Below are 111,561 nucleotides of genomic sequence, written 5' to 3' on the forward strand. Positions count from 1 at the left end.
CGCTCCGGCGGTCCACCTTCATCCCTGGATACCGAACGATCCGGTGGCCGAACCCGGTCGGCGTGGACTGCACAACACCTACCCCGCCCCCATCACTGTGGACCAGGCCGACTACCCGTCGGTCTCCCACGCCTACTGGGCCCTGTCGGCCGCTCAGCCGGAGGTCCGCGCTGCGATCGCGGCCGCGGCCACCCCTGCCGCGGCACGAGATCTCGCCGTCGCGACACCGCGCCGCGAGGGCTGGGAGCACGCCCGGACCGCCGTCATGGCCGGCCTGCTGCGCGCCAAGTACGACCAGCATCCCGAGCTGGCCGAGATCCTGCTGGCGACGGGCGACGCCACCCTGGTCTACGAGGACATCAGCTCGGCCTTCTGGGGAGAGGGCGCCGGCCGGGGCCGCAACTGGACCGGCCGGCTCCTCGAGCTCGTCCGGTCCGAGCTGCACATGCGGCGGGCCGGGATCCCCGGCCCGTGACGGGTCAGGCGTCGAGGTGCGGCATGCCGTACGCGTCCGCGACGAGGGCGTACGAGCGCAGGCGGGCCTCCCCCGCGTGGGCGTTGGCCGTCAGCATCAGTTCCTCCGCGCCGGTCCGCTTCGCCAGGTCGTCCAGGCCCGCGGTGACCTCGTCGGGGGTGCCGTGGACCACGCTCGCGAGCCGGTCGTCCACGAACTCCCGCTCCAGCGGCGTGTACGGGTACGCGGCCGCCTCCTCGGGCGTCGGGACCAGCCCGGGGCGCCCGCTGCGCAGCCGGAGCATCGACAGCGCGCCGGTCAGCACCTGCGCGCGGGCCTCCGCGGCGGTGTCGGCGGCGAGGGCCGCGACGCCGATGACGGCGTACGGGGCGTCCAGGACGGCCGAGGGGCGGAACGACTGCCGGTAGAGGTCGAGGGCGGGCAGGGTCCCGGCCGGGGAGAAGTGGTGCGCGTAGGCGAAGGGCAGCCCGAGTCCGCCGGCGAGGCGGGCGCTGAAGCCGGAGGAGCCCAGCAGCCAGATCGGCGGCCGCCCGGCGGGGCCCTGGACGGGGCCCGGCACCGCGTGCACGCGGGCGTACGGGTGGCCGTCGGGGAAGTCGTCGTCGAGGAAGCGGATCAGCTCCGCGAGCTGCCGGGGGAACTCGTCCACGGCCTCGTCCCGTCGCCCGGGCCCGCGCAGCGCGGCGGCCGTCTGCCCGTCGGTGCCGGGGGCCCGGCCGAGGCCGAGGTCGATCCGGCCCGGGGCCAGGGCTTCCAGGGTGCCGAACTGCTCGGCGATGGCGAGGGGTGCGTGGTTGGGCAGCATCACCCCGCCCGAGCCGAGCCGTATCCGGGAGGTGTGGGCGGCGAGGTGGGCCAGGATCACGGCCGGGGAGGAGCTGGCGACCCCGGGCATGGAGTGGTGTTCGGCGACCCAGTGGCGGTGGTAGCCGCGGGACTCGGCGAGCCGGGCGATGTCGACGCTGGTGCGCAGGGAGGCGTGGGCGGTGCTGCCCGCGCCGACGGTGACGAGGTCGAGCACGGAGAGCGGTACGGGCGCCCGGCCGAGGGTCGTCCCGTGGATCTCGTGGGCTCCGGCACCCGGTCCGTCTCCCGAACCTGTGCCCGGACGGACGTCTCCCCGTCGTCCAGCGTCTCCCGCGTCTCCGGTGTCACTCATCGTCTCTCCCGCTCCGCTCGCCCGTCCGTCCTCGTCCCTACGAAGAACCCGAACCGCAGGGCGGGTCCGGGCATTCCCGGCACTCTCGGACACCACTCATGACCTTGGCATATGCCTCCGGAGTAGATCCAGGCAGACCGGTGTGATTGAGCCATCAATCTCATCAACAGGCGCTCCACACGGCCCTCTTGATGGCTATCGTGTGAGAGCAAGCGGTAACAACCTGCTAGGGGGAAACCGTGGCGCTGAAGCCCGAGCCGACCGCGCCGTTCCACTCGGTGCAGTACGCCCTGCGCGTACTCGAAACGGTCGCCCGCCATACCGGCGGCGTGACCGACATACAGATCGCGCGTGAGACCGGCCTGCCCGCGGTCCACCTCGCCCCCATGCTCCTCATGCTGCGCCGGGAGGGGTACGTACTGCAGGTGTCCGACGGCGCCTACGCCATAGGGGACTCGCTCGTCCTCCTCGGCTCCGGCGTCGACCGCCAGCAGGCGCTGCAGGACAAGCTCCAGGACACTCTGGACCGGCTGCGGGACTCCGTCGGTGCCGCGGTCTACATCAGCCGGTACGTGGACGGCGAGGTGCGGATCACGCAGTTCGCGGACAGTCCGCGCACCCCCAAGGTCCACGAGTGGGTCGACTTCCGCTCGGCGGCGCACGCCAGTGCGGTCGGCAAGTGCCTGCTGACCCAGCTCGACCTGGATGGCCGGCGCGACCACCTGTCCCGGCACAAGATCGCCCGGCTGACGTCGAAGACCATCGTGAACGAGCGGGTCCTCTTCTCGAAGCTGGACAGCCAGCCGGCCACGGTGCCCACGCTCGACCTGCAGGAGTACGCCGTCGGCACCGTCTGCGCTGCCGTCCCGATCACCGCGGGAGCCTCGGTGGGCTGCCTGGCGCTGTCGCTGCCCGTGGAACACGCCCACCGGCTGCGGGCCGCGGCCGACGTGCTGAACCGCAAGGCCGCGCCGCTGCTGCTGTCGCTCACCCTCTGACGGGTGGCGGGGGCCCTGCGCAGGGCCCCGGCGGCCCGCGGACCGGCCCGGAAAACACTTCGGGCGGTTCCCGGTGAAACCGGAAACCGCCCGAAGGACAGGTGCGCCGCCAGGGACTCGAACCCCGGACCCGCTGATTAAGAGTCAGCTGCTCTAACCAACTGAGCTAGCGGCGCCTGCTGACAGAGAAAATACTACCTGCTCCTCCGGAGTGCTCAAAACCGCTTCCGGATCCGGGCGGAACCGGCCTTCAGCGGCCCAGCAGATCGGCCCGCCCCTGGGCTTCATAGGCGGCAAGGAGCCCGGTCAGGTCCGCCGCCTCCAGCCTCCGGTACGCGTCCTCGCCGCGCGGCCGCCACCAGACCGGGTCGGTGGTCCGGAAGGCCTCGCTGCGCAGGGAGACCCGGTGGACCTTGTTGGTCGCCGTGGTCGGCATGGCGCGGACGACGCGTACGTAGCGCGGGGCCATCTTCGTGCCGAGGTCGGGCTGGGCGGCGAGGAAGGACGCGAACCCCTGCGGGGAGAAGACGGCCCCCTCGCGCAGGGCCACGGCGGCCATGACCTGGTCGCCCGCCACCTCGTCCGGTACGGCGTACACGGCGACCGCGGCCGCTCGCGTCCAGCGGGCCAGGATGTTCTCGATCACGGCTGCGGCCAGGTTCTCGCTGTCGACGCGCAGCCGGTCGTCGGTGCGGCCGGCGAAGTAGAGGAAGCCTTCGGGGTCGCGGAAGAAGAGGTCCCCGGTCCAGTACCAGCCGTCGCGGGTGCGGGCGGCCTCCGCGTCGGGGTTGCGCCAGTAGCCCTCGAAGAGGCTGCGGCCCTTGTTGACCAGCTCGCCGATGGCCTCGGAGCCGTTGAGGAGGCGGCCCTGCGGGTCGAGCTCGGCCGGCGGGCACTCGCGGCCCGTCTCCGGGTCGATGACGGCCAGGTCGTCGCCAGCGCCGGCCCGGCCCAGGGCGCCGGGCGGGGTGTCGGGGGTGCGCTGGACGGAGGCGCCGCCCTCGGTGGCCCCGTAGCCCTCGACGAGGCGGACCCCGAAGCGCTCGGCGAAGCGCGCCGCGTCGACGGCGCCCGCCTCGGTGCCGAAGCCGAGGCGCAGGGTGTGCGCGCGGTCGTCGGGGCGGGGCGGGGTGGCGAGGAGGTACTGGACGGCCCGGCCTACGTAGGTGAAGTACGTCGCCTCGTAGGCCCGTACGTCGTCCAGGAACGCGGAGGCCGAGAAGCGGCGGCGCAGGGCCACGGCGGCCCCGCCCGCGAGGGCGGGGAGCCAGTCGGCGATGACGGCGTTGCCGTGGAAGAGGGGCATGCAGATGTAGTGGACGTCGTCCGGGGTGACCGAAAAGTGACGTGCGAGCGAGGCGCCGGCGCCGGCCAGGCGGCCCTGGGTGCAGATGGCGGCCTTGGGGGCTCCGGTGGAGCCGGAGGTGAAGTAGAGGAGCAGCCGGGAGGACGGGGTCGGGCCGGGGCCGAGCGTCGCGTCGCCGGGCTTCGCGCCCGCGTAGGGGGCGAGCAGGGCCTCGTACTCGTCGGTGTCCGTGACGAGCAGGCGTACGCCTGGCAGGTCGAGGCCGCGCAGGAGCGGCAGGTGGGTCCGCTCGGTCACCAGGATCCGGCAGTCGGTGTGCAGGATGTCGCGGGCCAGCTCGGGTCCGCGCCGGGTGGGGTTGATCCCGGCGACGGCGGCCCCGGCGAGGGCCGCCGCGCCGAGCCAGAACGGGAACTCGGGAGTGTTGTCGAGCAGCACCCCGATGTGCGGCTCCGCCCCCGGCGGCAGCAGGTCGACGAGGAGCGCGGCGCGCGCCGCGGCCTCCCGGGCGGTCCGGTGGTGGCTGAGGACGCCTTCGGCGTACTTCAGACCGGGCCGGTGGTCGCCCCATTGGCTCGCGATGAGCTCCGCGACGGTTTCGGGTGTCGTCGTCCGCATGCCGCCGGAGGATAGCTGACGTTCCGTCAGAAATGAACGTCGGGCGGGGAGCCGGTGGTCAGAACTGGACGTCGGAGCAGGAGTAGAAGGCCATCGGGGTGTCGTTGACGGTCCACACGGCGAGGATCAGGTGCCGACCGGTCTTGCCGCTCGGCATGGTGCCCTGGTGGACGGTGGTCATGGCGGGGCGGGCGCCGTTGTAGGCGACCGTGAGGAAGGGCTGCGGGTCGAGGGCGGCGCGGGTGAGCGGCTTGGTGGGGTCCCAGCCGTTCTTGGTGACGTAGTACCGGAAGTCGGTGGTGGAGTGGTTCGCGGTGAACTGCCAGCGGAAGCTGTAGCTCTGCCCGCTGGTCACCGGGGTGGCCGGCCAGGCGCCGCCGCGCGGGTCGTCGAGCTGGGCGAACTCCGAGTGGTTGCCCGCACATATGCGGCCGTCGGCGGGACCGGCCGCGGGGAAGCCCTTGAGGCCTTCGACGCTCTGGGGCTCCCACTGAATGGGGCCACAGTCGGACACGGTCTTGTTGGCACAGAGCTTCTGGCGGCTGATCGGGGTGTCGGTGTACCCGTGGCTGCTGGCCGTGGGGGCCGTGACGAGCGCGAGGGCGGCGACGACTCCGAGGCCGACGGTGGTGGCGGTGGCCGTGGCGGCGGCCCGCTTGGTTCTGGGCATGCGGAAGGAACGCATGATGCTGGTGCTCCTTGAACGTGGGGGGATGTCCGGAGAGAGCGTGCGCACGCGTGGGGATGGGCCGTACCGGTTTCGGCGGCACGGCCCGTTCACGAGCTCTGGCTTTAGGTCTAGACCAAGTCCCACAGTATTGACGGGAGTTGGCCATGTCCAGACCAACGGAAAAACGGGTGGTCCGGACCAACCGGATTCCACCCGTTCTCCGTTCGGCCCGCGTCGGCGACGCGTCGGCCCGTGAGGGGTTACTCGGAGCGGCCCGTGTAGAAGGCGACCGTCAGGTCCTTCACGAGGGCCTTGCGCTCGTAGTCGTCGAGCTCCACGATCCCGCGCGAGGTGAGCCGGTGGACGGTGTCGTCCACCGCGTCGACCACCGAGGTCAGGACGGTGTCCCGGTGCTTGGCGTCGATCGCCGCGACCCGGCGCCGGCGCATGGCGTCCGCGACTTCGGGGGCGTACTCGATCCGGGTGGGCTGCGCCGAGAACACCTCCACGCCGACCGCCTCGGTCTCGGAGGCCAGCATCCGGGTCAGCGCGTCGCCGACGGCTTCGGCGTCGCGCAGGGTCGGGGCGTCCTCGTGGAAGGCGTCCGCGGGGAGCTGGGACAGGACCCGGGCCATGGCCGATTCGACCTGCTCGGCGAGGTAGTCGACGTGGTCCTCCACGGCCAGGGTCGCCCGGGCCGTGTCCTTGACCTGCCAGACCACCTGGACGACGACCTGGAGGGCGAGGCCGCCGGAGTCCACGGCGGGCATCGGGTCGCTGCGCCAGTGGCGCAGCCGGACGTCGACCCGGCGGCGCAGCAGCAGGGGGCTGATCCAGGTCAGGCCGGTACGGCGGACGGTGCCGCGGTAGCGGCCGAACAGGGTCAGCACCCAGGCGTGGCCGGCGCGGCCCCGGCCCAGACCGCCGAGGGCGAGAAGGGCGACGACCCCGAGGAAGGCGAGCGGGGGCCAGAAGCGCGCCTGCAGCCCCCGGTAGGGGCGGGGCTCCGCACCGAACGCCAGCGCGAGGGAGTCCGGGACGGCCCCGGCCCGCCAGAGCACTACGGCGCAGCCGGCGAGTGCGATGCCGCCCACGGCGACCGCGATCCAGCCGGGCAGCACCGGGCCGCGGTGCTCGTGGAGCCGGTCGTCGCCACGGGGCACGCGACGTCCGGGGGCGGACCGGGTGGGGGCGGCGGCCCTGGCCTTCGGCTCGCCCGCCTTCGGCTTCGGCTCCGGCCCCCGCTTCGGCTGCGGGTGGGCTGCGCCGCGGAACGGCAGGTGCACCGGCACCTCGGTCACCGCGACCCCGCGTGCCGCGGTGACCCGGGGCAGGTCCTGCGTATCGTCCTCGGCGATCCGCGCCACGGCTCGCGCGACGACCTCGGTGATGTCGGCGCCGTCGGCGATCTCCGCGCCGTCCGCGGCGTCGGGCCCGTGCCCGGGCCCGGGGACGATGCCGTGGGCGGTCTCCGCGTCCTGCGGGTCGAACGCGATCCCGCTGTCCGCGGTCGCGGCGGAGGCGGCCACGCCGGTGGCGGGCCCGCCGGTGGCAACCTCGCCGTCCGCAGCCACGCCCGTGGCGGCCACGCCTGTGGCGGCCACGAATCCGACGGCCTCGCCGTCCGCGGCCCCGCCCGTGGCGGCCCCGCCGGAGGCGGGCCCGGAGCCGACGGCCTCGCCGTCCGCAGCCTCGCCCCTGGCGGCCACGCCAGTGGCGGCCACGAATCCGACGGCCTCGCCGTCCGCAGCCCCGCCCCTGGCGGCCACGCCGGTGGCGGACCGCCCGTCCGCGGCCTCCCGGCCGGGTCGGCCGTTCCCTGCAGGGCTGCCGCCCACGAGGTCGGCGTCCCCGGCAGTGCCCGGAGCGGGCACCGACCAGGTCAGCTCCCGCCTTCCCGCCGGGTCCGCCGGACCGGCGTCCCCCGGCTCGGGCAGGTCCCGTACGGGGTACGGATCCGCGTACTCGGCCTCCGGGGCGGGGCCCGGTACCGCGTGCTGCGGGGCGCGGCCCTGCTCGGCGGACGAGCCGCCCTGTCCCGGCAGGTCCCACGCCGCGGGCGGACCCGCGTGCCGCGGGCCGTGCTCCGCCCTGGCGGTGGCCGCGGCGAGGGACACGCCCGGGGGCCAGGCCTCGTCCTGCGGGTGCGGACGGGCGGCTTCGGCGTCGGGGTTCCGCAGCCGGAGGGTGGCCGCACCGGCGTGGGCGGCCTCGTCCTGGGGATGCGGGATGTCCACCCCCGGCTCGGCCTGGGCCCGCGCCGCGGGTACGTCGCTGCGCGCGGCCTCCCCGACCCGTCCGACGGGCCCGTGCGGCGCACCGCTCGAAGCCTGCGCCGCCGTGCCCACGGCGACGAGTCCGTCGGCTTCCCGGCCGCCCTCGGCCGGGCCGCCCACCGGCCCGGTGCGCTCCGGCGCCAGCGCCCAACCGGTCGACCCGGCCCACTCGGTCACGACCGCCGACGGCCCGGAGGAGACCGCGGCAGACACCACCTCGAACGGCCCGGCCGCCGCGCCCCCAGAAACACCCGACGCGGCCGCTGCCTGCGGGGACGCAGCCCGGTCGGACCCGCCCGCCAGGCCTGCACCCCGCTCGGCACCAGCACCGACGGAGTCCCTGCCGGACCCGGCCCGTTCATGCTCGCCCGACAGGTACGAGCCCTGCTCGGCACCGGACTCGCCCTCTACCCGCCCTGCGCCAACCGCCACGGCTGCGACCGACAGGTCCGCGCGCAGCTCGGCACCAGCCTCGGCGGAGACCCACCCGGACCCGGCCGACACCGACCCGGCCCGGTCGTGCTCGCCCGACAGGCGCGAGCCCGGCCCGGCCTCGGCCTCGGCGGAGCCCCACCCGGACCCGACCGGCACCGACCCGGCCCGGTCGTGCTCGCCCGACAGGCGCGAGCCCGGCTCGGCACCGGACTCGGCCGCTGCCCATCCTGCGGCAACCGGCACGGCTGCGACCGACTGGGCTGTGCCCGGCCCGGCCTCGGCCTCGGCGGAGACCCACTCGGACCCGGCCGGCACCGACCCGGCCCCGTCATGCCCGCCCGACAGGTACGAGCCCCGCTCGGCACCGGACTCGGCCGCTGCCCGCCCTGCGGCAACCGGCACGGCTGCGACCGACAGGTCCGCGCCCCGCCCGGCCTCGGGCTCGGCCTCGACGGAGCCCCACCGGGGCCCGACCGGCCCCGACGCGGCCCGGTCGTGCTCGCCCGACAGGTGCGAACCCCGCTCGGCACCGGACTCGGCCGCTGCCCGCCCTGCGGCAACCGGCACGGCTGCGGCAGGGCGGGCTGTGCCTCGCTCGGCATCAGTGCCGGCAGGAACCCACTTGGAAGGGACCGGCTCGGACGTGGCCCGGGCGGACGTCGCCGGGTGGGAGCCCCGCTCCGTGCCGGCCCCGGCCGCTGCCCGCCCGGCGGCCACCGGTGCGGACTCCGCGGGTGCGGGGCGGTCGGCCGTAACGGCCCATCGGGGGGCGGCAGCTGCCGGTGCGGCTCCGCCCGGCGCAGATGTCGCCTGTGCGGCGGCAGCCGGGATGGTTCCGGCCGGGGCCGCAGCGCCCGTACCGGGTCCGGACGGGATGGCTCCGGCCGGGGCGGCAGCGTCCGTGGCGGCGCCAATCGGGACGGCTCCGCCCGGCGTGGCAGCGCCCGCAGTGGCGTCGGCCAAAGCAGGTCCGCCCGCACCGGCTCCGCTCGGGATGGCTTCGGCCAAGGTGGCTCCGCCCAAGGCCGCGACGCCCGGACCGGCTTCCATCAGGGGCTCCGTCGGCCGGGTCGGCTCCCCCTGAGGGGGCGTCGTTCGGGGGGTCGGGTGTGGGGGGATCTCGAAGGTGCCTGTGGTCGATGTGGTGCGCGTGGGGTACATCGTTGCCTCCGTCATGCGAACAGCCGGCGCCAGGTTTCCGGGCCCGGGTAGCCGTCGGCCTCGGCGCCGCGCCAGCCCTGGGCGCGCTGGAACGCCTCGACGTTGCGGCGGTCGGCCTCGCCCCAGCGGGGGCCCGGTCCGGACAGGTAGTGCTTGCCGAAGCCCTTCTTCACCAACTGGCGGCCAAGGGCGGTGATGGACGGGTGGGACGCGCCCGGCCGGAAGAAGGACGCCCCTGGGAAGGCCGGCTTGCCCGCCGGGCCCGGTGCGCCGCCCGCGGTCGGCGGGATGTCCTTGCCCTGGTGCTGGGCGAGCAGCCGCCAGGTGTGCGCGCCCGGGATGCCGTCGGCGTCCGCGCCCGTCCAGCCCTGGGCGCGCTGGAAGGCCTCGGTCGCCTGCCGGTCGGCGTCGGTCCACTTCGTGCCGACGCCCTTCGGGTAGAAGCGCAGCCCGCCCCGGTCGGACAGCATCCGGCCGAGCTGCGCGATGTAGGCGTTGTCGGCGCCCGGCCCGAACTTCGACGCTCCGGGGAAGGTGGCCGAGACCCCGCCCGTGCCGCCGGGAGCGGGCGGCTCGCCGGTGACCGGGGGCTCGGGAACGACTCCGCCGGTCACCCCGTTGAACCGGTACGGGACGTACTTCACCGCGTTGTTCCAGTAGCCGTACGGCGTGGCCTGCTTCCGCGTGATCGGCCGCGTCTGCTCGTAGGCGACGTAGTGCGTGCGCGTCTCGTCCACCCACCCGCCGAAGAGCACGACGTGCGAGCCCTTGTTGGGGTCGGCCGGGTTGTGGAAGAGCAGCATGTCTCCCGGGAGCAGCTCGTCCTTCGTGATCCGGGTCGCGAACTTGTCGAGGCTGCCGGTCCATTCGTTCGTGCCGAGGTTCCACGCCATCGAGACGAAGCCGGAGCAGTCCTGCCGGTACCCGTCCGACCAGTACTGCTCCATGCTGTACGGGACCTGCGCGTCCAGCCACAGCTTCGCCCGATTGATGATCGTCGCCCGGTCGGTCCGACGGACCGCCGAGGGCGCTCCGGGCAGCCCGGCGGGCTTCGCGGTGGTGCCCTTCCCGCCCTTCGGCCCGTGCAGCGGGGCCCGGCCGCCCTGGGGGGTGCCCGGGTCGTCCAGGGCCACCCTGCCGCCGGGGCCCGGGGTGGCCGCAGCCACCGCGGCTCCCCCGCCGCCGCCGAGGACCACCCCCGCGGCGGTGGCGAGCACCAGCGCACGGCGGGCTCCGCGCGCGGCGGGGTGTCCGCCGTCGCGCAGCGGTATGGCCCGGGCGCGCGCGAGCGTGCGGCGGCGCTGGGCGCAGCCTTGGCACGGGCAGTCGCCGGTGGGTTCGTACTCCTCGAAGGAGGGCAGCGGCATCGGCGGCATCGCCTCGGCCATCGGCGTCACTTCGTACACATGCGTCGGAGGCTGCATCGTCATGCGGTTCCGTCCACTCCCCTGCTCGTCGCTGGTCGGCCGGGACCGCATCTGGCGGGGCATCAGATCCGGCCTGGCCCAGACATATCGTGCACGACAAAACCCCCAAACATGGGTTAATCGGACAGAACGCGCGCGGCTTGTCACGAGCACCCGCAGCGGTGGGGTAGAGTTTTCCCTGTCACCAAGCGCCGCTAGCTCAGTTGGTTAGAGCAGCTGACTCTTAATCAGCGGGTCCGGGGTTCGAGTCCCTGGCGGCGCACAGACGCAAAGAAGCCCCTCGCAGCGAAAGCTGCGAGGGGCTTCTTCGTGTCGGGCTCCGGTTCCGGGTCAGACCGCCGTTTCAGACCGCCGTTCCCGGGCGGACTCCGACGCCCGTCAGGTACGCCGACACCACCACATTGGCCGAGTACTCCTTGGCCGTCTTGTCGTAGGTGCCGCCGCAGGTCACCAGCCGCAGTTCGGCCCGGCCGCGGACCTTGGGCCCGTACGCCTTGGCGGGGTCGAAGTCCGCGCGCTCGTGGACCCGTACGTCCTCGATCGTGAACTCCGCCACCGAGCCGTCGGCCCGCACCACGCGGATCTTGTCGCCCGTCTTCGCCGAGCTCAGGCCGTAGAACACGGCGGGCTTCGACTTCGTGTCCACGTGCCCGACCAGCAGCGCCGTCCCGGCCGTGCCGGGCTGGGCGCCGCCGCGCCACCAGCCGACCGTGCCCGGGTTCTCGTACGGGGGCGGCTCGATCGCCCCCTTCGCATCGAGGTCCCGGACCATCACCGGGGCCTGCACCCCGAGGGACGGCACGTCGACCCGCGCGGGCGCGGCCGGCCCCAGCGGGGTGTGCGCCGCGGGCAGGCCCGGGGCGGCCGGCCCGCCGGCCCGGCCGGGCAGGGGTATCGCCACGCCGGTGATCTCACGGCCCCACAGCCACAGGCCGAGGACCAGCACCGACCAGGCCGCGAAGGTCAGCAGCCGGGAGCCGCCGGAGCTCCGCTGCTCCGCACTCATCCGATCACCCGATCATCCCGGTCACTCGCCGCTGCGGCGGCGGCGCAGGGTCAGCGCACGGCCGGCGACCGCGAGGGTGGCGGCGGCGGCGAGCACGGCGCCGATCACCGTGTGCGGCAGGCCCGGGCCGTCACCCGTGTGGCTCTTCTTCGCCGCCGCGGCGAGCTGCGCGGAGTCGGCGGACCCGGCCTGCCCGGCAGCCTTGGCGGCCTCCGCCGCGGACGCCGCCTTCGACTTCGCGGCGATCTCCTCGGACATGCCTCCGCCGCCCGCGTGGACGGGCCAGACGGGCGTGTGGTGGGGGTCGGGGCGGTGCTCGCGGCGGCGCTCGATCTCGATCGTGCCCCACTCGCGTTCGCCGCCGCGGCCGCCGCACTTGATCTTGATGTCGTGGCGGCCGGGCTCGGCCCAGGAGCGGATCATCGCGTCGCCCCACAGGGTGCGGCGGTCGTCGCGGCCGGTGGAGAGGCGGACCTCGGAGACGAAGACCACGGACTGGGCGACGGCCCAGTCGTCATCGCAGCCGCGGACGCGCAGTTTGACCTGCGCCCCCGGCTCCGCCGGATTGGGGTCGGCCGAGACGCTGCCGCGGTCCCGGTTCCAGTCCTCCTCCCCCGCGAAGGCGAAGGGAGCGGTCACGGCGGACAGGGCCGTCAGGGCGACGGCCACCCCGGTGACACGGAGAGCGATCAGATCACTGCGCATGGTGAACCTCCTCAACAAGGAGATTCACGCGCGGCGCGCCGCTCCGCATCCGGAGCGGCGCCCTCTTGGCCCGTACGTGTCAGCCGTACGCGCTAAACCAGATCGACCAGATCAGCGATGGAGGCGAACGTGTGGGTCGGCCGGTAGGGGAACTTCTCGGTGTCCTCGACCGACGTCAGACCGGTCAGCACGAGGAAGGTCTGCATGCCCGCCTCCAGCCCGGCCAGGATGTCGGTGTCCATCCGGTCGCCGATCATCGCGCTGCTGTGGGAGTGCGCGCCGATGGCGTTCAGCCCGGTCCGCATCATCAGCGGGTTGGGCTTGCCGGCGAAGTACGGCTTCTTGCCGGTCGCCTTGGTGATCAGCGCGGCGACCGCGCCCGTGGCGGGCAGCGGACCCTCGGCGGAGGGGCCGGTCTCGTCCGGGTTGGTGCAGATGAAGCGCGCGCCCGCGTTGATCAGGCGGACGGCCTTCGTCATGGCCTCGAAGCTGTACGTCCGGGTCTCGCCCAGGACCACGTAGTCCGGCTCGTGGTCGGTCAGGATGTAGCCGATGTCGTGCAGGGCGGTGGTCAGGCCGGCCTCGCCGATCACGTACGCGGTGCCGCCCGGACGCTGGTCGTCGAGGAACTTCGCGGTGGCCAGGGCCGAGGTCCAGATGTTCTCCACCGGGACTTCCAGCCCCATCCGGCTCAGGCGGGCCTGGAGGTCGCGCGGGGTGTAGATGGAGTTGTTGGTCAGCACGAGGAAGGGCTTGCCGGACTCGCGCAGCCGGTTGATGAAGGCGTCGGCGCCGGGGATCGGGATGCCCTCGTGGACGAGGACCCCGTCCATGTCGGTGAGCCAGGATTCGATCGGCTTGCGCTCTGCCACTGGACTGTTCTCCGCTCTCGGTGGCGTCTGACCTCTGTGACCTCTGGTCTCTACCACCTTATCCGGGCCGGGCCGCGGACGCGGTGGGCGTCCACGGCCCGGACCGTACGGTGGAACGGGCGGGTGCGAAGGTCCCGTCGGCCGGGTCCCGTCAGCCGGGTTTCGTCAGCCGAGCTTGACGTTGTCGACGGTCCAGTACCAGTTGTTGCTGCCTGCGTAGCGGAAGCGGACCTGGACGTCGGTGGCACCGGCCGGGACCTGGAGCGCGATCGACTCGGAACGGGCGACCGCGTCGGCGGTGTAGCTCTTGACGACCGCCGGGGTGCCGCCGTTGTAGGAGACCAGGACCTGGGCGGTCTGGCCGGCCTCGTGGTGGTAGTGCGTCTGGAAGGTCAGGTTGCGCGTGGTGCCGCCGGTGACCGCCCACTTGGGGGTGATGAGGGTGGAGTCGTAGGAGCCGGTGTGGCTCTTGTCGTCCCACTCGTCGGAGTCGGCGACGGCGAACACGTCACGGGAGCGGACGTTCAGCTCGCGCCACTGGTCGCGCTGCGCCTGGCTCCAGAACTCGTCGGTCGCGAAGGCCCATCCGGCCCACTCGGTGACACCGCCCGTGCCCATCTTGGAGTTGTCGACCGACCAGCCGGCCGGCGGGGTGTGCGTGAACCCCTTGGTGGCGGCCGGGATGCCCGTCTCGTCCACGCGCGCCTGGAGGTTGGGGCGCAGGGTGTCGAAGGGGTCGTTGTCGTCCGGGGCGCCCAGCGGGATGCCGTCGATCGCGGCTCCGGGCGTGACCCCGACCTGGGCGAGCGCGGTCGCCGCGACGTCGACGAGCTTCACGTCGCCCCGTACCGAACCGGCGGGAATCCCCGCGCCCTTGGCGATGACGAAGGTGCCGCGCTCCTGGATGCTGGAGCCGCCGTGGCCGCCGCCGTCGGTGTGGCCGTGGTCGGTGGTGACCAGGACCTTCCAGTTCTCCTGGGCGTAGGTCGGGCGGTTCTGGACTGCGGTGAGGAGCTGGCCGACGAGGACGTCGACGCGGGCGATGGTGTTCAGGTACTCCTGGCTCGCGGCGCCCGAGGAGTGGCCCGCGTGGTCGATCTCGCCGAAGTAGACGAAGGCGGCGTCGGGGTTCTGGTCGCGGAGCTCGGCGGAGGCCGCCGCGGCGATCTTCGGGTCCTCGCTGCCGTATCCGTCGCGGTCGCCCTTGAGGCTGAGGCGCTTGTCGACCTTGGCCGAGAAGATCGGGCCGTTCTGGTCGGTGGAGGTGATGGGCTCCCAGTCGGCGGCCGCGTAGGTGTTGAGCGCCGGGTTGGCGTTCTCGATGCGGGTCAGGAAGTCCGGGTAGGCCGTGTAGTTCTTGCCGGTGAAGGAGTTGTCCTTCACCCCGTGCTTGTCGGGCCAGACGCCCGTGGCGATCGTGGACCAGCCGGGGCCCGAGGAGGTGGCGGCCATCGGGTTCGCGTAGAGGGTGCTCTTGGCGGTCAGGCCCTGGGCCATCAGGCCGTTCAGGTTCGGGGCGTTGGCGACCTTGACGCGGTCCAGGACCGTGCCGTCGATGCCGATGACGAGCACCTTGTTCGCAGCAAGGGGCGCGGCGGCAGCCGCTCCGGTGGAGCCGCTGCTTGCAGCGGGGGCTTCGTCGGCGGTCGCGGCGTGGGCGCCGAGGCCGGTGGCGAGCAGGGCGGTGGCGGTGGCCGCCACGGCGAGGGTCCGTCCGGACAGGACAGTGGGCACGTACTCCTCCGGGAGTAATCGTGGGGAAGGCGCAGGGGACGTACGGGACATGCGGTCGTACGCGGCATGCGGTCGTGCGGGCATGCCGTCGTGCGGGCGTACGGTCGTGCGGCAACGCGAGCGAGCGTACGGCGGGCCCGGACCGAAGACGAGACTCGGTCCAGACCCGTTATCTATGCGTCACTATCCCGGTCGTGGGTGACCGGGAGGCGACCAGTCAGCTTCCGGTGGCCGACTTCCACGCGTCGACGTAGCCGGTGAGGTTCTTGTCGATGTCGGCCCAGTCCGGCTCGAAGATCTCGACTCCGGTCATGAGCTTGGTGAGCTCGACGGCGTTGGCGTCGGTGGGCTTGACGTCCGTACGGGCCGGGAAGCCGCCGCCGATGCCGCTGACCAGCGTCTGGGCGTCCTCGCTGAGCAGGTAGTCGAGGAGCTTCTTGCCGTTCTCGGTGTGCGGGGCCTTGTCGACGAGGCCGGCCGCGTACGGGAGGGAGAAGGTGGTGGGCTTGCCGCCGTCCTTGGCGGGGAACCAGATGCCGAGGTTCGGCATGGACTTGGACTGCGCGAAGTTCATCTGGACGTCACCGTTGGCGACGAGAAGTTCGCCCTTGTCGGTCTTCGGCGCGAGCTTGCTGGTCGAGGAGGACGGGCCGACGTTGTTGGCCTGGAGCTTCTTCAGGTACTCGTTGGCCTGGTCCTTGCCGCCGAAGTCGTGCATCGCCTTGATGAGCACGGCGGTGCCGTCGCCCGCGACGCCAGGGGTGGAGTACTGGAGCTTGCCCTTGTACTTGGCGTCCAGCAGCTCTTCCCAGGTCTTGGGGGCGGCCGGCAGCTCCTTCTTGTTGTAGATGAAGCCGAAGTAGTTGTTGACGACCGAAGTCCACTTGCCCTCGGAGGACTTGTTCGCCCCGTTGACCTTGTCGGCGCCCTGCGGGGTGTAGGCCTGGAGGAGGCCCTTGCCGTCGGCCTGCTGGATGAAGGGGGGCAGCGTGATCAGGACGTCGGCCTGCGTGTTGGTCTTCTCGCGGACGGCGCGCTGCACCATCTCCCCCGAGCCGCCCTCGACGTACTTGACCTCGATGCCGGTCTTCTTCGTGAAGTCGGCGAAGACCTTGTCGTACCAGCCGTCGCCCTTGTCGCTCTTGAGGCCGTCGGCGCTGTAGACGGTGACGACCTTCTCGCCGCCGTCCTTGGAGTCGGTGGCGGAGGAGGAGCCACCGCAGGCGGCGAGGCCGGCGGTGAGGGCGAGGCTGCCGGTGACGGCGGCGGTGATGCGGAGGAGTCTGTTGCTGGGCATGGAACTTCCTTACGGGGAAAGGGAGTCAGCAGGGGAATCAGCGGGGTGCAGCATTGGGGTACGGCGGTGCGGGATCCCGCGGTGTGGGGTCTAGCGGTACGTGGCCCTGGTGCGGACGCGGGAGACGGCCAGCAGGACCAGCAGGGTGGTGGCCATGAGGACCACGGCGACGGCGGAGCCGCTGAAGAGCGAACCGCGGTCGGTGGCCGTGAAGATCCGGACCGGGAGGGGCATCCAGTCCGGCGGGTAGAGCATCATCGTGGCGCTCAGCTCGCCCATGGACAGGGCGAAGCAGAGCCCGGCGGCCGCGGTGAGCGACGGCAGCAGGAGGGGGAGCTTGACCCGCCACAGCACGTACGCGGGGCGGGCACCCAGGGAGGCCGCCGCCTGCTCGTACGCGGGGTCGAGACGCACGATGGCAGCCGAAACCGACTGGTAGGCGAACGCCGTGACAAGAATCGTGTGCGCCAGGATCACGATCGAGCTGGTGCCGTTGAGGAGCAGCGGCGGCTTGCTGAAGGCGACGAGCACGGCGAGGCCGACGACCACGGACGGCACGGCGACCGGGAGCATGAACAGCGCGTCCAGGGAGCTCTTTCCGCGTTTGCGCAGACCGGCGGCGGCGAGCGCCGCCCAGGTGCCGACGGTGAGCGCGATCAGGCTGGCGGCCAGGGCGGTGAGCAGCGAGGTGGTCAGCGCCTGGAGGGATTCGCCCCGGACGGCCGCCGCGTAGTTCTCGGTGGTGGGGCCGGAGGGGAAGGCCCCGGACCAGTGCGTCGAGAAGGACGCGGCCACCACGACGAGCAGCGGCAGGGCGAAGAGGGGCAGGAAGAGGATGCCGAAGAGGCTCCAGGCGGCCCAGCGGCCGCTCTTGCTATGCACCAGCACGCTTGCTCACCACCCGGTAGAGGCCGAACAGGCCGACGGAGATCACGATGTTGACGACGGCGACCACGCAGGCGGCCGCGTAGTCGGATTCGAGGATCGCCTTGCCGTAGATGAGCATCGGGAGCGTGGTGACGTCCTTGGCTCCGGTGAACAGGACGATCCCGAACTCGTTGAGGCACATGACCAGGACGAGGCTGCCGCCGGCGGCGAGGGCCGGGAGGGACTCGGGGAGGATCACCCGGCGGATGATGCGGCCGGGCTTCGCGCCGAGCGAGGAGGCCACCTCCAACTGGGCGGTGTCCAGTTGGGAGAAGGCGGCGAGCAGCGGGCGCATCACGAAGGGCGTGAAGTAGGTGATCTCCGCGAGGAGGACGCCCCACGGGGTGGTGAGGAAGTGGAAGGGCCCCTCCGTGACGCCGAAGGTGTCGGTCCACAGGCCGTTGGCCATGCCGACGGTGCCGTAGACGAAGAGGAGGGCGAGGGTGATGAGGAAGGAGGGGAAGGAGAGGAAGACGTCGATGAACTTGGCGACGGCGCGGGCCCCGGGGAACGGGACGAAGGCGATGACCAGCGCGAGCGCGAAGCCGAGGACCAGGCAGCCGACGGTGGCGCCGACGGCCAGCCAGACCGTGGTGCCGAGGGCCTCGCGGAAGGAGTGCGAGGCGAACACCGAGGCGTAGGCGTCGAAGGCGCCGCCCCCGTTCTCGGGGGACAGCGACTGCTGGACGACCAGCGCGAGGGGATAGAGGAAGACGGCCGCGAGCACGGCGACGGGAGGCACGGTCCACAGCCAGCCGGGGACGCTACGGGGAGCACGTGCGGCCTTCCCCGCGAAGCCGTCGGGGGCTCCGGCCGGGCTTTCGGGGGTGCCGGGGGCAGGGCCTCGTACGGGCTGGTGGGGAATGACCGCGGCGCCGGGGCCGGTCGCCGGCCCGGGGGCGGGGGCGCGCCGGTCCGTGGCCTCAGCCATCGGAGACCCCCGCGGACAGGAGCACCGCGTCGCGCGGCTCGAAGTGCAGGGTGACGTGGTCGCCCAGCGCCGGGGTTTCGCGCAGTTCGGGCAGGTCCGCCTTGACCCGGTGGCCCTCGATGTCCACGTAGAGCCGGTGGGTCGAACCGCGCCACTGCACCTCGGTGATCGTGCCGGACAGGGCGTTGGGTCCGGCGCCGAGGCCGAGCAGGTGCGGGCGTACGCACAGGGTGGCGCCGGCGCCGACGGCCGCACGGCCGGGGTCGAGGGTGAGGGGGTGTCCGGCGAAGAGCGCGCCCCCGTCGGCGACGGTGACGGGCAGCAGGTTGGCGTTGCCGACGAAGGAGGCGGTGAACTCGGTGCGCGGGGCCCGGTACAGCTCCTGCGGGGTGCCGCAGTCCTGCAGGCGGGCCCGGTCCATGACGGCGATCCGGTCGGCGAGGGTGAGGGCCTCCACCTGGTCGTGGGTGACGTAGAGGATCGACACGTCGGGGAGTTCGCGGTGCAGCCGGGCCAGTTCGGCGAGCATCCCGGAGCGCAGCTGCGCGTCGAGCGCGGACAGCGGCTCGTCCAGGAGGAGGACCCCGGGGCGGATGGCGAGGGCGCGGGCGATGGCCACGCGCTGCTGCTGTCCGCCGGAGAGCTCGCGGGGGTAGCGCTTGGCGTAGGCCGCCATCCCGGTCATCTCCAGGGCCTCGGCGACGCGGCCGGGGATCTCCGCCTTGGGCGCCTTCTGCGCCCGCAGGCCGAAGGCGACGTTGTCCTCGACGCGCATGTGCGGGAAGAGCGCGTACTGCTGGACGACCATGCCGATGCCGCGCTTGTGCGGCGGGAGCGCGGTGACGTCCCGGCCGCCGATCAGGATCCGGCCCGCGGCGGGCCGGACGAAGCCGGCGACCGCGCGCAGGGCCGTGGTCTTGCCGGAGCCGGAGGGGCCGAGCAGCGCCATGACCTCGCCGGGCTCGACGGTCAGGTCGAGGGAGTCCAGGACGGTGGTGCCGCCGTAGGCGACCGAGACGGAGTCGAAGCGGATGCCGCTCACGCGCCGGGCTCCCGCTCCTGGTCCGACTGCGCCAGCAGGGCGGGGAGGTCGGCGACGGAGGCCAGGACGTGGGTGGCGCCGTGCTCGGTCAGGGCCGCGCGGTCGTGGGCGCCGGTGAGCACGCCCGCCACGATCCCGGCGCCGGAGCGGACGCCGCTGAGCATGTCGTACGCGGTGTCGCCCGCGACGACGGTGTCGCGTACGTCGGCCACGGCGCCGGTGCGCAGGAAGGCGGCCAGCACCATGTCCGGGTAGGGCCGGCCGCGGCCGCCCGCGTCGGCGGGGCACAGGGTGAGGTCGGCCAGGCCCTGCCAGCCGAGGGCGTCGAGGATGGCGTCCTGGGTGACGCGGGCGAAGCCGGTGGTCAGGACCACGGTGCGGCCGTCGGCGCGGAGCTTTTCGACGGCCTCGCGGGCGCCGGGGATCGGGGCGATGAGGCCGCCGTCGACGAGTTCCCCGTAGGCCTGCTCGAAGGCGGAGTTGGCACGCTGGGCGAGCTCCTCGGTGCCGAAGAGGTGGCGGAAGACGGAGATCTTCGACTCGCCCATGGTGTCGCGGACGTACTGGAGCTTCGCGGCGTGGTCGGCGCTGCCCGGCTCGACGCCGAGGCGCTCGGCGGCCCGCTCGAAGGCGCGCTCGACGAGGCCGCCGTCGGCGACGGTGGTGCCGGCCATGTCGAGGACGATCAGGCGGTGGGTGTCGGGGGTGTTCGTGTCGGTCATGGTGCTTACCAGCCCAGTTCGTTCGCGGTGGTTTCGGCTATGGCGGGCGAGCAGGTCATGCCCCGGCCGCCGGGTCCGGTCACCAGCCAGACGCCGTCGGCCACCTGCTGGCGGTGGACGACGCGGGTGGTGTCGGTGCACTGCGCGTACACGCCCGCCCAGCGGCGGCGGATCTGCGGCAGCGGGCGGCCCAGGAAGGACTCGACGACCTCGGTGAGGTGCACGTAGGGGTCTTCGAGGGTGTCGAACGCGAAGGGGTGCTCGTACTCGTGGGTGTCGCCGATGGTCAGTCCGCCGTCCTGCCGCTGCACCATCAGGAGCTGCATCTTGTGTGCGGCGGCGATCGGCGCCTGGGCCTGCTCGGCGTTGAGTTCGTCGAGGGCTTCGCTCGTGTAGGCGGGGTAGTAGCGGAAGCTGTCGGCGTCGGCGACCGAGGTCGTCAGGGGCTCGCCGAGCGGGGCGGTCTGCATCATCTGCAGCCGGACGCGGCGCACGGGCAGGTCGGGGACCAGTTCGCGGACCAGGCCGGAGAGCCAGGCCCCGGTGGCCAGGATCACGGCGTCGCCCTGGTGGACGTCGCCGTGGTCGTCGCGGACGGCTCCGTTCCCCACGACCTCGCGCACTTCCCGTCCCGGCAGGAAGGTGTAGCGGCCGGACGCCTTGAGGGCTTCGCGCAGGTGGAGCTGTGCGGTGCGCGGTTCCACGGCCGCGTCCCGCTCGCACCACAGGGCGGCCTCGAACGCGCCGCGCAGGGCGGGGTTGATCGCCCTGGCCTCCTCGGCGGTGACCAGCTTGTAGCCGCGGGCGGCGGCGTCGGCGCGGGCCACGGCGGCCTCGGCGACGGCGTGCTCGCGGGAGTTGCGTACCGGGGTCAGGGAGCCGATGGCGCGGAAGCCCAGGCCGGGCACCCGCTCACCGATCGCCTCCCAGAGCTCGCGGGCCCGCAGGGCGGTGTCGAGCTCCTCGCCCCCGGCCCGGCCACTGACCCAGATCTGGCCGAAATTGCGCAAGGACGCGCCGCGGGCCTCCGCTTCTCGCTCGATCTGGACGACCTCGTGGCCGCGTTCCACTGCTTGCCAGGCGTGCATGGTGCCTACCACGCCGCCTCCGACGACTATGACTCTCACGTGCTCCAAGGTGACGGCGGCCAGTGACCCGGGAGGATCCCCCGGGCGACGCTCCGGTGAACAGCCCCCGACGCTTGGACTAGACCCGTTACCGTTCCGTGATGCGAGTACGCCCCTTTTCTTCCTCTGCGGGTGCTTCGGGCGGGACTATTCGGGCTGCAGGTGGGTCGTGAAGCTGAACCGGTCACCACGGTAGAGAGAACGCACCCGCTCCAGCGGCCTGCCGTCCTGATCCCGGGAGAAACGGTGGATGAGCAGCATCGGGAGCGCGGGCGGGGTGCCGATCAGCAGGGCTTCGCGAGGGGTGGCGAGGACCGTTTCCAGCTTCTCGTCGGCGTCGCCGAAGGAGATGCCGAGGCTGTCGTGGAGGTATCCGTAGAAGGAGGAGTCCGGCTGGAAATCGACGTCGAGGCGGGGTGCGCGGGCGACCCGGACGTAGGTGCTCTCCAGTCCGACCCGCTCCTCGTCCGCGAGCAGCACCCGCTCCAGGTGCCAGACCGGCTCCCCGGGCTCGGCGCCGATGTCCGGGGCCACGGGGGCCGGGCAGGGGAAGCGTTCCAGGCCGATCAGGTGGCGGCCCGGGGTGCGCCCCTGGCGGCGTACGCCCTCGGTGTAACTCGCCAGCGACAGGGGCTGTTCGAGCTTCGGCCCGGCGGCGACGGTGCCGCGGCCCGAGCGGCGCAGCCGGCCCTCCAGCAGCAGCTCGCGCAGGGCCTGGCGGACGGTCTCGCGGGAGACCTCGTACTGCTCGGCGAGATCGCGCTCGGTGGGGAGGAGTCCCCCCTCGCCGAGCTCGTCGAGCAGCCCGGCGATGCGGGCCTTGACGGCGTAGTACTTGGGGATGCGGCCGTGCTCGGGGATGCCGGAGCGGACGGGCAGGCCGGGCTGGTGGTGGTGCGCGTAGGCGGTCGGTTCTTCCACCCTCGGACTCTACGTGGCGTGCGGGCCGGGCCCCTTGCGCAGTCGGCGGGCCCCGAGCAGGAGTCCGCCGCCACCGGCCACGGCGGCCGCGGCGCCGGCCCCGTACGCCCAACCCGCCGGGGTGCGGCCGGTGTCGGCCAGCGCTCCGGCCTCGCCGCTCTCCGCGTCCGGGCCCTGGATCTCGAACCGGTAGCCGCCCGCCTCGCCGATCCAGTCGCCGTCGTCGCCCTTGCGCTGGACCAGCGCGGCGTCGGCGACGGCTTCGCCGCGCGGGGCGCCGGAGGCGAAGGCGAGCCGCACGGTGACGGTCACGGAACCGCCGGGGCCGACGGTGAAGCCGGAGAAGGCGTCACCTCCGTCGAAGACGGCGACGATCTCGTCCCGGTCGGTGCGCTCCAGGCTGACGGGGAGGGCGTGGGCGGCTGCGCCGGAGCCGGCCGCGCCGGGGGCGTCGAACTCCATCCGGAAATGGGCGGGCCGCAGGGCGTGGGCCTGGTCGGTGAAGACCACGACGGGGTGGATGGCGGTGCACTCGGTCGTCGTGGTGTTGGTCAGATCGAGGTACCAGCTCTGCGCCTCGCCGCCGGTCCGGTACACGGCCGGTCCACCGCGGATCCGGGCCCCGATGGGGAACTGCGTGCTCTTCCCGTCCCCGCAGGTGGCCTCCACCCGCGAAGGCAGCGCGGGCGCGGGCCGGGCTCCGCCGCCGTTGCCGATGTCCGCGGACGCGGTGGTGGCGTTCGCGGCGGCGGCCAGGAAGACGGCTGCTGCCAGGGCAAGGGCTTTGCGCAGTCGCATGAAGAACCCCTACTCGCCGACGCCAGAACAACCACAACCGAACGACCCACCAAACGATTGCCACACAACCCGACAATCACCCCGGCCTTGCCCCGCACCCTCCCACGCACGCCCGACCCCATGTCCAGCACCACGCCCAACATCACCCCATTTCCCCCCATTCGGCGGACATCAACCGGGAGCACCCTCCAGGGTCCGGACTCGGGGCCACATCCAGCCTCGCCGGCGTTTGAGGCGCGGGTCCGGGCAGCGCCCGGGGAACGGTGGAAGGGTGGGTAGGGGACTCCGCCCCGCAGGGCCACCCCGCACGCACCCCCCGGGGCCGGGCCGGGGGCCGGGGCCGGGCCGAGGCAAGGGCCGGGGCCAAGGGGCCGGGCCCCCTACTCCCCGCGCCCGAACAACGGGCCGAGCACCAGCTCCGCCGCCCCCTCCGCCACACCCCCTTCCGCAAGCCCAACCCCCACCGCACCCCCCACAAACGCCCGCGCCCCCAAAACCCCCCGCACGCCCGCCAGGAACACGCCCGGCGCAGCCGCCACCACGCGCCCCCCGAGCACCACCCGGTCCACATCCAGCAGCGCGACCAGGTTCGCCGCCGCCTCCCCCACGATCCGCGCCGCTTCCTCCAGCCGGCCCCCCGCCACCGCGTCCAGGCACAGCACCTCCGCGCACCCGCGCCCCCCGCACCGGCAGGCCGGCCCGTCCAGCTGCAGCACCTGGTGCCCGAACTCCCCCGCCGCCGAGCGCCGCCCCCGGTAGACCTCTCCGCTGCCGGCCAGCCGGAGCCCCGCCCCCAGTCCGGTGCCGACGTGCACGTACGCCACGGCCTCCCCGGAAGCGGCCCCGCCGAAGGCGACCCCCGCGTTGGTGTCCTTGTCCACCCGCACGGGAACCCCCAACCGCCCCTCCAGCACCTCCCGCAACGGGAACCCCTCCCATTCCGGGAACCCCGTCACCCGCCCCAGCACCCCGGTCCGCCAGTCCAGCGGCCCCGGCGCGGCCACGCCGACGCCGAGGAGCGGCCGGTCCGCGCCGGGGTCACCGCACACCCGCGCGACCGCCCGTACGGCCTCCTCGACCACCGCCTCCGGACCGGCACCGAAGTCCAGCGGGACGCGCCCGTCGGCGACGACGCGGCCCGCCAGGTCGACCCGTACCGCCGTGAGCTCGTCGCGGTCCAGGTGCAGCCCTACCGCGTACCGCGCCTCCGGCACCAGCCGCAGCAGCGTGCGCGGTTTGCCGCCCGTGGACGCCTCGCGTCCGGCATCGGCCACCAGCCCCTCGTCCCGGAGCCGCGCCGCGATCTTGCTGACCGCCTGCGGAGTGAGACCCGTACGCGCGGCGAGGTCACCGCGGCCGAGGCCGGCGGGGCCGGCTCCGCGCAGGAGGTCCAGTACGAGCGCGTCGTTGTGCCCGCGCAGCACCGGAAGATTCACGCCGCCACCCGTACCGCCCGTACGACCCCTGCCACCCCTGCTGTCCACCTGCCCATTGTCCACCCTCCTTGCACTTAGGCAACAGTGTTGCCAAAGTAGAACCATGAACGCCCCCACCCCCTCCTCCCCCCTCCGCGTCGGACTCGTCGGCTACGGCCTGGCCGGTTCCGTCTTCCACGCCCCGCTCGTCTCCGCGACCGAGGGCCTGGTCCTCGACACCGTCGTCACCTCCGACCCGGGCCGTGCCGCCCAGGCCCGCGAGGCCTACCCGGACGTCCGGATCGCCGCCACCGCCGCCGAGCTGCTCGCCCAGAGCCCCGCCCCCGACCTGATCGTCATCGCCTCCCCGAACAAGACGCACGTCCCGCTCGCCACGGCCGCCCTCACGGCCGGCATCCCGGTGGTCGTGGACAAGCCGCTCGCCGCCACCGCCGCCGAGGCCCGCGAGCTGGCCGCGCTCGCCGAGCGGACCGGGACCTTCCTGTCGGTCTTCCAGAACCGCCGCTGGGACAACGACTTCCTCACCCTGCGCCGCCTCCTCGCCGACGGCGAGCTGGGCGAGGTGCAGCGCTTCGAGTCCCGCTTCGAGCGCTGGCGCCCGCAGCTCAAGGGCGGCTGGCGGGAGTCCGGCGCCCCGGAGGAGATCGGCGGTCTGCTGTACGACCTCGGCAGCCACGTGGTGGACCAGGCGCTGGTGCTGTTCGGCCCTGCCGTACGGGTCTACGCGGAGACCGACGTGCGCCGCCCGGGCGCCGAGGCGGACGACGACACCTTCATCGCCCTCACCCACGCGAGCGGGGTCCGCTCCCACCTCTACGTCAGCGCGACCACGGCCCAGCTGGGCCCGCGCTTCCGCGTACTGGGCTCCCGCGCGGGCTACGTCAAGTACGGCCTCGACCCCCAGGAAGGCGCACTGCGCGAAGGCCTGCGCCCCGGCGACCCCGACCACGCCTGGGGCGAGGAGCCCGAACACCTGTGGGGCCGGCTGGGCTCCGGGGAGTCGCCGCTGACCGGCGGGGGCACGCAGGTCAAGACGGCACCGGGCGACTACCCGGCGTACTACGCGGCCGTGGCGGCGGCCCTGCACGACGGCGGCCCGGCCCCCGTCACGGCCCTGGAAGCGGCGCGCTGCCTGGACGTACTGGAGGCGGCCCGCAGGTCGTCGAGGGACGGGGTGTCCGTGGACCTGTGATCCATCGTGTCCGATCCGCAATCAGAACCGGGCCGGGGCGGTGCGGAATGACTCTATGGTTTGCATAAGTAAAAGATCATCGCACGTGTAATGAATGGTGCCTTTGTGAAGCTGCCCCGTCTCGCGTCGGCCATCGCCGTCGCCGCGATAGCCCCGGCCGTCCTGTTCTCCTCTCCGGCGCTCGCCGCCGATTCCCCGTCACCCGCCGCTCCCCCGGCGCCTTCCGCGCCGGACTCCGTACCGGGTTCCGGGGACCAGGGCGCGCAGGAGGACGAGGGACAGGACAACGGACAGGACGACGGGCAGGAGGCGAAGGACCGCAAGAAGATCGAGGAGATCCTGGCGGATCCGGCATCCGGCCCCGGTGTGCGGGAGGCCGCCGAGAAGGCGCTCAAGGGAACGGCCGGGGACATGCGGCACTTCCTGGAGGTCGTCTGGGCGGAACAGACGCACGCGGACAACCGGGTGAGGGTCGCCCAGATCCACCACGCCGGTGGCGTCGCCGTGAAGCGCGAGGCCGAGAAGGCCCTCCGGGACGGGACTCCGGCCGTGATCGCGGAGTTCCTCAGGGAGGGGCAGCACGTGGCCCGCCTGGAGGACGACACCTTCGCGATGCTGCAGATGCTGAACGGCGCGGGCCGGGGCATCACGGAGCGGGTCAACCACCTGCTCAGCCACGGGACCCGGGAGGAGATCCGCGCCTTCGTCGAGACGGAGCAGCACGCCATCCGCGCGGTCGACGACCGGGTCGCGATCTTCAGCATGCTGAGCGAGGCGGGTCCGATCCTGAAGGAGGCGATCCAGACCTTCCTGCGCAGCAACCCGACCCCCGCGCAGCTGCGGGAGTTCGTCACGACCACGCAGCACGTGCACCGCGACAACGACAACCGGGTCCTCATCACCCAGATCGCGAGCGTGGGCGGCCCCGAGGTGGTGAAGGCCGCGCGGGCTGCGCTGAACGGTACGCCCGAGGACCGCGTCGAGTTCCTCAAGACCGGCCAGCACGTGGCACGGGAGAAGGACAAGGCCGCCGAGGAAGCCGGAAAGCCCGACGACGGCAAGGGCGAGGACGAGAACGAGGGCTCGGGTTCGGGCTCGGGCTCGGGCTCGGGCTCGGGCGGCGGCAAGGACGAGGGCGGCACGCCGGGCACCGACGACAAGGGCACGGGCACCGGTAACCGGCCGGTCCCGGCGGGCGGGAACTCCGGCAACCTCGCGACCACGGGTGCGGGCGCGGAGAACGCCTGGATCGCGGGCGGAGCCGCCACCGCGTTCGCCGCGGGCGCCGGTCTCCTGATCGCCGGCCGGCGCCGCCGGGAGTCGGCCGGGGGCTGACGGGAAGAACGGGAAAGGGGCGGCGCCGTCTTCCGACGGCACCGCCCCTCCTCTTGAGCTACACGGCTACGCGGCTACGTGGCTACGCGGCTCCGTGCCTATGCGTCCTTGAACTCCTGGCGCTGGCGGCCGAGCCCGTCGATCTCCAGCTCCACCACGTCGCCCGCCCGCAGGAACGGCTTCGGCTCCGGCTGGCCCGCGGCCACACCGGCCGGGGTGCCGGTGACGATGACGTCGCCCGGGTACAGGGTCATGAACTGGCTCACGTACCGCACGACCTCGCCGACCGGGAAGATCTGGTCGGACGTGTTGCCGTCCTGCTTGAGCTCACCGTTGACCCAGAGCTTGACGTCCAGCACCTGCGGGTCCGGGATCTCGTCCGCGGTGACCAGCCAGGGGCCGAGCGGGGTGAAGGTCTCGCAGTTCTTGCCCTTGTCCCAGGTGCCGCCGCGCTCGTTCTGGAACGCGCGCTCGGTCACATCGTTGACCAGCACGTACCCGCCGACGTGCGCGAGGCCCTCCTCGGGGGAGGCCAGGTAGCGGGCGGTGGCACCGATGACGACGCCGAGCTCGGCTTCCCAGTCGGTCTTGACGCTGGTGCGCGGGATCAGCACGGTGTCGTCGGGGCCGACCACGGTGTCCGGGGCCTTGAGGAACACGATCGGCTCGGCCGGCGCCTCGGCGCCCACCTCGGCCGCGTGCCCGTGGTAGTTCAGGCCGATGCCCACGACCTTGCCTATGCGGCCGACGGCGGACCCGATCCGCAGACCCTCGGCGTCCAGCACCGGGAGCTCACCGGATCCGGCCGCGTCCCGTACTCGGGACAGCACGGAGTCGTCGGCGAGCAGCGCGCCGTCCACATCCGTGATCAGGCCGGACAGGTCCCGCAGGGTCCCGTCCTGGTCGAGCAGCGCGGGGCGCTCCGACCCGACGGGTCCTACACGCAGCAGCTTCATGGGCATTCTCCCGTGGTCGAGGGTGGTCGGCCCATGGGCATGCCCCGGGCCGGACGATGGGTTGCGGCCATCGGAGGATTGGTCGATCCTCCAAGATGTCGGCCTCATCCGCAAGACCCTGTTCACATGGCGGAACGCTCTGCTCCGCTGACCGCCCCCTCCGCGCGCTCCGCCCGGTCCTTCCGGTACTGGAGCCAGGCGCGCTCGGCGACCGACCACGCGGTGGTCGTGACCAGGTACAGCCCGGCCGCCAGCGGCACCAGGGCGGCCGTGATCAGCGTCCCGAAGGAGAGCAGGGGCAGTACGCCGCCCACCTTGCGCATGAGCTCCTGCTGCTCGGCGGTCAAGCTGGCGACTGCCCCGGCTCCACCGGCCCCCGAGTGCTTGGCCCCACCGGCCTTGGCACCACCGGTCTTGGCCCCACCGGCCTTGGCCCCACCGGCCACGATCCCGGCCGACTTGGCCCCGCCCGGCTTGGCGATCCCTCCCCCGGCCCCGCCTGCGGCAGCCATCACCGCCGCCGCCTTGCGTCCGCGCGCCGCACTCCACGCGGCCACCACCGCGACGACCGCGAACAGCCCGAGGAACACGAGCCCCCGCTCGCCGAAGAGGCCGCCCTCCCCGAGCGCCTCGCCCCACCGGTCCCCGAGCGGCGCGGCGAACAGCCGGTGGCCGAGCAGCTCGTTGGCGGTCCCGCCGATCTCCGCCGAGGAGAACGCCCGGTACATCAGGAAGAACACCGGCAGCTGGAGCAGCACCGGCAGGATGCCCGCCACCGGGGTCGCCCCGCGGAAGGCGGCCCGGCTCAGGGGGTGCAGCGCGAGCCGCACGAGCACGGTGAACAGCACGATCGCGGCAGCGGTCGCGGACTCGGCCAGCACCGGCTCCAGGAGCCGGCCCAGCACAGCAACAAGATCGATGAAAACGGACACGTGGGCCCTCCGAAGGGACTCGTCGAACGTCGAAAGAGATGCGTTTCGGCGTGACGACCCGCGAGGGGCGGCAAGGTGTGGCGATCAGAAGCGATCGGGAGGAAGGAGCTGCGCGCCCCTACGCGGCCGTCGGAAGGGAACGGCCGGGCGCCCTGGGCCGCGACCGGCCCGAAGCGTCGGGATCGCGCTGCGGCAGGAACGCCGTGCGCTGCTCGCGATCACGGATCGCGGTACGTATGCGGTGCGGCGGCACAGGCCGGACCAGCCGGGCGGCCAGCACCGAGGCACCCACGGCGAAGGTCGCCGCGAGGACCACCACGACCGCGCCGAGCCCGCCCTCCCCGGCGAACAGCCCGAGGAAGCCTCCGAGCACCAGGAGCGAGGCCAGCAGCGCCACCAGTCGCGCGGACGGCGCCGCGGACCGGAACCGCACGGGGCGAAGCCCGCTGTGCTCTGCCATGCGAACCGCCCCCTCCCGCTGCTCCCGCGCACGAACTCCCGTAAGAGATCCGCCACTCGCGCTGCCCCGTACGCGTACGCATGCTCGTACTCGTACTCGCGATCGATACTAACCGCGTGCACTGACAACGGACGGGATCTCGTTTTCATCCCCGGCCCCGGGCAGCGGATCGCGCGCCAGCACCTCCTCGTCCGGTCGGGGGTCCCCCGCCCCGCTCCGCGCCCCCTCCCGCGGGCCGAGCCAGGTCACCGTCAGCGCGACCGCCAGGTTCACCGCGAGGGCGACCATGCCCGCGTTCACGCCCCACACCGGGTCGTGGCCCGTGAAGACCAGCCCGCAGACCACCGCGACCCCCGCGGCCAGCCCGCACACCGCGGCCTCCGTAGTGAGCCTGCGCCACACCAGACCCAGCAGCAGCATCGGCACCAGTTGCGCCATGCCCTCGTAGGACACGAGGGAGAGCCTGACCAGCGTGTTCGGCGCCGTGTACGTCATCACCAGCGCGATCGTCCCGGCCGCCACCACGACCACCTGCGAGGCGAGCTTCTGCCGCTCGCCCGAGCTCCAGCGCGGCCGGAGCGAGAGCACGCTGCGCCCCCACATCGTGCCGATGACCAGCATGAACACCGCCATCGGCACGATCGACGACAGCGCCGCCGCCACCCCGATCACCCCCACCGCCCACGCCGGCAGGGAGTCCACGACCAGCTTGAACAGCGCGAGGTTGGACTCGGCACCCGTCAGCCCCGGTACGACGAACAGCGCCGCCATCCCCAGCAGCATCGGCACGAAGAGCAGCACGTTGTACGCGGGCAGCAGGATGGCGTTGCGGCGCAGCGCGTCGGCGCTCCGCGCGCCCAGGTACCCCGCCACGGTGGTCGGGAAGATGACGACGGTCAGCGCGTTCAGCACGGTGGTCGAGGCGAACCACCCCACCCCCAGCTCGCCCCTGCCGCCCTCGCCGCTCCCGGCGCCGGGGAGCGTCAGCCACTGCGGGCGTTCGGCCGTGAGCCGGTCGAAGAGCTCGCCGTAGCCGCCGAAGTAGTGCAGGGGCACGTAGACGGCGAGGAACCCCAGAGTGCCGATGACCAGCACGTCCTTCAGTACGGAGACCCACGCACTGCCGCGCAGTCCACTCACCACGACGAAGCCGGTAGTGACGGCGAAGGCGATGAAGTAGGCCCACTCCAGGGACACCGCCCCGTAGGTGACCGTCGAGACCACCACACCCATTCCGGTGATCTGGAGCTGGATGTAGGGGAGCAGGAAGACGGTCGCGAGCACCGCGACCGCGGCGCCGAGCCAGGGGCGCCCGTACCGGTGGCTCACCATGTCGGTGATGCCGACGAGGCCGTGGCGGCGCGCGTAGTCCCACAGCACGGGCCCGACGACGTAACCGACCGCGTAGCCGCAGGACATGTACGCGACCACGTACATCACGGGGGCTCCGTAGTTGTAGCCCCAGCCGGCCGCGCCGAGGTAACTGAAGCTCGTGTACCCCTCGCCCGCCATCAGGACCCAGATGAACACGGTGCCGAGCGAGCGCCCGCCCACCGACCACTCGGCGAGCCCGCCGCCGCCCCCGCCGCGCCCGCGCACCGCGAGCAGCCCGAGCGCGACGGTGGCCACCATGAACACGCCGAAGACGGTGGTCGCGACGGCCGCCTGGCTCATCGGTGATCACCGCGCCAGGTCAGCCAGACCGCGAGCGGGGTCAGCAGGGTCGCCCCGATGAACCAGAGGAGCAGGAACGGTACGCCGCCCAGCGCCGGCTCCACCCGGTTCGCGAGCGGCAGCGCTCCGACGAACAAGACGAACGGCACGGCAAGCCACACCAACTGCGGACGTTTCACCCTTTTCCGAAGCACCGCCCCACCCTACGGTCCACCGGCCCGCCCACACGTCAGCGCTTGAGGGTCCCCCACACCACGAGCCGGTACTTGGAGCTGTACTCGGGCGTGCAGGTGGTCAGCGTGATGTACGCGCCGGGCTCGCTGTACCCGGCCCCCGGCGTGACGGCGCTGCGCGGGACGGGCGCGATCACCCCGGTGTCGTGCTCGGTCGTCTGCGCCAGCGTCTGCCCGACCAGGTACACGTACCGCTTGCCCCGCACGTCCACGATCAGCTCGTCCCCGGCCCTGAGCCGGTTGATGTAACGGAAGGGCTCCCCGTGCGTGTTGCGGTGTCCGGCGAGCGCGAAGTTCCCCTCGGCCCCGGGCTGCGCGGTCCCGGTGTAGTGCCCGGCGTACCCCTTGTCCAGCACGGACCGCTTGTCCACGCCCTGCGCGACGGGCACGGCGACGCCGAGGCGCGGAATGCGCAGGATGCCGTACGCGGACTCCCGCGGCGGCGGCTTGGCTGTGCGCGGCCCGGAGTTCCCCCCGGATGCACCGCCCGAGGACCCGCCGCCGTCCGCCCCGTCGGAATCCCCGACAGCCGGCTCCCCTTCCCCCTCGGCCTCCCCCACCCCCTCCGTCCCGGAGAAGGAGGCGCGGGGTGCACCCTCCTCCAGCTCTCTCACCACCTCGTGCGCGGCACTCAGCGCCTGCCGGTTGGTCCACCACACCTGGTGCACCACCAGCAGCATCACCACCACGCCTACGGTGACGGCGAGTTCACCGGCCGCCCAGAGCACCCCCGCGAGACCGACCCGGCGCGCACGCCACGCCCACCGGCCCTTGCCCTGGCCCTTCCCCTGCACCACGACCCGCACGCGATCTCGCACGGGCGGCACCCTAAGTCCTCCCCCCTCAACTGACCAGCAGCAGTACGCTGCAAACCATGCGCCCCGACACGCCTGCCGAGCACATCGCCGAAGCCGAGCGCCTCATCCGCACGGCGACCCGCTACCCCGAGGACCAGGAGCCGTTGCTCCTCCAGGCCGCGGCCCACCTCGAACTGGCCGACGAACGCGAGCGGGCGAGCGCCCTCTACGACCAACTCCTGGCCGCGGACACGACGGACGACCCGTCCCTCATCAAGGCCCTCCAGGCCGCCAACCTCTGGGAGTACGGCCACGAGCCCGAGGCCCGCGCCCTCATCCAGGGCATCCGCGCCGCGGCCCCCTCGGACCCCGCCCCTTGGGAGGTCATCGCCGAGGCCCTGGAGGCCCACGACGAACTCGAGGCCTCCCACGAGTGCTTCACGGAGGCGGCCACCCTCCTGGCCCCGGACAACACCCCCCTCACCCCGGCCACGACCGCGCTCCTCACGGGCCGCCACCGCGTACGCCGCCTCCTCGGACTCCCCCACGACGACTGGGACATGGTCGCGGACACCCGCCACATCGGCCCGATCCCGCTGGACGAACTCCACGACCCCAAGCGCATCTGGGCCCTCGGCTCCGACGACCCCGCCGAACTCCGCGCCGAGATCGCCCGCCTGCGCGCCGAACTCGGCGACCGCCGCGCGGCGCTCTCCCGCCCGTTCCCGGTGGCGATCCTCCACTGGCCGGCCCGCGAACTGGCAGAACTCCTCACGTCGTACCCCACCCTGTCCGCGGAGTACCCCTCCCACGACGCCCACCTGGCCCAGGTCGAAGCCTCCCTCCGCACCCTGGCCGCCTCGGGCACCACGAACCTCGGCATCGTCACGGCGAGCGTCCCGTCATACGAAGCCTTCGCGGCTTCAGAAAAAACCTCCCCGTCCTCCCCGTCCCTCCTGGCGGAATACGCCACCACCCTGGCCGCCCGAGGCAAGGCCACCCCCTGGCCCCCGACCCCGACAACCACCTGCTGGTGCACATCGGGGCGTCCTTACGGGGAGTGCCACGGAGCCAGCTCAAGGTGATCCCTTCAGGCACCCGCGCGTATCGCATCCTGGACAGTGACATCATTGGACTGCCCGCAGAGCGTGCTATGCATTAGCGTCAACGGATATCCGGCGATATGGAGTGGAAGATCCTCCACAGCCGGATACATCCACCCCTGCGCTCTGAGGTCTGCAGTCCATATGCCCTATTCACCCTCCGGCGACTGGCAGTTCGACATACCCACGCTGGGCAGCAAACAGCTTCCGCCAGCTGCCCGCTACCTCGAATCGCTAGCCCATCAGGGATACGGCTTCGAGGCCGCCATCGCCGACCTCGTGGACAACTCGATCGACGCGGGCGCCTGCAACGTCGTCATCAGTTTTCTGCGCGACGGCGACCGGCTCGTCAGCCTGCTGGTCATCGATGACGGCCACGGAATGGACGACGGCGCCCTCGACGTCGCAATGACCGTAGGAGGCCGGGAGGACTACGCTGACGGGGCTCTGGGCCACTTCGGTGCCGGCCTGAAGGCTGCCTCACTCTCGCATGCCGGTTCCCTGACGGTCATCAGTCGTACCAAGCGCAGCCCCGCCACCGGACGGCGCTGGCTGACTGCTCAGGCTCAGCAGGATTTCAGCTGCGACATCGTGGAACCGAGGTACTGCCAGGATCTGGTCGACCGCTATGACGGGGTCATCGGATGGCACGGCACCATCGTCCGCTGGGACAACGTCCGCGCTTTTGACACGGTGCTTTCCGGCCAGAGCGACCGGTTCCTCAACGAACAGATCGAGAAATTGGAGACCCATCTCGGTCTCTACCTACACAGGTTCCTGGCTCGAGACGGGTTCCACATAGACCTCGTCGTGCAGGACGTTCGCACGAAAGAGGAACTCGATCACCGGGGAGTGGAGCCGATCGATCCCTTCGGCTACCGGGTTCCGGGGCGAGCGGGCTACCCACGGGTGTATACGGCTCCCATTGAGGGAGTCGGTGACGTCGCTCTCCAGGCGCACGTCTGGCCGCCCCGGTCCCAGCTCGTGTCGTTTCGGGGTATCGGGCCACTGGCGGACCGGCAGGGCTTCTACATCTACCGCAATGATCGTCTGGTCCAGGCCGGCGGCTGGAACGGCATCCGCAGTGCGGAGACCCATCACAGCCTGGCCCGGATCTCGCTGGATCTCCCCTCGTCACCGAACGGCGTGTTCAGCCTGACCGTGAAGAAGGACGGGGTCAGCGCCACGCCGGCCTTTGCTCGCGGCATCGAGAAGGCCTATGACGCGAACGGGCATTCCTTTGCGGCGTACGTAGCGGAAGCTGAGGCCGTGTACCGCGAGGCCGCCCGGCGTTCCACTGAAGTGCAGCGCTCAAGTGCCGTCCCTCCGGGTAAGGGAATCGACCCCAAGCTCAAGCGCACCCTCCGGGACGAGCTGCCGCAGCTCGAGGGCGAGGACCCGATCACGTTCCGCTGGGAACCGCTCCCGCCGGACGTCTTCTTCTGCATCGACCGCGAGGAACACATCGTCAGGCTCAACAAGGAGTTCCGCTCAGCCTTCAACAATGGTCGGCGAGCAGGAGCGAACGATGCTCCGGCCCTGAAAGGCCTGCTGTACCTCATGCTCGAAAAGAACTTCCGGATGGGCAGGTCAAGCGCCCAGCGCACGGACGAGATGGCCTTGTGGAACAGCGTGCTGTTGTCTGCCGCACGTTGTGAAATGTCTCGCGGACTGGAGCTGTAGCACACTGTGACCGACCATCTGCTCAATCTTCACACCGACGTGCTCGCCGCCATGCGCCGCGCTCCGAGGGGTTTCAGCCGGATCGCAGCCGGACTGTCGGAGACGGACGACGGCCACGACGCGGACCTGGACGTCTTCCGGGCACGCTTCGCCGCGGCTGACCCGGGACTCATCACGGTCTGGAGCCGCGCACTCTCCCAGTGGGACGCAGCACTGACCGCCGACTGGTCCAGCGCCCCGCCCTGCTCGGATGCCCGCCGTGCCGATGTCCACGCGCTCCTGCGTTTCGATGACGACCTGTCCAAAGCACTGGACACCGCGATCCCTGTCGACAAAGGCCCACAGCCCGTCGTGATCAGCGAGAGCAATCAGGCTTGGTACACCCGGGACAAGGCACTGGCCCGCGCGTTCTACTGGCCGGCGTACGAGGACCTCCTAAGGCGCAAGGGCTGGAGCGAGGCGGCGATCGCCAGCCTCGGCGAGGCCGCCCACAACGTCGTCGAACGGCTCGCGGACCCGGCACGGCCGGAGGCGTACGCGGCCCGGGGCCTGGTCGTCGGCTATGTCCAGTCCGGCAAGACCGCCAACTTCACCGGTGTCATAGCCAAGGCGATGGACTCCGGATACCGGCTGGTCATCGTGCTGGGCGGCACGCTGAACCTGCTGCGCGGCCAGACGCAGCGGCGGCTCGACATGGAACTGATCGGGCAGGAGAACATCCTGCGCGGCGCAGATCCGGAGGATCTCGACGCATTGATCGGTGTCGACTACCAGGATGACGAGGACTGGCCCACGAAGTTCGTCTCGCACGGCGGCCGGCCTTCTCATCGCGGAGCATTCGACATCGAACGCCTCACCACGAAGGACAAGGACTACCAGTCCCTGGAGCGGGGAATTCGGGCGCTCGACATCGAGAAGGTGGAAAAGGCCCTCCCTCTCCACGACCCTGCGAATCTGCATCATGCCGCAGCCCGCGTGATGGTGGTCAAGAAGAACAAGTCGGTCCTGACGAAACTCGTCAACGATCTGAAGAAGATCGGCCCGATCCTCGGCGAGGTACCGGCACTCATCATCGATGACGAGTCCGACCAGGCATCCGTCAACACCACGAACCCCGCCTCGTGGGAAGAAGACAAACCCAACCGGTCCGCCATCAACGGTCTGGTTTGCGAGCTCCTGCGCCTGATGCCGCGAGCCCAGTACATCGGCTATACGGCGACCCCCTTCGCCAACGTATTCGTCGACCCCGACGACTCCGCCGACCTCTTCCCGCGCGACTTCCTGATCTCGCTCCCCCGTCCCGTCGGGTACATGGGCGTGGAAGATTTCCACGATCTGCACTCCGATCTGCCCGGCTCCGAGCAGACGGTCGCGACCTCTCAGGAGGCTGCTCACGTGCGCGGCATCGACAGTGGCACGGGTGACCGCCTGCTGGAAGCAATGGACGCCTTCGTGCTCGCCGGGGCTCTGAAGCTCTACCGAGCGGCGAACGGCGTCCCCGAAGGCTCTTTCCGCCACCACACCATGCTGGTTCACGAGTCGGTGCGCGTAGCGGACCACGCGGTGCTCGCCGACCGCATCAGGGGGCTCTGGGATTCCTCCTACATGAGCAGCGAGTCTCACAGCCGCCTGACCGCGCTTTTCGAAGGTGACCACAAACCCGTATGCAGCGCCCGGGCTGACGGTCTCCCCGTCCCCGGCTCGTACGAGGAGCTGCGCCCCCACATCAGCCGAGCCCGGCAGCTCATCGCATCTGGCGGGAGCCCGGTACTCGTCGTCAATGGCGCGAACGAGAAGGACTACGCGCAGCCCGGACTGGACTTCGACCGCACGCCTCACGTCTGGAAGATCCTCGTGGGCGGCACCAAGCTGTCCCGTGGCTTCACGGTGGAAGGTCTGACCGTCACCTACTACCGCCGGAAGACCCAGCAGGCAGACACCCTGATGCAGATGGGACGCTGGTTCGGGTTCCGCCCCGGCTACCGCGACCTCGTACGCCTCTACATCGGCCGTCAGGAACCCTTCGGGAAGGACAAGACTCTCGACCTGTACGAGGCCTTCGAGGCGATCTGCCAGGACGAGGAGGCCTTCCGGTCCGAACTCGCCCAGTACGCAGAGATGATCGACGGCGAGCCTCAACTGACGCCCATCCAGGTGCTTCCGCTGGTCTCGCAGCATCTCGGCCTCATCAGGCCGACAGCACGCAACAAGATGTTCAACGCTGAACTGACGGAAATCCGGTCACCAGGAAGGCCCATCGAGCCGGCCGCCTATCCTCGGGATGGTGCGGTGATCGCGGCCAACGCCAAGCGCTGGCTGCCACTCCTTGAAGTGTTCGGCCGCGCCTCTCAGACACTGGAGCTGCCCCCGGACGAGACCAGCCCTCTCACACGGAGGTTTGAGGCAAAGACGTCGCTGATCCCACACGGCAGCCTGGTCAGCGTCCTGCGTCAACTGGAGTGGGAAGGCGACAATCACTTCGCCCCACACCTCAGCTATCTCTCCAAACTCGACGGCGAACTCGCAAAGGTGAACGACTGGCTGCTCGTCGCACCGCAGACAACGTCCAGCCGGCGGGTCGAAGCGCGTGTGCTGGGCTCTGCGCCAACCTCGCTGGTCCGACGTAGGCGCCAGCTCGACAAAGCTGCGTTTGGCCGCATATCCGGCATGGAACATCGCCGCTGGGCCGAATCCGTCATCAGGGAAGCGGGCGAGGGCGTCAACAGCGCCCGATCAGATGCACTGGGTGTGGGGCCCCACACGGGCATCGTTCTGCTCTACCCCGTGGTCGAGACATCCAGTGACGCAGGGCTCCTCTCTGCCGTCGACAACGGGACCGCAGACCCCAAGCAGGTGATTATGGCCTTCACGGTCGTCTCACCCACCGCAGCCAACGACTCCTCCCGCCGCTTGCTCCGCTATAGGGCCATGCGGTCTGGTATCTGATACCCCCGGCACGGGCGGCCATGATGCGCCTCATGGCCAGCCGTGTTCGCCCTCACCATGCGGCACCATCATGCATACGATCAGAAAAGGACCGGTGTTTTGCTGCCCCTGGACGTTACAGCCGCGACCAACATCCACACGCAGGCGCTCATCGAAAGCGACCCCGAGCTGTCAGCAGTACACAAACGCCTCCTCCGTCTCGACCCAGCAGGCCAGCGATTCGCCAACGTTCTCCGCGACACGATTGACCAACTCCTCAACGGCGAAGTCACCGGCCGGTACGACTGGAAGACACTATTCAAGACCGAGAAGACCCACGCAGGAACACTCGTCGAGATCAACCTACAGCGAGAGTTCTCCTTCGATGACGGCGTCGACATGGACTACAGAATCGCCGACGTCGATGTCGACTGCAAATACTCCCAGCAGTTCGGTGGCTGGATGATCCCGCCCGAGGCTATGGATCATCTCTGCCTCCTGGTCTGGGCGGACGACTACAAGAGCCGGTGGAGTGCCGGACTGCTCCGCATCACACCTGAATGGCTCAACCAGGGAAACAACCGAGACCTGAAGATGACGGTCAAGGCGGAGTACCGGAATAGAATTCTCTGGCTCTGGCACGATGCGGAACTCCCAGAGAACGTCCTGCTCCACATGAGCCCCGCGGACCGGACTGCGGTGTTCTCTCACAAGTCTGGGCAAGCCCGGCTCGACGAACTGTTCCGGCGCGCCCAGGGCCGCCGGATCGGGCGCAATGTCGTCCGCACTGTTGCCCAGCAGAAGGACTACATGAAGCGCGTCCGCGGGAATGGAGGCTCCAGGTCCTCTCTCCGCGACGAGGGAATCATCATCATGGGTGATTACCGGGCTCACCAGGACATCGCACGAAAACTAGACCTCCCCATCCCCCGGGAGGGTGATTTCGTCAGCGCCCGCGTCGTCGAGACGGACGGCCAGTGCGGTCGGCCGTACGCGGAGATCGACGGGGCCGCCTGGACCCTGGCGGGCCCCGACGACCTTGCCACGATTGCCCCATTCCTGCCCGCACACAGTGCTGTCGGCGCCGGCACCGGCGCTACAGAGGGATGACGCTCGTGTCTGAGGCAGCCGGATATTCCAGTTTGAGCGACAGGGCCCTTCAGGACGTCGCGAAATGGTTTCTCAACCAGAAGGGCTTCGAAGGGAAATTCCAAGATGCCATCCGGACCTCACTGGACGAGGTGTTCGACGGAAAGCGTACAGGCCGATACAGAATCGACGACCTAACGAAGACCGAGAAAACATACATCGGAACAAAAATCGAGATCGTTATCCAGGACACCTTCTCGATTCAGGGTGGCCAACCGAAGAAACTGGACTACCTGATCCTTGGCCATGAGGTCGATTGTAAGTTCACCATCGGAACAACATGGGAAATCCCTCGCGAGGCAGTGGGGAAGATCTGCCTTCTAGTGAGGGTTAGCGAGGAGAAAGAGAGCTTCAGCGTAGGACTACTGCGCACCCGGACAGAATTCCTTACAGGGGCATCAAATAGCGACGGGAAGAAGAAGGTGTCCGCGGCCGGAAAGCGGCATATTCAGTGGATTTCAAATGGGGCGCACTTCCCGAAGACTCTACTCCTCACCCTGCCGGAAGATAAAATCAAGCACATCTTCAAGGAGAACAGCTCCGGCCAGGACCGGATCAACACATTCTTGGAATTGGCGCAAGGGGTCCTCATCGATGGCGAGACATTGGACACAGTTTCCCAGCAGCGCGACGGGATGGCGCGCCTCCGCGAAGGGGAGGGTAGAGCCCGCACGGTGCTTCGCGATCAGGGAATTCTGATCGCCGGCCACTGGCAGAAACACAAAGGCGTCCTCCAGCAACTGGAAGTCCCCCTCCCTCGCATGCCTCGCCGCGGCGAAATCGTCAGCTTCCGAGTGGTGAAGGCACAACCAGAGCACGGAGAGCGCCCCAGGGCTACGCTCGATAAGGAGGCCTGGGTTCTCGCCACCCCCGACGACCTGAAGGAACCAGGCCCCCGGCTTCCCAGCGTAAAGAAGAAGCCTTAAATGACCTCGTGGGTCCCGCCAGAAGGATCGTGGGCGTCCTCAGCTGCACGGCGTCGGAACATGCAGGCGATCCGAAGCCGTGACACCAAGCCAGAGCGGTTGGTCCGCAGTCTCCTGCATGCCCGGGGACTGCGCTACCGGGTGGCTGCCAAACCTCTCCCGGACCTCCGACGGACCGCAGACATCGTCTTCCGTCCGGCAAAGGTGGCCGTGTTCATTGACGGCTGCTATTGGCACGGCTGTCCAGAGCACTACGTGCCCCCGAAGACCAATAGCAGCTACTGGTCAGATAAGGTCGCGCGGAATATGGCCCGTGACCGCGATACGGACCAGCGCCTCCAGGAGGCCGGCTGGGCCGTGCTCCGGTTCTGGGAGCACGAGCCATCCAGCGACTGCGCCCTGCGGATCGCAGCAGAGGTCGACAAACGCCGTGCCCGCAGGGACGACGCTGCGGGCACGGGCTGATCAGGCGTTCCTGCGGTCCCGCTCTCGGGCAGCCTCCAGGACCTGAATGATCGACTTTCCGACTGCCGCGGCCACTGGCGGCGGGAAGGCATTGCCCACCTGCCGGTACTGCGCGGTCTTGCCTCCGTCGAACTCCCAGCCCTTCGGGAAGCCCTGGATGATTGCGGCCTGCTCCACCGTGAGCATCGGCCCGTCGTCACCCAGGAGATCCCGGTCCTCAGTCTGCTTCGTCTTGCACGTGTCGGCGTCATTGGCCACACCAAGACCTGACACACCGAGCATCTTCCATGCCGCCTTGGCCCGGCTTGGTCCGAGGTCCGCGCCGCCGTGCTTCTTCGAGCCGCCCACGAGAGTCGGGGCGATACCTCCGCCCTTGCCCTTCAGCTCGGCGTCACGTTCCGTCGCCCGCGCCAACCACCGGTCGTAGGCATCGCGGGCACGCTGCGCGTAAGCACCTTCGAAGTAGGGCTCGTAGCGCTGCAGCATGGTTGCCTCGAGCGCCTCCACCACACTCACCGGATCCTCGTGCGTGGGTGACGGCCACTCGTACTTCACGTCCTTGAGCACGTCATTCCGAATGGCCACCAGAATGGCGCGGGGACGAAGTTGCGGAACACCGAAGTCACTCGCCTCAAGGACCCCCCACTTGCACACCGTGTAACCGAGACCGGCCGCCGTTGCGACGCTGCCGTCCTCTTCGCGGTACTTGCCGCCCTGCAGCTGGGCGACGATCCAGTCTCGGTAGTCGGAGAATTTGGGGTCCATGATCCCCCGAACGTTCTCAATCATCACCGCACGGGGGTTCAGCTGCTTGACGAGCTGCATCATCCTCGGGAAGAGGTCACGCTCATCGTCCTTGCCCAGCTGCTTGCCCGCATGCGAGAACGGCGGGCACGGCACGCCGCCTGCCAGAAGGTCCAGGCCGTCCTGCTCCAGAAGCCTGCCGCTCTTCCTCAGGTCCCTGGCGGGCTCGAACTCCTTGACGTCCGTGGGAGGCAGAAGATCACAGTGCTTCTTCTCCCAGGCCCACGCCTTCTGCGAGTCGATGTTCTTGCGGAGCGTCCCGACAGCGTGCGTGTCGATCTCCACGAGCGCGAGATGCCTGAAGCCGGCCTCATGCAAGCCAATGGCCTGCCCGCCAGCTCCAGCGCAGATTTCAATCGAGGTGAACTTCGCACCAGTGCTGGTCATGCACCCTCCTTCGAACACGTACCCCGCTGATGCCCTGTGCCACCAGCTATCACAGAGGGTGACAGACCCCACTGACAACCTTCCCAAGTGTGCGCCACGAATCGGCGTGATCCATACTCTCCACACCCGATAGCGAACACCCGTACGATATCCGCCATGCGAAGCCCTGCGTGGACCTGGGATGAACTGCTGCTTGCCTGCGCCCTCGTCGTCAAGAACGGCTGGCGGGAGCTCCGAGTAGGTAATCCCGCTGTGACAGAGCTCTCTGACCTGCTCCGGTCCCTGCCCCTGCCGGAGCGGTCCGGTCTGGCCCAGCGCCTCCCCGAATACAGGTCCGTCGGGAGCGTCTCCCGCAAGACGACGGACCTTGCTTCTAACCATCCCGGCTACTCAGGCAAGCCCACCAAGGGCGGGAGTCTGGACAAGCTGATCATCGGGGCGTTCCTCACCCGCGAGGCCTCGATGCTTCAGGCCGCGCAGGCCATCGAGGACGGCATGGGGTCCGGCCGCCTTGCACTGATCCCCGAGCAGCCCGATGAAGCAGACGAAGGCGGGGCAACCGCTTCAGAGGGGCGGCTGCTCGCGCGGTGGGCGATCTCTCGCGAACGGAACCCCGCATTGCGAAAGCGCAAGATCAGCCAGGTCCTCAAACTCGGCCTGCCCTTGGAGTGCACGGTCTGCACCTTCAACTTCAGTTCTGCGTACGGAGCACTTGGCGACGGATACATCGAGGTGCATCACACCCTCCCGCTCCACATTTCGGGGCCGCGCGAAACGAAGCTGAACGATCTTGCTCTGCTGTGCGCGAACTGTCACCGCATGTGTCATCGCAACCACCGCGGGGCGACATGGCGGACGCCGGACGAATTGAAGGCGGAGATGGAGCAGATTGTGCATCCCCCGCTCCGCTAGTCACCCCGACGGCAGCCACTTTCCTTACCTGTGCGTGCTGGGCTGACGGATGATCCGGGCAGCCGGAGAGCTTCTCAGGAGCCAAACGGCAGAGCGAGCTGTTGGTGCCCGCGGGCCAGGGCCGTTGGTGGGGTGGGGCGGGTGGTGGTCAGGGTGAGGAGGGTGCGGAGGGCTGCGATGACTTCCGACGGGGTGTCTCTGATCATCGAGGGGGTGGCGCTGACCACCAGGATGCCGTGGGACTCCAGGCGGAGGCGGCGGTGGAGCGTGGCGTGCCAGGAGTCGCGGTTGTAGTGGTACTCCGCCGAGTCGATCTCCAGGGCCACGCCCTCGTCGGGCCAGTAGGCGTCCGGGCTCGCCAGGAACGTGCCGTCCGGGGTGTGGAGACGGGCGTTCCAGAGGGGGGTCGGAAGGTCCGTGGTGGAGAGGACGTCGCGGGCCTGGGCCTCGGCCACCGAGCGGACTCCGGCGAGGAGTTCCGCGGCTGCCGCGCGGATCGTGGGGCGGGTCAGGAGGCGGGCGGCACGGAGTTCGGCGTGCAGGTCGTGCGGGTGGCACCAGCCTGACTGGACGACCTGGGCGAGGACCGAGCGGATCCGGTCCGCCGGCTCGTCGGTCCGGGCCGCGAAGTCGGCGGCCGCGCGTACCGGGCGGGTGCTCGGGATGCCCGAGACGGTGATGGTGCGGGGCCAGCGGCTGGTGGGGTACGGGCGTACCTCCGGGGACCCGGCGAGCTTGCGCGGGGCGCGGATCAGGACGTCGGCGGGGGTGTACGGGGCTTCGCGGATCCCGAGCAGGGCGAGGGCCGCGCCGCCGGTGAGGGCGGCGGTGTCGCCGGAGAGCGGGTCGGAGCCGGGCTCGGCGGCATAGAGGACGGCGGCGAGGGCGCGTTGGCGCTGGTCCGGGGGGCCGGTCTGGAGGAGGTAGACGCGGGGCAGCAGACGCTGCCAGGGCCCGCCGGGGCGGGTGCGGGAGGTGATCGTGCCGGGTGGGATGCCGGCGGTGGTGGTGAGCTGGTGGCGCGTGGCGAGGTTGAGCTGGCGGCGGGCGGTGGGGTGGGGAGTTGGGGTGGAGGTGAGGGTGGCAACCGGAGTGGAGTTGGGCGTGAGGGTGGGCGTGGCTCGGGAGGGCCTGCCGGGGCGGGTGGCGGGCCTGGATCGTGCCGTATGGGTGGGGCGCGTGGTGCCTGTGGTGGGGTTCATGGGCGCGGTATGCCCCGCCCGTGGGGTTCGGATGCCCTGCTGGGCGATGTTTCGAGGCCGCCTCCGGGTGAGGTGCGGGAGGCGGGGGGCCTGGTTACGCCGCCCGGTTCGGGTGGTCCGGGGACAGGAAGACGATGACGCCCGTCTCCGTGCCGGGGAGGGGTGCGACCTCGTGCCAGCCCAGGCGGCGGTACGTGGCCACCGTGTTCTTGGCCAGGCGGCTGGTCAGCAGCCAGGCGCGGCGGTCCGGGGCGTCGGTGGTGATCTCCGTGAGGAGGTCCCGGGCGGTGCCGCGGCCGCGCGCGTAGGGGCGTACCGCGAGTTCGTCTATCTCCAGGGCCCCGGTGAGGAGTTCCTTCACCCGGGCCGACCCGAGCTGCGCCGCGACCTGGGCGTACGCACGGTTCTTCGGGAAGGCCGCCGGGGTGATCCAGCCCGTCGCGAAGCCGTCGATGCCGGCTGCGGACTGGATGAAGGCGGTACGGAATCCACGGCGCCGGGCGTCGGCCGGGAGGCGGGTGGCGAACTGGCGAATGGTTTCTTCGTCTTCGTTCCACGGCGGGGCGGAGAAGACGTCGGCGTAGGCGTCGACCAGTTCGTCCGCGAGGTCGAGGACGGCCTGTCCGTAGCAGATCACGATGTCCTGGCTCCTGATGTGGGTGGGGTGGGATGAGGGGTGGGAGGGGCTGGGTGGGCGGGAGGGGGTGAGGTGGTTTGCCCCTTTGGATGGGAGATTGAATTTATGCCCATCCGGTTCCCCGAGCAGACATCGCGCGGATCCGGCGAGTGTGCGACAAATCCCCTCGGCACGGTCCGTGTCGGGCGGCCGGGCGGCCGCGTTGAGCAGCACGTGGACAGACTGCTTCGGGCCGCCGGCGGGGCCGGGCTCGCGTTTCTGCTCGTGTTGGGTGTGGTGGCGGTGCTGCCGCGCGGTGTGCGGGACGCGGTGCCGGAGCCGGTGATCGGCGGGGCCGTACTGGTGCTGGGCGCGGTGGGGGCCCGACGTGTGGTCAAGGGGTCGAGTTAGCCTCGGGGGCTAGTAGGTGTGCGCATCTAAACCGATGAACCGATGAGGTGAGGGAGTTGGACAGCATGGCACGGGTACCGAGTTCTGCAGTGGCGGCCGCCGGTCTGGTCGGCGGTTACGCCGTCGCGCGGTGGACCAAGAAGCGGCCGCTCGGTGGTGTCGTGCTCGGCGCCGCGGGCATCGTCGCCGGGCGGGAGTGGCACAAGCGCGGCGGCGCCCCCGCCGCGGCCGGGCTCGGGGCGCTGTATCTCGCCGGGTTCGCCGGTGCGCACCCGCTGGCGAAGAAGGTCGGCGCCTGGCCGGCCGTCATCGGCGCCGCGGGCGTGGTCGCCGCCGCCTCCTGGGCCGTCGCAGACCGGGGCTGAACCCCGTCCCCGGTCCGTGTGGCACCCGTTCGTGCCACGTGTCAGGATTTCCGGCATGCCTGAACGCGCGCTGAGCTTCGGAGACAGGGCGGAAGCGTACGAGCGGTTCCGGCCGGGGTGTCCCGCGGAGCTGTTCGACCTCGTGCGGGAGTACGCCGGCGGTCCGGTGCGGAGCGCCCTCGAAATCGGGGCCGGGACCGGCAAAGCGACCCGCCTGTTCGCCGGACGGGGGGTCGCGGTCACCGCCACCGAGCCGGACGGGGCCATGCTCGCCGAGCTGCGCAGGCACGTGCCGGCGAGCGTCACGGCGGTACGGGCCTCCCTCGAGGACCTGGAGCTGGGGCTGGAGCTGGGGCTGGACCTGGAGCTGGAGCTGCGCACGGGCCGCCGCCGGTACGGGCTGGTCTACGCGGTGTCGGCGCTGCACTGGACCGACCCGGAGGGACGCTGGGCGCGGGTGGCCTCCCTGGTGGAGCCCGCGGGCGTGTTCGCCTCGGCAGGCGGGCAGGTGCAGCCGGCCGACCCGGCCGTGACGGAGGCCGTTCGTGCGGCACGGGCGCCGTTCCTGGACAGCGACGAGGTCCCGTCCCCGGACGGGACACCGCCCGAGCGGGCCATGCAGTGGCCGGGGACGGAGCTCCGGCGGTCCGCCTCCGCCTGGTTCACCGACGTTCGGCAGGCGGTGATCGGCCGCCGCTTGACGATGAGCGCCGACGACTACCTCGGCTACCTCTCCACCGTCTCGGCCTATCTCGTCCTGCCGGCCGCCGAGAGGGAGCGGGTGTTCCGCCGGATCGCGCGGGTCCTGCCGGCCCGCGTCGAGATCGTCGCCGACGTGGTCGTCCATCTCGCCCGTCGCCGCTGATCGCGCCGGGCGCCGGGGGGCCGGGGGCGGCCGGGGCGCCCCGCTACGCGCCGAACGCGCGCGACAGGGTGTAGATCAGGAGGCCCGCCAGGGCGCCGACCACCGTGCCGTTGATGCGGATGAACTGGAGGTCGCGGCCGATGTGGGCCTCGATCTTGCGCGAGGTGTGCTCCGCGTCCCAGCCCGCCACGGTGTCGGTGATCAGCGAGGTGATCTCCGTCCGGTACGTGGTGACCACGTAGACGACCGCGCCCTCGATCCAGCCCTCCACCTTGGCCTGGAGGCGGCCGTCCGTGGCCAGCCGGGCGCCCAGGGACATCAGTGAGGAACGGACCCGCAGGCGCAGCGTGCTCCGTTCGTCCTCCGCCGCCGAGATGATCATCGAGCGGACCGCCGTCCAGGTGGAGGCGATCACGTCCTGGATCTCCTCCCGCTGCAAGATCTCCGACTTCAGCCGCTCCACCCGCGCCCGCGTCTCCGTGTCCGACTGGAGGTCCGCCGCGAAGTCCGCGAGGAAACGGTCCACCGCCCCGCGCGCCGGGTGCTCCGGCATGTCCCGCATCTCCTGGACGAAGCGGAGCAGTTCCTTGTAGACGCGGTCGCCGATCTTGCGGTCCACGAACCTCGGGGTCCAGCCCGGCGCCCCGCCCTGCACCGCCGCCTCCACCGAGTCGGCGTGGGTGACCAGCCAGTCGTACGCCCGCGCGCACACCAGGTCCACGACCCGGCGGTGGCCGCCGTCCGCGACGACCTTCTCCAGCGTCTTGCCGATGCCCGGTGCGATCTCCGCCGTCTCGGCCCGCCGCGTGATCGCCTCGCCCACGACGGCCTGTACGTCGGAGTCCCGCAGGACCGTCAGTGCCCCGCGCAGGGCCGTGGCCAGCTCCGCCGTGACCCGGTCGGCGTGCGCGGGCTCGGCCAGCCAGGCGCCGAGCCTGCCGCCGATGCCGAGGGCGTGCAACCGCGTGCGCACCACGTCGGCGGAGAGGAAGTTCTCCCCGACGAACTCCCCGAGCGAGACGCCGAGCTGGTCCTTCTTCGTCGGGATGATCGCCGTGTGCGGGATGGGCAGGCCGAGCGGCCGCCGGAACAGGGCGGTGACCGCGAACCAGTCCGCGAGCGCGCCCACCATGCCCGCCTCGGCGCCGGCCGCGACGTACCCGGCCCAGCCGCCCGCGCCCGCGTGCTCCGCCCACTTCGCCGCCACGTAGATCAGCGCGACCAGGACCAGCAGGCCGGTGGCGGTCCTCTTCATCCGGCGGACGCCGCGCCGGCGCTCCTCGTCCGCCTCGCTGAACACGAAGCCGCCTCGTGCCGTAGCCGTAGCCGTAGCCGTAGCGGTAGCCGTCGTACTGCCCTGCTCCACGTGTTCCTGCCTTCCCCCGGGCGACGGTTTCGTCCGCAAAGCGTCCGACTTCATAGGATCCGACTCCCGGGGCGCCCGGGGAGTTCCCGGCGCGCCGTACTGCTCCCCCGTGTGTGGACCGCCGAGCCCTACAGCTCCTTGCGCGGCTTCTGCTTCGAGACCGCCCGCTGCTTCGGCGGTTTCACCTTCACCTCGACCCCGCCCCAGAAGGCGAGGCCCGTCACGACCACCCGCGGAGCCCCCGGCTCCACCGGGCCGGGGCTGTCGCGCTGGTCGAAGCCGCCCATCACGCCGATGCCGCGTACGTCGACCTCGATGCCCGGCGGCACGATGATCTGGATGCCGCCCATGATGGCGACGCAGTTGATCACGACCTCCCGCTGCGCGAAGTTCGCCTCGCGCAGGTCGATCTCACCGCCGCCCCAGAACGCCACCGCGTGCAAGCGGGCGGGCACGGTCCAGTTGCCCTTGCGCTGGAAGCCCGACATGACCGCCACGGCCATGGCCGGACCGCCCGCCGACCCTCCGCCGCCCACGATCCGGGCCGGCCAGGCGGCTTCCGAGCCCGCGGGTGCTCCCGCCTTGGTCAGCCCGACCGGGGCGGCCGCGATCGGAGCCGTCGCGCCGGGCGCGGGCAGATCCCGCGTCAGCGGTTCGAGCTCGGCGTACGTACGGGACCGGTAGGCCGCGTCCAGCCGCTCCTCGAACTCCTCCATGTCGAGCCGGCCCTCGGCGACGGCGTCCCGCAGCCGGTCCACCACCCGCTCCCGGTCGGCGTCCGAAGCCCTCAGCTCCGGCAGCAACGGCTTCTCGGGCCGCGGCGTCTCGGGCCGCTCATCACTCATGCGGACCAGCCTATGCAGTCACCCCGGAGAGCGGTACGGCCCGAACCCCGCTCCGGCTCAGGGTTGTCCCTGATTTATCCCCGCCCCGTTGCCGCCGCCCCCAGCCCCGTTACCCCCGCCCCGCGTACATCCGCGCGATCACGTCCTCGATGTCCGGCTCCCGCACCGACAGGTCCAGCAGCGGATACTCCGCCGCCACCGCCGCCACCAGCGGAGCCGCCGAAGCCCGCGCCGGGAACGCCAGCCACTGCCGGGCGCCCTCCACCTTCACCACCCGCGCCCCCGCCACCTCGATCGGCGGGAGCTCCCGCTCCAGGTCCACCACCAGCGTCCGCTCGCTCGCCGCCGCACCGTCCGCGGCGCCCGCCGTGTGCAGTCCGCCCAGCGAGCCGTCGTAGACCAGCCGCCCGTGGTCGATCACCATCACCCGCTCGCACAGCTGCTCGATGTCCTGGAGATCGTGCGTGGTCAGCAGCACCGTGGTGCCGAGCTCCTCGTTCAGCTGCCGCAGGAAGCCCCGTACGCTCGCCTTGCTCACCACGTCCAGCCCGATGGTCGGCTCGTCCAGGTACAGCACGTCGGGGTCGTGCAGCAGCGCCGCCGCGATGTCCCCGCGCATCCGCTGCCCCAGCGACAGCTGCCGTACAGGTACGTCGAGCAGCTCGGCGAGGTCGAGCCGGTCCACGCAGCGCTCCATGTTCTCCGCGAACCGCGCCGGCGGGATCCGGTACATCCGCCGCATCAGCGCGTACGAGTCCTTCAGCGGAAGGTCCCACCACAGCGTCGTGCGCTGCCCGAACACCACCCCGATCCGGTGCGCGAGGCGCATCCGCTCCCGCGCCGGGTCGATGCCGGCGACCCGCAGCCGGCCGCCGCTCGGGGTGAGGATGCCGGTCAGCATCTTGATGGTGGTCGACTTGCCGGCGCCGTTGGGCCCGATGTAGCCGACCATCTCGCCCCGGGCCACCTCGAAGCTGATCCCGTCCACGGCCCTGACCTGCCGTTTCTCCCGGCGCACCAGGCCCACCCGGCGCCGTACGTCGAAGACCTTCTCGACCTCGTGCAGTGAAATCAACGCATCCGACATCAGCGCCTCCGACACGGCTAGCTCCCCGTACTCCGGTACGAACGGACCCCCGCGCGCCAGGCCAGCGACGCGGGGAGGAACACCACGAAGGCCACCAGCGGGCTCGCGTACGCCACCCACCCCGGCAGCCCCAGCGGATCGGGCCGGCCCAGCACGTACAGGGCGGGCAGCCAGTTGACGAAGGCGAGCGGCACGATGAAGGTGACCCCGCGCAGCAGGTCCTTCGCGAAGACGGTCGGCGGGTACTGGAGCATGGTGCAGCCCCCGTAGGTGAAGCTGTTCTGCACCTCCGCGGCGTCCCCGGCGAGGAACTGGAAGGCCGCGCCGCCCACCATCACCGCGCCGAAGATCGCCGCCCCGGCGGTGATCATCACGGGCAGCATCAAGGCCTTCCCGACCGTCCAGTGCACCTGGTCCAGCTCCGAGACGGCCCACCCCAGCACCACGAGCCCCTGCGCGATCCGCCCGAGCCGGCGCAGTGCGAACCGGTCGGCCGCCACCTGGGCGAGCACCGGGACCGGGCGGACCAGCATGGTGTCGAGGGAGCCGTCGCGGATCCGCGAGCCGATCCGGTCGGTGTTGCCGAGCAGCAGGTCGGCCAGGCCCAGGGAGGCCGAGCAGGACCCGTACAGCAGGGCGATCTCGGGCAGCGTGAAGCCGCCCAGCTCGTCCACGTGCGAGAACATGATCATGATCGCGACGAAGTCCAGGAGGGTGATGGCCGCGTTGCCGAAGGTGGAGAGGAAGAAGGACGTGCGGTACGTCATCGTCGACCGGATCCACATCGCGGCGATCAGCCCGTAGCCGCGCAGCCCTTCCAGGACCCGGCTGCGCCGCGGGACGAGGAGCCCGGACCCCGCCCCCGCCGCGCCCGTCGCGCCGGTCGGCGCGGCCTTCCCGAGGCCGCCCTCCGCCACCCGCTCAGCCACCCTGGACCACCACCTTCCGCGTCGCGGCCGCCTGCAGCAGCCGGCCCAGCCCGAGCAACACCACGGCCCACGCGGCCTGGAAGCCCAGCCACCCCGCCGTACGAGCGGCCCCGGCGCCCCCGCCGCCCCCGCCGAGCAGTACGTCCACCGGCACCTGGAGCATCGCCGCCCAGGGCAGGAGGCGGACGAACTCCCCGAAGCCGCCCGGGAAGACGGTCAGCGGCAGCAGCATCCCGGAGAAGAAGATGGAGACGACCGTGGCCATCATGTTGATCCCGGCCCCGTCCATCAGCCAGAACGCCGCCAGCCCCAGCAGGTAGCGCAGCGCGAAGCTCACCACCAGCCCGAGGAACACGGACACGAGGAAGAGCAGCCAGCGCAGCGGATCGGTCGGCAGCGCCAGCTGGAAGGCGAGCCCGCCGACGATCAGCGGTACCACGCCGCGGCCCAGGAGTTGAAACCCCGCCCGGCCCAGATCACCCGCGAGCCACCACGTCTGGAGATCGGCCGGACGGTACAGGTCGACGGCGATGTCACCCGTACGGACGCGTTCTTGGAACTCCTCCTGGAAGCCTCCGCCGATCAGGGCTCCGGCGGCGAGCAGCGCCTGACTGACCCACATGAACGTGAGGGCTTCGGACTGGTCGTAGCCGCCGAGTCCGGGCCGTTCGTCCCAGAGCGCGATGTAGGTGTAGGCCAGGATGAAACCGAACACGGTGTTGGTGAACACCCCAGCCGCGGTGGCCGTCCCGTAGGTGGCGTACCGGCGAAAGCCCCCGGCCGCGACCGCTCCGTAGAGCCCGGCTCGCCCCACCACCGGCTGGCGCACCTCGTCCCCTCCGTTTCCCAGGTCGTTGCTGCGTCGTTCCTGTGTCGGCCAAAGCGCGCGAGCTTAGTGCGGAGGGGCGATCCACGCGAACGAATTACGCCCGTCCGGAGCGGAAGCGGCGGCCATCGGGTAGACAGCATGAGGTACAGATGTGGATATTTCGTACGGCGCCGAGGAGTCCCGGAGATGAGCGACCCGTCACCACCGCCCGGCTGGACGCCTCGCGATCCCGACACCCCCGACGGGCAGCAGGCTCCGGGCGCCGACGCGCGCCCGCCCTCCGGAGCGCCGGCCCCGCCCCAGAGCGCCAAGGAGGCCAAGCGGGCGAAGAGACAGCGGGCGAAGGCGGCGAAGAAGGCCAAGCGCAAGCGCACCGGCTGGCGCCGCCTCTTCCCGACCTGGCGCATGGTCCTGGGCGCGTTCCTGCTCCTCGCCCTGCTCGTCTGCGGCGGCCTCGTGGCCGGCTACCTGCTGGTCCACATCCCGCCCGCCAACGCGGCCGCCACGGCGCAGTCCAACGTCTATCTCTACACCGACGGCACCCAGCTCGCCCGCGACGGCGAGGTCAACCGCGTCAACGTGCCGCTCTCCCAGATCCCCCTGACGGTCCAGGAAGCCGTACTGGCCGCGGAGGACCGCGACTTCCACTCCGAACGGGCGGTGGACCCCGCGGCGATGCTGCGCGCCGCCTGGAACACCGCGACCGGCAAGGGCACCCAGTCCGGATCGACCATCACCCAGCAGTACGTCAAGAACTACTACCTGGGCCAGGAACAGACGATCAAGCGGAAGGTGAAGGAGTTCTTCATCGCGATCAAGCTCGGTCGTGAGAAGTCGAAGAACTACATCCTCGAGGGGTACCTGAACACCAGTTACTTCGGCCGCAACGCCTACGGCATCCAGGCCGCCGCCCAGGCCTACTACGGCAAGGACGTCGGCAAACTCACCACCGCCGAGGGCGCGTACCTCGCCACCCTCCTCAACTCCCCCAGCGCCTTCGACGTGGTGGCCCACCCCCAGGGCCGCGGCCGCGCCCTCGCCCGCTGGAACTACGTGCTCGACGGCATGGTCAAGAAGGGCTGGATGACGCCCGCCGAACGCGCGGCCACCCAGTTCCCCGAGCCCGGCAAGGTCCGCCCGGCCGCTGGCCTCTCCGGACAGCGCGGCTACCTCGTCGAGGCCATCAAGGACTACATCGTCGAGAACAAGATCCTCGACGACAAGACCCTCGCCGAGGGCGGCTACCGCATCACCACGACCATCGACAAGGCCCGCCAGACCGCCATGGTCGACGCCGTCAACGACAAGATGGTCAGCAAGCTCGAACCCGACAAGCGCAAGGCGGACCGCGTCGTGCGCACCGGAGCCGTCTCCATCGACCCGGCCACCGGCAAGGTCGTCGCCCTGTACGGCGGCATCGACTACACCAAGCAGTACGTCAACAACGCCACCCGGCACGACTACCAAGTGGCCTCCACCTTCAAGCCGTTCGTCTTCGCCTCCGCCGTACAGAACGGCTCCCGCACGCAGGACGGCCGCACGATCACCCCGTTCACGATCTACAACGGCGACAACAAGCGGCGCGTCGTCGGCACCCGCATCCCCTACGCACCGGAGAACGAGGGGCAGGTCAGCTACGGCAACATCACCGTCAACACCGCCACCGACCTCTCCGTCAACACCGTCTTCGCCCAGATGGTCGTCGACGTCGGCACGGACAAGGTCAAGCAGACCGCCATCGCCCTCGGCATCCCCGAGAACACCCCGAACTTCGACCCGGGACCGGCCATGGCCCTGGGCACCATGCAGGCCAGCGTCCTGGACATGACCCAGGCCTACGCGACCCTCGCCGCCCACGGCCGCCACATCCCGCACACCTTCGTCGAGAAGATCACCAAGGAGGGTGACACCATCGCCCTCCCGGCGCGCGACCCGGCCCAGGCCGTCAGCCGCGAAGCCGCCGACACCACCACGTCCATGCTGGTCAGCGTCGTGGACAACGGAACCGGCACGGCCGCCCTGGCCGCAGGCCACCCGGCCGCCGGCAAGACGGGGACCGGCGAACTGGACCGCTCGGCCTGGTTCGCGGCGTACACCCCGAACCTGGTCACGGTCGTCTCGATGATGGGCCAGGACCCGGACACCGGCTCCCTGGAATCCCTCTACGGAGCCCTGGGCGAGGCCCGCATCGGGGGCGGCGGCTACCCGGCCCGGATCTGGGCCCAGTACACGAAGACGGCCCTGGCGGACAGCGACCCCGTGGACTTCGACCTGGAGCTCATGCCGGGCGCGAACCGGCCCCCGCAGCCCCCGCCCGTGGATCCGGACCCGAGCCAGTCCGAGGAGGAGACCCCGGGCGACCGCCCCTCCGGCCGGCCGGGCCGCCCCACGCGGACCCCGTCGACGGGCGGACAGACGAACGGAGGCCAGACGACGGGCGGCCAGACCACCGGAGGCCAGACGAACGGGGGCCAGACCACCGGAGGCCAGACCACGGGCGGCCAGACCACCGGAGGCCAGACCACGGGCGGCCAGACGACCGGAGGCGAGACCACCGGAGGCCAGACCGACGGCGGCGCCACGACGGGCACCCAGGGCGGCACCACCGAGGGCCTGCGCCCACCGGCGGACCTACTGGAGTAACTGGAGCAACCAGGGCAGCCCGGTCGCCACTCAGTGACCGGAGGTCGCCTTCAGCCCCACGACGGCGACCAGCAGCAGGCAGATGAAGAAGATCCGGGCGGCGGTGACGGGCTCCCCCAGCACCGCCATACCGAGCACCGCCGCCCCGGCCGCGCCGATACCGACCCAGACGCCGTAGGCCGTACCGATCGGCAGGGTCTTGGCCGCGTACGACAGCAGCACCATGCTCGCCACGATGCCGGCACCGGTGAACACGCTCGGCCACAGCCGGGTGAAACCTTCGGTGAACTTCATGCCGATCGACCAGCCGACTTCGAGCAGACCGGCGAGAAGCAGCAGAACCCAGGCCATGACAGGCACCTCCGGAACGAGAGCGGAACGGGGTGCGTCGTCTTGTCATGCAGCCATCGGCAACAGCGCGACAGCCACCCGGTACGGCGCGTCTCGTCGGGGGTTCCCCACCACCGTAGCAAAACCGAACGAAAAGGGCCGGTGACGATCGTCACCGGCCCTTCCTCGGTCTCATCCCGCGGGGCTAGAGATAGAGCCCCGTGGAGTCTTCCGACCCCAGCCGCTCGGCGGCCACGGCGTGCAGGTCCCGCTCCCGCATCAGCAGGTACGTCGCCCCGCGCACCTCCACCTCGGCCCGCTCCTCGGGGTCGTACAGCACCCGGTCCCCCGGCTCGACCGTCCGTACGTTCTGCCCGACCGCGACCACCTCGGCCCAGGCCAGCCGCTTGCCCACCGCGGCCGTCGCCGGAATCAGGATGCCGCCGCCCGAGCGGCGCTCACCCTCCGGCGAATCGGATTTCACGAGCACGCGGTCGTGGAGCATGCGGATGGGCAGCTTGTCGTGGGTGGTGGTGTTCTCGCTCACGCCCCGAACCTACCCGCCCACACCGCCCCCGCACCCCGCAGGGTCATCAGTCAGCGCTTGCGTCGCGCCGACATCACCAGCAGGCCCACGACACCGGCCGCGAGCAGCGCGACCGGCACGATCCGCTCGACGCGCGGGGCGCCGTCGTCGTGGCGCAGCCCGTCGCGGGCGTCGGTGACGAGGCGGTTCACCGTCGCCACCGCGCGGCCGACGACGTGGTCGATGTTGCCGACCATCCTCGCCTTGGCGTCCCCGACGATCGTCTTGGGGTGCATGCGCACCCCGATCTCGTCGAGCGCCTCGGCGAGCTGCTCGCGGCGGCGGACGATGTCCGCCTCGATCTGTGCGGGGGTCCTGGCTTCCGGCACCGCGCTGCCTCCGTCGTCGTGGTCGGTCCCTCGGCGGGCGTAGCCCACCGTGAACAGTCTGTCAGCAGCTTAGTCTCGACACCGTACCGATCCCCTCCCGAGGAGACTGTTGAGATGAGCGAGCGACTTGAGCCGGGCGACATCGCCCCCGCCTTCACCCTGCCCGACGCGGACGGCAACGAGATCTCGCTCGCCGACCACAAGGGCCGCAAGGTGATCGTGTACTTCTACCCGGCCGCGCTGACGCCGGGCTGCACGAAGCAGGCCTGCGACTTCACGGACAACCTGGCGGTCCTGGCCACGGCCGGCTACGACGTCATCGGCGTGTCCCCGGACAAGCCGGAGAAGCTGGCGAAGTTCCGCGAGCAGGAGCACCTGAAGGTCACCCTGGTCGGCGACCCCTCGAAGGAGGTCCTGACGGCGTACGGGGCGTTCGGCGAGAAGAAGCTGTACGGCAAGACCGTCACCGGGGTCATCCGCTCCACGGTGATCGTCGACGAGGAGGGCAAGGTCGAACGCGCCCTCTACAACGTCAAGGCCACGGGCCACGTAGCCAAGATCATCAAGGACCTGGGCATCTGACCCCACCCCCTGCTTCCGGAACGGCCCGCACCCCATAAACGGTGCGGGCCGTTCCGCTTATCGGACGAACTCCGCCGTAACCGTCCGACTATCGGTCCGTTACTCCACGCGAGGGCCGCACACGCGGCCGGGAATGGAGGGGTCGATGCCGATTAGCCCGTACACGAAGGAACGCCTCACGGAGGCGGCGGAGGGGTCACGGACTCTGTCCGAAGCGCTGGCGAAGCTGGGGGTGGACCCGAAGGGCGGGTCGCGGAGGTACCTGCTCGATCGCATGCGGAAGTTGGGCGTGGACGTCTCGCACTTCGAGCGCGAGGGGGTGAAGTGGACGAGGGAGATCCTGGCCCAAGTCGTCGCATCCTCGGCGAGCATGTGCGAGGTACTGCGCCGGCTGGGCCTCGATGTCGTCGGCGGCCACCACACGCACATCAGCCGCAAGGTCAAGGGGTTCGGGATAGACACTTCGCACTTCGCACCTCCACCGCGCACGGAACGCATGCGGTACAACCAGCGGCGTCGTTCAGCCGAGGAAATCCTGCGCGAGGACCGATCTCCGACGTCCGTCCGGGTGGACAACACCAAGCTGAGGCGGGCACTCCTGGAGACCGGGCGGGAGGAGCGCTGCGCCTTGTGCGGGATCGAGCCGGTTTGGCAGAGTCAGCCGCTACCCCTCGAGGTCGACCACGTCGACGGCCACTGGCGCAACAACCAAGCGGCCAACCTGCGGTTCTTGTGCCCCAACTGCCACTCCACAACGGACACGTATCGCGGGCGCGGCAAGGGGCGGCGATGACCAGCGGCAATCGTGCAGCGTACGTGCGGCGCGGGAAACCAGAGCGGGGCGCCCTGCGTGAAGCCGTCGCCCAATCGTTCTCTCTGGCGGAGACCTTGCGTCGCCTGGGTAGGCCCGTGTCAGGCAGTCAGCATGCCGCGCTCAAGCGATGGATCCAGGAAGCCTCCCTCTCAACCGCCCACTTCACGGGGCAGGGACATCAGCGCGGCAAACGTGGAACCACGACACGGCCCGCCGATGACGTACTCGTTCAGCACGAGGGCGAACGCCGGACCACAACCAAGACGTTGCGCCGCGCATTGCGCGAGATCGGCGTTCCTGATGAGTGCGCCCACTGCGGGACACCTCCCGAATGGCTCGGACTCCCCATGACGCTGGAGATTGACCACATCAACGGCGACTGGAGCGACGACCGCCGCGAGAACCTCCAGCTGCTATGCCCCAACTGCCATGCAATTACGAGCACCTGGTGCCGTGGAGGCCGCCGCAAGACATCCCACTGATCTTGCTCGACCAGCTACAGCCGTCTGCAGCTATCATGGCAGGCGGCTAGCGGCGGTGGCGCAACGGCGACGCAGCAGACTTAGGATCTGTGGCCCGTGAAACGGCTTGAGGGTTCGAATCCCTTCCGCCGCACCTGGAAGGCCTGCGAATCGAAGGATCGACTCGCAGGCCTTTTCCATATCCGGGCTCAGCCCAAAAGCTCCCTCACCACCGGGACCAATGCCCGGAAGGCCTGGCCTCGGTGGGAGATGGCGTTCTTTTCTGCCGGGGTGAGTTCCGCGCAGGTGCGGGACTCGCCGAGGGGTTCGAGGATCGGGTCGTAGCCGAAGCCGCCCGTGCCCGACGGGGTGTGGCGGAGGGTGCCCAGGAGGCGGCCTTCGACCACGCGTTCCGTGCCGTCCGGGAGGGCGAGGGCGGCCGCGCAGAAGAAGTGGGCGCCGCGGTGGGGGGCCTCGATGTCGCCGAGCTGGGCCAGGAGGAGGGCCAGGTTGGCGGCGTCGTCGCCGTGGGAGCCGGCCCAGCGGGCCGAGAAGATGCCCGGGGCGCCGTTCAGGACGTCCACGCAGAGGCCCGAGTCGTCCGCGACCGCCGGCAGGCCGGTGGCCTGGGCCAGGGCGTGCGCCTTGAGGAGGGCGTTCTCGGCGAAGGTGACGCCGGTTTCCTTGACGTCCGGGATCTCCGGGTACGCGTCCGCGCCGACCAGCTCGTGCGGCAGGCCGGCGGCGGACAGGATGGCGCGGAGTTCGGTGACCTTGCCCGCGTTGCGCGTGGCGAGGATCAGGCGGCTGGGGGAGTTCGGCGTGGGCGTCGAGGTCATGGCGTCATTATCCCGGGCCGCCCGCGGGCTCCGGCCGGGCTCAGCCCGGGGTGCAGACCTTCGAGATCTCCTTCGCCGCGTCCGCGACCGGAGTGACGTCGGGGGCCGTGGTGCCGCTCTCGAGGGAGGTGCGGACGTTCTGGACGGCCGTGTTCATCGAGGAAATGGCCTTGCTCAGGTCGGCGTTGTCCGTCTGGTCGCCGACCTTCTTGAGGTTGGCCTCGATCGCGTTGAGCGCGTTCTGGGCGTCCTGCGGGCTGTTGCCGGCCTGCGAGACCGCCTGCTGGAGGTCGTTGGCGCCGTCCGTGATGGCGACCGCCGTGCTGGCGCAGTCCATCGCCGTCGAGATCGCGTCGCAGGAGGTGATCGCGGGTATGGCGAGCGCTGCCGTCAGGGCAACGGCTGCAAGGCGGTACTTCGGCTTCACTTCGGCCCCCAAGTGGCGATGTGCAGATGAGCGGATACGTGGACGGGCGCACGGCTTCGACGCCGTGCACCCGTATCCCCAGAGACGCGCGGACCGGCCGCGCGGTTGCCGGCAGCGCTAGAGCGTGAGCTCCAGGGCGCCGAGCTGGAGCGCTTCGAGGTCGGCGCAGCCGCCGGCGGCCAGGTCGAGGAGGGCGTTGAGTTCCTTGCGGTCGAAGGGCTCGCCCTCGGCCGTGCCCTGGACCTCGACGAAGCGGCCGTCGCCGGTGCAGACCACGTTCATGTCGGTCTCGGCGCGCACGTCCTCCTCGTAGCAGAGGTCGAGGAGCGGGACGCCGTCGACGATGCCGACGCTGACGGCGGCGACGGTGCCGGTCAGGGGCTTGCGGCCGGCCTTGATGAGCTTCTTGCCCTGGCCCCAGGAGATGGCGTCGGCCAGGGCCACGTAGGCGCCGGTGATGGCCGCGGTGCGGGTGCCTCCGTCGGCCTGGAGGACGTCGCAGTCCAGGACGATGGTGTTCTCGCCGAGGGCCTTGTAGTCGATGACGGCGCGCAGCGAGCGGCCGATCAGGCGGGAGATCTCGTGGGTGCGGCCGCCGATCTTGCCGCGTACGGATTCGCGGTCGCCGCGGGTGTTCGTGGCGCGGGGCAGCATCGAGTACTCGGAGGTGACCCAGCCTTCGCCGCTGCCCTTGCGCCAGCGCGGCACGCCTTCGCTGAAGGAGGCGGTGCAGAAGACCTTGGTGTCTCCGAAGGAGACGAGGACGGAGCCCTCTGCGTGCTTGCTCCATCCGCGTTCGATGGTGACCGGGCGGAGCTGTTCGGGCGTACGGCCGTCGATGCGAGACATGGCCCCGAGCCTAGCCGGTGCGGGGGAACGAGAAGACCCCGTCCGGGTGCGTCCGGTCGGGGTCCTGTCGTACGTCCGGGTGCGCGCGGGGGCGCGCGTGCGAGCCGGTGGGCTCAGCTCACATCATGTCTTCGATGTCGGCGGCGATCGGGTCGGCGTCGGTGCCGATGACGACCTGGATCGCGGTGCCCATCTTGACGACGCCGTGGGCGCCGGCGGCCTTCAGTGCGGCCTCGTCGACCTTGCTCGGGTCGATGACCTCGGTGCGCAGGCGGGTGATGCAGCCCTCGACCTCTTCGATGTTCTCGATGCCGCCGAGCCCGGCGACGATCTTCTCAGCCTTGGTGGCCATGTGTTTCTCCCTGAGTTCTACGAAGAACGAGTCCGACTGACATCCGGCGTCCGGCGCGTGAACGCCCGCCGCCCGATCGACCGACCCACCAGGGCGGTCCGCTTCGTCACGGTAGCCCACGATTGGCCCAGCTACGCGGGCACATGCCCGGTATCTGCCGAATGATGATGATCAGCATCAACCTGCCCTAAGGCGGGTGAAATGCGACCGCAACACAAGTGGTCTACACCAGTGTGCCGCAAGTGTCGCGACTGCCAAAAACGGGCCGGTCAGGGAGGACGCGGATGAGCGCGAGCAGCGCCGCAGCAGTGCCACAGCAGAAGTGGTGGAACGGCTTGTTCCAAGGGCTGCAGAAGATGGGCCGGAGCCTGCAACTGCCGATCGCCGTCCTGCCCGCGGCCGGCATCCTGAACCGGTTCGGCCAGGACGACGTGTTCGGCAAGGACGGCCTGGGCTGGACGAACGTCGCCAAGGTCATGGCGGCCGCGGGCGGCGCCCTGCTCAACGCGGACATCGGCCTGCCGCTGCTCTTCTGCATCGGCGTCGCGATCGGCATGGCCAAGAAGGCGGACGGCTCGACCGCCCTCGCGGCGGTGGTCGGCTTCCTCGTCTACCGGAGCGTGCTGCACGCCTTCCCCAAGTCCTGCCCGGAGGGGACCAAGGACATCAAGGGCGCCTGCCTGGGGGCCGGGGACGCCTTCAGCGAGTACACGTACCAGAACCCGGGGGTGTTCGGCGGCATCGTCATGGGCATGCTGGCCGCCTGGTTCTGGCAGCGCTACCACCGGGTGAAGCTGGTGGACTGGCTGGGCTTCTTCAACGGCCGCCGCCTGGTCCCGATCATCATGACCTTGGTGGCGATCGTCTTCGCCGTGCTCTGCCTGTGGATCTGGCCGCCGATCGGCGACGCGCTGGAGAGCTTCTCGGACTGGCTGGTGGGTCTGGGCTCGGTGGGCGCCGGCATCTTCGGCGTCGCGAACCGCGCACTGCTGGTGATCGGTCTGCACCAGTTCCTGAACGTGCCGGTGTGGTTCCAGTTCGGCAGCTACACCAAGCCGGACGGACAGACGGTCCACGGCGACATCCCGATGTTCCTCGCGGGCGACCCCAACGCGGGCCAGTTCCTCACCGGCTTCTTCCCGATCATGATGTTCGCCCTCCCGGCGGCGGCGCTGGCGATCACGCACTGCGCGAAGCCGGCCCGGCGCAAGGAGGTCGGCGGCTTGATGCTGTCGGTCGGCCTGACCTCGTTCGTCACCGGCATCACGGAGCCGCTGGAGTACTCGTTCCTCTTCCTGGCGCCGGCCCTGTACGCGGTCCACGCGGTGCTGACGGGTGTGTCGATGGCGGTGACCTGGGCCTTCGGGGCCAAGGACGGCTTCAGCTTCTCGGCGGGTCTGATCGACTACGTCATCAACTGGAGCCTGGCGACCAAGCCCTGGCTGATCATTCCGATCGGGCTCTGCTTCGCCGTCGTCTACTACGGCATCTTCCGCTTCGCCATCACCAAGTGGGACATCAAGACGCCCGGCCGGGAGTCCGACGAGGAGATCGAGGCCATGCAGGCGGAGAACACCAAGGCCTGACCCGAGGCGGGCGAACGCCCCGGAGGCGGCCCGCCGAAGGGACCGCCACGGGGCCACCGGAAGCCCCGCTCGAACCACCCGACGGCACACGAGGCCTTCGGACCCACAGGGTCCGAAGGCCTTTGTCATGTATGTCCGACTGTGTCCTCCCCCACGGAAATGACGGGTTCCTTACGCCGACCTCACCGTGCTACAACTGGTCTACACCACTGAGTGGTGTAGACCACGTGGGCCTTTCGGCCCCGGGGTCCCCCGTTCCGAGACGCTGCCAATCCCCCGTTTTTCCACGTCCTTGGCAGAGCCTTGTCCACTGGAGGAAGACCATGTCCACAGCCACCGCTGCGGAAAAGAAGAAGGGCGCTGGCGTGATGGCCGTCATGCAGCGCATCGGCCGGAGCCTCATGCTCCCCGTTGCGGTGCTGCCTGCCGGCGCGCTCCTGCTCCGCCTCGGCGCGGACGACATGCTCGGCGACAAGGACGTCTTCCCGACGTTCGTCCTCAAGATCGCCGGTTACATGGCCGCCGGTGGTGGCGCGATCCTCGACAACATGGCGCTGCTGTTCGCCGTCGGCATCGCGATCGGCTTCGCCAAGAAGTCTGACGGTTCGACCGCCCTCGCGGCCGTTACCGGTTACCTGGTCTTCCAGAAGGTGCTCGCCACCTTCACGGACAGCAACCTGCCGAAGAAGGCCGAAGTCGTCGCCGGCAAGATCGTCATGCTGGACGCCCCGGTCAACGCCGGTGTGCTCGGCGGTGTCGTGATGGGTGTCATCACGGCGCTGCTCTACCAGAAGTTCTACCGGACCAAGCTGCCGGACTGGGCCGGCTTCTTCGGCGGCCGTCGTCTGGTCCCGATCCTCTCCGCCTTCGCGGGTCTGCTCACCGGCATCGTCTTCGGCCTGATCTGGCCGGTCCTCGGCACGGGTCTGCACAACTTCGGTGAGTGGCTGGTCGGCTCGGGCTCGGTCGGTGCGGGCATCTTCGGTGTCGCCAACCGTGCGCTGATCCCGATCGGCATGCACCACCTGCTGAACTCCTTCCCGTGGTTCCAGGCCGGCTCCTTCGAGGGCCCCAACGGCGCCGTCCACGGCGACATCGCCCGCTTCCTGGCCCATGACCCGAGCGCCGGACAGTTCATGACCGGCTTCTTCCCGATCATGATGTTCGCCCTCCCGGCGGCCTGCCTCGCGATCGTCCACTGCGCCCGCCCCGAGCGCCGCAAGGTCGTCGGCGGCATGATGTTCTCCCTCGCGCTCACCGCCTTCGTGACCGGTGTGACCGAGCCCATCGAGTTCACCTTCATGTTCATCGCCCCGGTCCTCTACGCGATCCACGCGGTCCTGACCGGTGTCTCCATGGCGCTGACCTGGGCCCTGGGCATGCGTGACGGCTTCGGCTTCTCCGCCGGTGCGGTCGACTTCGTCCTGAACCTCGGCATCGCGAACAACCCGTGGGGCCTGGTCGGCATCGGCCTCTGCTTCGCGGTCGTCTACTACTTCGTCTTCCGCTTCGCCATCACCAAGTGGAACCTGCCGACGCCGGGCCGCGAGTCCGACGAGGAGCTCGCCGAGCTGCTCAAGGCCGAGGCCAAGTAAGCACGTAGGTCCGTACGACGAAGCCCCCGCTCTCCCGGAAGGGAGGGCGGGGGCTTTCGCGTGTCCACGAGCCCGTCAGGGCGGTCAGACCTCGTACACCGCGCCCGTGTACGCCAGCTCGACCGGGCCGTCGTAGACCGCGCGGGCGTCGGCCAGGTTGCGTTCGGCGTCCGTCCACGGCGGGATGTGGGTCAGGACGAGCCGTCCGGCGCGGCCGGCGCGGGCGAACTCTCCGGCCTCGCGCCCGTTGAGGTGGAGGTCCGGGATGTCCTCCTTGCCGTGCGTGAAGGAGGCCTCGCACAGGAAGAGGTCGGTGTCCTCGGTGAGCAGGCCCAGCTCGGGGCAGACGCCGGTGTCACCGGAGTACGTCAGCGAGCGGCCGCCGTGCTCGACGCGGATCCCGTAGGACTCGACCGGGTGGCAGACCTTCTCGGTGCGGACCTGGAACGGGCCGATCTCGAAGGTGCCGGACTTCAGGGTCCGGAAGTCGAAGACCTCGCTCATGGAGCGCTCGTCGGGGACGTCCTCGTACGCGGTGGACAGCCGCTTCTCGGTGCCCTCGGGGCCGTAGACGGGGATGGTGCCGCAGCGGCCGCCCTCGTGGCGGTAGAAGCGGGCGACGAAGTACGCGCACATGTCGATGCAGTGATCGGCGTGCAGGTGGCTGAGGAAGATCGCGTCGAGATCGTAGAGCCCGATGTGCCGCTGGAGCTCGCCGAGGGAGCCGTTGCCCATGTCGAGGAGCAGCCGGAAGCCGTCGGCCTCGACGAGGTAGCTCGAACAGGCCGATTCCGCGGACGGGAACGAGCCCGAACAGCCGACGACGGTGAGCTTCATGGAGCGTGAACCTCCGTGGACGGTCCGTGGACGGAATGCGGGCCGTGCGTGGGTCGAGCGTAAGGCGCGAAACGTCCGGTCGCTCCTCCGCGGCGGGCCGTTGTGGGGCGAATCACCTGAGCTGTCACCCGGTGGAGCGACGGGGCGGCCCCGGGTTGCCGCGCGGGTGCCGTGCGGCTGCGGTATGACCGCGGTGCGGCGGGCGTGCCGCTGCCATGCCGGGGGCGCCGGGCAGGGCTACGGTCGGAGTATGGACACGTCCTGGTGGCCGGCCGTCGCCGCGGTGCTGGTCGTGATCCTGCTGGTGCTCCTCCCCCGGCGGGCGCGGCGGGTGCGGCGGGCCGCGGATCCGCCGCACGGACCCGGACCGCTGCCGCGGCCGGAGGCCGGCGAGCTGTGGTCCCTGGAGGACGGGCGGCCCGTCCTGGTGCTGGCCGTACGGGGCCACCGGGCGCGGATCGCGCGGATCACCGGGAAGTACGACGACCGGAGCGCCGGGGTGATCCCGCTGCCGCCGGGGGTGGTGGGGGCGCGGGGCGGGTTCCTGGAGGCGGACCGGGTGGTGGAGGTGTCGGTATGGGAGTTCGCGAGGGCGCGGCCGCTGGGGACGGTGGATCCGGCGGTGTGGGACGAGGTGAAGGGGCTCGGGGGGCTCGGGGGAACCGGAGGGCCCGGGTCGTCCGGCTGAAGCGGGTCTACGATCCCCCGGAGCCGGAGCTGGACGGGGTCAGGGTGCTCGTGGACCGGCTGTGGCCGCGCGGGCTGTCGAAGGAGGCGGCGAGGGTCGACGAGTGGGCGAAGGCGGTTGCCCCGTCGGGGGAGCTGCGGAAGTGGTTCCACGCGGGTGGGTCCGTGGCGGAGTTCCGGGAGCGGTACGCGGTGGAGCTTCGCTCGGAGGAGGCGGGGGCGGAGCTGGACCGGCTGCGGGGCGTGGCTGCGGCCGGGCCGGTCACGCTGTTGACTGCCGTCAAGGATCCGGGGGCGAGTCACGCGGGGGTGCTGGCCGCGCTGTTGGGCTGACCCGTCTGGAGCTGTGCGCCGGGGCGCGGTCGTGTGGTGCCGTGGGGCCCGCCTGCGGGTGGCTGCCGGGGGGCGCTGCGCGGGGGTGCCCCGACCGTCCGGGCATGGCTGCGGGTGCGCCGCTGCGTGGGGCGGAGTCCCCTACCCGCCCTTCCACCGTTCCCCGGGCGCTGCCCGGACCCGCGCCTCAAACGGCGGCGAGGCTGGGGATGCGTTCCCCGGGCGCTGCCCGGACCCCGGTCCTCAAACGCCGGACGGGCTGGGAGGGGGTACCGGGCTGCGCCCGGACCCCCCTGGGGCTCCGCCCCAGACCCCGGTCCTCAAACGCCGGACGGCTGGATTTGCTGCGCCCGGCCGGGCGGAATCCAGCCCCTCCGGCGTTTGAGGAGCGGGGGTCCGGGGGCCGGCCCCCGGGAACGGCCCCGGGCGGGCCGGCTGTGATCGTGTCGCCTCCGCCGCCGGAGGCTACGCCCAGAGCTGGCCCTGGAGGACTTCGATGGCTTCTTCGGTGGTGGCCGCCGTGTAGACGCCCGTCGACAGGTACTTCCAGCCGCCGTCGGCGACGACGAAGACGATGTCAGCCGACTCGCCCGCCGCCACCGACTTGCGGCCGACGCCGATCGCCGCGTGCAGGGCCGCGCCCGTGGAGACGCCCGCGAAGATGCCCTCCTGCTGGAGGAGCTCCCGGGTGCGGGTGACCGCGTCCGCCGAGCCCACCGAGAAGCGGGTCGTCAGGACGGAGGGGTCGTAGAGCTCCGGGACGAAGCCCTCGTCGAGGTTGCGCAGGCCGTAGACGAGGTCGTCGTAGCGCGGTTCCGCCGCGACGATCTTGACGCCGGGGACGTGTTCGCGCAGGTAGCGGCCCACACCCATGAGGGTGCCCGTGGTGCCCAGGCCCGCCACGAAGTGGGTGATCGAGGGGAGGTCCGCGAGGATCTCCGGGCCGGTCGTGGCGTAGTGGGCACCCGCGTTGTCGGGGTTGCCGTACTGGTAGAGCATCACCCAGGAGGGGTTCTGCTCCGCCAGTTCCTTCGCGACGCGGACGGCCGTGTTCGAACCGCCCGCCGCCGGCGACGGGATGATCTCGGCTCCCCACATGGCCAACAGGTCGCGCCGCTCCTGGGAGGTGTTCTCCGGCATGACGCACACGATCTTGTAGCCCTTGAGCTTCGCGGCCATGGCGAGGGAGATGCCCGTGTTGCCCGAGGTGGGCTCCAGGATCGTGCAGCCGGGGTACAGCCGGCCGTCCTTCTCGGCCTGCTCGACCATGTGGAGCGCGGGGCGGTCCTTGATCGAGCCGGTCGGGTTGCGGTCCTCGAGCTTCGCCCAGATGCGGACGTCGTCCGAGGGCGAGAGCCGGGGCAGGCGTACCAGCGGCGTGTTGCCGACCGCGGCCAGCGGGGAGTCGTAGCGCATTACTTCGATCCGCCGGCTACGGCCGGGAGGATGGTGACGTTGTCGCCGTCCTTGAGGGCGGTGGAGATGCCGTCGAGGAAGCGGACGTCCTCGTCGTTGAGGTAGACGTTGACGAAGCGGCGCAGCTCGCCGCCCTTGGCCTCGTCGACGATGCGCTCCTGGATGCCCTTGTGACGGGTCTCCAGGTCGGAGAAGAGGTCGGCCAGGGTGGCGCCCTCACCGGTGACGGCCTTCTCGCCGTCGGTGTAGGTGCGGAGGATGGTGGGGATGCGGACCTCGATGGCCATGGCAGGCTCCAGTCAGGATGGTGAAGGGGAAGGCGGGCGAAGCGGAGCGGGCGCGAGCGCGCGCGGCCCCGTGAGGGGGCCGTGGGGGCTCAGGCTGCAGTACAGATGGCGCTGGCGAGGCGGCACAGGTCGACGTGCAGCCGCGCCACAAGCAGCAGCCTGCCGGGCGTCTCGATGCTCACGTCGTGGGAAACCATGCGGTCATGTTAACGATTCCCGGTCCCTGGTTTGGAGTGTGATTTCACATCGTGGACGGATATCGCTCACATGGTGAGAACTGGTCCCGCGCGGTGCCTCAGTAGGCCGCGACGACCTGCACCTCTTCCTCCGTGATCACGCCTTCGATGATCTTGTACGACCGGAACTGGAACTCCCCCAGGCCGTCCTTGTCCGCCGTGGAGACCAGCACGTAGTGCGCGCCGGGCTCGTTCGCGTACGTCACGTCCGTGCGCGAGGGGTAGGCCTCGGTCGCGGTGTGCGAGTGGTAGACGATGACGGGCTCTTCGTCCCGGTCGTCCAGGTCGCGGTAGAGCTTCAGCAGGTCCTTCGAGTCGAACTCGTAGAACGTGGGCGACCGGGCCGCGTTCAGCATCGGAACGAAGCGCTCCGGGCGGTCCGTGCCCGCCGGGCCGGCCACCACGCCGCAGGCCTCGTCGGGGTGGTCCTGACGGGCGTGCGCGACGATGCGGTCGTACAGGTCCTGGGTGATGGTCAGCATGAGCGACAGGATAAGCAGACGGGCCCTCCCGTACCGAGGAGTGGTACGGGAGGGCCCGGATGTTGGACACGACCCTTATGGGGCCTCAGGAAGCCTTGGTGAAGGCGGCGCCGCGCGGGTCGCGGGACTTCATCACCAGGTAGGAGACGCCCAGCAGCAGGCCCCACAGCGGGGCGCAGTAGAGCGAGACCCGGGCGTCCTTGTCGACGCCCATCATCACGATGACCATGCCGATGAAGGCCAGGGCGAAGTAGCTCGTGAACGGGGCACCGGGGGCGCGGAACGGCGACGCGGGCAGGTCGCCGCGGTCGGAGGCGGCGCGGTAGCGGATCTGGCAGACCAGGATCATGATCCAGGCCCACATGCCGGAGATGGTGGCGAAGGAGACGACGTAGTCGAAGGCCTTGCCGGGGGCGACGTAGTTGATCCAGACGCCCACCAGCATCAGGCCGGCGGAGAAGGTGGTGCCCACGAGCGGGGTGCCGCTCTTGGTGAGCTTGGTGAAGAACTTCGGGCCCTGGCCGTTGAGGGCGAGGTCGCGCAGCATGCGGCCGGTGGAGTACATGCCCGAGTTGCAGGAGGACAGGGCCGCGGTCAGGACGACGAAGTTGACGATCGCGGCGCCGACGCCGAGGCCCATCTTCTCGAAGGCGGCGACGAAGGGGCTGACGCCGGGCTGGAACTCGTGCCACGGGACGACCGACAGGATCATGATCAGCGCGCCGACGTAGAAGACGGCGATGCGCCACGGCACGGTGTTGATGGCCTTGGGCAGGGTCTTCTCGGGGTCCTTGGACTCGCCGGCGGTGACGCCGACCAGCTCGACGGCGAGGAAGGCGAACATCACGATCTGCAGGGTCATCAGCGTGCCGCCGAGGCCCTTGGGGAAGAAGCCCCCGTCGTTCCACAGGTTGGAGACGGTGGCGGTGTCCGCGGCGTCGGAGAAACCGATGGTGAGGATGCCGGCGCAGATCAGGATCATGCCGACGATGGCGGTGACCTTGACCATCGAGAACCAGAACTCCAGCTCGCCGAAGAGCTTCACGGAGATCAGGTTGGCGCCGTAGAGGATGACCGTGAAGATCAGCGCGTACGCCCATTGCGGGAAGCTGTCGTGGGTCCAGTACGACATGTACTGCGCCGCGGCGGTGACTTCGGTGATGCCGGTGACCACCCAGAAGAGCCAGTAGGTCCAGCCGGTCACGTACCCCCAGAAGGGGCCGAGGAACTCCCGGGCGTAGTCCGAGAAGGAGCCGGACACCGGGCGGTACATGAGCAGTTCGCCCAGGGCCCGCATGATGAAGAAGATGACCAGGCCCGCGATGGCGTAGGCCAGGATCAGGCTGGGGCCGGCCTTGGAGATGGCCTTGCCGGCGCCCAGGAAGAGGCCGGTGCCGATGGCGCCGCCGATCGCGATCATCTGGATCTGGCGGGCTCCGAGTGCGCGGTGGTAGCCGTCGCCCTCGGTGGTGTCGTGCTGCTGCTCGTCGACCTGTACGGAGGTCATGTCTTGGTGCGCCTTTCTCCACGCCGACCCGCGCCATGACTGGCAGCGGATCGGGTCCTCGATCCCCCCGGATACGGATGGAGTTGCACGCCGGCGGTCAGCCGGTTCAAGCAGGCCGCGGGGCATGGGTGGCGCCCCGTCGGCGGTCGTGAAGATTTATCACGTGCTTACGGGTCCGAGAGGGAAGAAAATGTGACGCAGGGCATAAAAAAATCAGGACAGAAGTCCTGAAATGGATCAGATCACCACATCGCGGTGATCTGATCGTTATCCGGATTTGAGCGTCCGCTGAGCGAACGGCCGGCCTATTTGAGGCCCTTCAGAGGATGGTGGGTCAGAGGGTGTCGGCGAGCGTCTCGACGAGGGTCTCCTGGAGACCGCCGAGCCAGAGGTACGCCATCACCATCGGCTTGCGCGGATCGTCGTCCGGCAGCCGGAACAACACCGCGCTCTCGTCGTCCTCCGTGATGTCGAGGCGGGCCGCGATGGTGAGCCGCAGGTCGTTCAGGGCGCCCAGCCAGCGCAGCCGCAGCTCCCCGTCGACCTCCAGGACGGCCGCCCCGTCACCGGCCGGACTCAGCCCGTCCAGGCTCCGTACGACGGCCAGCGCGTCCTCCCGCTTGCGGGTGCGCAGGTCGTTCTCGGTGAAGCGGCGGAATTCGGCCGAGTGGGCCCGCAGCTCCTCCGCGTCGGCGTCGGCAGGGGTCTCCGGGCCGCCGTAGGCGTCGGGGAAGAGCCGGGCCAGGGCCGGGTCGGAAGGGGGCTCGGTCGGACCGTCAGAGGCGGCGAAGAGCGCGGCCAGCGGGTCGGCGTCCGGATCGGGCTCCGGCTCGCCGGGGCCGATGAGCTCCAGCAGCTGCACGGCAAGGGAGCGCAGGATCGAGATCTCGATCTCGTCCAGTGCGATGGCGGCCCCGCCGGCCTTCAGGGGCTCGAACACGCCGCCCATCAGTTGCGGTCCTGGGACATGGTCGCCCAGAGGCCGTAGCCGTGCATGGCCTGCACGTCCCGTTCCATCTCCTCGCGGCTGCCGCTGGAGACGACCGCCCGACCCTTGTGGTGGACGTCCATCATCAGCTTGTTCGCCTTGTCCTTGGAGTAGCCGAAGTACGCCTGGAACACGTACGTCACGTAGCTCATGAGGTTGACCGGGTCGTTGTGCACCAGGGTCACCCACGGGACGTCGGGTTCGGGGACCGCGAAGGTCTCTTCGGCCGATTCGGTGCGTTCGATCTCAATGGGAGCAACACTCACTTGTCCCATGCTGCCACTGACAGGGGTCCGTCGCACAAACGGGCCCCTACATCTCGTCACTTTGACGAGATGTGCGCTAGCATCCGTCGCATGAACCCTGCGGACCTGGGCCTGCCGGTGGACGTGCCGTCGACAGCGCTCTTCACGGACCATTACGAGCTCACGATGTTGCAGGCCGCGCTGGCCAACGGCACGGCCGACCGCCGCTCGGTCTTCGAGGTGTTCACCCGGCGGCTCCCCGAGGGGCGCCGCTACGGGGTGATCGCGGGGACCGGCCGGGTGCTCGACGCGGTGGAGAACTTCCGCTTCGACGGCGCCGTACTGGAGTTCCTGCGCGAGCGGGACGTCATCGACGCCCGCACCCTCGACTGGCTCGCCTCGTACCGCTTCTCCGGCGACATCTGGGGCTACCCGGAGGGCGAGGTCTACTTCCCCGGCTCCCCGGTCCTGCGCGTCGAGGGCAGCTTCGCCGAGTGCGTGCTGCTGGAGACCGTGATCCTGTCGATCCTCAACCACGACTCCGCGATCGCCGCGGCCGCCTCCCGGATGTCCTCGGCCGCCGGCGGCCGGCCGCTGATCGAGATGGGCGCGCGGCGCACGCACGAGCTGGCGGCCGTCGCCTCGGCCCGCGCCGCGTACGTCGGCGGCTTCACCTCGACCTCGGACCTGGCCGCCGGATTCCGGTACGGGATCCCGACGGTCGGTACGAGCGCACACGCCTTCACCCTGCTGCACGACAGCGAGCGGGACGCCTTCACCGCCCAGGTGGCCTCGCTGGGCAGCGGCACCACGCTGCTGGTGGACACCTACGACGTGGCGGAGGCGGTCCGGACGGCCGTGGAGGTCGCCGGGACGGACCTGGGCGCCGTCCGGATCGACTCCGGGGACCTGCTGCTGGTCGCGCACCGGGTGCGGCAGCAGCTCGACGAGCTGGGGGCGACCGCGACGAAGATCGTGGTGACCTCGGACCTGGACGAGTACGCGATCGCCTCGCTGGCGGCCGCTCCGGTGGACGCGTACGGGGTCGGCACCCAGCTGGTGACGGGCAGCGGGCACCCGACGTGCTCGATGGTCTACAAGCTGGTGGCGCGGGCGGCCTCGGCCGATCCGAAGGCGCCGCTGGTGTCGGTGGCGAAGAAGTCCTCCGGCGGCAAGACCTCCGTCGGGGGGCGCAAGTGGGCCGCCCGGCGGGTCGACTCCGAGGGGGTCGCGGAGGCGGAGGTCCTGGGGACCGGTCCCGTCCCGTCCGCCCTGGCGGACCGGCAGCTCCTCGTGGAGCTGGTCAAGGGCGGTGAGGTCGTGGCCCGCGAGTCCCTGGAGGCGGCCCGCGACCGCCACCGCGAGGCCCTGGCGGGCCTTCCCCTCTCGGCGACGCAGCTCTCGCGCGGCGAGGCCGTGATCCCGACCGAGTACGCGTAGGCCCCTGGGGTAGGGGCGGGCCCTGCGGGGCCGTCCCCTACCCGCCCTTCCACCGTTCCCCGGGGCTCCGCCCCGGACCCCGCTCCTCAAACGCCGGAGGGGCTGGATACATGCCGGGGTCTGGGGCGCAGCCCCAGTTTCGGGAAGGGGCGGGGTGGGGGAAGAGCCCCCGCAGGGTCCCCGCCCACCACACACCAAGCCGAAGGGCACCGGACATGCACCGCGCACTGATCGTCGTCGACGTACAGAACGACTTCTGCGAGGGCGGCAGCCTCGCGGTCACCGGCGGAGCCGACATCGCCGCCGCCATCACCGAGCTCATCGGCCAGGCCACCGCCGGCTACCGGCACGTCGTCGCCACCCGCGACCACCACGTCGACCCCGGGTCCCACTTCGCGCACCCCCCGGCCCAGCCGGACTACGAGACCTCCTGGCCGGTGCACTGCGTCGCCGGGACCGAGGGCGTGGGCTTCCACCCGAACTTCGCGCCCGCGGTCGCCTCGGGGGCCGTCGCCGCCGTCTTCGACAAGGGGGCGTACGAGGCCGCGTACAGCGGCTTCGAGGGCGCGGACGAGAACGGCCTCGGGCTCGCGCAGTGGCTGCGCGACCGGCAGGTCACCGAGGTCGACGTGGTCGGCATCGCCACCGACCACTGCGTCAAGGCCACCGCCCTGGACGCGGCCCGCGCGGGGTTCCGCACCCACGTGCTGCTCGACCTGACGGCCGGAGTGGCCCCGCACACCACGACCCGCGCGCTGGCCGAGCTCCGGGACGCCGGGGTGGAGCTGAGCGGGACCCCCGTGGTGGCCGGCTGACGCCGGGCACCGGCGGGGGCGCCACCGGGGCGGGTCAGCCCCGCCCGGTCACCCCAGCAGGGCCCTGATCGGGTGCCACAGCTCCGCCGCCCGGTCGGGCGCGGAGCGCCACAGCAGGCCGTCGGGGTGGTGCAGGACGGCGGTGATCTCGTCCGGGGAGGGCGGCTCGGCGTTGCCGCGCAGGTAGACGGCGCGCAGTCCGAGGTTCCGCAGCCTGGTCAGGGCGCGGGCCCGGTTCACCGCGTGCACCAGCACGCGGACGTTTCCACCCTCGGTGCCGCCTGCGATACCGCCCGCGATACCGCCCGCGATACCGCCTGCGACGGACCCCTTCAGGAGCGGTCTGGGCAGCGTGAGCGCGACGACCACGCTGCCGCCTGGCAATCGGACGAAACCTCCACCGGGCATGTCTTCATCTCCCCCGTCAATAAGAAACTCAGCCCACGCATCTAAACGCGAACGGCCGCCGCCCGCTAGAGGGCGACGGCCGATCATGCTCTGACCTGCGGTTTTACCGAATTACTTAACGGAGGGGCCGACCTCGACCGTCATGACGAGACCGTCGTAGGTCTCCTTCACGATCTTGATCTTGGTGTTGGTGTCAGTGGTCTTCACCGAACCGGTCGGGTTCTCGTCGTAGTAGTACTTGCCCTTGTGGTCGTCGAAGACGAGCTGCGCGGGCTTCGGCTTCAGGAAGAGCTCCTGGCCGTTCTTGTGCAGGGTGATCGCGTCCGTCTTGTAGGCGCTGAAGGCAGCGTCGTACGGCTGGATCTTGTTGCGCAGCAGGGTGCCGTCCGACCACTTCATCGGCTTGGCGTTGGCGTCGATCGGAAGGATCAGACCGGCGCCGGGGTGCTGGCTGGTGTTGTTGTCCTTCTGGGAGGTGTCCCACTGCCAGATCAGGAGACCGTCCTGGTAGGCGTAGTGCTCGACCCAGTTCGGCTTCGTGTTGGCGAAGCCGAAGTTGTACGGACCGACCTTGAGGGTCTTGTCGTACGAGACGTAGCGGCGGTTCTCGGCCAGGTAGTACTGGGCGTACTCCTTGGTGAAGCCGGCGCCGACGCGGGAGAAGCCCTTGCCGGTCCAGCCGTTGTCGCCGTTCTCGGCACCGTCGGTGAACAGCGTGGCGCCGTCCGCCGTGATGCTGAGCGCGTCGCCCGTGAAGCCCTTGCCGCCCGCGCCGCCGTCCGTCTGGTAGCGGAAGCGGAGGTCGACCTTCTTGCCCGCGTAGGCCTTCAGCGAGTAGTTCAGGTTCTTCCAGGCACCCGAGACGCCGGTGAGCGACGGGCTGTTGGAAGCGTCGACCGGGATGGCCACGCCGTCGGCGGTGCCGGCGAGCGCGGTCCAGGTGGCGCCACCGTCGGTGGAGACCTCGGTGTACAGGAAGTCGTACTCCGCCTCGATGTCCCACCAGCCCTTGAGCGACAGCTCCGCGGTGGACTTGCCGGTCAGGTCGACCGAGCGGGTGAGGGTGTTCTTGAGGTCGTCACCCATGTTGCTCCACCACTGCGACGCACCCTCGGCGGGAGCGACGATGTCGGTGGTGACCTTCTTCTTGGGAAGGTCGACGAGCAGCGCCTGCTTGTCCTTGGTGTTGTACTCCGAGACGCCCAGCTTGTGGGTGGACTTCGTCGCGGCCTTGGCCTTGTCGTAGTTCAGCCAGCCCAGCTGGAACTTGTCCCAGGCGGTCATGTCGCCCGGGAGGTCGCCTATGGAGTCCTTGCCGTTGCCGAGCCAGGAGCCGGCCGACATCAGGGACCAGAAGCCGACCGAGTTCTCGCCGCCACCGGAGGTGTCGTAGAGGTCCGGCAGGCCCAGGTCGTGGCCGTACTCGTGCGCGAAGACGCCGAGGCCGCCGTTCTCGGGCTGCATCGTGTAGTCGCCGACCCAGATGCCGGTGTTGCCGATCTGGGTGCCGCCGGCCTTGTTGTTGGCCGGGCCGTTCTTGCCGGCCTCGGTGCCGTAGGCGTACCAGCGGTGGGCCCACAGGGCGTTGGTGCCCTGCACGCCGCCGCCGGCCGACTCGTCCTCGCCCGCGTGGACGATCTGGAAGTGGTCGATGTAGCCGTCGGGCTCGTTGAAGTTGCCGTCGCCGTCGAAGTCGTAGCGGTCCCAGAGGTCGTACTGGGAGAGCTGCGCCTTGATCTGCGCGTCGGTCTTGCCGGCCTTCTTCTGACCCTCGGCCCAGGCGGTCACGCCGTCCTTGACCGTGTCCCAGACGTTGGCGCAGTTGGTCTGGCCGCAGTAGTTCGAGCCGTAGCGGGCCTCGTTGTACGGGACCTTGACCCAGTCGGCCACCTCGCCGTCGACCGAGTAGCGGCCCGAGGAGGTCTTCTCGTAGTAGGTCTTCAGCGAGTTCTTGCCGGCACCGGTACCGAAGTACAGGTCCTGGAAGTACGCGCGGTTGAAGTCCTTGCGCCAGGCCGTGCTGTTGTTCACAGTGCGGTCGGGCTGGGCGATCTGGTTGTGCTGCGGGCCCGGGTTGCCGCCGTACTTGGGCACCGGCGGCTTGGGGCCGGGGCCGTCCGGGTCGAACGTGGTGGTGTTGTCCACCTGGTCGCCGAAGTCGACGAGGATCGTGAAGATCTTGTCGGTCTTCTCGCGGCCGAGCTCGACGTACTTCTTGTCGTCGAGCTTGACGACCTTGGAGGCGCCCCGCTGCTCGACGTCCTTCTTGCCGCTCAGCACCTGCTCCAGGGCGGCCTTGCGGGCCTGCGCCTGCTGCTCGCTGAACGGGCCCTGGAGGTTGTGCTTGACCTGCTCCTTGGAGGGAGCGGTCGGGTCCTGGCGGTCCGCGGCAGACACCCTCGCACCCGGGTCTGCCGTGGCCATCGTGAAGGCGGCGCCGGTGGCCGCCGTCGCTGCCAGGGTCACGCCGATTGCGGCGGCGCGCAGCGCTCGTCTTCTGGCCGAGTTGCTGGTCACTTGATGTCGTTCCCCTCCCGCGGCCGCGAAGGTGGTGCGGAACTTCTCCGAGGGAGTGGGGGGTTCCGTGCGGCGCGCGTCTCAAGTGACGACATTTGACCGGAGAGTCGCAAGAAAAGACAGACCTTGACTTGTTCCTTACAACTGCACTATGCGGTCACCGAGTTCCGCTATTCGGACGTTCGGCGGCCATAGCGGACATCCAGGAAGAACCCGACCCGTATCCGCCCCGGACCCGACCCGTGTCCGCCCGGGATCCAACCGGGATCCACCCGCCATCGAACCCCATCGGCCGCACCCGCCCCTCCCCGCCCCCCGAACCCCAGCGGTGCCCCCCGTGCGCCCCCCGTGCTCCGCTGCTTCCCCTCCCGCGGGTGAGGTCGTGCTTACCGACAGTTCCGCTCGGGCATCCACCGTCGTAGAGTCACTCGACGCCAGACCTGGTCGAGCCGACTCCCCCTCCCGCTTCGAGGACGGATATCGCCATGCCGCGTCCGACTGCCGCACAGCTCGCCTACGGGTCCGCCACCGTCATCGTGTCGACGATCGCCATGCTGCTGCTCTCGCAGACGAGTACGGGTCTCGGCGTCGCGGTCATCTCCGCCGCCGCCCTCGCCCTCGGGCTCCTCGTCGCACTCACCGTCCCGCTGCCCCGCCGGCGCGGGCGGCACGCGGCGACCCGTACGAGGACCTCCTCCCCGATGCCGGACACCGTGCCGCAGGACGTGGCGGCGGGCGCCGCCCCCGCACCGGCCCCGGTCGAACACCCCGTGCACCACTGACTCCGCGCACCGGACTGCGCAGCTCGGTGGCCTTCTAGGTGGCTTGGACCACCACGGTCTTGGCCACCTTGTCGTGCAGACCCTGTTTGTAGGGCTTGTCGACGAGCATCGAGATGACGAGCGCGATCGGCCACAGGCAGAAGCAGCAGATCAGCGTCGGCAGCCAGAGCACGGCGGCGCGGGACAGCGCGGCGTTGGACTGCGGGACGCTGCCGTCGTTGAGCATCGCGACGCGCAGGCCCATCCACTTCTTGCCGAAGGTCTGGCCGTTCTTCTTGACGAACCACCAGTCGTAGCCGACGTAGGCGACGATCGAGATCAGCGTCATGACCAGCCCGCTGCCGCTGTAGGACTTGGTGATGACCTCGGTGACGTCCTCGCCCTTGTTCGTCTCGACCGTGTAGCGGTTGCGGTCACCGGCGAAGAGCTGGATGACGAACAGCGGGACGGCGATGATCAGCAGGTCGATGACGCGGGCGGCGAGCCGCTTGCCGAAGTCGGCGAGCGGCGGCATCCCGGCGAGCGGGTCGGGCATGCCGTAGCCGCCACCACCGCCGTACGGGTCGCCACCGCCGGGACCTCCGTACGGGGGCGGCGGAGGCGGGTAGCCGCCTCCTCCGGGCGGGGGCGGCGGAGGGTAGCCCCCTCCGCCTCCGGGCGGGGGCGGCGGGAAGCCTCCGCCGGCACCTGCGGGCGGTGAGCCGTACGGCGAACCACCCGACGGCGGAGGCGTCGGTTCCTGGGGCTTCTTGAGGAACGGGTCGTCCTCGGGCGGCTGGCCCGGCGGCGGCTGGTCGGTGCTCATGGCCCGAGTCGAACCCGGCCCGGAGCGGCCCGCAACGGGGACGCGTCCATTCGGGGGACCGGGCGGTGGGAGACGGCCTAGCGGGCCACGTACGTGCGTGCGGCGCGGTCGTGGAGGGTCCGGCGGCGCGGGCGGTCCGCGAGGGCCCACAGGGCCCCCGGGAGGCCCAGGAGGGCGTACACCAGCCAGCGGCGCAGCGCCGCGCCGAAGCGGGGCGGGCGGAGCGTGGCGGTGGCCAGGACCCGTACGCCGAGCAGCTTCTTGCCCGGGGTGCGGCCCCAACGGGCCGTGGGCAGGGCCTCGTAGAAGACGCCGAAGAGGAGGACGGCGCCCAGGACGAGGCCCAGCGAGCCCGCGGTGGTCCCGTCGAGCAGCCACACGGTGGTGGTCCGGCCGCCCGCCCGGGCGGCGTCCACCTTGGCCTGGAGGTGCGCGGTCGCCCCGGGCACGAGGGGCAGCGCCACCCCGGTCGCGACGGCGGCGTACACGAGGGAGTCCAGCAGCCGGGCCGTCGCGCGGCGCACGAGCCCGGCGGGGCGCACGGCCCGCTCCGCCATCCGCTCGAACACCGCGCGGCCGGTCCTCTCGGGACGCGGAGCCGGGGGCACGGCGGCCTCGGCCCGCTCCGCACGGTCCGCCGGCTCTACGGGGGACACCCGCCGGGCGGGCTCCGCCGGGACGGCCGGGGCCGGGCGCTCGGCGCGCCGCACGCGCTCCACCGGCTCCGGGTCCGGGCCGGGCGAACCCGGGGCGGCGGGCCACACGGGGGCGGGGGCGGGGGCCGCAGCCGGGGCATGGGCCGCCAGCGGGGAGGGCGCCGACAGGATGCCGAGGCCGCCCGGGGCGGCGGAGCCGGACACCTGCGCGGGCAGGGCGGCCGACACGGCGGCCGGGGCCGGGTGCCGAGACGCGGCCTGCGCGGAGCGGTGGGCCTGGGCGGCCTGGGGCGCTGCCTGGGATGAGCGGTGAGCCGGGGCCTGGGACTGGTCCTGCGCCGAGCGGTGAGCCGGTGCATGGGCCGGTGCCGGTGCATGGGCCTGGGCCTGGTGCGGCGTGGGGGCCGGGACCGGCGGGCGGGCCAGGGAGATTCCGCCGGGGCGGGCGGTGGCCTCCTCCTCGTGGCCCCAGGACACCCGGTGGTCGCGCGGCCCGCCGAACCCGGACTGGTGGAGCGGATCGGCCTGCCATTCCGCGGCCTCACCCCCTTGCCCCGACCCGCTCCCGAACCCGGACCCGGCCCCGGGCTCGGACGGCCCGGCCCCCGGCCAGGGCTCGAAGTCCGACCGCGAGGCGGACTCCGACCAGGACTCCACCTCGGACCGCGCGGCCGGAGCCGCCGCGGAGCCGGCGGGCTCCGGCCAGGACGCGGGAGCCGGGGCCGGTGCGGGGGCCGGTGCAGGGGCAGGGGCAGGCGCCGGCGCGGGGCGGGACTGCGGTCGGTGTTCCGGCTCGCGCAGCGCCTCGCTCACGCCCGTCTGGTCGAGGAACACGGGACCCGTCTCGTCGGCAGGGGCCGCAGGGCGGCTCGTACCGGGAACCCAGTTCAGTCCGTTCCAGAACCTGACGTACCCGGGGATGGACGGATCGGGGTAGTAGCCCTCGCGGGCCGCGTGCTCGCCGTCACCAGGGGAGGCCGTCAATGTCCCCAACTCCGATCGTGGCTTGAGGCTTCTTGCAGGGGTGGACCATAGCCAAGAACCGCCCCCCGACAGGTCCGGTAACGGGAGAATCCAAGCGATCGGGCGAACGCAGACGACCGCATACGAACGCAGACGCACACAGACGAATGCGGACGCACACAGAGGCACGCAGACGAGCACGGCCCCGTACGCAAGGTTTCGGTCAGCCGATTGATTTCGGCCAATCCTCGAAGTGCCTCGCGAAGTCGCGTCATACCCGGGCACTTCGGCGCTCTCTCCGGGTGTGGGCCGCCGGAAGGCCCCGCGCACCACCCGAACACGTACCCCGTACCGAAGTGAGGCCGCCATGCACCACCCCGTCGTCGAGCGCGAGCTGGAACTGAAGCTGGTCCTGTCCCCCGAGCGCAGCGTCCCCGTCCCCGCCCGCCTGCTGTACCTGGCGGACGACCCGTACGCCGTGCACATCACCTTCCACACCGGCTCCAGCACCCCGGTCAACTGGACCTTCGCCCGCGAGCTGCTGGTCGAGGGGGTGTTCCGTCCGTGCGGCCACGGCGACGTGCGGATCTGGCCCACGAAGGTCGGCCAGCAGGCCGTCCTGTGCATGGCGCTCAGCTCCCCCGACGGCGACGCCCTGCTGGAGGCGCCCGCCGTGTCGGTGTCGGCCTGGCTGGAGCGGACCCTGCGCATCGTGCCGCCCGGCACCGAGGCCGACCGGCTCGGCCTGGACGCGGCGCTGGCCGAGCTGCTCGCCCCGACGCCGGCCGACGAGCTGTGGATGCGCGACCCTTGGCCGTCGGACGAGTCGGCGGACGGGGAGCTGTGAGGGCCCGCGCACAGGGCCCCGTACGGGAACGGCCCCCGGTTCAGAAGAGCTTGCCGGGGTTGAGCAGTCCTTCCGGGTCGAAGGCGTGCTTGACGGCGCGCTGCATCTCCAGGCCGACCGGGCCGAGTTCGCGGGCGAGCCATTCCTTCTTCAGGACGCCGACCCCGTGCTCCCCCGTGATGGTCCCGCCCAGTTCGAGCCCCAGCGCCATGATCTCCTCGAAGGACGCGCGGGCCCGCCGGGTCTCGTCCTCGTCGGCGGGGTCGAAGCAGACGATGGGGTGGGTGTTCCCGTCGCCGGCGTGCGCGCAGACCCCGATGAGCAGGTCGTGCGTACGGGCGATGGCCGCGGTCCCGTCCAGCATCTCGGCGAGCCGGGTCCGCGGTACGCACACGTCGTCGATCATCGTCGCGGGCCGCAGGGCCTCCAGGGCGGGCAGGGCCATCCGGCGGGCCTGGAGGAGCAGTTCGGACTCCGCGGTGTCCTCGGCGAACACGACGGCGCTCGCCCCGGCGGCGGCGCACAGCTCGCCCACGGCGGCCAGGTCCTCGGTCGGGTGCGGGGTGTCGAAAGCGGCGATGAGCAGGGCCTCGGTGGTTTCGGGCAGGCCCATCTTGCCCAGCGCGTTGACGGCGCGGACGGTCGTACGGTCCATCAGCTCCAGCAGAGAGGGCGTCAGGCCGGCCTCCATGACGGCGCAGACGGCTGCGCAGGCGGCCGCGGCGGAGGGGAACTCGGCGGCGAGCGCGAGCTGGCGGGGCGGGGCCGGGCGCAGGGCGAGGACGGCCCGGACGACGACGCCGAGGCTGCCTTCGGAGCCGACGAACAGGCGGGTGAGGTCGTACCCCGCGACGCCCTTGGCGGTGCGCCGGCCGGTCTGCAAGAGCCTGCCGTCGGCGAGGACCACGTCGAGGCCGAGGACGTACTCGGCGGTGACCCCGTACTTGACGCAGCACAGACCGCCGGCGGCGGTGCCGATGTTCCCGCCGATGGTGCACTGCTCCCAGCTGGAGGGGTCCGGCGGGTAGTGCAGGCCGCGCTCGGCGACGGCGCGCGAGAGGACGGCGTTGACGACGCCCGGTTCGACGACGGCGATCCGGTCGACGGTGTCGATCTCCAGGATCCGGTCCATCTTCACGAGGGACAGCACGATGCAGCCGTCGGAGGCGTTGGCCCCGCCCGACAGACCGGTGCGGGCGCCCTGGGGGACCACGGGCACGCGCAGTGCGTGGGAGGTGCGCAGGACGTGCTGGACCTGTTCGACGGTCCGGGGCAGGACCACCGCGGCCGGGGTGCCGGCGGCGCAGAAGCTGGCCATGTCGGTGGCGTAGGAGGCGGTCACCTGGGGGTCGGTGAGCAGGGCCTCGGGCGGGAGTCCTTCGAGGAGCCGCTCGTGGAGCAGCGCGTGGAGTGCGCGCGCCCCGTCATCGGCCTCGGCAGCCTCGTCACGTTCGTCAGCATCGTCAACCATGGGGCCAGCGTGGCACCCGGGGCCATCGGTGTGAACACGCCCGCGACGTATCTCGGACATCTCGGCGAGCTCTTCATATTGACGCACAGTGACCCCATGGACCCTCTGCGCGACGCATCCGTCTCCCAGGAGAGGCAGCCGCAGGCTGCCCCGCCCGTGACCTTCACCGGCCGCAAGACACTCGTGGCGGCGGCGGCCCTGGTGGTCCTGATCGCCGGGGCCCTGCTGATCCGCCCGGCCCGCACGGGCGACGACGCGCGCCCGCCGGGGCCCAGCGAGCGGGCCCGCGCGGCGGTCGGCATGGGTGCGCCGGTGGCGGCGGTGGACCTGTCGGCGCTGGTCTCCGACCGGGAGAAGTGGGTCGCGGAGCACCCGCAGGACGAGGCCTCGTGGGCAGTGCTGGGCTCCGCGTACCTGGAGCAGGCGCGGCGGACGGCCGATCCCGCCTGGTACCCGAAGGCCGAGGGCGCGCTGAAGCGCTCGCTGGAGCTACGCCCGGCCGAGAAGGGCAACTTCGACGCGATGACGGGCATGGGCACGCTGGCCAACGCCCGCCGGGACTTCGGGACCGGGAAGAAGTGGGGCGAGCTGGTACGGGCGCAGGCGCCGAAGCGGTGGACGGCGTACCCGGTGCTCGTGGACGCGTACGGCGGGCTCGGGGACTACAAGGCGGCGGAGAAGGCGATGGAGCGCCTGGTCGACATGCGGCCGGGGCTGGCGGCCTTCACGAAGGCCTCGCAGGTGTACCGGGACCGGGGCTGGCGCGAGGACGCGGCCATGTCGATGGAGCACGCGGGGGGCGCGGCCAAGGCCCCGGCGGAGAAGGCGTACGTGCTGTTCCGGCTCGGGGAGCTGGCGTGGGAGCGCGGCGACGACGCGGAGGCGCTGAAGCAGTACGAGGCCGCGCTGCGGACCGATCCGGGCCAGGCGTCGGCGCTGGGCGGCCGGGCGCGGGTGCTGGCGGCGCTGGGCCGGGGCGGTGAGGCAGTACGGGACTACCGGCTGGCGCTGGGCCGCGCCTCGGTGCCGGCGCTGTCGCTGGAGCTGGGCGAGCTGCTGGAGTCGCTGGGCCGGGGCGACGAGGCGAAGGCGGTGTACGACGGGCTGCCGGCGCAGGCCGCCCGGAGCGGGGTGAACGAGGAGCTGCTCCTGGGCCGGTTCGAGGCGGACCACGGCGATCCGGCGGCGGCCGTTCGGCGCCTCACGGCGGAGTGGGCCCGGCACAAGAGCCTGCCGGTGGCGGACGCGCTGGGCTGGGCGCTGCACAAGACGGGTGACGACGCGGGGGCTCTGGAGTACGCGAAGAAGGCCACGGAGCAGGGCCTGCGGCTCGCGGAGTTCTCGTACCACCGGGCGGTGATCGAGCGGGGCCTGGGCGACGTGGCCGGAGCCCGGCGGCACCTGGAGGAGTCCCTGCGGACCAACCCGCGGTTCTCGCCCGTACGGGCGCCCCTGGCGAAGGAGGCCCTGGCGACGATCGGCAAGCCCCCGGCGGGCGGCCCGGAGAACATGCAGCCCACCAAGCCGTGGGTGGCCCCGGAACTCCCGAAGGCGAAGCCCGCCCCGAAGCCGAAGCCGAAGCCGTAGGCGCCGGGGCCCGCACCTCGGACGCCGGCCAAATCCAGCCCCGCCGGCGTTTGAGGCGCGGGGTCCGGGGCGGAGCCCCGGGAGCGGCGCCGCAGGGGCCCCGCAACCCGGCTGAAGCAACCCCCTAGAGGTTGCCCCGCTTCTCCTGCTCCCGCTCGATCGCCTCGAACAGGGCCTTGAAGTTGCCCTTGCCGAAGCCCATCGACCCGTGCCGCTCGATCATCTCGAAGAAGACCGTCGGGCGGTCCTGGACCGGCTTCGTGAAGATCTGCAGCAGGTAGCCGTCCTCGTCGCGGTCGACGAGGATCTTCAGCTCGCGCAGGGTCTCGACCGGCACCCGGGTCTCGCCGGCCCACTCGCCGAGCGTGTCGTAGTACGAGTCCGGGGTGTCCAGGAAGGTCACGCCCGCCGCCCGCATCGCCCGCACCGTGCGGACGATGTCGTTCGTCGCGAGCGCGATGTGCTGGACGCCGGCGCCGCCGTAGAACTCCAGGTACTCGTCGATCTGCGACTTCTTCTTCGCGATCGCCGGCTCGTTGATCGGGAACTTCACCTTCAGGGTGCCGTCCGCGACGACCTTCGACATCAGCGCCGAGTACTCGGTCGCGATGTCGTCGCCCACGAACTCCTTCATGTTCGTGAAGCCCATGACCTTGTTGTAGAAGGCCACCCACTCGTTCATCCGGCCGAGCTCGACGTTGCCCACGCAGTGGTCGATGGCCTGGAAGGTGCGCTTGGCCGGGGGCTCGACCATCGGGTCGACGGAGACGAAGCCGGGCAGGTAGGGGCCGGTGTAGTCGCCGCGCTCGACCAGGGTGTGCCGGGTCTGGCCGTAGGTGGCGATCGCCGCCAGCCGCACCGTGCCGTGCTCGTCGGTGAGCTCGTACGGCTCGTCCAGGCCGCGCGCGCCGTGCTCGACGGCGTAGGCGTAGGCCGCCTTGACGTCGGGGACCTCGATCGCCAGGTCGACGACGCCGTCGCCGTGGTCGGCGACGTGCTCGGCGAGGAAGCGGCCGCGGTCGGTGGAGGCCTTGATGACCGAGGTGAGGACGAACCGCGCGGCGCCGTTGGTCAGGACGTAGCTGGCCGTCTCGCGCGTGCCGTTCTCCGGTCCGGAGTAGGCGACGAGCTTCATGCCGAAGGCGGTCGAGTAGTAGTGCGCGGCCTGCTTGGCGTTGCCTACGGCGAAGACGACCGCGTCCATGCCCTTGACCGGGAAGGGATCGGCCTTGGCGGCGGTGGCGGGTGCGGCGTCGAGCGGCTGGGTCTCAGTCATGACGGCAGAGTCCCGCCGTTCCACAAGATGCGCAATAGTTTCCATTTCTGCTGTACAGACTGACCACTGTCAGCCCACCATGGCTGGGATATCTGTGCACTATGACCACCGACCGACCGCCCGGGAGGCACCCATGGGAATCGACGAACTCGACGGCCGGCTCATCGTCCTGCTCGCCCGCGAGCCCCGGATCGGGGTCCTGGAGGTCTCGCGCCGGCTCGGCGTGGCGCGCGGTACCGCGCAGGCCCGGCTGGACCGGCTTCAGTCGAACGGAGTCATCCGCGGGTTCGGTCCGCAGGTGGATCCGGCGGCCCTGGGGTACCCGGTGACGGCCTTCGCCACGCTGGAGATCAAACAGGGGCAAGGCGCGGACGTACGGGCCCACTTGGACGGGGTCCCGGAGGTGCTGGAGCTGCACACGACGACCGGGCACGGGGACATGCTGTGCCGGCTCGTGGCCCGCTCCAACGCGGATCTCCAGCGGGTGATCGACCGGGTTGTCGCGTTTGATGGCATTGTTCGGGCTTCAACGGCGATTGTCATGGAAAATCCCGTACCCTTGCGGATCATCCCTCTGGTCGAACAGGCGGCCGAGGACGACTGATCCGACCGACCCGCGGCAACGACGGATGAGGTGACGAGGCGTTGAGTTTCTGGGCCTACCTGTCCAACCGCCACCAGCAGCTGCTCACCGACGCCTTCCAGCACGCCAGCGCCGTCTTCCAGTGCATGGTGATCGCGACCGCCCTCGGCGTCGCCATCGGCGTCCTGACCTACCGCAGCGGCTGGGCCGGGAACCTCGCGGTCACCTCCACCTCCACGGTGCTGACCATCCCCTCCCTCGCCATGATCGGCCTGCTGATCCCGATCGTCGGCCTCGGCGTCGCGCCGACCGTGATCGCCCTGACGCTGTACGGGCTGCTGCCCATCGTCCGCAACTCCATCGTGGGACTGCGCGGGGTGGATCCCGCCCTGGTCGATGCCGCCAAGGGCATCGGGATGTCGCGCAGCGCCCAGCTGCTGAAGGTGGAGCTGCCGCTCGCCTGGCCGCCGATCCTGACCGGCATCCGGGTCTCCACGCAGATGCTGATGGGCATCGCGGCCATCGCCGCCTACGCCTCCGGGCCGGGCCTGGGCAACGAGATCTTCCGCGGGATCGCCTCGCTCGGCAGCGCCAACGCCATCAACCAGGTCCTGGCGGGGACGCTCGGCGTCGTCATCCTCGCCCTGCTCTTCGACGCCGCGTACGTCCTGCTCGGCCGTCTCACCATCCCGAGGGGAATCCGTGTCTGAGCCGACGTCCGCGCCGACGACGAGCCCGCAGTCGACGACGAGCCCGCAGCCGGAGGCGAGCCCGCAGCCGGCCGCCACCTCCGGCGCCACCATCCAGCTGGAGAACCTCACCAAGCGCTACCCCGGCAACCCCAACCCCTCCGTCGACGACGTCTCCATGGAGATCAAGGCGGGCGAGCTGGTGGTCTTCGTCGGCCCCTCCGGCTGCGGGAAGTCCACCACCCTCAAGATGATCAACCGGCTGATCGAGCCCACCTCCGGCCGGATCCGCATCGGCGACGAGGACGTCACCGACATGGACCCGGTCAAACTGCGCCGCAAGATCGGGTACGCGATCCAGTCCTCCGGGCTCTTCCCGCACATGACGGTCGCCGAGAACATCGCCCTGGTCCCGAAGATGACCGGCTGGTCCAAGTCCCGCGTCAAGGACCGGGTGGAGGAGATGCTCGACCTGGTCGGCCTGGACCCGCGCGAGTTCCACGGCCGCTACCCGCGCCAGCTCTCCGGCGGCCAGCAGCAGCGCGTGGGCGTGGCCCGGGCGCTCGCCGCCGACCCGCCCGTCCTGCTGATGGACGAGCCCTTCGGCGCCGTCGACCCCATCACCCGCGACCACCTCCAGGACGAGCTGATCCGGCTCCAGCACGAGCTGCACAAGACGATCGTCTTCGTCACCCACGACTTCGACGAGGCCATCAAGCTGGGCGACCGGATCGCCGTCCTGCGCGAACGCTCGCACATCGCGCAGTTCGACACCCCCGAGGCGATCCTCACCAACCCAGCCGACGACTTCGTCTCCGGCTTCGTCGGCGCCGGGGCGGCCCTCAAGCGGCTCAACCTCACCCGGGTGCGGGACGTGGAGATCGCCGAGTTCCCGACCGTGTCCGTGGACGACCCGCTCCAGCAGATCTTCAACACCCTGCGCGCCGGCCAGGGCAACGAGCTGCTGATGCTGGACCGGCGCGGCCGCCCGTACAAATGGCTGCGCCGCGGCGACCTGATGCGCGCCAAGGGCTCCCTCGCCCGGGCCGGCCAGCTCGTGCACGACACGGTGACCCGGGACGCGACCCTGCACGACGCCCTGGAGGCCGTGCTCACCGACAGCGGCGGCCGGGTGGCCGTCACCGGGCGGCGCGGCGAGTACATCGGCGTCGTGGACATGGAGACCCTGATGAACTCCGTGCACGAGATGCTGGAGGCCGACCGGCTGACGGCGGCCGAGCACGCGCACGATCTGGAGGAGCTGCGCCACCACCGCGTCGAGCGGGACCTGGAGGGGCTCCGGGACGGCTCTGAGGGCTCATGAGCCCGCGCAACCCGGTCTCCCCCGAACGCCCGCCCGGCGAGCACGAGCTGAAGGGCCACGTCTTCCGGGACCCGGAGGAGCCCGAGCCCGCCGCGGAGGTCATGGCCTCCACCGCGCCGCCCCGCCCCGGGCGCCGGCTCACCTGGGCCCGGCTGGTGACCCTGCCCATCGTGCTGGCGCTGGTGCTGCTGGCCACGTACCTGTGGATCACCAACGCCACCCTCGACACGATCGCCGAGAACTCCCTCGCCAACGGCAACGTGCAGCTCCGGCTGTGGCAGCACGTCCGGCTCACCGCGATCTCCACCTTCTGGGTGCTGATCATCGCGATCCCGCTCGGCATCGCCCTCACCCGCCGCGGCCTGCGCCGGGCGGCCCCGCTGGTCACCGCCGTCGCCAACATCGGCCAGGCCACCCCGGCCATCGGCCTGCTGGCCCTGCTGGTCATCTGGCTCGGCATCGGCCCCTCGACGGCGATCATCGGCATGGTCGCCTACGCCGTCCTGCCCGTGCTGTCCAACACCGTCGCCGGGCTGCGCGGGATCGACCCGCAGCTGGTGGAGGCCGCGCGCGGGATCGGGATGTCCTCCATGGGAACCCTGATGAAGGTGGAACTGCCGCTGGCCGTCCCGCTGATCCTGGCGGGCGTACGGACGGCCCTCGTCCTCAACGTCGGCACCGCGACCCTGGCCACCTTCGGCGGCGGCGGGGGCCTGGGCGACCTGATCACCTCCGGGATCCAGACCCAGCGGATGCCGGTGCTGGTGCTGGGCTCGGTGCTGACGGTGGCGCTGGCGCTGTTCGTGGACTGGCTGGCCTCCCTGGCCGAGACGGTCCTGACCCCGCGCGGGCTGGAGGCGTAGATGGGCAAGCTCGCGGTACGGACGGCCACGGCGGCCTGCGCGGCCCTGCTGCCCCTGCTCGCGCTCTCCGGCTGCGGGCTCAAGAGCGGGTCGCCGATGGTGGACGACGTGCTGCCGGGCTCGGTCGGACAGGGGCAGCCCCTCAAGGGCGCCTCGCTCACCGTCACCTCGAAGAACTTCAGCGAGAACATCGTGCTCGGCCAGATGATCGGCCTGATCTTCAAGGCGGCCGGCGCGGAGGTGCTGGACCGCACCAACCTGCCCGGGTCGATCAGCGCCCGCGAGGCGGTCAAACAGGGCGACGCGGACGCCATGTACGAGTACACGGGCACGGCGTGGATCACCTACCTCGGCAACGACGAGCCGATCACCGACCCGTACGAGCAGTGGAAGGCGGTGCGGGACGCGGACGTGAAGAACGGCGTGGCCTGGCTGCCGCCGTCCACGCTCAACAACACCTACACGCTGGCCATCAGCAAGAAGAACAACGCCAAGTACGGGCTGAAGACCATGTCGGACGTGGCGGCGCTGTCGCAGCGCGACCCCAAGGCGGTGACGGTCTGCGTGGAGAACGAGTTCGCCTCGCGGGAGGACGGGCTGCCGGGGATGGAGAAGGCGTACGGGATGAAGATCCCGGCGGGCAACGTCATGAAGATGGACGCCGGGATCATCTACACGCAGGTCTCGAAGTCCGATTCCTGCCTGCTGGGCGAGGCCTTCACCACGGACGGCCGGATCAAGGCCATGGATCTGGACACCCTCGCCGACGACCGGCACTTCTTCCCCAACTACAACGCGGCTCCGGAGCTGCACGCCAAGACCCTGGAGAAGTACCCGGCGATCGCCGGCCTCCTGGACCCCCTGTCGAAGCGGCTGACGACGGAGACGGCGCAGCGGCTCAACGCGCTGGTGGACGTGGAGGGCCGGGACCCGCACGACGTGGCGAAGGAGTGGCTGGTGGCGGAGGGGTTCATCAAGGAGGGCTGAGTCCGGGCGGGTTCCAAAGGAACGGATGCAAAGAAGTGGTTGCAAAGAAACCCTTGCAGAGACTTCTTTGCAACTCTACTGTTGAGGCATGCCCGAGAACGAGAAGCCTGCCGAACCCCAGCTCCGCAAGCTCGACGCCCACTCCCTGCGCGGTCTGGCCCACCCGCTGCGCATCCGCCTGCTGGGCGACCTGCGCCTGCACGGGCCGGCCACCGCCTCGCAACTGGCGGAGCGGCTCGGGGAGTCGAGCGGGGCCACCAGCTACCACCTGCGCCAGCTGGCCGCGTACGGGTTCGTCGAGGACGCCCCCGAGCACGGCAAGGGCCGTGAGCGCTGGTGGCGGCCCTCCCAGGACGGCACGATCTTCGACGAGGCGCTGGTCTACGACACCGACCCGGCCACGCGCGGTGCCGCGGAGGTCTTCCTCGCGGAGATCGTGAAGATCCACGAACAGGAGCTGTCCTCCTGGCTGGGCGAGGCGCACACCTGGTCGCTGGAGTGGCGCCGGAGTTCCGAGCTCAGCGACTTCTCCCTGCAGCTGACCCCCGAGCAGAGCCACGAGCTGGTCCTCAAGGTCCACGACCTGATCAACAGCTACCGCGACCTGCCGCCCTCCGAGGACACGGAGACGGTCCGCTTCCACACCCACGCGTTCCCGGTACGCACCAAGTAGCGCCACAAACCAGCGCCACCGAGCGGCGCCCCACACACCCCCTTTCGCAGAAGGAGTCCTGCCGTGCACGCCTTCAGCCATGCCCAGAACCACGCCGCGATCCACGCCACCCGCACCGCCGAGGCCGCCGCCTGGCGCCGTGCCCGCGAGGCCGCGCCCCGCCTCTGCCACCACCCCGCCTCCGCCCTGCGCAACCGGGCCGGCGAGGCCCTGATCGGCGCCGGCATCCGCCTGATGCAGCCCGCCCACATGCAAGCGCGCATCATCCGCAACACCCGCATCTCCCGCCCGCACGGCGGCATCGCGTGAGCCGTCGCCCCTTCACCGCCGTCCTGATCGCCAACACCATTTCGATAGCGGGGAGTTCGCTGACCCTCATCGGGGTCCCGTGGTTCGTGCTCCAGACCACGGGCAGCGCCGGCCGGGCCGGGATCGTCGCCTTCTGCGCCACCCTGCCCGTGGCGGTGTCCGCCCTCGTCGCGGGCCCGGTCATCGACCGGCTCGGCCGCCGCCGGGTCTCCGCCGTCTCCGACCTGATCTGCGGACTGTCCGTGGCCGCGATCCCGCTGCTGCACTACACCGGGCTGCTGGAGTTCTGGATGCTGTGCGCACTGATGGCCGTCGGCGGCCTCGTGCACACCCCCGGACTGACCGCGCGCTACGTCCTGCTCCCCCATCTCGCCGAGCACGCCGGCACCACCGTCGCCCGCGCCGCCAGCCTCTACGACGCCGTCTCGCGCGGAGCCCGCATGATCGGGGCCGCGCTGGCCGGCCTGCTGATCGCCACGATCGGCGCCGAGTCGGTCCTGCTCCTCGACGCGGCCACCTTCGGCGCCTCCGCGCTGCTGGTCACCGCGTTCCTGCGCGGGATACCGGCCGCCGAGCCGCAGCGCGCCGCCGGGAAGGTGTCGCTGACCGGGTACCGGGCCGAACTCGCCGAGGGCTGGCGCTTCATGACCCGGACGCGGCTGCTGCTCGGCATCACCGTGATGGTGATGATGACCAACGGCCTCGACCAGGGCTGGTCCTCGGTCCTGCTGCCCGTGCACGGCCGCGAGGCCCTCGGCGGAGCCACCGCGCTCGGCCTGATGATCGCCCTCTTCGGCGGGTTCGCACTGCTGGGTGCCCTGCTCTACGGAGCCTGGGGCGAGCGGTTCCCCCGTAGGGCCGTGTTCGCCGCGGCGTTCCTGCTGTGCGGGGCCCCGCGCTACGTGGTCGCCGCCTTCACCGACACCCCGCTGCCGCTCGCGGTGACGATGGCGCTGTCCGGGCTGGGCGCGGGCGTGCTCAACCCGATCCTGACCACGGTGACGCTGGAGAAGGTGCCCGACGCGCTGCGCAGCCGGGTCTCGGGCGTGACCCAGGCCGGCTGCGAGCTGACGATGCCGCTGGGCGGGCTGGCCGCCGGGCTGCTGATCGACGGGTTCGGGGTGACGCGGGCGCTGCTGGTGTTCGGCGGGATCTACTTCCTCGCGACGCTCTCGCCGCTGGTGTTCCCGTCCTGGCGCAGCATGGAGGCGGCGCCGGCTGCCCCCCTGCTCAGCAGGACGGAACCGGTTCGCCCTTCTTCTGCAGAGCCCGCAGCGCGTCAACCGCATCCGTCAGCGAAGTGACGGGGACCAGCCGGAGCCCCTCGGGGAGTTCGGACTTCGCGTCCGAGCACTCCGCCGCCGGTACGAGGAACACGGTCGCCCCGTCGCGCCGCGCGGCCTGAGTCTTCAGGGCCACCCCGCCGACCGCACCGACCTCGCCGGCCGCGGTGATGGTGCCCGTACCGGCGATGGTGCTGCCGCCGGTGAGATCGCCGCCGCTGCCGTTCCCGTCGAGCTTGTCGACGATGCCGAGGGAGAAGAGCAGTCCGGCGCTCGGACCGCCGACGTCGGCGAGGTTCAGCTCGACCTTCACGTCCTTCGGGTCCTTGTGGAGGAAGCCGAGGGCGGCCTCGGAGGCCGTCGACTGCGACTTGGTCATCTCCTCCAGGTTGTGCTCCTCGATCTCCTTGTCGCTTCCGCCCGACGGGTACACCGACTCCCTGGGCATGACCGCCCGGGAGGTGTCGAACCAGTCGCCGACCAGCTCGGGGAGGGTGACGGAGGTGGAGGGGCCGGTGGCCTGGATGGTGGTCATCCGCAGCTGGCCCGTGGTCTCGCGGGTGGGCGCCCCGGTGATGGCGATGACCTGCTTGCCGTCGCGGGAGCCGAGCACGTCGGCCGTGAGGCCCGGCTGCGCGATCACGAAGGGCAGCGGGGCGAAGGCCGCGACGGCGAACAGCGCAAGCACGGGCACGGCGCAGACGGCGAGGGCGGCGGGACGCGGCAGACGTGTGAGGCGAGAGAGCACCGGGCCAATCTAGCGCGGGTGCCCCCGAACGGGTCGAGCCGCGCCCCCGGCGGTAAGGGGGCGCGGCTCGGTGTCCGGATGTGCTGCGCGGCTCAGCGCAGGGCGTCGGCCACCTCACGGGCGGCGTCCACGACGCGCGGGCCGACCCGCTCGGGCACGGCGTCGGCCAGCATGACGACGCCCACGCTGCCCTCCAGCCCGGTGATGCCCACGAGGGGCGCCGCAGCGCCGCTGGCGCCCGCTTCGAGCTCCCCGTGGGTGAGCGTGTAGCCGGGCTCGATGAGCGTGCCCTGACGGGCGGCCAGGATGGCCCGGCCGGCTGCCCCGCGGTCCAGCGGATGGCGGAAGCCGGGCCGGTAGGCCACGTGGTAGTCGGTCCAGGTCGGCTCGACGACCGCCACGGCGAGCGCTTCGGTTCCGTCCACGAGGGTCAGGTGCGCGGTGGCGCCTATGTCCTCGGCGAGGGAGCGCAGCGCGGGCAGCGCGGCCTCGCGCACGAGCGGGTGCACCTGGCGGCCCAGGCGCAGCACCCCGAGCCCGACGCGGGCGCGGCCGCCGAGGTCACGGCGGACCAGGGCGTGCTGTTCGAGGGTGGCCAGGAGGCGGTAGACCACGGTGCGGTTCACACCGAGGCGGTTGGAGAGCTCGGTGACGGTCAGACCGTGGTCGGTGTCGGCGAGCAGTTTGAGAACTCGGAGTCCTCGGTCGAGAGTCTGGGAGGTTTCCGCGGTCACGACGCCTCTCCCTCTTTCGGTGGGCGGCGGTGACTCTCTGGGGATAGCGCCGCCGGTCCCTCGGCGACGCACGGAGAGGCCGCCGGTAGCGGCCATGGCACCGGCTGCGCTCCCGCAGCGGCGCTGCCACGGGGCGTTCGATGCGGGGACACTAGCGAGCGGGTCCGCTCAGCGGAAGGGCTCGTCCAGAATCCGGGCGCCTACTGCCCTTTTATGCCGGTTGAAAACGCGCATCGCCGCCAATTCGTGACCTTCGGCCCCTGGCCTCGGCCCGCGCCCCCGAGCTGCCCCGCAGGGCCTGCGACCACGGGTGCGGCACCACCGCCACGACGCCCCGGGCGGGCGGAGACCGTACAAATCTCCCCCCGCCCTCCGCGCCGTATTCCGTAGGAAATCACCGCATCCGGGTGGCCCACTCCTGGACCTTCTTGATCCGCTCGCGCAGCTGTCCCGCCGTGGCTTCCGCGCTCGGCGGTCCGCCGCACACGCGGCGCAGTTCGGTGTGGAGCACCCCGTGCGGCTTGCCGCTCTGGTGGACGTACGCACCGACCATCGTGTTCAGCGACTTCCGCAGCTCCAGCAGTTCCTTGTGGGAGACCACGGGGCGCCGGTCGGCCGGCAGCTCCAGCAGGTCCGCCTCCGAGTCGGGCTTGCGCTTGCTGTGCGCGATCTGCCGCGACTGCCGCTTCTGGAGCAGCATCTGCACCTGGTCGGGCTCCAGCAGCCCGGGGATGCCGAGGTAGTCCTGCTCCTCCTCGCTCCCCGGATGCGCCTGCATGCCGAACTCGGCGCCGTCGTACAGCACCCGGTCGAAGACGGCGTCGGACTCCAGTGCCTCGAAGGACATCTGCTCCTCGTCGCCGGTGTCCTCGTCCTCCTGCTTGTTCGCCTCCTCCATCTCCTTCTCGGAGTCGGCGTACGGGTCTTCCTCGCCCTGCTTCTTCGGCTTGTCGAGGACGTGGTCGCGCTCGACTTCCATCTCGTTGGCGAAGCCCAGCAGGTAGGGAATGGTCGGCAGGAACACCGAGGCCGTCTCGCCGCGCCGGCGCGAGCGCACGAAACGCCCGACGGCCTGCGCGAAGAACAGCGGGGTCGAGATGGTGGTGGCGTACACGCCGACCGCCAGTCTCGGGACGTCGACGCCCTCGGACACCATGCGGACGGCGACCATCCACCGGTCGTTGCTCGCGGCGAACTCGTCGATCCGCTTCGAGGCGCCGGTGTCGTCGGACAGTACGACGGTGGCCTTGGTCCCGGTGATCTCCCGGATCAGCTTGGCGTAGGCGCGCGCGGAGTCCTGGTCGGCGGCGATGACCAGCCCGCCCGCGTCCGGGATGCCCTTCCTGACCTCGGTCAGCCGCTGGTCGGCGGCGCGCAGCACGTTCGGCATCCAGTCGCCGCGCGCGTCGAGGGCCGTACGCCAGGCCTGCGAGATGGCGTCCTTGGTCATCGGCTCGCCGAGGCGCGCGGCGATCTCGTCGCCCGCCTTGGTGCGCCAGCGCATGTTGCCGCTGTAGGAGAGGAAGATGACGGGCCGCACGACCCCGTCGCCAAGGGCGTTCCCATAGCCGTACGTGTAGTCGGCGGAGGACCGCCGGATCCCGTCGTTCCCCTCCTCATAGGCCACGAAAGGAATGGGATTCGTATCGGACCGGAAGGGCGTACCGGTGAGGGCGAGCCGCCGGGTCGCCGGGTCGAAGGCCTCCAGACAGGCCTCGCCCCACGACTTCGAGTCACCAGCGTGGTGGATCTCGTCGAGGATCACGAGGGTCTTGCGCTGCTCGCACCGGTTGCGGTGCAGCATCGGGCGCACGCCCACACCCGCGTACGTGACGGCGACCCCGTGGTAGTCCTTGCTGAGCGGGCCGGCGGAGTAGTCCGGGTCCAGCCGGATCCCTATCCGGGCGGCGGCTTCCGCCCACTGCTTCTTCAGGTGCTCGGTGGGCGCGACGACGGTCACCTGCTGCACCACGTGGTGGTGCAGCAGCCAGGACGCGAGCGTCAGCGCGAAGGTGGTCTTTCCGGCGCCGGGGGTCGCGACGGCGAGGAAGTCGCGCGGCTGGGTCTCCAGGTACCGGTCCAGCGCACCCTGCTGCCAAGCTCGCAGGGCGCTGGCGGTACCCCACGGCGCGCGGCCGGGGAAGGCGGGTGAGAGGTGGTGGGAGGCGGTAGTAGTCACGGTCTCCGGTTCGGGCTCTCGGCGGCGTATCCGTTCCGGGCGTGCATTCCGGGCATCGGTACGGCCAGCGGTACGGGCAGTCGTACGTAGGACAACCGGGCCACCTTACCGGCCCGGGCCCGCCCCTCGCGGAGGGACAGGCCCGTGACCTCGGCGCGTGCGGCGAGCGTCACATTCGCGGGTTCAGCGCGCGCAGCCGCTCCGCGATCCGCCCGATGTCCTCCTCGTCGCCCGACGCCACGTCGATGACCAGGCCGTACGCGGCGTCCTCGTCGGCATCACCGAGATCGACCCCGTTGAGGGCGAGGAAGGTGGCGGCGGCGAGCCAGGCGGTGCGCTTGTTCCCGTCGACGAGGGGGTGGTTCGTCGCGATCCCGTGCAGCAGGGCGGCCGCCTGCTCGAAGGTGTCCTCGTACGCCGAAGTCCCGAACATCCGAGCCCGCGGCCGGTGCACGGCCGACTCCAGCAGCCCGGGGGCACGCAGCTCGACGGCCTGATCCTGGGCGAGACAGGCATGCTGCGCGAGATCGAGGACCTCCCGGAGGGTGAGGTGCCGCACCCTGTTCCCGGCGCTCATTCCCCGAGCCTCCTCAGCAGCCCGGCATGCCGCCCGGCCAGCCGCAGGGCCTCGCCCCCGGCCCGCTCCCGCTCCCCCCGCACCCAGCCCCGCACGGCGGCCAGCACGGCCTCTTCGACGCTCTGCCCGGTGGCATCGGCCAGATCGGCCAGCTCCGCCCGCTCGGCGTCGGGCATGTCGATGATCAGCTCACTCATCCCCGGATGCTAGCCAGCCCCACCGCGGTCATGCGCCCGGTTTACGGCGCCGGTCCCGACCCCGCCGCCCCACACGCGGGGGCTCCGGGGGCCGGCCCCCGGCAACGGCGCCGCGCCCCACCCACATGCCTCAGCCCCGCCGGGGCTCCGCATCCAGCCGGGTGGCGACCCACGCCCCCACCAGCGCCACGCAGGCCATCGGCAGGAACACCACGACGAACGCACCGGGGTGCGAAGCCCCGGCCCCCTCCGCCACGGAGTGCGCCGCACCCACCGCTCCCCCGCCCAGCGCGGCGAACGCCGCCCCGCCCGCCGCCAGCAGCACCACGTTCGCCAGCGCGTCCGAGATCTGCAGCGAGGCGGAGTTCGCCCCCGCTTCCTCCGGCGCCGACAGCTTCAGCAGCAGCACGCTCGTGGAGCCGATGACGAGCCCCATCCCCAGGCACCCCAGCGCCCACACCAGCGCCAGCGTCCACACCGGCACCCACTCCACGAGCACCGCCGGCGCCCCGGCGATCGACGCCGCGACCATGATCATGCCCAGCACCATCAGCCGTTCCCGGTACGGCGCCACCCGCCCCTGCGACTGCACCCACGAGCCCGCCGCCCAGGTCACGCCGCCCAGGGCGAGCGAGAACCCGGCCATGGTCGGGCTCAGCCCCCGCTGGGTGACGAGCATCAGCGGTACGAAGCTCTCCGCCGCGATGAACGACCCCGCAGCCACGCCCCGCAGCAGCACCACCGACGGCAGCCCGCGCCGCGCCAGGTAGGTCCCGCGCGGCAGCAGCCCCAGGACGGCGGGCACCAGCAGGGCGGCCCCCACGAGCCCCGGCAGCAACGACAGCCACTTCAGATCCTGCGCGGCGTACTGCAGCAGCCCCGCACCGACCGAGATCCCCAGCGCCAGCCGGATCCGCCGCCGGTCGAACGCCACGGGCGGAGCCTCGGGGTCCACCGGCCCGGAGGCGTTGCGCCGTATCGCGGGCAGCGCCACCGCGAGCGGTACGAAGACCAGCGCGGGTATCCCGAGGAAGACCCAGCGCCACCCGAGGTGCTCGGTCACGGTCCCCGCCGCCAACGGCCCGACGATCGAGGGCACGACCCAGCTCGCAGCGAAGGCCGCCATGATCGCGGGGCGCAGCTGCTCCTCGTAGGCCCGGCTGACGACCACGTAGAGCGCGACGATGACCAGCCCGCCCCCGAACCCCTGCACGGCCCGCCCGAGCACGAACATCCACATCGCCCCGGCGGTCCCGGAACACACCAGCCCGGCGGCGAAGGACCCGATCCCCACGGTCAGCGGCCTGAGCGGCCCCTGCCGGTCGGCCCACTGCCCGGAGAGCACCATCCCGAAGAGGCTGGTCGTGAAGTAGGCGGAGAAGGCGAAGGCGTAGAGCGCGATCCCGTCCAGCTCCCGGGCCGCCACGGGCATCGCGGTCCCGACGGCGGTCGCCTCGAAGGCGATCAGAAAAATGACGGAGATGATCCCGATGCTGAGCGTCCGGTACGCGGGCCCGAAGATCCCGCCCTTCGGGTGGTCGGGTATCGGTTCGGCCGGTGCAGCAGCTCGCTGGGGGAGGACGCTCATCGCCCCAGAGTAAGGCTCGTACCGCTCTTTCGACCCTGTCATTCCGACCGATCCCGCCCCCTCCCCCAGCCCTAGGCCAAAGGTCCCGCCCACCCGCTCCCCACCCGCTCCCCGCCCCCTCTGTGAACGCGGCATGGCAGTCACATTGCACGCCCCGCGTATCCCTTCCCCACCCTCCCGCGCCCTCGTACGGTCATACACATCACCACCACCCAGCCGTGTGCCCGAGTGGTTGAGGGACTCGCCTGCAAAGCGAGTTACGCCGGTTCGATTCCGGTCACGGCTTCCATGACGAAGGCCGCTCAGGATGTTCCTGAGCGGCCTTCGTCCTGTCGTGCCCGGATCAGCCCGCGGGCAGTGCCGTGACCTGCTCGGGCAGCCCGCCGCCGGACCGGCAGCCCAGTTCCTTGGCCAGGGCGCGGGAAGCCGAGTGCGCGATGAGGAGGTAGTCGGCACCGAGCTCGGGGTTCCTGGATCCGCGTTCCCACTGGTCCTCGAAGGTGGTGGTGACCCTCAGGGTGCCGACGGCCCCGACTCGGGGGCTCTCGCAGTCGAAGGAGATCGCTCGCGCGTTGTCCCTGCTCGTCACCCGGACGCCCTTGCCCCGCTCGCCGCCGGGCCCCGGCCGCAGCCGGATCTCCGCGACGCGGCTGCCCGTTCCGACCTGGCCCGTCGCCAGACAGACCGGTACGGGCCCCAGATTCTCCACGGCCTTCACCATGGCGGCGGCACCGACTGCCTGGGCATCGTCGAAGACCAGGTGATCGGACTGGAGCACCCGGACCAACGCCTCTCCGGCCGCCGCGTCGAGCATCCCGGAGCAAGCCGATTCCGTCGCCACGCTGGGGGCCTTCACCGAAGGCTTCTTCGCCTCGGTTTCCCCACCACACCCCGCGATCAGGACTGCGCTCGCCACGAGCACGCACATCCGTGCCGTTCGCATCCTCGCCGACATCACTTCTCGCCCTTCTTCGAACCGGCACCGCCGGCTGTCGCATCGTTCACGATGTCCCGGCCGCCGACGCCACCTGGCTACGGCCGGCCGAGTGACCGTTGGTGGTCTCCCGGGATGCGGCTCCGGCCAGTACGCCGATGTCCGTCTGCGGCATGCCCGTACCGGATGCCGCATTGATCACCGCACTCCTCGCGGCCTCACTCGCCCTCGTCTGAGCGTCGGCGTACATTCTGGACACGTCCTTCTCCGTGTCACCCGTCAACTTCTCCGCGTCCTCCTTGGCCTTGTCGACGAAGTGGGCGGTGACGTCCTCCTGCACCCACTCGACCACGTCACCGGCCAGGGGGACCAGTTCGATGTACTTGGCACCCGCCGCAGTGATGCCCCGGTTGATCCACTTGGCGTTGTCCTCGACTCCCTGGACGTACTCCTCCGCCTTGTGTGCCGCTTCGGAATGCATGTTCCGGGCCCTGGCCTCGGTGAGCATCCCCGCGATCTCCCCACCCGGGTGAACGGCGTTGCCGATCGCCGCGTCCACGAGGCCGTTCTCGCCCCGGTGCACGATGAGGTCGCTGACGAGGACCCCGGTGAAGGCCTGATTGGCGTTGATGATCGCCCCGTACGCTTCCGGATCCTGGCCGACCGCGCCCAGAAAGCGCGCCGTGTCGGACTTGTTCAACTCGGCCATCGTTCCGGAGACCTTGATCTGGCCACCGCCATTCTCAGCGGATGCCTGCAGGTCGGGGACGTATTCCGCAGCCATCTGCCCGAAGCTGCCGGCCAAACCCTCCAGCGGAGCACCGCTCGTGCCGCCCGGAGGCTTCGCGACCAGATCCGGGTCATCACTGATCTTCGCGACGACGCGCTCCATTACGTCCACCATCCCCGCGGTGTGCGGTACGGGCTTCGCGTCCTCGTCGCCCGCCGCGCGGCCCGACACCGCCGCTTCCAGGGCGCCGCCGAGCGCCTCCTGCGCCGCGTGGGGGTCACCGGCCCTCGCCATGTCGAAGCCGTCCGCGTACGGCTTCTTGTCGAGCATGTAGTCGACCATGCCCTGGTCCTTGCCGTGCTGACCGCCGACCGGCTTGTCGTCCTTGGTGACGATGCCGTCGCCGTTCGAGTCCTCGCGGACCGGCTCGTTGAAGAAGGCGGTCGCCGCGTCCGGGTTGTTGCCCAGCGCCTCCATCAGACCCGTCAGCGGGTAGAAGCCCCGGCCGCCGCCCTCGCCCTGGTTGAGGACCGAGTCCAGGCCGTACGGGGTGTGCTGCTCCCAGGCCTTCGGATCCTTGCGGTCCATCGCGACCATGTCGCGGCCGACCGAGGTCAGGAACTCCTTGTCATACGCGCCGACGCGGATCAGCGCACCGAGCGCCTGATAGCCGTAGATCGTCGTCACACCGCCGGTGACCTGCATTTCCTTGCGGCCGGCCTTCATCAGCTGGGTCGTCCACGCGGCGTCGAGGTGGTTCGGGACGTCCTTGTGGGTCGCCAGGCCGAGCATCGCGCCCATGTCGCTCTGGATGCTCGCGACCATGAGCGCACGGTCCGCACCGGCCGGGCCGAGGCCCGTGGCGTCCAGGGACATCCTGGCGTACGTCTCCAGCGTGCCCTCGGGCCCGACCTTCCGGTAGAAGCCCGTCGCGAACTCCGGGTCCTCGCGGTTGTCGTCGAGCAGATCCTCCAGCTCGCGCAGCGCCTCGGGGTTACGGGCCGTGCCCCCGTCGCCGGTGACCTTCTTCATCAGGTCGGCAGCCCGGTCGACTTGTTCGGCATCGAGGGTTTCGTACTTCGGCGCGGTGAAGTTGTTGTCGTCCGTGACATTGGCCTGCAGCGCGCGCACGAGGGAGTCGTCCGCGTCCTGGGCGTCCTCCACGGCCCGGTTGACCCGGTCCTGCCACAGGCCCCGGTTCCTGCGGAGGGCCTCCTGATAGTCCGGGTCGTGCTGGGCGGCGTAACGATCCTGCGGGTCGGCAAGCGGTATGGCCGACACCCGCCCGGTGTCGTCTATGCGGAACCCGGCAGCCGGGGCGTCCGCGACCAGCTTGTTGATCTGCTCCCGGACCGCCTTGAGGGTGGCGTGCCCGTCGGTGAGCAGGAGATGGATGCCCTTGGCCTCCCGGGCCGCGTCGTCGAACTCCTTGGCCGTCTTGTCGACGAGGGAGCGGGCAACGCCCGCGGTGACGCCGCTCCACTGGGCCTTGTCCGACGCGGCCTTCATCCCGCTACGAGCCGACTCCGCCAGCTCGTCCAACTTCCTGACCATCTCGGCCCAGTCGGTGATCGCGGTCTGGAGCGGGCCCAGGGGCGCGTCCATCACGTTCTCGTACGTCAGCACGTGCCCGACACCTTCGTCACTTGAGGAGCTCGTCGATCTTGGAGGCCGTGAAATCGGCGTGCAGCTGTTGCTCTTCCTTGCCGTGCGAGGAGAGGGAGTAGTTCAGGCCGTTGGAGATGTTCGCGCAGGCGGCGACCAGGGTCTTGAGCTGGCTCTCCCAGCGGGTGTTGACCCTGAGCAGGGCCGCGCCGCTCGCGAAGCCCTCGCGCGTGAGCGCGCCGGCCGCCTCGGCGGTGGAGGCGGCGGCGTGCTTGCCGTCGGTGGAAAGCCGACTGTGGAGCGTGTAGGCCTCGGAGCCGACCTCGCCGATGTGGTCCTGGTTCAGCTCCAGATCGGCGCTGCCGCCGCCGGGGCCGGGCGCGGCCGGCACGCTGTTGAGCCGTGTGGAGACGCTGGCGGCGGCGCTCCGGGCCGTGGACCATTCCTCGTCGAACGACATGGCGCGGCCTTCCCTTCCGACTCTGACGGTCGCGGTGTGCGGGTCAGCGGCTGCGACGCCGGACGACCACGGCGGTGACGGCTCCACCGATGAGCAGGGCAGCACCGAGGCCGAGTGCGAGCCCGACGTAGGGGAGATTGCTGCCACCGACGCCGTCGTCCTTCTTCGCGTCGGCCTGAGGAGCGGGGTCGGCAGCCCCAGGGCTGGACGAGGAGGGGGCCGAGGGAGCCTTCGTCCCTGCCCCTCCGCCGGCTGCGGCGAGGTCGGGGAGCGGGTAGACGTCCGCGGGGCCGGGGTCGCCGGGGGTTGCCACCGCGATGCGCGGGCGAACGATGCCGTACCCGACGAAGTCACTGCGCGCGGCGCCGTCGGTGGGCTTGCCGGCGGTGTTCATGAGAACCCGGAGCACCTGGTTGTTGGTCCAGTCGGGGTGCGCGGACCAGATCAACGCCGCCGAGGCAGAGACGAGGGCGGTGGCGTCACTCGTGCCGTGGCTGGTGCACAGCCCGGTCTTACCAGCACAGCCTGTAACGATGTCCATCCCGGGTGCGGACAGATCCACTTGAGAACCGTGCTGTGACTCTGCAGTCACCTTGCCCTGACGGTCGACCGCTCCGACACCAACCACTCCAGGTGTAGCCGCCGGGTACATGACCTGGTTGGCCGCATCGCCACCATTTCCTACGCCAGCGAAGATCAACTTTCCTTTGGACAAGGCGTACTTCACTGCATCAAGCCGTGCCGGATCTTCAACTGATGTAGCCATCGAAATATTGATGACCTTCGCATCCGAATCTGCGGCGTATCTAATTGCCTCGGTCCAAAGAGGATCGGACGCGCTCACACCCTGGGGCACACGGATTGGAAGAATCTTGGCTCCCGGAGCCAGGCCGAAGGCTCCATCACCGCTGGGGTGTTGACCAGTGCCAGCGATGAGTGCCGCCATCGTCGTTCCATGGCGGTCTGAGTCAGTCCGCTCGTCTCCGTCATACGTGGTGGCGTAGTCCTTTCCAGGGAGAACCTGCCCTTCCAACTCTGAAAGCCGACCCACACCAGTATCGATGAGAGCAACCGTGACACCCTTGCCCGTGCTGGCCTTCCAGATGTCTTCGGCCTTCATAGACGTGAGGTGCCATTGCTGGGACCGGATGGTGTCGGCATGAGCTGGGGTCGCAGCAACCCCAGCCAATAGAAGACCGGCCAAGGCCGCAGTCGCCTTACGCATACGCATCCCGTGCAACGTCCGCTCCACTCAGTCGATCACCGGCGGAACGACACGATCATCGCCCTGCCACGTCTCTTCATCCTCGGCAAGGTAGTCAGGACGCTCGCCCTGACGACCCTCACCCCGTCGGCCCGGCGCATGCGCACCAGCACCGCCGTGGCCCATAGGACTGCCTGCCGGACCAGCTCCCGATCCACCTCGAACCAGTCCGGAACCGCCCTGGGTGAAAGGCTGTCCACCAGCGATGGAGCGACCACCCGACTGCCCCCCGCCGAAGAGGCCACCCGGTTCGGTGGCAAGACGTCGGCCGGCCATGGGGTTACCGAGACCGCCGTGCACTCCCCCACCGCCCATACCCATTCCGCCGCCCATGCCGCGACCGCCAGCCTGGGCGCCCTCAGCACCGATGACCGTGCCACGGGGGATGCTCGTGCCCGGTCCGCCCGGCGTGACCGGACGACCGCCCGAGATCCCGCTATCGCGCGGGGGCAGACCGGCAACACCGCCTAGTCCGGCCCCCTTCCCGCCAACCCCGCCGGGTCCAGGAATGGTGCCGCCGGGACCGAAGCCACCAGGGCCGACACCGCCGATCGGCTTCTGCACTCCAACACCCGGCGGCAGCGTCAAAGGCGGGACGAACCCGCCCGGCGTGACAGGACCGCCCCCGCCCGGCCCGACCGGACCCGGGCTTCCGGGTACTCCCGGGGCCGGGGGGAGGGCTGTACTCGGCGCAGGTCCCACCGTGTCGAGACCAGTGCCAACGTTGCGGTCCGGCGGCACAGGAGCGGGGCCGGGCGTCCCAATCGGCACGGTGGGCTCGTTTCCACCCGGCCCAGCTGTAGAACCGTAGTCGCGCGACGAACCGCTTGGACTCGAAGCCACGGGCGGCGCATACGACGACCCGCCCCCGCCAGGGGCGCCTGCCGCACCATCTCCAGAGCGGGCTCGGTCCATGTCTGTGGAGACGTCCTTGGGAACAAACGTCGCCGGAGGCGGTGGAAACGTCGGAACCTCCGCCATCTCCATCCCAGTAGCCGAAGCCTCATACCCCTGCGCCAGCTTCGTCATCTGCTGGATCGCCAGCTGCCGGTCGCCGCTCAGCTTCGAGTGGGCCTGCTGGCCGATCTGCTGCGCGTCCGGGTCGTTGCGGTACTCGCGGGATGCTTCGAGGTTGGCGGCTGCGGCCGCGTCGTAGGTCGGCATGTTGGCCTTGACCTCGATGACGACCTGGCTGGCCTGCGTCAGCTGCTTGCCGCCCTCGGCGCTGTACTCGCTCAGGCGCAGCGTCGCGTTGCCCGTGCGGCTGACCCAGTCCTGGAAGGCCGTCGCCGATTCGCCTTCCCAGCCGGTCACCCGGTGGTCCTTGAGGCTTTCGCCGATCTCCTTGATGGTCGCCGCGGCGTCCGTCAGCTGGGCACCGCGTGCCTTGAGGGTCTCCGCGTTCGCCGAGGCGAGCATGGCCAGCAGCTGCTGGTGCGTGTGGCTCTCGAAGTTCGTCGCCATCAGAAGCCCTCTCCCTGAGTTCCTGCCGACGAACTTCCCTGCGAAGCCGAACTGTGCGGGGGCGGAGGCGCCAACGGGTCCCGTTCCGGGACGTAGTTCGCGTCGGCCTGCTTGCTGATCGCGAGCATCCGCCGCTTCGTGTCCTCGTCGACGCCCTCGAAACCACGGCCGCTCGTCTGGATCGCGATGCTGAGCCCCTCGATCTGGTCCGCCAGCCCCTTCGACAGCGCAAGCAACTGCGCGTGCACGTTCGAGTAAGCCGTGAACAGCCGCTTGGCCTCCGCGAAGCCCTCGCCGAGGGAGGTTTCCGGGAGGGTGCCGTCCGCCAGCTTCTTGTTGCTCGCCGGGGAGCCGTCCAGCTTTTCCAGCAGGCCGTCGACCCGCTTCTTGTAGTCGGTCAGCGATTCGTATTCGACCTGGAGCGCGCCCAGAGCCGCCGGCGAGGCCACGCCCACGCCGTAATCCAGCCCGAACACGCCCGGCCCATAGTCCACTGCCACGATGGCCTCCCCGACTCCCCGTCGTCCCCGTTCGCACCCGCGTCGCGCGGCATTCGCACACGCATGTCGCCAGTGTCCACAAACACTCTATCGACAGAGGCCGACAGGCCCAAGTTCCGGGTTGCAGGTGCAATCAGGGTCACAAGGTTACGAGTTGGGCGCCGCCACTGCCGCAGATGGCCGGATAGGGAGCCTGTTGACCGGGCGGCCCGTGGCCGCGCGGACCGCCGAGGCCACCGCTGCCGGGGCCGTGACCACCGGGACCGCGCTCGCCGGCTTCGCGCCGAAGGGGGCCACCACGTCGCGTTCTTCGACGAGTTTGACGATGCGGACCGTCGGGGCGTCCAGGGAGGTGGGCAGGGCGTAGCCCGTCAGGTCGGGGTGGCGGATCAGGCCCGCGGCCGTACGGAGGTTTTCCGTCAGGGCCGCGCCCACACCCTGGATGACGCCCGCTTCGATACGGGCTTCCAGCTGGCGGGGGTTGAGGATGCGGCCCACGTCCTGGGCGACGGCGAGTTCGACGACGCGCACCGAGCCGAGCTCGATGTCCACGTCGACCACCGCGCGGATCGCGCAGAAGGCGAGGCCCACGAAGGCGTCGCCCTGGCCGTCGCCGTCCAGCGGCTCCGTGGGGTGCGGGCGGCACTGGGCCGTGGCCCAGAGTTCCTTGCCCTCCATCGCCTCCGCGACCGTCGTGGAGAAGGCGCCGTCGTACGACGTGATCCGGCCATCCGCGATCTGGAGGAGTTCGGTGGACATGCCGAGCTTGTGGGCCATCGGCTGGAGGAGCTGCGTACGGACCATCTTCGCGGCGCGTTCCACCGCGCCGCCCGAGACCCAGGTGTGGCGGCCGTGGGCGGAGGGGCCCGCCGGCGGCTGGTCGGTGTCGACGGGGGCCGTGACGACCTCGTCGACGCCCAGGGTCTCCTGGACGACCTGGCGGGCGAGCGTGGAGAAGCCCTGGCCGGTGTCGACGGCGGCACAGATGACCGTCGCCGCGCCGCCGACGATCTTGACCGTGGCCGTGGACACCTCGTCGGTGCCCTCGGCGCCGAGCATGTGGACCATGCCGACCCCGTACCCGACTCCGCGCCGTACCGCGCCCGGCTCCCCCGCGCCCTCCAGGCCGCCCGGGAGCAACCAGTCCTCCTCCGGGGTGTCCTTCGGGAGGGCGGGCAGCTCGTGGTCGCGGACCGCGCGCAGGAGTTCCGCCACGGGGGCGGGGCAGGTGACCGTCTGGCCCGTCGGGAGCAGGTCGCCGGTGGCCAGGACGTTGCGCAGGCGAAGCTCCGCGCCGTCGATGCCGAGGGCGGCCGCCAGCTTGTCCATCTGGCCCTCGTAGGCCGCGCAGACCTGCATGGCTCCCTCGCCGCGCACGTGGCCCGACGGGGGGTTGTTCGTACGGACCGCCCAGCCTTCGACGAAGGCGTGCGGGACCACGTACGGGCCGCAGGCGAAGGCCACCGCCGCGGCCAGGGACTCCGAGGAGGCGTCGGCGTAGGCGCCCGCGTCCATCAGGATCTGGGCCTCGACCTTGACCAGCCGGCCGTCCGCGTCCGCGTGGTGGCGGTAGCGCAGCAGCGTCGGGTGGCGGTGGGGGTGGCCGAGGAAGGACTCCTCGCGGGTGGCGGCCAGCTTCACCGGGCAGCCGGTGCGCAGGGCGAGCAGGCCGAGCGGGAGCTGGAACGCGGCGTCCTCGCGGTCGGCCGTCGCGCCCGGGACCCCGGTGACCACGACCCGTACGCGGTCCGGTTCCAGCCCGAAGCAGGCGGCGGCCAGGTCGCGGTCGGTGTGCGGGTCGGTGGAGGCGGTGTAGATCTCCACGCCTCCGTCGGGGCGCGGCACGGCCAGCCCGGCCTCGGCGCCGATGGGGGCGGGGTCCTGGCGGCCGATGCGGTAGAGGCCCTCGACGACGACGTCGCCGGTGGCTTCGGGGTCGCCGTAGCGCAGCGGGATGTGCCGGATCAGGTTGCCGTCGGGGTGCAGGTCGGGGGCGCCGAAGGCCTGTTCGGGGTCGGTGACCGGGTCGAGGAGCTCGTACTCGACGGCGATCGCGGCGGCCGCGAGGCGTGCGGTGTCCGGGTGGTCGGCGGCGACGGCGGCGATGGGCTCGCCGTGGTGGCGGACCACGTCGTGCGCGAAGACGGGCCGGTCGGCGATGCGGCGGCCGTGCGTGGTGGCGCCGGGGACGTCGGCGTGCGTGACGACGGCCCGCACGCCGGGCATTTCGGTGGCGGCGGAGGTGTCGATGGACAGGATGCGGGCGTGGGCGTGCGGGGAGCGCAGCACGGCGGCCCAGAGGAGGCCCTCGGCCCACAGATCGGCGGCGTAGGGGAAGGTGCCCTCGGTCTTGGCGCGGGTGTCGGCCGCCGGGACGGACGCGCCGATGCCGCGCGGGACCGCCGACTCCGACGGCTCCGCGCCCTCGGAGACCGGTGAGGCGACCGTTACCGGGACCGTCGCCGCGTCGTGGGCGCTCACGCCGTGCCTCCCTCGTGGTTGCCCTGGTGCCCCTGGTTGCCCTGGTTGCCCTGGTCGCCCTGGTCGCCCTGGATCCCTTGGTTCCCCTGCATCCCGTGGTTCCCCTGGTTCCCCTGATTGCCCTGCATCCCGTGGACGCCGCCCTCGCCCGGCGGGGCCTGGTGCGGGATCCGGGCCTCGGCCGAGGCCGCGGCGGCCGCTTCCGCCGCCGAACCGCGCTCGGCCACGACCTCGCGCACCGCCTCGATGACGCCCGAGTACCCGGAGCAGCGGCAGAGGTTGCCGCACAGCGCCTGGCGGGTCTCCAGCTCGCTGGGGGCGTGGTTGCCTTCCAGCAGATCGTGGATGGTCATGGCCATGCCCGGCACGCAGAATCCGCACTGCACCGCACCCGACCTGCACAACGCCTCTTGCACGTCCGACAGTTCCCCGTCGGTCGCGAGACCTTCCACGGTGCGGACCTCGCTGCCCGCCGCGGTGGCCGCCGGGACGAGGCAGGAGGCGACGAGCCGGCCGTCGACCTGCACGGCGCAGGCGCCGCATTCGCCCTGCGAGCAGCCGTCCTTGGCGCCGGCGAGGCCGAGGCGCTCGCGCAGCACGTAGAGGAGGGATTCGCCGATCCACGCGCCGGTGACGGGGCGGTCGGCCCCGTTGACGCGCAGGACGTAGGAGGCCGACGGGTGCTCGTGGTGGTCGACGGCCGCGGCGTCCGCTCCGTCGGCGATCTCTTCCTCGTACGTCGCCCCCTCGCCCGGGACCCCTTCGGCCGTCCCCGCCGGAGCCGTCTCGACAGCCGGGTCGGCGTCGTCCGTACCCGGAGCGGGCGCGGCCCCCGCTCCGCCGGCGGCCGGCACGGCTCCGCCGTCACCCTGCTCCGCCTCCACGGCCCCGGCTCCGGCCCCGGCCCACTCCTCGTGCGCGCCCTGGTCCCCGGCTTCGCCCGCGCCCTGGTCCCCGGCAGCCCCGGCTTCGACATCACCCCGGGCTTCGCCCTCGGTCCCCGGATGCTGCCGCTCCCCCGAGTCCGGGACCTGCGCCGGGCCGTGGGCGGCTTCGATGTCGTGCGGGGCCGGGTAACCCGGCTCCCCGTCCAGCGGGGTGCCGACCCCCGGGCCGCCCAGCACGCGCGGCCCGCGTCCCGGGGTCGAGCCGAAGGATCCGACGGCCGGTGCGGACACCCCGGGGAACGCCCCGGGGAACACCCCGGAGCCCAGCGGGTCGGAAACCGGCGCGGCGAAGCCCTGCCCGTCGGAACCCGCACCGTCGGAACCCGGCTGCTGCGCCACGTACCCGCGCGCACCCTCGAAGTCCGGATGGGTCGCCCACGGGGCCGCGGCCCCGCCGGGCAGCGTCGCGGGGGCCTGGCTCCAGTCGGCCGCGGCCGCGAGCTGCCCGAAGCTGCCCGTGTCGCCGGCGCCTCCCGGGGTCCACACGTCGCTCGCCGCCGCCTCGGGGAACCGCCACTCGGCGGTCGTCCCCGACTCGTGCGCGGCGTCCCGGTCCCCCGCGAAAGGCTCCGCGAAGGGCTCTGCGAAGGACTCCGCGAAAGGCTCGGCGAGGGATTCGCCGAAAGACTCCGCGACGGGCTCGGCCACCGGCTCCGCCGCCGGTTCCGCGAACGCCGCGGCCACCGAAGCCGGAATGGGCACCGACGCCGGGATCGGCGCCCGCGCCGCGGCCCCCGAAGCCCCCGCACCGGCGTCCGCCGGAGCCGACGCGCCCGCCTCCGGCCACTGCACCGGGATCGTCCACGTGCCCGTGGCCGCAGGATCCGTACTCCCCGTACCGAGCGGCACGATCATCGGGGGCGGCACGTAGCCGTGCCCGGGGGCCGCGAGGGGCTCCCCGGTGCCGAGCGCGTCCAGCATGTCCTGCGGCAGTTTCACGAAGGCGGTCGCGTCGGAGTCGTACTCGCCGCCGTGCGGCACCGGCTCCCAGCCCCAGTTGGGCCCCGCGGACCCGGTCGGACCCGCGGTACCCGTGTTCTCGTTCTCACTCATGAGCTCAGTGCCCTCCCCAGGGCCCTCCGTGCCAGCACGGCCACCGTCCGCCGCAAATGCAGTACTGCGGGAGCCACCGGCTCCCCCTGGTCGGGCACGCAGGCCGCCGCGACGTACTCGCCGAAGGCTTCGAGCGCCTCGGGGGCCAGACTGCGGTCCCCGTCCCAGTCGATCAACGAAGCAACCCACTGCTCGGCTTCCAGCGGCCGCAGCGGCATCGGGGCGACCGCGCCGATCGCGCAGCGCACACCCCGGCGCGCGGGGTCCAGTACGAGCCCCACGGACGCCGTCGCGCGCCCCGGTCCCGTACGGCCCGTGGCCTTGAGGAACACCTGCGGCGCGTGCAGCAAGGGCACGCGCACGAAGCCGATCAGTTCTCCGGGGCGGAGCATCTCCCGGCCGGCGAGCAGGTGCGAGACCGGGATCTCGCGCCGCGATCCGCCGGGCCCCACGATGACGAGCACGGCCTCCAGCGCGGCCAGCACGGGGAGCGCGTCACCCGTCGGCGCGGCCGTGGCGATGTTGCCGCCGAGCGTGCCGGCGTTGCGGATCTGCGGCGGGCCCGCGGCGCGCGCGGCGGCGGCCAGGGCCGGGATCAGGGCGGCGAAGTCCGGCCGGCCCATGCGCGCGTGCGTGAGGCCGGCGCCGAGGAGCGCGTGGCCGTCCTGGTACTGCCAGCCGCGGATCTCGTTGATCCGGCCGAGGCCCACGAGGGCGGCGGGGCGCAGGAGTCCCGCGTTGACGGCGGCCATGAGGTCGGTGCCGCCCGCCACGGGGACGGCGGCGGGCATGGCCGCGAGCGCCGCCACGGCCTCGTCGAGCGAGGCCGGCAGCGTCACGGACTGCGCCGCGTTCCCCGCCCGCGGGTCGCTGCGGGGCCCCTGGGACGAGTCCCGTGCCTGCGGTGCGTGCGGTGCGTGCGTGGTCAACCCAGCTGCCCCTTCCCGATGTCCCGGTCCCGGCGCTCACGCCTGTCCGCCGTACGGTACGTGCTCACCGCCGGGACGTGGCAACTCTGGCACATCTTCCGGAGCACCGGACGCGAGGGTCCACCGCCCGCGCACCACCGGCGCACCACCCCCGCAAGAGCCCACGTACGGCCCCCCCGCACGGGCCCCGCACCTCCCGCGCGATCCCGCCGTGATCCGGCCGCGATCGGGCCGTGACCGGGTCTCGCTCCGGCCTCGATCCGGCTTCGATCCCGCGCCGGCGGCGCCGCGTTCCCGTCCCGGCGGCGCCGCTCGGCCCCCCCTCCGCGCAGGGAGGTCGGGCCGGTCCCCCGGGAGGCTCGCCCTCATCCCTCGGGGAGACTCGCCCTCGTCCCCCGGGGGGCTCGCGCTCACCCCGCAGGGGGCTCGTCACACGTTCGGGGGCGCTCCCTCGATCGGGCGGCCGAGCACCCCGGGCCTGCGCTGCCACGGCAACGGGCCGCCGGGCGGCCGGTAGTCGACCCCGAGGGCGTCCAGGCGGCGGTAGTGCGCCGTCATCCGCGCCTCGAAGTCCGCGTGGTCCCGCTCCTCGGGCAGCGGCAGCCGGGACCACACCACCTCGGCGAAGGCCGCGAGGCGCGGGAACACCTGGTAGTCGACGCGGCTCTGGTCCTCCATCACCTCGGTCCACACGTTGGCCTGCGCGCCCAGCACGTGGGCGGCGGCCTCTTCGGACAACTTCGGCGGTACCGGCTCGAACCGGTACACGTCCTCCAATGTCCGGACGTACCCGATGGGCATCGGCTCGTCCGCGCCGTCCGCCTGACGGTGGTCCAGGTACACCTGCTGCTCGGGGCACATCACCACGTCGTGGCCGGCCTCGGCGGCGGCGATGCCGCCCGCGTAGCCGCGCCAGGAGGACACGGCCGCTCCGGGGGCCAGTCCGCCCTCCAGGATCTCGTCCCACCCGATGAGCCGGCGGCCGCGCTCCGCGAGCCAGCCGTCGAAGTGCCGGATGAACCAGGACTGCAGACCGTCCTCGCCGTCGACCCCCAGCTCCGCGATCCGCGCCTGCGCGACCCCGGAGGCCTTCCACTGCGTCTTGGGGCACTCGTCCCCGCCCACGTGCACGAAGGGCGAGACCTCCGCCGGGAACACCTCCAGCAGCTCTTCGAAGACCCCCTCGTAGAAGCGCAGGACCGCCTCGGTGGGCGCGAGCACGTTCTCGTTGATGCCCCAGTCGTCCCACACCTCCAGCGCCGCCGTGTCGACCACGTCCGTGTTCCCCAGCTCCGGGTACGCGGCGATCGCGGCCTGGGAGTGCCCCGGCACGTCGATCTCCGGCACCACCCGCACGTGCCGTTCCGCCGCGTACGCGACGATCTCGCGCAGGTCGTCCTGGGTGTAGAAGCCGCCGTGCGGGGTCTCGTTCCACAGCGGGGAGGCCCGGTGACCCCACCGACTGCGGGACCGCCACGCGCCGACCTCGGTGAGCCGCGGGTAGCGCTTGATCTCGACCCGCCAGCCCTGGTCGTCCGTCAGGTGCAGGTGCAGCACGTTGAGCTTGTGGGCGGCGAGCAGGTCGATGTACCGCAGCACCGCGTCCTTGGGCAGGAAGTGCCGGGCCACGTCGAGCATCAGCCCGCGCCAGCCGAAGCGGGGGCCGTCGGCGACGTCCCCGGCCGGCAGCCGCCACACCGCGCCGGGCAGCGGCGCCCGCCGGTACGCGTCGGCCCCGAGCAGCTGACGCAGCGTCTGGGCGGCGTAGAAGAGGCCCGCCTCGTCGGCGCCCTCCAGGAGGACCGTGCCGGGCTCGGCGTGGAGTTCGTACGACTCCGCCCCGGCCTGCCGCGCGAGGCCGGGGCGCAGGGCGAGCCGGATCACCGGGCGTCCGGCGGGGCTCTCCCCTCGGGCCGGGGCCGGCAGCGCCCAGCCGGTGGCGGCGCCGAGTTCGCGGCGCAGCCAGCGGGCCGCGCCCTCGGTGCCGGGTCCGGCATCGAGGAGCGGGTCGGCGAGCTCGAACGTGCCGCCGTCGGCCGGGAATCGCGCGGACCGGGGCTGCGGGATCAACTCGGGCATGGCCTCGACTCCTCCACCGTTGCACCTGGTGCAACGTACGTTTCACAGGGCGCTGATGCGGCGACCCTAACCCGCCCCCGGGGCACGGCAAAGGCCCCCGGGCGCACAGGTGCGCACCGGGGGCCTTCGTCCTGCTTCAGGAGGGCCGGAGGACTACTTCCCGTCCTTGCCGCCCTTGTCCTTGTCCCCGCCGGGGCCCATGGACTCGTAGATCTCCTTGCACATGGGGCAGACCGGGTACTTCTTCGGGTCCCGGCCCGGAACCCAGACCTTGCCGCAGAGCGCGACGACGGGGGTGCCCCCGAGCGCGCTCTCCATGATCTTGTCCTTCTGGACGTAGTGGGCGAAGCGCTCGTGGTCGCCGTCGCCGTGGGACACCTGCGGCGTCGGCTCTACGAGGGTCCCCGTACCAGTCCCGCGATCGGGCTCAAGAGTGCTCATGACTGCCAGGGTACCGAGTCCCTCGCGCGCGAGGGATCCGCACCGGCCGCACCGGCCGCCCCGGCCCCGGGCTCAGTTCAGCGACGGGTCGTCCGCGTACGTGGCCACCATGGCCAGCTCGCTGCGCTGGCGCCGCAGCACGGCGCGCCACAGCCGCTGCGGATCCGGGAAGGAGACGTCGCCCGGCTCGGAGTCGACGACGTACCAGGCGCCCACGCCCAGTTCCTCCTCCAGCTGCCCCGGTCCCCAGCCGGAGTACCCGGCGAAGATGCGCAGGCCCCCCAGGGCCGCCGCGAGGAGTTCGGGCGGGGCCTCCAGGTCCACCAGACCGATCGCCCCGTGCACCCGGCGCCAGCCGAGCGGCCCCTCCTCGCCCGGGATGACGGCCAGCCCCAGTGCGGAGTCCAGCGCCACCGGGCCGCCCTGGAAGACAACTCCGGGATCCTTGGCCAGCGGAGCCCAGGGCAGCAGGACGTCACCGACGCCCACCGGGGTGGGCCGGTTGAGGACCACGCCGAGCGAGCCCTGCTCGTCGTGGTCGAGCAGCAGCACCACCGCGCGGTCGAAATTCGGGTCCGCGAGGGCGGGGGTGGCCACGAGCAGCCGCCCTGTGAGGGAGGACACCTCGGTCATGGCGCCATGATCTCGCACATTCGCCCGTGAGGGGGAGTGGGCGGCACATCCGGACCGTACGCAGCTCAGGGCGCACCGCGGCAGTACGGGGCGCGCACGGCCCCTCGGCCGGACCGCACGCGGAAGGAGACGCTCCGCCACCTGGCGGGCACCCAGGGTGTTGTGCCGAATTCATGACAGTCCTACGGCCCCGTCAGCCTTACGAACAGGGGGGTCATGCCCCTTACCCTTTTCACTGGCCCCCTGCCCACCCCTCTCCGGAACGCGAGATTCATGACCGGCATCAGTGACGATGTACTGCTTGTCCACGGCGGAACTCCGCTCGAGGGCGAGATCCGTGTCCGCGGCGCGAAGAACCTCGTACCCAAGGCGATGGTCGCGGCCCTGCTGGGCAGTGAGCCCAGTCGGCTGCGCAACGTTCCGGACATCCGGGACGTCCGGGTCGTGCGCGGGCTGCTCCAGCTGCACGGGGTGACCGTCCGCCCCGGTGACGAACCGGGCGAGCTGGTGCTCGACCCCTCGCACGTCGAGAGCGCGAACGTCGCCGACATCGACGCGCACGCGGGCTCCTCGCGCATCCCGATCCTGTTCTGCGGTCCGCTGCTGCACCGCCTCGGCCACGCCTTCATCCCCGGCCTCGGCGGCTGCGACATCGGCGGCCGGCCGATCGACTTCCACTTCGAGGTGCTCCGCCAGTTCGGCGCGACCATCGAGAAGCGCGAGGGCGGCCAGTACCTGGAGGCCCCCCAGCGCCTCCGCGGCTGCAAGATCCGCCTGCCCTACCCGTCGGTCGGCTCGACCGAGCAGGTGCTGCTGACGGCCGTCCTGGCCGAGGGCG

General features: G+C 71.2%; 108 protein-coding genes and 4 tRNA genes (2 of these 112 only partly in view). 39 read left to right on the forward strand and 73 right to left on the reverse strand.

Going from position 1 to position 111,561, the window contains the following annotated elements; translation table 11 throughout:
* Positions 1 to 475 carry the 3' end of an NADAR family protein gene (locus ACFRU2_RS25705; protein WP_382976107.1) on the forward strand. It extends 641 nt beyond the left edge of the window, so 475 of the gene's 1,116 nt are visible here — the last part of the coding sequence; the start codon falls outside the window, past its left edge; the stop codon is at positions 473 to 475.
* 4 nt (positions 476 to 479) lie between these two features.
* On the opposite strand, the gene ACFRU2_RS25710 is transcribed toward ACFRU2_RS25705, so the two are convergent.
* Entirely contained in the window at positions 480 to 1,634 is a 1,155-nt protein-coding gene (locus tag ACFRU2_RS25710; RefSeq protein ID WP_382976109.1) for an LLM class flavin-dependent oxidoreductase, read from the reverse strand.
* Between the two features lie 239 nt (positions 1,635 to 1,873).
* Here ACFRU2_RS25710 and ACFRU2_RS25715 point away from each other — a divergent pair, with 239 nt between their 5' ends.
* Complete coding sequence (locus ACFRU2_RS25715; protein ID WP_382976112.1) at positions 1,874 to 2,632, forward strand: IclR family transcriptional regulator; 759 nt, start codon at positions 1,874 to 1,876, stop codon at positions 2,630 to 2,632.
* Between the two features lie 102 nt (positions 2,633 to 2,734).
* On the opposite strand, the gene ACFRU2_RS25720 is transcribed toward ACFRU2_RS25715, so the two are convergent.
* The 5 genes from ACFRU2_RS25720 to ACFRU2_RS25740 form a co-directional block, all read right to left on the reverse strand.
* Positions 2,735 to 2,808 (reverse strand) — tRNA-Lys (locus ACFRU2_RS25720).
* 74 nt (positions 2,809 to 2,882) lie between these two features.
* Entirely contained in the window at positions 2,883 to 4,556 is a 1,674-nt protein-coding gene (locus ACFRU2_RS25725; RefSeq protein ID WP_382976115.1) for an AMP-binding protein, read from the reverse strand.
* Positions 4,557 to 4,614: 58 nt separating this feature from the next.
* Positions 4,615 to 5,241 (reverse strand): lytic polysaccharide monooxygenase, encoded by a 627-nt coding sequence (locus tag ACFRU2_RS25730; RefSeq protein ID WP_382976118.1) that lies wholly within the window; start codon positions 5,239 to 5,241, stop codon positions 4,615 to 4,617.
* Positions 5,242 to 5,486: 245 nt separating this feature from the next.
* Positions 5,487 to 8,504, reverse strand: a complete 3,018-nt coding sequence (locus ACFRU2_RS25735) for an SPFH domain-containing protein (RefSeq protein WP_382976121.1) — start codon at positions 8,502 to 8,504, stop codon at positions 5,487 to 5,489.
* Positions 8,505 to 9,109: 605 nt separating this feature from the next.
* A complete protein-coding gene (locus ACFRU2_RS25740) occupies positions 9,110 to 10,465 on the reverse strand; it encodes a peptidoglycan-binding protein (RefSeq protein ID WP_382976364.1) in 1,356 nt (451 codons plus the stop codon).
* A 248-nt stretch (positions 10,466 to 10,713) separates the two neighbouring features.
* Here ACFRU2_RS25740 and ACFRU2_RS25745 point away from each other — a divergent pair.
* Positions 10,714 to 10,787, forward strand: a tRNA-Lys gene (locus tag ACFRU2_RS25745).
* An 81-nt stretch (positions 10,788 to 10,868) separates the two neighbouring features.
* Here ACFRU2_RS25745 and ACFRU2_RS25750 read toward each other — a convergent pair.
* From ACFRU2_RS25750 to ACFRU2_RS25810, 13 genes are all read right to left on the reverse strand, one after another.
* The gene (locus tag ACFRU2_RS25750; protein WP_382976124.1) at positions 10,869 to 11,531 is read right to left on the reverse strand and encodes a class F sortase; all 663 of its coding nucleotides are present in this window, start codon (positions 11,529 to 11,531) and stop codon (positions 10,869 to 10,871) included.
* 21 nt (positions 11,532 to 11,552) lie between these two features.
* Complete coding sequence (locus ACFRU2_RS25755; RefSeq protein ID WP_382976127.1) at positions 11,553 to 12,236, reverse strand: hypothetical protein; 684 nt, start codon at positions 12,234 to 12,236, stop codon at positions 11,553 to 11,555.
* A 92-nt stretch (positions 12,237 to 12,328) separates the two neighbouring features.
* Positions 12,329 to 13,108 (reverse strand): HAD-IIA family hydrolase, encoded by a 780-nt coding sequence (locus ACFRU2_RS25760; protein WP_382976129.1) that lies wholly within the window; start codon positions 13,106 to 13,108, stop codon positions 12,329 to 12,331.
* A gap of 165 nt (positions 13,109 to 13,273) precedes the next feature.
* Complete coding sequence (locus ACFRU2_RS25765) at positions 13,274 to 14,893, reverse strand: alkaline phosphatase family protein (RefSeq protein WP_382976366.1); 1,620 nt, start codon at positions 14,891 to 14,893, stop codon at positions 13,274 to 13,276.
* 166 nt (positions 14,894 to 15,059) lie between these two features.
* Positions 15,060 to 16,139, reverse strand: a complete 1,080-nt coding sequence (locus ACFRU2_RS25770; protein WP_382976132.1) for a 2-aminoethylphosphonate ABC transporter substrate-binding protein — start codon at positions 16,137 to 16,139, stop codon at positions 15,060 to 15,062.
* 90 nt (positions 16,140 to 16,229) lie between these two features.
* Positions 16,230 to 17,027 carry an ABC transporter permease gene (locus tag ACFRU2_RS25775; protein WP_250741184.1) on the reverse strand — a complete coding sequence of 266 codons (798 nt, stop codon included), beginning with the start codon at positions 17,025 to 17,027 and terminating at the stop codon, positions 16,230 to 16,232.
* On the reverse strand, positions 17,014 to 17,997 hold the full coding sequence (locus ACFRU2_RS25780; RefSeq protein WP_382976134.1) for a 2-aminoethylphosphonate ABC transporter permease subunit: 984 nt from the start codon (positions 17,995 to 17,997) through the stop codon (positions 17,014 to 17,016). Before ACFRU2_RS25780 ends, ACFRU2_RS25775 begins: the two co-directional genes overlap by 14 nt.
* Positions 17,990 to 19,039, reverse strand: coding sequence for an ABC transporter ATP-binding protein (locus ACFRU2_RS25785; protein ID WP_382976137.1), 1,050 nt, complete (start codon positions 19,037 to 19,039; stop codon positions 17,990 to 17,992). Before ACFRU2_RS25785 ends, ACFRU2_RS25780 begins: the two co-directional genes overlap by 8 nt.
* Positions 19,036 to 19,761 carry a phosphonatase-like hydrolase gene (locus tag ACFRU2_RS25790; protein ID WP_382976140.1) on the reverse strand — a complete coding sequence of 242 codons (726 nt, stop codon included), beginning with the start codon at positions 19,759 to 19,761 and terminating at the stop codon, positions 19,036 to 19,038. The genes ACFRU2_RS25785 and ACFRU2_RS25790 overlap by 4 nt, the downstream gene beginning before the upstream one ends.
* A 5-nt stretch (positions 19,762 to 19,766) precedes the next feature.
* Positions 19,767 to 20,888, reverse strand: coding sequence for a TIGR03364 family FAD-dependent oxidoreductase (locus tag ACFRU2_RS25795; protein ID WP_382976142.1), 1,122 nt, complete (start codon positions 20,886 to 20,888; stop codon positions 19,767 to 19,769).
* 147 nt (positions 20,889 to 21,035) lie between these two features.
* On the reverse strand, positions 21,036 to 21,809 hold the full coding sequence (locus ACFRU2_RS25800; RefSeq protein WP_382976145.1) for a GntR family transcriptional regulator: 774 nt from the start codon (positions 21,807 to 21,809) through the stop codon (positions 21,036 to 21,038).
* A gap of 9 nt (positions 21,810 to 21,818) precedes the next feature.
* A complete protein-coding gene (locus tag ACFRU2_RS25805) occupies positions 21,819 to 22,607 on the reverse strand; it encodes a hypothetical protein (RefSeq protein ID WP_382976147.1) in 789 nt (262 codons plus the stop codon).
* A gap of 380 nt (positions 22,608 to 22,987) precedes the next feature.
* Complete coding sequence (locus tag ACFRU2_RS25810; RefSeq protein ID WP_382976150.1) at positions 22,988 to 24,043, reverse strand: ROK family protein; 1,056 nt, start codon at positions 24,041 to 24,043, stop codon at positions 22,988 to 22,990.
* 103 nt (positions 24,044 to 24,146) lie between these two features.
* Here ACFRU2_RS25810 and ACFRU2_RS25815 point away from each other — a divergent pair, with 103 nt between their 5' ends.
* Entirely contained in the window at positions 24,147 to 25,235 is a 1,089-nt protein-coding gene (locus ACFRU2_RS25815) for a Gfo/Idh/MocA family oxidoreductase (RefSeq protein WP_382976152.1), read from the forward strand.
* 105 nt (positions 25,236 to 25,340) lie between these two features.
* Positions 25,341 to 26,570, forward strand: coding sequence for an ALF repeat-containing protein (locus tag ACFRU2_RS25820; RefSeq protein ID WP_382976154.1), 1,230 nt, complete (start codon positions 25,341 to 25,343; stop codon positions 26,568 to 26,570).
* Positions 26,571 to 26,668: 98 nt separating this feature from the next.
* Here ACFRU2_RS25820 and ACFRU2_RS25825 read toward each other — a convergent pair whose 3' ends face one another.
* From ACFRU2_RS25825 to ACFRU2_RS25850, 6 genes are all read right to left on the reverse strand, one after another.
* Positions 26,669 to 27,526: a fumarylacetoacetate hydrolase family protein gene (locus ACFRU2_RS25825; RefSeq protein WP_382976156.1), complete on the reverse strand. Its 858-nt coding sequence runs from the start codon at positions 27,524 to 27,526 to the stop codon at positions 26,669 to 26,671.
* Between the two features lie 122 nt (positions 27,527 to 27,648).
* On the reverse strand, positions 27,649 to 28,458 hold the full coding sequence (locus ACFRU2_RS25830) for a hypothetical protein (RefSeq protein ID WP_382976158.1): 810 nt from the start codon (positions 28,456 to 28,458) through the stop codon (positions 27,649 to 27,651).
* A 118-nt stretch (positions 28,459 to 28,576) separates the two neighbouring features.
* Positions 28,577 to 28,918 (reverse strand): DUF6412 domain-containing protein, encoded by a 342-nt coding sequence (locus ACFRU2_RS25835; RefSeq protein WP_382976159.1) that lies wholly within the window; start codon positions 28,916 to 28,918, stop codon positions 28,577 to 28,579.
* Between the two features lie 108 nt (positions 28,919 to 29,026).
* Positions 29,027 to 30,592, reverse strand: coding sequence for a sodium:solute symporter (locus ACFRU2_RS25840; protein WP_382976162.1), 1,566 nt, complete (start codon positions 30,590 to 30,592; stop codon positions 29,027 to 29,029).
* The gene (locus ACFRU2_RS25845) at positions 30,589 to 30,741 is read right to left on the reverse strand and encodes a DUF3311 domain-containing protein (protein WP_382976165.1); all 153 of its coding nucleotides are present in this window, start codon (positions 30,739 to 30,741) and stop codon (positions 30,589 to 30,591) included. Before ACFRU2_RS25845 ends, ACFRU2_RS25840 begins: the two co-directional genes overlap by 4 nt.
* A gap of 80 nt (positions 30,742 to 30,821) precedes the next feature.
* Positions 30,822 to 31,643, reverse strand: a complete 822-nt coding sequence (locus tag ACFRU2_RS25850; protein ID WP_382976168.1) for a class E sortase — start codon at positions 31,641 to 31,643, stop codon at positions 30,822 to 30,824.
* A gap of 56 nt (positions 31,644 to 31,699) precedes the next feature.
* Between ACFRU2_RS25850 and ACFRU2_RS25855 the strand changes: the two genes are divergently transcribed.
* From ACFRU2_RS25855 to ACFRU2_RS25880, 6 genes are all read left to right on the forward strand, one after another.
* On the forward strand, positions 31,700 to 32,707 hold the full coding sequence (locus tag ACFRU2_RS25855; protein ID WP_382976171.1) for an SEC-C metal-binding domain-containing protein: 1,008 nt from the start codon (positions 31,700 to 31,702) through the stop codon (positions 32,705 to 32,707).
* A 162-nt stretch (positions 32,708 to 32,869) separates the two neighbouring features.
* Positions 32,870 to 34,408 carry an ATP-binding protein gene (locus tag ACFRU2_RS25860; protein ID WP_382976174.1) on the forward strand — a complete coding sequence of 513 codons (1,539 nt, stop codon included), beginning with the start codon at positions 32,870 to 32,872 and terminating at the stop codon, positions 34,406 to 34,408.
* A 6-nt stretch (positions 34,409 to 34,414) separates the two neighbouring features.
* The gene (locus ACFRU2_RS25865) at positions 34,415 to 37,354 is read left to right on the forward strand and encodes a Z1 domain-containing protein (RefSeq protein ID WP_382976177.1); all 2,940 of its coding nucleotides are present in this window, start codon (positions 34,415 to 34,417) and stop codon (positions 37,352 to 37,354) included.
* A gap of 99 nt (positions 37,355 to 37,453) precedes the next feature.
* Positions 37,454 to 38,443, forward strand: a complete 990-nt coding sequence (locus ACFRU2_RS25870; protein WP_382976179.1) for a NaeI family type II restriction endonuclease — start codon at positions 37,454 to 37,456, stop codon at positions 38,441 to 38,443.
* A 5-nt stretch (positions 38,444 to 38,448) separates the two neighbouring features.
* On the forward strand, positions 38,449 to 39,408 hold the full coding sequence (locus ACFRU2_RS25875; RefSeq protein WP_382976182.1) for a NaeI family type II restriction endonuclease: 960 nt from the start codon (positions 38,449 to 38,451) through the stop codon (positions 39,406 to 39,408).
* The gene (locus ACFRU2_RS25880) at positions 39,409 to 39,873 is read left to right on the forward strand and encodes a very short patch repair endonuclease (RefSeq protein ID WP_382976185.1); all 465 of its coding nucleotides are present in this window, start codon (positions 39,409 to 39,411) and stop codon (positions 39,871 to 39,873) included.
* Here the strand turns inward: ACFRU2_RS25880 and ACFRU2_RS25885 are convergent, their stop codons facing one another.
* Positions 39,874 to 41,064 carry a DNA cytosine methyltransferase gene (locus tag ACFRU2_RS25885; protein WP_382976187.1) on the reverse strand — a complete coding sequence of 397 codons (1,191 nt, stop codon included), beginning with the start codon at positions 41,062 to 41,064 and terminating at the stop codon, positions 39,874 to 39,876.
* A 156-nt stretch (positions 41,065 to 41,220) separates the two neighbouring features.
* Between ACFRU2_RS25885 and ACFRU2_RS25890 the strand changes: the two genes are divergently transcribed.
* Complete coding sequence (locus ACFRU2_RS25890) at positions 41,221 to 41,976, forward strand: HNH endonuclease (RefSeq protein WP_382976189.1); 756 nt, start codon at positions 41,221 to 41,223, stop codon at positions 41,974 to 41,976.
* Between the two features lie 74 nt (positions 41,977 to 42,050).
* Here the strand turns inward: ACFRU2_RS25890 and ACFRU2_RS25895 are convergent, their stop codons facing one another.
* Together ACFRU2_RS25895 and ACFRU2_RS25900 are read right to left on the reverse strand one after the other, a co-directional pair.
* Entirely contained in the window at positions 42,051 to 43,178 is a 1,128-nt protein-coding gene (locus ACFRU2_RS25895; protein WP_382976192.1) for a hypothetical protein, read from the reverse strand.
* A 94-nt stretch (positions 43,179 to 43,272) separates the two neighbouring features.
* Positions 43,273 to 43,815: a GNAT family N-acetyltransferase gene (locus tag ACFRU2_RS25900; protein WP_382976195.1), complete on the reverse strand. Its 543-nt coding sequence runs from the start codon at positions 43,813 to 43,815 to the stop codon at positions 43,273 to 43,275.
* A 213-nt stretch (positions 43,816 to 44,028) separates the two neighbouring features.
* On the opposite strand from ACFRU2_RS25900, the gene ACFRU2_RS25905 reads away from it, so the two are divergent.
* From ACFRU2_RS25905 to ACFRU2_RS25915, 3 genes are all read left to right on the forward strand, one after another.
* A complete protein-coding gene (locus tag ACFRU2_RS25905; RefSeq protein ID WP_250741163.1) occupies positions 44,029 to 44,205 on the forward strand; it encodes a hypothetical protein in 177 nt (58 codons plus the stop codon).
* Between the two features lie 65 nt (positions 44,206 to 44,270).
* Positions 44,271 to 44,570, forward strand: a complete 300-nt coding sequence (locus tag ACFRU2_RS25910) for a hypothetical protein (protein ID WP_375949072.1) — start codon at positions 44,271 to 44,273, stop codon at positions 44,568 to 44,570.
* A gap of 55 nt (positions 44,571 to 44,625) precedes the next feature.
* Positions 44,626 to 45,435 carry a class I SAM-dependent methyltransferase gene (locus ACFRU2_RS25915; RefSeq protein WP_382976199.1) on the forward strand — a complete coding sequence of 270 codons (810 nt, stop codon included), beginning with the start codon at positions 44,626 to 44,628 and terminating at the stop codon, positions 45,433 to 45,435.
* Positions 45,436 to 45,478: 43 nt separating this feature from the next.
* Here ACFRU2_RS25915 and ACFRU2_RS25920 read toward each other — a convergent pair whose 3' ends face one another.
* The 5 genes from ACFRU2_RS25920 to ACFRU2_RS25940 all read right to left on the reverse strand — a co-directional run bounded on the left by ACFRU2_RS25920 (position 45,479) and on the right by ACFRU2_RS25940 (position 50,491).
* Entirely contained in the window at positions 45,479 to 46,855 is a 1,377-nt protein-coding gene (locus tag ACFRU2_RS25920; protein ID WP_382976201.1) for a DUF445 domain-containing protein, read from the reverse strand.
* 74 nt (positions 46,856 to 46,929) lie between these two features.
* Positions 46,930 to 47,646 carry a DUF1707 domain-containing protein gene (locus tag ACFRU2_RS25925; RefSeq protein WP_382976204.1) on the reverse strand — a complete coding sequence of 239 codons (717 nt, stop codon included), beginning with the start codon at positions 47,644 to 47,646 and terminating at the stop codon, positions 46,930 to 46,932.
* 109 nt (positions 47,647 to 47,755) lie between these two features.
* Positions 47,756 to 48,733, reverse strand: coding sequence for an ATP-binding cassette domain-containing protein (locus tag ACFRU2_RS25930; RefSeq protein ID WP_250741155.1), 978 nt, complete (start codon positions 48,731 to 48,733; stop codon positions 47,756 to 47,758).
* A gap of 17 nt (positions 48,734 to 48,750) precedes the next feature.
* Positions 48,751 to 49,662: an ABC transporter permease gene (locus ACFRU2_RS25935; RefSeq protein WP_382976207.1), complete on the reverse strand. Its 912-nt coding sequence runs from the start codon at positions 49,660 to 49,662 to the stop codon at positions 48,751 to 48,753.
* Positions 49,655 to 50,491, reverse strand: coding sequence for an ABC transporter permease (locus ACFRU2_RS25940; RefSeq protein ID WP_382976210.1), 837 nt, complete (start codon positions 50,489 to 50,491; stop codon positions 49,655 to 49,657). Before ACFRU2_RS25940 ends, ACFRU2_RS25935 begins: the two co-directional genes overlap by 8 nt.
* 186 nt (positions 50,492 to 50,677) lie before the next feature.
* Here ACFRU2_RS25940 and ACFRU2_RS25945 point away from each other — a divergent pair, with 186 nt between their 5' ends.
* Complete coding sequence (locus ACFRU2_RS25945; protein WP_382976212.1) at positions 50,678 to 53,134, forward strand: transglycosylase domain-containing protein; 2,457 nt, start codon at positions 50,678 to 50,680, stop codon at positions 53,132 to 53,134.
* 30 nt (positions 53,135 to 53,164) lie between these two features.
* On the opposite strand, the gene ACFRU2_RS25950 is transcribed toward ACFRU2_RS25945, so the two are convergent.
* The 3 genes from ACFRU2_RS25950 to ACFRU2_RS25960 form a co-directional block, all read right to left on the reverse strand.
* Positions 53,165 to 53,485, reverse strand: a complete 321-nt coding sequence (locus ACFRU2_RS25950; RefSeq protein ID WP_030026576.1) for a multidrug efflux SMR transporter — start codon at positions 53,483 to 53,485, stop codon at positions 53,165 to 53,167.
* 184 nt (positions 53,486 to 53,669) lie between these two features.
* Entirely contained in the window at positions 53,670 to 54,011 is a 342-nt protein-coding gene (locus ACFRU2_RS25955; protein ID WP_250741151.1) for a co-chaperone GroES, read from the reverse strand.
* A gap of 50 nt (positions 54,012 to 54,061) precedes the next feature.
* Entirely contained in the window at positions 54,062 to 54,379 is a 318-nt protein-coding gene (locus ACFRU2_RS25960) for a DUF3618 domain-containing protein (protein WP_382976368.1), read from the reverse strand.
* 114 nt (positions 54,380 to 54,493) lie between these two features.
* Here ACFRU2_RS25960 and bcp point away from each other — a divergent pair, with 114 nt between their 5' ends.
* The 4 genes from bcp to ACFRU2_RS25980 all read left to right on the forward strand — a co-directional run bounded on the left by bcp (position 54,494) and on the right by ACFRU2_RS25980 (position 56,390).
* The gene (gene bcp, locus ACFRU2_RS25965) at positions 54,494 to 54,961 is read left to right on the forward strand and encodes a thioredoxin-dependent thiol peroxidase (RefSeq protein WP_250741149.1); all 468 of its coding nucleotides are present in this window, start codon (positions 54,494 to 54,496) and stop codon (positions 54,959 to 54,961) included.
* Positions 54,962 to 55,106: 145 nt separating this feature from the next.
* On the forward strand, positions 55,107 to 55,754 hold the full coding sequence (locus tag ACFRU2_RS25970; RefSeq protein ID WP_382976215.1) for an HNH endonuclease signature motif containing protein: 648 nt from the start codon (positions 55,107 to 55,109) through the stop codon (positions 55,752 to 55,754).
* Positions 55,751 to 56,257, forward strand: a complete 507-nt coding sequence (locus ACFRU2_RS25975; protein ID WP_382976217.1) for an HNH endonuclease — start codon at positions 55,751 to 55,753, stop codon at positions 56,255 to 56,257. Before ACFRU2_RS25970 ends, ACFRU2_RS25975 begins: the two co-directional genes overlap by 4 nt.
* 49 nt (positions 56,258 to 56,306) lie before the next feature.
* Positions 56,307 to 56,390 (forward strand) — tRNA-Leu (locus tag ACFRU2_RS25980).
* A 55-nt stretch (positions 56,391 to 56,445) separates the two neighbouring features.
* On the opposite strand, the gene rdgB is transcribed toward ACFRU2_RS25980, so the two are convergent.
* From rdgB to ACFRU2_RS26000, 4 genes are all read right to left on the reverse strand, one after another.
* Positions 56,446 to 57,075, reverse strand: coding sequence for an RdgB/HAM1 family non-canonical purine NTP pyrophosphatase (gene rdgB / locus ACFRU2_RS25985; protein ID WP_382976220.1), 630 nt, complete (start codon positions 57,073 to 57,075; stop codon positions 56,446 to 56,448).
* A 40-nt stretch (positions 57,076 to 57,115) separates the two neighbouring features.
* Positions 57,116 to 57,502 carry a hypothetical protein gene (locus ACFRU2_RS25990; protein WP_382976223.1) on the reverse strand — a complete coding sequence of 129 codons (387 nt, stop codon included), beginning with the start codon at positions 57,500 to 57,502 and terminating at the stop codon, positions 57,116 to 57,118.
* Between the two features lie 117 nt (positions 57,503 to 57,619).
* Positions 57,620 to 58,351: a ribonuclease PH gene (rph, locus tag ACFRU2_RS25995; protein WP_250741140.1), complete on the reverse strand. Its 732-nt coding sequence runs from the start codon at positions 58,349 to 58,351 to the stop codon at positions 57,620 to 57,622.
* Positions 58,352 to 58,469: 118 nt separating this feature from the next.
* On the reverse strand, positions 58,470 to 58,823 hold the full coding sequence (locus tag ACFRU2_RS26000; RefSeq protein ID WP_274552906.1) for a PTS glucose/sucrose transporter subunit IIB: 354 nt from the start codon (positions 58,821 to 58,823) through the stop codon (positions 58,470 to 58,472).
* 164 nt (positions 58,824 to 58,987) lie between these two features.
* Between ACFRU2_RS26000 and ACFRU2_RS26005 the strand changes: the two genes are divergently transcribed.
* Together ACFRU2_RS26005 and ACFRU2_RS26010 are read left to right on the forward strand one after the other, a co-directional pair.
* A complete protein-coding gene (locus ACFRU2_RS26005; protein ID WP_382976226.1) occupies positions 58,988 to 60,289 on the forward strand; it encodes a PTS transporter subunit EIIC in 1,302 nt (433 codons plus the stop codon).
* 323 nt (positions 60,290 to 60,612) lie between these two features.
* Positions 60,613 to 61,884: a PTS transporter subunit EIIC gene (locus ACFRU2_RS26010; RefSeq protein WP_382976229.1), complete on the forward strand. Its 1,272-nt coding sequence runs from the start codon at positions 60,613 to 60,615 to the stop codon at positions 61,882 to 61,884.
* A gap of 84 nt (positions 61,885 to 61,968) precedes the next feature.
* Here the strand turns inward: ACFRU2_RS26010 and ACFRU2_RS26015 are convergent, their stop codons facing one another.
* Positions 61,969 to 62,721 carry an MBL fold metallo-hydrolase gene (locus ACFRU2_RS26015; RefSeq protein ID WP_266908447.1) on the reverse strand — a complete coding sequence of 251 codons (753 nt, stop codon included), beginning with the start codon at positions 62,719 to 62,721 and terminating at the stop codon, positions 61,969 to 61,971.
* 250 nt (positions 62,722 to 62,971) lie between these two features.
* Between ACFRU2_RS26015 and ACFRU2_RS26020 the strand changes: the two genes are divergently transcribed.
* Together ACFRU2_RS26020 and ACFRU2_RS26025 are read left to right on the forward strand one after the other, a co-directional pair.
* Positions 62,972 to 63,409 (forward strand): hypothetical protein, encoded by a 438-nt coding sequence (locus ACFRU2_RS26020; RefSeq protein ID WP_382976232.1) that lies wholly within the window; start codon positions 62,972 to 62,974, stop codon positions 63,407 to 63,409.
* Positions 63,410 to 63,453: 44 nt separating this feature from the next.
* Entirely contained in the window at positions 63,454 to 63,741 is a 288-nt protein-coding gene (locus ACFRU2_RS26025) for a DUF488 domain-containing protein (RefSeq protein ID WP_382976235.1), read from the forward strand.
* A gap of 465 nt (positions 63,742 to 64,206) precedes the next feature.
* Here the strand turns inward: ACFRU2_RS26025 and ACFRU2_RS26030 are convergent, their stop codons facing one another.
* The 7 genes from ACFRU2_RS26030 to clpS all read right to left on the reverse strand — a co-directional run bounded on the left by ACFRU2_RS26030 (position 64,207) and on the right by clpS (position 68,932).
* Entirely contained in the window at positions 64,207 to 65,157 is a 951-nt protein-coding gene (locus ACFRU2_RS26030) for a PLP-dependent cysteine synthase family protein (protein WP_382976237.1), read from the reverse strand.
* The gene (locus ACFRU2_RS26035; RefSeq protein WP_382976240.1) at positions 65,157 to 65,444 is read right to left on the reverse strand and encodes a MoaD/ThiS family protein; all 288 of its coding nucleotides are present in this window, start codon (positions 65,442 to 65,444) and stop codon (positions 65,157 to 65,159) included. The genes ACFRU2_RS26030 and ACFRU2_RS26035 overlap by 1 nt, the downstream gene beginning before the upstream one ends.
* An 89-nt stretch (positions 65,445 to 65,533) precedes the next feature.
* Positions 65,534 to 65,641 carry a putative leader peptide gene (locus tag ACFRU2_RS26040; RefSeq protein ID WP_323182362.1) on the reverse strand — a complete coding sequence of 36 codons (108 nt, stop codon included), beginning with the start codon at positions 65,639 to 65,641 and terminating at the stop codon, positions 65,534 to 65,536.
* A gap of 98 nt (positions 65,642 to 65,739) precedes the next feature.
* Complete coding sequence (locus tag ACFRU2_RS26045; protein ID WP_382976243.1) at positions 65,740 to 66,162, reverse strand: Mov34/MPN/PAD-1 family protein; 423 nt, start codon at positions 66,160 to 66,162, stop codon at positions 65,740 to 65,742.
* A gap of 85 nt (positions 66,163 to 66,247) precedes the next feature.
* A complete protein-coding gene (locus ACFRU2_RS26050) occupies positions 66,248 to 67,669 on the reverse strand; it encodes an amino acid permease (RefSeq protein ID WP_382976246.1) in 1,422 nt (473 codons plus the stop codon).
* A gap of 334 nt (positions 67,670 to 68,003) precedes the next feature.
* Entirely contained in the window at positions 68,004 to 68,618 is a 615-nt protein-coding gene (locus tag ACFRU2_RS26055; protein WP_382976248.1) for a DUF2017 domain-containing protein, read from the reverse strand.
* Complete coding sequence (clpS, locus tag ACFRU2_RS26060) at positions 68,618 to 68,932, reverse strand: ATP-dependent Clp protease adapter ClpS (RefSeq protein ID WP_243337276.1); 315 nt, start codon at positions 68,930 to 68,932, stop codon at positions 68,618 to 68,620. The genes ACFRU2_RS26055 and clpS overlap by 1 nt, the downstream gene beginning before the upstream one ends.
* Before the next feature lie 81 nt (positions 68,933 to 69,013).
* Between clpS and ACFRU2_RS26065 the strand changes: the two genes are divergently transcribed.
* Both ACFRU2_RS26065 and ACFRU2_RS26070 read left to right on the forward strand, forming a co-directional pair.
* Complete coding sequence (locus ACFRU2_RS26065) at positions 69,014 to 70,342, forward strand: nicotinate phosphoribosyltransferase (protein ID WP_382976250.1); 1,329 nt, start codon at positions 69,014 to 69,016, stop codon at positions 70,340 to 70,342.
* 215 nt (positions 70,343 to 70,557) lie between these two features.
* A complete protein-coding gene (locus ACFRU2_RS26070; RefSeq protein WP_382976253.1) occupies positions 70,558 to 71,157 on the forward strand; it encodes an isochorismatase family protein in 600 nt (199 codons plus the stop codon).
* A 48-nt stretch (positions 71,158 to 71,205) separates the two neighbouring features.
* Here the strand turns inward: ACFRU2_RS26070 and ACFRU2_RS26075 are convergent, their stop codons facing one another.
* Both ACFRU2_RS26075 and ACFRU2_RS26080 read right to left on the reverse strand, forming a co-directional pair.
* Entirely contained in the window at positions 71,206 to 71,565 is a 360-nt protein-coding gene (locus ACFRU2_RS26075) for a hypothetical protein (protein WP_382976256.1), read from the reverse strand.
* A gap of 111 nt (positions 71,566 to 71,676) precedes the next feature.
* Positions 71,677 to 74,082 carry an immune inhibitor A domain-containing protein gene (locus ACFRU2_RS26080; RefSeq protein ID WP_382976259.1) on the reverse strand — a complete coding sequence of 802 codons (2,406 nt, stop codon included), beginning with the start codon at positions 74,080 to 74,082 and terminating at the stop codon, positions 71,677 to 71,679.
* Positions 74,083 to 74,567: 485 nt separating this feature from the next.
* On the opposite strand from ACFRU2_RS26080, the gene ACFRU2_RS26085 reads away from it, so the two are divergent.
* A complete protein-coding gene (locus ACFRU2_RS26085; RefSeq protein WP_382976261.1) occupies positions 74,568 to 74,864 on the forward strand; it encodes a hypothetical protein in 297 nt (98 codons plus the stop codon).
* A gap of 34 nt (positions 74,865 to 74,898) precedes the next feature.
* Here the strand turns inward: ACFRU2_RS26085 and ACFRU2_RS26090 are convergent, their stop codons facing one another.
* Both ACFRU2_RS26090 and ACFRU2_RS26095 read right to left on the reverse strand, forming a co-directional pair.
* Positions 74,899 to 75,669 carry an RDD family protein gene (locus ACFRU2_RS26090; RefSeq protein WP_382976264.1) on the reverse strand — a complete coding sequence of 257 codons (771 nt, stop codon included), beginning with the start codon at positions 75,667 to 75,669 and terminating at the stop codon, positions 74,899 to 74,901.
* A gap of 77 nt (positions 75,670 to 75,746) precedes the next feature.
* Complete coding sequence (locus ACFRU2_RS26095; RefSeq protein ID WP_382976267.1) at positions 75,747 to 77,309, reverse strand: RDD family protein; 1,563 nt, start codon at positions 77,307 to 77,309, stop codon at positions 75,747 to 75,749.
* 346 nt (positions 77,310 to 77,655) lie between these two features.
* Here ACFRU2_RS26095 and ACFRU2_RS26100 point away from each other — a divergent pair, with 346 nt between their 5' ends.
* Positions 77,656 to 78,135 carry an SsgA family sporulation/cell division regulator gene (locus ACFRU2_RS26100; protein WP_382976269.1) on the forward strand — a complete coding sequence of 160 codons (480 nt, stop codon included), beginning with the start codon at positions 77,656 to 77,658 and terminating at the stop codon, positions 78,133 to 78,135.
* Between the two features lie 40 nt (positions 78,136 to 78,175).
* On the opposite strand, the gene ACFRU2_RS26105 is transcribed toward ACFRU2_RS26100, so the two are convergent.
* Complete coding sequence (locus ACFRU2_RS26105; protein ID WP_382976271.1) at positions 78,176 to 79,606, reverse strand: FAD-binding oxidoreductase; 1,431 nt, start codon at positions 79,604 to 79,606, stop codon at positions 78,176 to 78,178.
* 96 nt (positions 79,607 to 79,702) lie between these two features.
* On the opposite strand from ACFRU2_RS26105, the gene ACFRU2_RS26110 reads away from it, so the two are divergent.
* The gene (locus tag ACFRU2_RS26110) at positions 79,703 to 81,193 is read left to right on the forward strand and encodes a tetratricopeptide repeat protein (RefSeq protein WP_382976273.1); all 1,491 of its coding nucleotides are present in this window, start codon (positions 79,703 to 79,705) and stop codon (positions 81,191 to 81,193) included.
* Between the two features lie 124 nt (positions 81,194 to 81,317).
* Here ACFRU2_RS26110 and hppD read toward each other — a convergent pair whose 3' ends face one another.
* Positions 81,318 to 82,469 carry a 4-hydroxyphenylpyruvate dioxygenase gene (hppD, locus tag ACFRU2_RS26115; protein ID WP_382976275.1) on the reverse strand — a complete coding sequence of 384 codons (1,152 nt, stop codon included), beginning with the start codon at positions 82,467 to 82,469 and terminating at the stop codon, positions 81,318 to 81,320.
* Positions 82,470 to 82,602: 133 nt separating this feature from the next.
* On the opposite strand from hppD, the gene ACFRU2_RS26120 reads away from it, so the two are divergent.
* The 8 genes from ACFRU2_RS26120 to ACFRU2_RS26155 all read left to right on the forward strand — a co-directional run bounded on the left by ACFRU2_RS26120 (position 82,603) and on the right by ACFRU2_RS26155 (position 89,201).
* Entirely contained in the window at positions 82,603 to 83,073 is a 471-nt protein-coding gene (locus ACFRU2_RS26120; protein WP_112448141.1) for an Lrp/AsnC family transcriptional regulator, read from the forward strand.
* Positions 83,074 to 83,114: 41 nt separating this feature from the next.
* Positions 83,115 to 83,762 carry an ABC transporter permease gene (locus tag ACFRU2_RS26125; RefSeq protein WP_250741110.1) on the forward strand — a complete coding sequence of 216 codons (648 nt, stop codon included), beginning with the start codon at positions 83,115 to 83,117 and terminating at the stop codon, positions 83,760 to 83,762.
* 91 nt (positions 83,763 to 83,853) lie between these two features.
* On the forward strand, positions 83,854 to 85,065 hold the full coding sequence (locus tag ACFRU2_RS26130) for a betaine/proline/choline family ABC transporter ATP-binding protein (RefSeq protein WP_382976370.1): 1,212 nt from the start codon (positions 83,854 to 83,856) through the stop codon (positions 85,063 to 85,065).
* Entirely contained in the window at positions 85,062 to 85,928 is an 867-nt protein-coding gene (locus ACFRU2_RS26135) for an ABC transporter permease (RefSeq protein ID WP_382976278.1), read from the forward strand. The genes ACFRU2_RS26130 and ACFRU2_RS26135 overlap by 4 nt, the downstream gene beginning before the upstream one ends.
* Positions 85,929 to 86,915 (forward strand): glycine betaine ABC transporter substrate-binding protein, encoded by a 987-nt coding sequence (locus tag ACFRU2_RS26140; protein WP_382976280.1) that lies wholly within the window; start codon positions 85,929 to 85,931, stop codon positions 86,913 to 86,915.
* An 88-nt stretch (positions 86,916 to 87,003) separates the two neighbouring features.
* Positions 87,004 to 87,588 carry an ArsR/SmtB family transcription factor gene (locus tag ACFRU2_RS26145; protein ID WP_382976282.1) on the forward strand — a complete coding sequence of 195 codons (585 nt, stop codon included), beginning with the start codon at positions 87,004 to 87,006 and terminating at the stop codon, positions 87,586 to 87,588.
* Between the two features lie 63 nt (positions 87,589 to 87,651).
* Entirely contained in the window at positions 87,652 to 87,897 is a 246-nt protein-coding gene (locus ACFRU2_RS26150) for a hypothetical protein (protein WP_382976284.1), read from the forward strand.
* On the forward strand, positions 87,894 to 89,201 hold the full coding sequence (locus ACFRU2_RS26155) for an MFS transporter (protein WP_382976286.1): 1,308 nt from the start codon (positions 87,894 to 87,896) through the stop codon (positions 89,199 to 89,201). The genes ACFRU2_RS26150 and ACFRU2_RS26155 overlap by 4 nt, the downstream gene beginning before the upstream one ends.
* Here ACFRU2_RS26155 and ACFRU2_RS26160 read toward each other — a convergent pair.
* The 7 genes from ACFRU2_RS26160 to ACFRU2_RS26190 form a co-directional block, all read right to left on the reverse strand.
* Positions 89,128 to 89,928 carry a S16 family serine protease gene (locus ACFRU2_RS26160; protein WP_382976288.1) on the reverse strand — a complete coding sequence of 267 codons (801 nt, stop codon included), beginning with the start codon at positions 89,926 to 89,928 and terminating at the stop codon, positions 89,128 to 89,130. The two genes, ACFRU2_RS26155 and ACFRU2_RS26160, sit on opposite strands and share 74 nt — an antisense overlap.
* Before the next feature lie 92 nt (positions 89,929 to 90,020).
* A complete protein-coding gene (locus ACFRU2_RS26165; RefSeq protein ID WP_054222485.1) occupies positions 90,021 to 90,662 on the reverse strand; it encodes an IclR family transcriptional regulator in 642 nt (213 codons plus the stop codon).
* Between the two features lie 394 nt (positions 90,663 to 91,056).
* A complete protein-coding gene (locus tag ACFRU2_RS26170) occupies positions 91,057 to 92,841 on the reverse strand; it encodes a DEAD/DEAH box helicase (RefSeq protein WP_266957779.1) in 1,785 nt (594 codons plus the stop codon).
* Positions 92,838 to 93,014 carry a hypothetical protein gene (locus ACFRU2_RS26175; RefSeq protein WP_266957777.1) on the reverse strand — a complete coding sequence of 59 codons (177 nt, stop codon included), beginning with the start codon at positions 93,012 to 93,014 and terminating at the stop codon, positions 92,838 to 92,840. Before ACFRU2_RS26175 ends, ACFRU2_RS26170 begins: the two co-directional genes overlap by 4 nt.
* Entirely contained in the window at positions 93,011 to 93,418 is a 408-nt protein-coding gene (locus ACFRU2_RS26180; protein WP_382976291.1) for a type II toxin-antitoxin system death-on-curing family toxin, read from the reverse strand. Before ACFRU2_RS26180 ends, ACFRU2_RS26175 begins: the two co-directional genes overlap by 4 nt.
* Positions 93,415 to 93,615 (reverse strand): hypothetical protein, encoded by a 201-nt coding sequence (locus ACFRU2_RS26185; RefSeq protein WP_382976293.1) that lies wholly within the window; start codon positions 93,613 to 93,615, stop codon positions 93,415 to 93,417. Before ACFRU2_RS26185 ends, ACFRU2_RS26180 begins: the two co-directional genes overlap by 4 nt.
* 130 nt (positions 93,616 to 93,745) lie before the next feature.
* Positions 93,746 to 95,203 (reverse strand): MFS transporter, encoded by a 1,458-nt coding sequence (locus ACFRU2_RS26190; RefSeq protein ID WP_382976295.1) that lies wholly within the window; start codon positions 95,201 to 95,203, stop codon positions 93,746 to 93,748.
* Between the two features lie 214 nt (positions 95,204 to 95,417).
* Between ACFRU2_RS26190 and ACFRU2_RS26195 the strand changes: the two genes are divergently transcribed.
* Positions 95,418 to 95,492, forward strand: a tRNA-Cys gene (locus tag ACFRU2_RS26195).
* A 54-nt stretch (positions 95,493 to 95,546) separates the two neighbouring features.
* Here the strand turns inward: ACFRU2_RS26195 and ACFRU2_RS26200 are convergent.
* From ACFRU2_RS26200 to ACFRU2_RS26255, 12 genes are all read right to left on the reverse strand, one after another.
* On the reverse strand, positions 95,547 to 96,059 hold the full coding sequence (locus tag ACFRU2_RS26200) for a hypothetical protein (RefSeq protein WP_382976297.1): 513 nt from the start codon (positions 96,057 to 96,059) through the stop codon (positions 95,547 to 95,549).
* A gap of 145 nt (positions 96,060 to 96,204) precedes the next feature.
* The gene (locus ACFRU2_RS26205) at positions 96,205 to 98,493 is read right to left on the reverse strand and encodes a hypothetical protein (RefSeq protein ID WP_382976299.1); all 2,289 of its coding nucleotides are present in this window, start codon (positions 98,491 to 98,493) and stop codon (positions 96,205 to 96,207) included.
* Positions 98,494 to 98,509: 16 nt separating this feature from the next.
* Positions 98,510 to 98,932, reverse strand: coding sequence for a hypothetical protein (locus ACFRU2_RS26210; protein WP_382976301.1), 423 nt, complete (start codon positions 98,930 to 98,932; stop codon positions 98,510 to 98,512).
* A gap of 43 nt (positions 98,933 to 98,975) precedes the next feature.
* On the reverse strand, positions 98,976 to 100,163 hold the full coding sequence (gene mycP, locus ACFRU2_RS26215; RefSeq protein ID WP_382976304.1) for a type VII secretion-associated serine protease mycosin: 1,188 nt from the start codon (positions 100,161 to 100,163) through the stop codon (positions 98,976 to 98,978).
* A gap of 21 nt (positions 100,164 to 100,184) precedes the next feature.
* Complete coding sequence (locus ACFRU2_RS26220; protein ID WP_382976306.1) at positions 100,185 to 101,660, reverse strand: WXG100 family type VII secretion target; 1,476 nt, start codon at positions 101,658 to 101,660, stop codon at positions 100,185 to 100,187.
* Positions 101,660 to 102,160, reverse strand: coding sequence for a hypothetical protein (locus tag ACFRU2_RS26225; protein WP_382976308.1), 501 nt, complete (start codon positions 102,158 to 102,160; stop codon positions 101,660 to 101,662). The genes ACFRU2_RS26220 and ACFRU2_RS26225 overlap by 1 nt, the downstream gene beginning before the upstream one ends.
* Positions 102,161 to 102,307: 147 nt before the next feature.
* Positions 102,308 to 104,548: a xanthine dehydrogenase family protein molybdopterin-binding subunit gene (locus ACFRU2_RS26230; RefSeq protein ID WP_382976371.1), complete on the reverse strand. Its 2,241-nt coding sequence runs from the start codon at positions 104,546 to 104,548 to the stop codon at positions 102,308 to 102,310.
* A gap of 89 nt (positions 104,549 to 104,637) precedes the next feature.
* Positions 104,638 to 106,641 carry a 2Fe-2S iron-sulfur cluster-binding protein gene (locus ACFRU2_RS26235; protein WP_382976310.1) on the reverse strand — a complete coding sequence of 668 codons (2,004 nt, stop codon included), beginning with the start codon at positions 106,639 to 106,641 and terminating at the stop codon, positions 104,638 to 104,640.
* Complete coding sequence (locus ACFRU2_RS26240; RefSeq protein WP_382976312.1) at positions 106,638 to 107,570, reverse strand: FAD binding domain-containing protein; 933 nt, start codon at positions 107,568 to 107,570, stop codon at positions 106,638 to 106,640. The genes ACFRU2_RS26235 and ACFRU2_RS26240 overlap by 4 nt, the downstream gene beginning before the upstream one ends.
* 429 nt (positions 107,571 to 107,999) lie before the next feature.
* Positions 108,000 to 109,649: a beta-N-acetylhexosaminidase gene (locus tag ACFRU2_RS26245; protein WP_382976315.1), complete on the reverse strand. Its 1,650-nt coding sequence runs from the start codon at positions 109,647 to 109,649 to the stop codon at positions 108,000 to 108,002.
* A 153-nt stretch (positions 109,650 to 109,802) separates the two neighbouring features.
* The gene (locus ACFRU2_RS26250; protein ID WP_243337322.1) at positions 109,803 to 110,090 is read right to left on the reverse strand and encodes a DUF3039 domain-containing protein; all 288 of its coding nucleotides are present in this window, start codon (positions 110,088 to 110,090) and stop codon (positions 109,803 to 109,805) included.
* A 72-nt stretch (positions 110,091 to 110,162) separates the two neighbouring features.
* Positions 110,163 to 110,723: a YqgE/AlgH family protein gene (locus tag ACFRU2_RS26255; RefSeq protein WP_250741088.1), complete on the reverse strand. Its 561-nt coding sequence runs from the start codon at positions 110,721 to 110,723 to the stop codon at positions 110,163 to 110,165.
* Between the two features lie 273 nt (positions 110,724 to 110,996).
* Between ACFRU2_RS26255 and murA the strand changes: the two genes are divergently transcribed.
* On the forward strand, positions 110,997 to 111,561 hold the 5' end (the start) of the coding sequence (gene murA, locus ACFRU2_RS26260) for a UDP-N-acetylglucosamine 1-carboxyvinyltransferase (RefSeq protein WP_382976317.1). The gene runs 779 nt beyond the window's last position; 565 of the gene's 1,344 nt are visible here — the first part of the coding sequence; it begins with the start codon at positions 110,997 to 110,999; the stop codon falls past the right edge of the window.

This window comes from Streptomyces sp. NPDC056883, assembly GCF_042788835.1.
Classification (GTDB): Bacteria; Actinomycetota; Actinomycetes; order Streptomycetales; family Streptomycetaceae; genus Streptomyces; species Streptomyces stoeckheimensis.

What these genes read in the sequence shown, in the direction of transcription:
- ACFRU2_RS25710 (WP_382976109.1), bottom strand. Translation starts at nt 1,634, where the DNA reads ATGAGTGACACCGGAGACGCGGGAGACGCTGGACGACGGGGAGACGTC.
- ACFRU2_RS25725 (WP_382976115.1), bottom strand. Translation starts at nt 4,556, where the DNA reads ATGCGGACGACGACACCCGAAACCGTCGCGGAGCTCATCGCGAGCCAA.
- ACFRU2_RS25730 (WP_382976118.1), bottom strand. Translation starts at nt 5,241, where the DNA reads ATGCGTTCCTTCCGCATGCCCAGAACCAAGCGGGCCGCCGCCACGGCC.
- ACFRU2_RS25740 (WP_382976364.1), bottom strand. Translation starts at nt 10,465, where the DNA reads ATGCCGCTGCCCTCCTTCGAGGAGTACGAACCCACCGGCGACTGCCCG.
- ACFRU2_RS25750 (WP_382976124.1), bottom strand. Translation starts at nt 11,531, where the DNA reads ATGAGTGCGGAGCAGCGGAGCTCCGGCGGCTCCCGGCTGCTGACCTTC.
- ACFRU2_RS25755 (WP_382976127.1), bottom strand. Translation starts at nt 12,236, where the DNA reads ATGCGCAGTGATCTGATCGCTCTCCGTGTCACCGGGGTGGCCGTCGCC.
- ACFRU2_RS25765 (WP_382976366.1), bottom strand. Translation starts at nt 14,893, where the DNA reads ATGTCCCGTACGTCCCCTGCGCCTTCCCCACGATTACTCCCGGAGGAG.
- ACFRU2_RS25770 (WP_382976132.1), bottom strand. Translation starts at nt 16,139, where the DNA reads ATGCCCAGCAACAGACTCCTCCGCATCACCGCCGCCGTCACCGGCAGC.
- ACFRU2_RS25780 (WP_382976134.1), bottom strand. Translation starts at nt 17,997, where the DNA reads ATGGCTGAGGCCACGGACCGGCGCGCCCCCGCCCCCGGGCCGGCGACC.
- ACFRU2_RS25790 (WP_382976140.1), bottom strand. Translation starts at nt 19,761, where the DNA reads ATGACCGACACGAACACCCCCGACACCCACCGCCTGATCGTCCTCGAC.
- ACFRU2_RS25805 (WP_382976147.1), bottom strand. Translation starts at nt 22,607, where the DNA reads ATGCGACTGCGCAAAGCCCTTGCCCTGGCAGCAGCCGTCTTCCTGGCC.
- ACFRU2_RS25815 (WP_382976152.1), top strand. Translation starts at nt 24,147, where the DNA reads ATGAACGCCCCCACCCCCTCCTCCCCCCTCCGCGTCGGACTCGTCGGC.
- ACFRU2_RS25825 (WP_382976156.1), bottom strand. Translation starts at nt 27,526, where the DNA reads ATGAAGCTGCTGCGTGTAGGACCCGTCGGGTCGGAGCGCCCCGCGCTG.
- ACFRU2_RS25835 (WP_382976159.1), bottom strand. Translation starts at nt 28,918, where the DNA reads ATGGCAGAGCACAGCGGGCTTCGCCCCGTGCGGTTCCGGTCCGCGGCG.
- ACFRU2_RS25840 (WP_382976162.1), bottom strand. Translation starts at nt 30,592, where the DNA reads ATGAGCCAGGCGGCCGTCGCGACCACCGTCTTCGGCGTGTTCATGGTG.
- ACFRU2_RS25855 (WP_382976171.1), top strand. Translation starts at nt 31,700, where the DNA reads ATGCGCCCCGACACGCCTGCCGAGCACATCGCCGAAGCCGAGCGCCTC.
- ACFRU2_RS25860 (WP_382976174.1), top strand. Translation starts at nt 32,870, where the DNA reads ATGCCCTATTCACCCTCCGGCGACTGGCAGTTCGACATACCCACGCTG.
- ACFRU2_RS25880 (WP_382976185.1), top strand. Translation starts at nt 39,409, where the DNA reads ATGACCTCGTGGGTCCCGCCAGAAGGATCGTGGGCGTCCTCAGCTGCA.
- ACFRU2_RS25885 (WP_382976187.1), bottom strand. Translation starts at nt 41,064, where the DNA reads ATGACCAGCACTGGTGCGAAGTTCACCTCGATTGAAATCTGCGCTGGA.
- ACFRU2_RS25890 (WP_382976189.1), top strand. Translation starts at nt 41,221, where the DNA reads ATGCGAAGCCCTGCGTGGACCTGGGATGAACTGCTGCTTGCCTGCGCC.
- ACFRU2_RS25895 (WP_382976192.1), bottom strand. Translation starts at nt 43,178, where the DNA reads ATGAACCCCACCACAGGCACCACGCGCCCCACCCATACGGCACGATCC.
- ACFRU2_RS25910 (WP_375949072.1), top strand. Translation starts at nt 44,271, where the DNA reads ATGGCACGGGTACCGAGTTCTGCAGTGGCGGCCGCCGGTCTGGTCGGC.
- ACFRU2_RS25915 (WP_382976199.1), top strand. Translation starts at nt 44,626, where the DNA reads ATGCCTGAACGCGCGCTGAGCTTCGGAGACAGGGCGGAAGCGTACGAG.
- ACFRU2_RS25920 (WP_382976201.1), bottom strand. Translation starts at nt 46,855, where the DNA reads ATGAAGTCGGACGCTTTGCGGACGAAACCGTCGCCCGGGGGAAGGCAG.
- ACFRU2_RS25925 (WP_382976204.1), bottom strand. Translation starts at nt 47,646, where the DNA reads ATGAGTGATGAGCGGCCCGAGACGCCGCGGCCCGAGAAGCCGTTGCTG.
- ACFRU2_RS25930 (WP_250741155.1), bottom strand. Translation starts at nt 48,733, where the DNA reads ATGTCGGATGCGTTGATTTCACTGCACGAGGTCGAGAAGGTCTTCGAC.
- ACFRU2_RS25945 (WP_382976212.1), top strand. Translation starts at nt 50,678, where the DNA reads ATGAGCGACCCGTCACCACCGCCCGGCTGGACGCCTCGCGATCCCGAC.
- ACFRU2_RS25950 (WP_030026576.1), bottom strand. Translation starts at nt 53,485, where the DNA reads ATGGCCTGGGTTCTGCTGCTTCTCGCCGGTCTGCTCGAAGTCGGCTGG.
- bcp (WP_250741149.1), top strand. Translation starts at nt 54,494, where the DNA reads ATGAGCGAGCGACTTGAGCCGGGCGACATCGCCCCCGCCTTCACCCTG.
- ACFRU2_RS25970 (WP_382976215.1), top strand. Translation starts at nt 55,107, where the DNA reads ATGCCGATTAGCCCGTACACGAAGGAACGCCTCACGGAGGCGGCGGAG.
- ACFRU2_RS25975 (WP_382976217.1), top strand. Translation starts at nt 55,751, where the DNA reads ATGACCAGCGGCAATCGTGCAGCGTACGTGCGGCGCGGGAAACCAGAG.
- rdgB (WP_382976220.1), bottom strand. Translation starts at nt 57,075, where the DNA reads ATGACCTCGACGCCCACGCCGAACTCCCCCAGCCGCCTGATCCTCGCC.
- rph (WP_250741140.1), bottom strand. Translation starts at nt 58,351, where the DNA reads ATGTCTCGCATCGACGGCCGTACGCCCGAACAGCTCCGCCCGGTCACC.
- ACFRU2_RS26005 (WP_382976226.1), top strand. Translation starts at nt 58,988, where the DNA reads ATGAGCGCGAGCAGCGCCGCAGCAGTGCCACAGCAGAAGTGGTGGAAC.
- ACFRU2_RS26010 (WP_382976229.1), top strand. Translation starts at nt 60,613, where the DNA reads ATGTCCACAGCCACCGCTGCGGAAAAGAAGAAGGGCGCTGGCGTGATG.
- ACFRU2_RS26015 (WP_266908447.1), bottom strand. Translation starts at nt 62,721, where the DNA reads ATGAAGCTCACCGTCGTCGGCTGTTCGGGCTCGTTCCCGTCCGCGGAA.
- ACFRU2_RS26020 (WP_382976232.1), top strand. Translation starts at nt 62,972, where the DNA reads ATGGACACGTCCTGGTGGCCGGCCGTCGCCGCGGTGCTGGTCGTGATC.
- ACFRU2_RS26030 (WP_382976237.1), bottom strand. Translation starts at nt 65,157, where the DNA reads ATGCGCTACGACTCCCCGCTGGCCGCGGTCGGCAACACGCCGCTGGTA.
- ACFRU2_RS26035 (WP_382976240.1), bottom strand. Translation starts at nt 65,444, where the DNA reads ATGGCCATCGAGGTCCGCATCCCCACCATCCTCCGCACCTACACCGAC.
- ACFRU2_RS26040 (WP_323182362.1), bottom strand. Translation starts at nt 65,641, where the DNA reads ATGGTTTCCCACGACGTGAGCATCGAGACGCCCGGCAGGCTGCTGCTT.
- ACFRU2_RS26045 (WP_382976243.1), bottom strand. Translation starts at nt 66,162, where the DNA reads ATGCTGACCATCACCCAGGACCTGTACGACCGCATCGTCGCGCACGCC.
- ACFRU2_RS26050 (WP_382976246.1), bottom strand. Translation starts at nt 67,669, where the DNA reads ATGACCTCCGTACAGGTCGACGAGCAGCAGCACGACACCACCGAGGGC.
- ACFRU2_RS26055 (WP_382976248.1), bottom strand. Translation starts at nt 68,618, where the DNA reads ATGGGCGGCGTGTTCGAGCCCCTGAAGGCCGGCGGGGCCGCCATCGCA.
- clpS (WP_243337276.1), bottom strand. Translation starts at nt 68,932, where the DNA reads ATGGGACAAGTGAGTGTTGCTCCCATTGAGATCGAACGCACCGAATCG.
- ACFRU2_RS26065 (WP_382976250.1), top strand. Translation starts at nt 69,014, where the DNA reads ATGAACCCTGCGGACCTGGGCCTGCCGGTGGACGTGCCGTCGACAGCG.
- ACFRU2_RS26070 (WP_382976253.1), top strand. Translation starts at nt 70,558, where the DNA reads ATGCACCGCGCACTGATCGTCGTCGACGTACAGAACGACTTCTGCGAG.
- ACFRU2_RS26075 (WP_382976256.1), bottom strand. Translation starts at nt 71,565, where the DNA reads ATGCCCGGTGGAGGTTTCGTCCGATTGCCAGGCGGCAGCGTGGTCGTC.
- ACFRU2_RS26085 (WP_382976261.1), top strand. Translation starts at nt 74,568, where the DNA reads ATGCCGCGTCCGACTGCCGCACAGCTCGCCTACGGGTCCGCCACCGTC.
- ACFRU2_RS26090 (WP_382976264.1), bottom strand. Translation starts at nt 75,669, where the DNA reads ATGAGCACCGACCAGCCGCCGCCGGGCCAGCCGCCCGAGGACGACCCG.
- ACFRU2_RS26100 (WP_382976269.1), top strand. Translation starts at nt 77,656, where the DNA reads ATGCACCACCCCGTCGTCGAGCGCGAGCTGGAACTGAAGCTGGTCCTG.
- ACFRU2_RS26105 (WP_382976271.1), bottom strand. Translation starts at nt 79,606, where the DNA reads ATGGTTGACGATGCTGACGAACGTGACGAGGCTGCCGAGGCCGATGAC.
- ACFRU2_RS26110 (WP_382976273.1), top strand. Translation starts at nt 79,703, where the DNA reads ATGGACCCTCTGCGCGACGCATCCGTCTCCCAGGAGAGGCAGCCGCAG.
- hppD (WP_382976275.1), bottom strand. Translation starts at nt 82,469, where the DNA reads ATGACTGAGACCCAGCCGCTCGACGCCGCACCCGCCACCGCCGCCAAG.
- ACFRU2_RS26120 (WP_112448141.1), top strand. Translation starts at nt 82,603, where the DNA reads ATGGGAATCGACGAACTCGACGGCCGGCTCATCGTCCTGCTCGCCCGC.
- ACFRU2_RS26135 (WP_382976278.1), top strand. Translation starts at nt 85,062, where the DNA reads ATGAGCCCGCGCAACCCGGTCTCCCCCGAACGCCCGCCCGGCGAGCAC.
- ACFRU2_RS26140 (WP_382976280.1), top strand. Translation starts at nt 85,929, where the DNA reads ATGGGCAAGCTCGCGGTACGGACGGCCACGGCGGCCTGCGCGGCCCTG.
- ACFRU2_RS26145 (WP_382976282.1), top strand. Translation starts at nt 87,004, where the DNA reads ATGCCCGAGAACGAGAAGCCTGCCGAACCCCAGCTCCGCAAGCTCGAC.
- ACFRU2_RS26180 (WP_382976291.1), bottom strand. Translation starts at nt 93,418, where the DNA reads ATGAGCGCCGGGAACAGGGTGCGGCACCTCACCCTCCGGGAGGTCCTC.
- ACFRU2_RS26185 (WP_382976293.1), bottom strand. Translation starts at nt 93,615, where the DNA reads ATGAGTGAGCTGATCATCGACATGCCCGACGCCGAGCGGGCGGAGCTG.
- ACFRU2_RS26190 (WP_382976295.1), bottom strand. Translation starts at nt 95,203, where the DNA reads ATGAGCGTCCTCCCCCAGCGAGCTGCTGCACCGGCCGAACCGATACCC.
- ACFRU2_RS26210 (WP_382976301.1), bottom strand. Translation starts at nt 98,932, where the DNA reads ATGTCGTTCGACGAGGAATGGTCCACGGCCCGGAGCGCCGCCGCCAGC.
- mycP (WP_382976304.1), bottom strand. Translation starts at nt 100,163, where the DNA reads ATGCGTATGCGTAAGGCGACTGCGGCCTTGGCCGGTCTTCTATTGGCT.
- ACFRU2_RS26220 (WP_382976306.1), bottom strand. Translation starts at nt 101,660, where the DNA reads ATGGCGACGAACTTCGAGAGCCACACGCACCAGCAGCTGCTGGCCATG.
- ACFRU2_RS26235 (WP_382976310.1), bottom strand. Translation starts at nt 106,641, where the DNA reads ATGAGTGAGAACGAGAACACGGGTACCGCGGGTCCGACCGGGTCCGCG.
- ACFRU2_RS26245 (WP_382976315.1), bottom strand. Translation starts at nt 109,649, where the DNA reads ATGCCCGAGTTGATCCCGCAGCCCCGGTCCGCGCGATTCCCGGCCGAC.
- ACFRU2_RS26250 (WP_243337322.1), bottom strand. Translation starts at nt 110,090, where the DNA reads ATGAGCACTCTTGAGCCCGATCGCGGGACTGGTACGGGGACCCTCGTA.
- ACFRU2_RS26255 (WP_250741088.1), bottom strand. Translation starts at nt 110,723, where the DNA reads ATGACCGAGGTGTCCTCCCTCACAGGGCGGCTGCTCGTGGCCACCCCC.